This is a genomic window from Bifidobacterium sp. M0353 (genome assembly GCF_016100645.1).
In the GTDB taxonomy this organism is placed as follows: domain Bacteria; phylum Actinomycetota; class Actinomycetes; order Actinomycetales; family Bifidobacteriaceae; genus Bombiscardovia; species Bombiscardovia choladohabitans.
Genome location: NZ_JACFSB010000003.1, coordinates 1 through 115,343 on the forward strand (window position 1 = coordinate 1; position 115,343 = coordinate 115,343).

At 60.4% G+C, this 115,343-nt stretch carries 83 protein-coding genes and 4 tRNA genes (1 of these 87 running past the window's edge); 42 read left to right on the forward strand and 45 right to left on the reverse strand.

The window, feature by feature from the left end:
- Positions 1–602: 602 nt before the first annotated feature.
- Entirely contained in the window at positions 603–1,997 is a 1,395-nt protein-coding gene (gene uhpT, locus H3V04_RS08200) for a hexose-6-phosphate:phosphate antiporter (protein WP_198177064.1), read from the forward strand.
- A complete protein-coding gene (locus tag H3V04_RS08205) occupies positions 1,994–2,746 on the forward strand; it encodes a tyrosine-protein phosphatase (protein WP_198188042.1) in 753 nt (250 codons plus the stop codon). The genes uhpT and H3V04_RS08205 overlap by 4 nt, the downstream gene beginning before the upstream one ends.
- A gap of 400 nt (positions 2,747–3,146) precedes the next feature.
- Here the strand turns inward: H3V04_RS08205 and H3V04_RS08210 are convergent, their stop codons facing one another.
- From H3V04_RS08210 to H3V04_RS08250, 9 genes are all read right to left on the reverse strand, one after another.
- A complete protein-coding gene (locus tag H3V04_RS08210) occupies positions 3,147–3,284 on the reverse strand; it encodes a hypothetical protein (RefSeq protein ID WP_198188043.1) in 138 nt (45 codons plus the stop codon).
- 6 nt (positions 3,285–3,290) lie between these two features.
- Positions 3,291–3,491, reverse strand: a complete 201-nt coding sequence (locus tag H3V04_RS08215) for a hypothetical protein (RefSeq protein ID WP_198188044.1) — start codon at positions 3,489–3,491, stop codon at positions 3,291–3,293.
- A gap of 123 nt (positions 3,492–3,614) precedes the next feature.
- Positions 3,615–4,457: a formate/nitrite transporter family protein gene (locus H3V04_RS08220; protein ID WP_232342656.1), complete on the reverse strand. Its 843-nt coding sequence runs from the start codon at positions 4,455–4,457 to the stop codon at positions 3,615–3,617.
- Positions 4,458–4,568: 111 nt separating this feature from the next.
- Positions 4,569–7,406 (reverse strand): ABC transporter ATP-binding protein/permease, encoded by a 2,838-nt coding sequence (locus tag H3V04_RS08225; RefSeq protein WP_198188045.1) that lies wholly within the window; start codon positions 7,404–7,406, stop codon positions 4,569–4,571.
- A gap of 104 nt (positions 7,407–7,510) precedes the next feature.
- Positions 7,511–10,969, reverse strand: a complete 3,459-nt coding sequence (locus H3V04_RS08230) for an FtsX-like permease family protein (RefSeq protein WP_198188050.1) — start codon at positions 10,967–10,969, stop codon at positions 7,511–7,513.
- A 2-nt stretch (positions 10,970–10,971) separates the two neighbouring features.
- Positions 10,972–11,673 (reverse strand): ABC transporter ATP-binding protein, encoded by a 702-nt coding sequence (locus tag H3V04_RS08235; protein WP_015021075.1) that lies wholly within the window; start codon positions 11,671–11,673, stop codon positions 10,972–10,974.
- 164 nt (positions 11,674–11,837) lie between these two features.
- Entirely contained in the window at positions 11,838–13,289 is a 1,452-nt protein-coding gene (locus H3V04_RS08240) for an ABC transporter ATP-binding protein (RefSeq protein WP_198188051.1), read from the reverse strand.
- On the reverse strand, positions 13,267–13,965 hold the full coding sequence (locus tag H3V04_RS08245) for an energy-coupling factor transporter transmembrane component T (RefSeq protein ID WP_198188052.1): 699 nt from the start codon (positions 13,963–13,965) through the stop codon (positions 13,267–13,269). Before H3V04_RS08245 ends, H3V04_RS08240 begins: the two co-directional genes overlap by 23 nt.
- A complete protein-coding gene (locus tag H3V04_RS08250; RefSeq protein WP_045934821.1) occupies positions 13,962–14,570 on the reverse strand; it encodes an MptD family putative ECF transporter S component in 609 nt (202 codons plus the stop codon). The genes H3V04_RS08245 and H3V04_RS08250 overlap by 4 nt, the downstream gene beginning before the upstream one ends.
- Before the next feature lie 219 nt (positions 14,571–14,789).
- Between H3V04_RS08250 and H3V04_RS08255 the strand changes: the two genes are divergently transcribed.
- From H3V04_RS08255 to H3V04_RS08270, 4 genes are all read left to right on the forward strand, one after another.
- Positions 14,790–16,670 carry an ABC transporter ATP-binding protein/permease gene (locus tag H3V04_RS08255; RefSeq protein ID WP_198188054.1) on the forward strand — a complete coding sequence of 627 codons (1,881 nt, stop codon included), beginning with the start codon at positions 14,790–14,792 and terminating at the stop codon, positions 16,668–16,670.
- Positions 16,654–18,405, forward strand: coding sequence for an amino acid ABC transporter ATP-binding/permease protein (locus H3V04_RS08260; protein WP_198188056.1), 1,752 nt, complete (start codon positions 16,654–16,656; stop codon positions 18,403–18,405). The genes H3V04_RS08255 and H3V04_RS08260 overlap by 17 nt, the downstream gene beginning before the upstream one ends.
- Positions 18,406–19,105: 700 nt before the next feature.
- Positions 19,106–20,431, forward strand: coding sequence for an SIR2 family protein (locus H3V04_RS08265; protein WP_198188058.1), 1,326 nt, complete (start codon positions 19,106–19,108; stop codon positions 20,429–20,431).
- Positions 20,424–22,127, forward strand: coding sequence for an ATP-binding protein (locus H3V04_RS08270; RefSeq protein WP_198188060.1), 1,704 nt, complete (start codon positions 20,424–20,426; stop codon positions 22,125–22,127). Before H3V04_RS08265 ends, H3V04_RS08270 begins: the two co-directional genes overlap by 8 nt.
- Before the next feature lie 701 nt (positions 22,128–22,828).
- On the opposite strand, the gene H3V04_RS08275 is transcribed toward H3V04_RS08270, so the two are convergent.
- Positions 22,829–22,901: transfer RNA gene (locus tag H3V04_RS08275), tRNA-Ala, on the reverse strand.
- 38 nt (positions 22,902–22,939) lie between these two features.
- Positions 22,940–23,013, reverse strand: a tRNA-Ile gene (locus H3V04_RS08280).
- A 104-nt stretch (positions 23,014–23,117) separates the two neighbouring features.
- Between H3V04_RS08280 and H3V04_RS08285 the strand changes: the two genes are divergently transcribed.
- Positions 23,118–23,726, forward strand: a complete 609-nt coding sequence (locus H3V04_RS08285) for a M48 family metallopeptidase (protein ID WP_198188062.1) — start codon at positions 23,118–23,120, stop codon at positions 23,724–23,726.
- 493 nt (positions 23,727–24,219) lie between these two features.
- Positions 24,220–24,987: an SDR family oxidoreductase gene (locus H3V04_RS08290; protein WP_198188064.1), complete on the forward strand. Its 768-nt coding sequence runs from the start codon at positions 24,220–24,222 to the stop codon at positions 24,985–24,987.
- A gap of 110 nt (positions 24,988–25,097) precedes the next feature.
- On the opposite strand, the gene H3V04_RS08295 is transcribed toward H3V04_RS08290, so the two are convergent.
- From H3V04_RS08295 to H3V04_RS08305, 3 genes are all read right to left on the reverse strand, one after another.
- A complete protein-coding gene (locus tag H3V04_RS08295) occupies positions 25,098–26,621 on the reverse strand; it encodes a Na+/H+ antiporter NhaA (RefSeq protein ID WP_269748881.1) in 1,524 nt (507 codons plus the stop codon).
- A gap of 236 nt (positions 26,622–26,857) precedes the next feature.
- Positions 26,858–27,337, reverse strand: a complete 480-nt coding sequence (locus H3V04_RS08300) for a Dps family protein (RefSeq protein WP_015021094.1) — start codon at positions 27,335–27,337, stop codon at positions 26,858–26,860.
- A gap of 214 nt (positions 27,338–27,551) precedes the next feature.
- Positions 27,552–28,901, reverse strand: a complete 1,350-nt coding sequence (locus H3V04_RS08305) for a hemolysin family protein (RefSeq protein WP_198188067.1) — start codon at positions 28,899–28,901, stop codon at positions 27,552–27,554.
- Between the two features lie 158 nt (positions 28,902–29,059).
- Between H3V04_RS08305 and H3V04_RS08310 the strand changes: the two genes are divergently transcribed.
- From H3V04_RS08310 to H3V04_RS08325, 4 genes are all read left to right on the forward strand, one after another.
- Positions 29,060–29,623, forward strand: a complete 564-nt coding sequence (locus H3V04_RS08310; RefSeq protein ID WP_015021096.1) for a peroxiredoxin — start codon at positions 29,060–29,062, stop codon at positions 29,621–29,623.
- 121 nt (positions 29,624–29,744) lie between these two features.
- Positions 29,745–31,496, forward strand: coding sequence for an FAD-dependent oxidoreductase (locus H3V04_RS08315; RefSeq protein WP_198188070.1), 1,752 nt, complete (start codon positions 29,745–29,747; stop codon positions 31,494–31,496).
- A 345-nt stretch (positions 31,497–31,841) separates the two neighbouring features.
- On the forward strand, positions 31,842–32,027 hold the full coding sequence (locus tag H3V04_RS08320; RefSeq protein WP_198177050.1) for a hypothetical protein: 186 nt from the start codon (positions 31,842–31,844) through the stop codon (positions 32,025–32,027).
- A gap of 152 nt (positions 32,028–32,179) precedes the next feature.
- Positions 32,180–32,638, forward strand: coding sequence for a hypothetical protein (locus H3V04_RS08325; RefSeq protein WP_198188071.1), 459 nt, complete (start codon positions 32,180–32,182; stop codon positions 32,636–32,638).
- 514 nt (positions 32,639–33,152) lie between these two features.
- Here the strand turns inward: H3V04_RS08325 and H3V04_RS08330 are convergent.
- From H3V04_RS08330 to H3V04_RS08335, 3 genes are all read right to left on the reverse strand, one after another.
- Complete coding sequence (locus H3V04_RS08330) at positions 33,153–36,317, reverse strand: InlB B-repeat-containing protein (RefSeq protein WP_373564718.1); 3,165 nt, start codon at positions 36,315–36,317, stop codon at positions 33,153–33,155.
- 241 nt (positions 36,318–36,558) lie between these two features.
- On the reverse strand, positions 36,559–36,705 hold the full coding sequence (locus tag H3V04_RS10195) for a hypothetical protein (RefSeq protein WP_232342658.1): 147 nt from the start codon (positions 36,703–36,705) through the stop codon (positions 36,559–36,561).
- Between the two features lie 263 nt (positions 36,706–36,968).
- Positions 36,969–39,728, reverse strand: coding sequence for a phosphoenolpyruvate carboxylase (locus H3V04_RS08335; protein ID WP_198188072.1), 2,760 nt, complete (start codon positions 39,726–39,728; stop codon positions 36,969–36,971).
- 306 nt (positions 39,729–40,034) lie between these two features.
- On the opposite strand from H3V04_RS08335, the gene H3V04_RS08340 reads away from it, so the two are divergent.
- Entirely contained in the window at positions 40,035–41,816 is a 1,782-nt protein-coding gene (locus H3V04_RS08340) for a threonine/serine exporter ThrE family protein (protein ID WP_232340608.1), read from the forward strand.
- On the opposite strand, the gene trpS is transcribed toward H3V04_RS08340, so the two are convergent.
- A complete protein-coding gene (trpS, locus tag H3V04_RS08345) occupies positions 41,813–42,898 on the reverse strand; it encodes a tryptophan--tRNA ligase (protein ID WP_198188074.1) in 1,086 nt (361 codons plus the stop codon). The genes H3V04_RS08340 and trpS overlap by 4 nt on opposite strands.
- A 153-nt stretch (positions 42,899–43,051) precedes the next feature.
- Here trpS and H3V04_RS08350 point away from each other — a divergent pair, with 153 nt between their 5' ends.
- Positions 43,052–43,435, forward strand: a complete 384-nt coding sequence (locus H3V04_RS08350; RefSeq protein WP_198188076.1) for a DUF3073 domain-containing protein — start codon at positions 43,052–43,054, stop codon at positions 43,433–43,435.
- 6 nt (positions 43,436–43,441) lie between these two features.
- Here H3V04_RS08350 and H3V04_RS08355 read toward each other — a convergent pair whose 3' ends face one another.
- A complete protein-coding gene (locus tag H3V04_RS08355; protein WP_198178503.1) occupies positions 43,442–43,861 on the reverse strand; it encodes a sterol carrier family protein in 420 nt (139 codons plus the stop codon).
- A 133-nt stretch (positions 43,862–43,994) separates the two neighbouring features.
- Positions 43,995–44,225: a hypothetical protein gene (locus H3V04_RS08360; RefSeq protein WP_015021110.1), complete on the reverse strand. Its 231-nt coding sequence runs from the start codon at positions 44,223–44,225 to the stop codon at positions 43,995–43,997.
- Between the two features lie 153 nt (positions 44,226–44,378).
- Here H3V04_RS08360 and H3V04_RS08365 point away from each other — a divergent pair, with 153 nt between their 5' ends.
- Positions 44,379–45,140, forward strand: a complete 762-nt coding sequence (locus H3V04_RS08365) for a rhomboid family intramembrane serine protease (RefSeq protein WP_198188080.1) — start codon at positions 44,379–44,381, stop codon at positions 45,138–45,140.
- A 340-nt stretch (positions 45,141–45,480) separates the two neighbouring features.
- On the opposite strand, the gene crgA is transcribed toward H3V04_RS08365, so the two are convergent.
- Positions 45,481–45,900: a cell division protein CrgA gene (crgA, locus tag H3V04_RS08370; RefSeq protein ID WP_198184274.1), complete on the reverse strand. Its 420-nt coding sequence runs from the start codon at positions 45,898–45,900 to the stop codon at positions 45,481–45,483.
- A 90-nt stretch (positions 45,901–45,990) separates the two neighbouring features.
- On the opposite strand from crgA, the gene H3V04_RS08375 reads away from it, so the two are divergent.
- From H3V04_RS08375 to H3V04_RS08385, 3 genes are all read left to right on the forward strand, one after another.
- Positions 45,991–46,743 carry a DUF881 domain-containing protein gene (locus H3V04_RS08375; RefSeq protein ID WP_198188082.1) on the forward strand — a complete coding sequence of 251 codons (753 nt, stop codon included), beginning with the start codon at positions 45,991–45,993 and terminating at the stop codon, positions 46,741–46,743.
- The gene (locus H3V04_RS08380) at positions 46,744–47,859 is read left to right on the forward strand and encodes a class E sortase (protein WP_198188084.1); all 1,116 of its coding nucleotides are present in this window, start codon (positions 46,744–46,746) and stop codon (positions 47,857–47,859) included.
- A gap of 479 nt (positions 47,860–48,338) precedes the next feature.
- On the forward strand, positions 48,339–50,246 hold the full coding sequence (locus H3V04_RS08385; RefSeq protein WP_198188086.1) for an AIPR family protein: 1,908 nt from the start codon (positions 48,339–48,341) through the stop codon (positions 50,244–50,246).
- Positions 50,247–50,836: 590 nt separating this feature from the next.
- On the opposite strand, the gene pknB is transcribed toward H3V04_RS08385, so the two are convergent.
- The 8 genes from pknB to H3V04_RS08425 all read right to left on the reverse strand — a co-directional run bounded on the left by pknB (position 50,837) and on the right by H3V04_RS08425 (position 60,888).
- On the reverse strand, positions 50,837–52,999 hold the full coding sequence (gene pknB, locus H3V04_RS08390) for a Stk1 family PASTA domain-containing Ser/Thr kinase (protein WP_198188088.1): 2,163 nt from the start codon (positions 52,997–52,999) through the stop codon (positions 50,837–50,839).
- The gene (locus H3V04_RS08395; protein ID WP_045934838.1) at positions 52,996–53,988 is read right to left on the reverse strand and encodes a serine/threonine-protein kinase; all 993 of its coding nucleotides are present in this window, start codon (positions 53,986–53,988) and stop codon (positions 52,996–52,998) included. The genes pknB and H3V04_RS08395 overlap by 4 nt, the downstream gene beginning before the upstream one ends.
- Positions 53,985–55,448, reverse strand: a complete 1,464-nt coding sequence (locus H3V04_RS08400) for a penicillin-binding transpeptidase domain-containing protein (RefSeq protein ID WP_198188089.1) — start codon at positions 55,446–55,448, stop codon at positions 53,985–53,987. Before H3V04_RS08400 ends, H3V04_RS08395 begins: the two co-directional genes overlap by 4 nt.
- Positions 55,445–56,965, reverse strand: a complete 1,521-nt coding sequence (locus H3V04_RS08405; protein ID WP_198188092.1) for an FtsW/RodA/SpoVE family cell cycle protein — start codon at positions 56,963–56,965, stop codon at positions 55,445–55,447. The genes H3V04_RS08400 and H3V04_RS08405 overlap by 4 nt, the downstream gene beginning before the upstream one ends.
- Positions 56,966–56,967: 2 nt before the next feature.
- Positions 56,968–58,536 (reverse strand): BofC C-terminal domain-containing protein, encoded by a 1,569-nt coding sequence (locus H3V04_RS08410; protein ID WP_198188094.1) that lies wholly within the window; start codon positions 58,534–58,536, stop codon positions 56,968–56,970.
- Positions 58,537–58,542: 6 nt separating this feature from the next.
- Positions 58,543–59,058: an FHA domain-containing protein gene (locus tag H3V04_RS08415; protein WP_373564724.1), complete on the reverse strand. Its 516-nt coding sequence runs from the start codon at positions 59,056–59,058 to the stop codon at positions 58,543–58,545.
- 36 nt (positions 59,059–59,094) lie between these two features.
- Positions 59,095–59,799: a DUF3662 and FHA domain-containing protein gene (locus tag H3V04_RS08420; protein ID WP_015021121.1), complete on the reverse strand. Its 705-nt coding sequence runs from the start codon at positions 59,797–59,799 to the stop codon at positions 59,095–59,097.
- Positions 59,800–59,997: 198 nt separating this feature from the next.
- Positions 59,998–60,888, reverse strand: coding sequence for an InlB B-repeat-containing protein (locus H3V04_RS08425; RefSeq protein ID WP_232342659.1), 891 nt, complete (start codon positions 60,886–60,888; stop codon positions 59,998–60,000).
- Between the two features lie 348 nt (positions 60,889–61,236).
- Here H3V04_RS08425 and H3V04_RS08430 point away from each other — a divergent pair, with 348 nt between their 5' ends.
- From H3V04_RS08430 to H3V04_RS08450, 5 genes are all read left to right on the forward strand, one after another.
- A complete protein-coding gene (locus tag H3V04_RS08430; RefSeq protein ID WP_198188097.1) occupies positions 61,237–63,645 on the forward strand; it encodes a prolyl oligopeptidase family serine peptidase in 2,409 nt (802 codons plus the stop codon).
- 57 nt (positions 63,646–63,702) lie between these two features.
- The gene (locus H3V04_RS08435) at positions 63,703–65,010 is read left to right on the forward strand and encodes a chloride channel protein (protein WP_198188100.1); all 1,308 of its coding nucleotides are present in this window, start codon (positions 63,703–63,705) and stop codon (positions 65,008–65,010) included.
- 276 nt (positions 65,011–65,286) lie between these two features.
- A complete protein-coding gene (locus tag H3V04_RS08440) occupies positions 65,287–67,923 on the forward strand; it encodes a YhgE/Pip domain-containing protein (RefSeq protein WP_198188102.1) in 2,637 nt (878 codons plus the stop codon).
- A complete protein-coding gene (locus H3V04_RS08445; protein WP_198188104.1) occupies positions 67,920–70,250 on the forward strand; it encodes a YhgE/Pip domain-containing protein in 2,331 nt (776 codons plus the stop codon). The genes H3V04_RS08440 and H3V04_RS08445 overlap by 4 nt, the downstream gene beginning before the upstream one ends.
- Positions 70,251–70,286: 36 nt before the next feature.
- A complete protein-coding gene (locus H3V04_RS08450) occupies positions 70,287–71,378 on the forward strand; it encodes an alpha/beta fold hydrolase (protein ID WP_198188106.1) in 1,092 nt (363 codons plus the stop codon).
- Here H3V04_RS08450 and H3V04_RS08455 read toward each other — a convergent pair whose 3' ends face one another.
- The 3 genes from H3V04_RS08455 to H3V04_RS08465 all read right to left on the reverse strand — a co-directional run bounded on the left by H3V04_RS08455 (position 71,379) and on the right by H3V04_RS08465 (position 76,182).
- On the reverse strand, positions 71,379–71,999 hold the full coding sequence (locus H3V04_RS08455) for a hypothetical protein (protein WP_198188108.1): 621 nt from the start codon (positions 71,997–71,999) through the stop codon (positions 71,379–71,381).
- Positions 71,992–73,260 (reverse strand): AAA family ATPase, encoded by a 1,269-nt coding sequence (locus tag H3V04_RS08460; protein ID WP_232342667.1) that lies wholly within the window; start codon positions 73,258–73,260, stop codon positions 71,992–71,994. The genes H3V04_RS08455 and H3V04_RS08460 overlap by 8 nt, the downstream gene beginning before the upstream one ends.
- 63 nt (positions 73,261–73,323) lie before the next feature.
- Positions 73,324–76,182, reverse strand: a complete 2,859-nt coding sequence (locus tag H3V04_RS08465) for a heavy metal translocating P-type ATPase (RefSeq protein ID WP_198188112.1) — start codon at positions 76,180–76,182, stop codon at positions 73,324–73,326.
- A gap of 119 nt (positions 76,183–76,301) precedes the next feature.
- Here H3V04_RS08465 and H3V04_RS08470 point away from each other — a divergent pair, with 119 nt between their 5' ends.
- Positions 76,302–76,583 (forward strand): metal-sensitive transcriptional regulator, encoded by a 282-nt coding sequence (locus H3V04_RS08470; protein ID WP_029679038.1) that lies wholly within the window; start codon positions 76,302–76,304, stop codon positions 76,581–76,583.
- Positions 76,584–76,748: 165 nt separating this feature from the next.
- A complete protein-coding gene (locus H3V04_RS08475) occupies positions 76,749–78,083 on the forward strand; it encodes a dicarboxylate/amino acid:cation symporter (protein ID WP_198188114.1) in 1,335 nt (444 codons plus the stop codon).
- 171 nt (positions 78,084–78,254) lie between these two features.
- Here H3V04_RS08475 and H3V04_RS08480 read toward each other — a convergent pair.
- Positions 78,255–78,337 (reverse strand) — tRNA-Leu (locus H3V04_RS08480).
- Positions 78,338–78,393: 56 nt separating this feature from the next.
- Entirely contained in the window at positions 78,394–79,692 is a 1,299-nt protein-coding gene (gene tgt, locus H3V04_RS08485; protein ID WP_198188116.1) for a tRNA guanosine(34) transglycosylase Tgt, read from the reverse strand.
- Between the two features lie 232 nt (positions 79,693–79,924).
- Here tgt and H3V04_RS08490 point away from each other — a divergent pair, with 232 nt between their 5' ends.
- From H3V04_RS08490 to htpX, 6 genes are all read left to right on the forward strand, one after another.
- Entirely contained in the window at positions 79,925–81,808 is a 1,884-nt protein-coding gene (locus tag H3V04_RS08490) for a trypsin-like peptidase domain-containing protein (protein WP_198188117.1), read from the forward strand.
- Positions 81,809–81,981: 173 nt separating this feature from the next.
- The gene (locus tag H3V04_RS08495) at positions 81,982–83,949 is read left to right on the forward strand and encodes a heavy metal translocating P-type ATPase (RefSeq protein ID WP_198188118.1); all 1,968 of its coding nucleotides are present in this window, start codon (positions 81,982–81,984) and stop codon (positions 83,947–83,949) included.
- Between the two features lie 118 nt (positions 83,950–84,067).
- On the forward strand, positions 84,068–85,534 hold the full coding sequence (locus tag H3V04_RS08500) for an FAD-dependent oxidoreductase (RefSeq protein WP_198188163.1): 1,467 nt from the start codon (positions 84,068–84,070) through the stop codon (positions 85,532–85,534).
- A gap of 171 nt (positions 85,535–85,705) precedes the next feature.
- On the forward strand, positions 85,706–86,887 hold the full coding sequence (locus H3V04_RS08505; protein ID WP_198188123.1) for an ImmA/IrrE family metallo-endopeptidase: 1,182 nt from the start codon (positions 85,706–85,708) through the stop codon (positions 86,885–86,887).
- On the forward strand, positions 86,884–87,483 hold the full coding sequence (locus H3V04_RS08510; protein ID WP_198188125.1) for a DUF4411 family protein: 600 nt from the start codon (positions 86,884–86,886) through the stop codon (positions 87,481–87,483). Before H3V04_RS08505 ends, H3V04_RS08510 begins: the two co-directional genes overlap by 4 nt.
- A gap of 90 nt (positions 87,484–87,573) precedes the next feature.
- A complete protein-coding gene (gene htpX / locus H3V04_RS08515; RefSeq protein ID WP_045934854.1) occupies positions 87,574–88,512 on the forward strand; it encodes a zinc metalloprotease HtpX in 939 nt (312 codons plus the stop codon).
- A 205-nt stretch (positions 88,513–88,717) separates the two neighbouring features.
- Here the strand turns inward: htpX and nagA are convergent, their stop codons facing one another.
- Genes nagA through H3V04_RS08535 form a run of 4 tightly spaced genes read right to left on the reverse strand, consistent with a single transcriptional unit; the run spans position 88,718 to position 93,241 of the window.
- On the reverse strand, positions 88,718–90,025 hold the full coding sequence (gene nagA / locus H3V04_RS08520) for an N-acetylglucosamine-6-phosphate deacetylase (protein ID WP_198188127.1): 1,308 nt from the start codon (positions 90,023–90,025) through the stop codon (positions 88,718–88,720).
- Between the two features lie 14 nt (positions 90,026–90,039).
- A complete protein-coding gene (nagB, locus tag H3V04_RS08525; protein ID WP_198184248.1) occupies positions 90,040–90,828 on the reverse strand; it encodes a glucosamine-6-phosphate deaminase in 789 nt (262 codons plus the stop codon).
- Positions 90,825–91,931, reverse strand: a complete 1,107-nt coding sequence (locus H3V04_RS08530; RefSeq protein ID WP_198188128.1) for an ROK family protein — start codon at positions 91,929–91,931, stop codon at positions 90,825–90,827. The genes nagB and H3V04_RS08530 overlap by 4 nt, the downstream gene beginning before the upstream one ends.
- Positions 91,932–91,936: 5 nt before the next feature.
- Positions 91,937–93,241 carry an AGE family epimerase/isomerase gene (locus H3V04_RS08535; RefSeq protein WP_198188129.1) on the reverse strand — a complete coding sequence of 435 codons (1,305 nt, stop codon included), beginning with the start codon at positions 93,239–93,241 and terminating at the stop codon, positions 91,937–91,939.
- A gap of 298 nt (positions 93,242–93,539) precedes the next feature.
- Here H3V04_RS08535 and H3V04_RS08540 point away from each other — a divergent pair, with 298 nt between their 5' ends.
- Together H3V04_RS08540 and H3V04_RS08545 are read left to right on the forward strand one after the other, a co-directional pair.
- Positions 93,540–94,658, forward strand: a complete 1,119-nt coding sequence (locus H3V04_RS08540) for an ROK family transcriptional regulator (RefSeq protein ID WP_198188130.1) — start codon at positions 93,540–93,542, stop codon at positions 94,656–94,658.
- A gap of 123 nt (positions 94,659–94,781) precedes the next feature.
- Positions 94,782–94,852, forward strand: a tRNA-Gly gene (locus H3V04_RS08545).
- A 1,184-nt stretch (positions 94,853–96,036) separates the two neighbouring features.
- On the opposite strand, the gene H3V04_RS08550 is transcribed toward H3V04_RS08545, so the two are convergent.
- From H3V04_RS08550 to H3V04_RS08560, 3 genes are all read right to left on the reverse strand, one after another.
- On the reverse strand, positions 96,037–96,213 hold the full coding sequence (locus tag H3V04_RS08550) for a hypothetical protein (protein WP_198188131.1): 177 nt from the start codon (positions 96,211–96,213) through the stop codon (positions 96,037–96,039).
- An 818-nt stretch (positions 96,214–97,031) separates the two neighbouring features.
- The gene (locus H3V04_RS08555; protein ID WP_198188132.1) at positions 97,032–97,640 is read right to left on the reverse strand and encodes a hypothetical protein; all 609 of its coding nucleotides are present in this window, start codon (positions 97,638–97,640) and stop codon (positions 97,032–97,034) included.
- A gap of 44 nt (positions 97,641–97,684) precedes the next feature.
- On the reverse strand, positions 97,685–98,767 hold the full coding sequence (locus H3V04_RS08560; protein ID WP_198188136.1) for a hypothetical protein: 1,083 nt from the start codon (positions 98,765–98,767) through the stop codon (positions 97,685–97,687).
- 140 nt (positions 98,768–98,907) lie between these two features.
- Between H3V04_RS08560 and H3V04_RS08565 the strand changes: the two genes are divergently transcribed.
- Positions 98,908–99,081 (forward strand): hypothetical protein, encoded by a 174-nt coding sequence (locus tag H3V04_RS08565; RefSeq protein WP_198188138.1) that lies wholly within the window; start codon positions 98,908–98,910, stop codon positions 99,079–99,081.
- 254 nt (positions 99,082–99,335) lie between these two features.
- On the opposite strand, the gene H3V04_RS08570 is transcribed toward H3V04_RS08565, so the two are convergent.
- Positions 99,336–99,773, reverse strand: a complete 438-nt coding sequence (locus H3V04_RS08570) for a hypothetical protein (protein WP_198188140.1) — start codon at positions 99,771–99,773, stop codon at positions 99,336–99,338.
- Between the two features lie 801 nt (positions 99,774–100,574).
- Between H3V04_RS08570 and H3V04_RS08575 the strand changes: the two genes are divergently transcribed.
- The 3 genes from H3V04_RS08575 (at position 100,575) to H3V04_RS08585 (ending at position 102,608) form a co-directional block, all read left to right on the forward strand.
- Positions 100,575–100,808 (forward strand): DUF2188 domain-containing protein, encoded by a 234-nt coding sequence (locus H3V04_RS08575; protein WP_045934889.1) that lies wholly within the window; start codon positions 100,575–100,577, stop codon positions 100,806–100,808.
- A 203-nt stretch (positions 100,809–101,011) separates the two neighbouring features.
- On the forward strand, positions 101,012–101,821 hold the full coding sequence (locus tag H3V04_RS08580; protein WP_045934859.1) for a hypothetical protein: 810 nt from the start codon (positions 101,012–101,014) through the stop codon (positions 101,819–101,821).
- Between the two features lie 31 nt (positions 101,822–101,852).
- Positions 101,853–102,608: an alpha/beta hydrolase gene (locus H3V04_RS08585; RefSeq protein ID WP_198188142.1), complete on the forward strand. Its 756-nt coding sequence runs from the start codon at positions 101,853–101,855 to the stop codon at positions 102,606–102,608.
- A gap of 6 nt (positions 102,609–102,614) precedes the next feature.
- On the opposite strand, the gene H3V04_RS08590 is transcribed toward H3V04_RS08585, so the two are convergent.
- A complete protein-coding gene (locus H3V04_RS08590) occupies positions 102,615–104,837 on the reverse strand; it encodes a sodium:proton antiporter (protein WP_198188144.1) in 2,223 nt (740 codons plus the stop codon).
- 572 nt (positions 104,838–105,409) lie between these two features.
- On the opposite strand from H3V04_RS08590, the gene H3V04_RS08595 reads away from it, so the two are divergent.
- A complete protein-coding gene (locus H3V04_RS08595; protein ID WP_232342660.1) occupies positions 105,410–108,145 on the forward strand; it encodes an HAD-IC family P-type ATPase in 2,736 nt (911 codons plus the stop codon).
- A gap of 59 nt (positions 108,146–108,204) precedes the next feature.
- Positions 108,205–108,633, forward strand: a complete 429-nt coding sequence (locus H3V04_RS08600; protein ID WP_198188164.1) for a nucleoside deaminase — start codon at positions 108,205–108,207, stop codon at positions 108,631–108,633.
- A gap of 10 nt (positions 108,634–108,643) precedes the next feature.
- Here the strand turns inward: H3V04_RS08600 and H3V04_RS08605 are convergent, their stop codons facing one another.
- Positions 108,644–109,471, reverse strand: a complete 828-nt coding sequence (locus tag H3V04_RS08605; RefSeq protein WP_198184240.1) for a sulfite exporter TauE/SafE family protein — start codon at positions 109,469–109,471, stop codon at positions 108,644–108,646.
- A 222-nt stretch (positions 109,472–109,693) separates the two neighbouring features.
- Between H3V04_RS08605 and H3V04_RS08610 the strand changes: the two genes are divergently transcribed.
- Both H3V04_RS08610 and H3V04_RS08615 read left to right on the forward strand, forming a co-directional pair.
- The gene (locus H3V04_RS08610) at positions 109,694–110,668 is read left to right on the forward strand and encodes a ketopantoate reductase family protein (RefSeq protein ID WP_045934865.1); all 975 of its coding nucleotides are present in this window, start codon (positions 109,694–109,696) and stop codon (positions 110,666–110,668) included.
- A 176-nt stretch (positions 110,669–110,844) separates the two neighbouring features.
- Positions 110,845–113,070, forward strand: coding sequence for an alpha-galactosidase (locus H3V04_RS08615; protein ID WP_198188168.1), 2,226 nt, complete (start codon positions 110,845–110,847; stop codon positions 113,068–113,070).
- Between the two features lie 22 nt (positions 113,071–113,092).
- Here the strand turns inward: H3V04_RS08615 and H3V04_RS10200 are convergent, their stop codons facing one another.
- Positions 113,093–114,373 carry an ROK family transcriptional regulator gene (locus H3V04_RS10200; RefSeq protein ID WP_198188147.1) on the reverse strand — a complete coding sequence of 427 codons (1,281 nt, stop codon included), beginning with the start codon at positions 114,371–114,373 and terminating at the stop codon, positions 113,093–113,095.
- A 207-nt stretch (positions 114,374–114,580) separates the two neighbouring features.
- Here H3V04_RS10200 and H3V04_RS08625 point away from each other — a divergent pair, with 207 nt between their 5' ends.
- Positions 114,581–115,343: the 5' portion of an ABC transporter substrate-binding protein gene (locus H3V04_RS08625; RefSeq protein ID WP_198188170.1), read on the forward strand. The gene runs 494 nt beyond the window's last position; only the first 763 of its 1,257 coding nucleotides appear in the window; it begins with the start codon at positions 114,581–114,583; its stop codon lies beyond the right edge, outside the window.

The following is a 115,343-nucleotide window of genomic DNA, read 5'->3' on the forward strand; positions in this document are numbered from 1 at the left end:
TCCGAACCCGGAAGCTAAGACCCAGCACGGCAATGGTACTGCACCCGGAAGAGTGTGGGAGAGTAGCACACCGCCGCCATTACACATGAAAAGCAAAGGCCTCTGATGACAGTAGTCACCAGGGGCCTTTACTGTATTTCAGGGCATATACCCCACAAAACACCTTCTGTCTGCATGCCACGCCTCTATACCTCACAGTACTTAAGCTATATCAGCACGCTTTATGGCGCGATACTGCCAAACGGCACATACCTGCCCGCCTTATGAGATCTGAGCCAGTGCCATCAGGACACATTGGACAATAAAAATGAAACTTCTGTTGAGCAAACTAATGACATTCTGGCTCATACGATACTTTGATAAACCATTTGTTGAGGTTAACTGCTCTGATCGGGATCAGTGCCCTGTCAAACACCATGCCCAAAAAGCATAAGGCTGTGTTGTATCCATGGGGCGCCCCGTGCCTTCAGCGAAACCCGTCCGAAAACTGTGTTTTGAGGTATTTCAGCACTGTCTCAAAACCCCTGTGTGTCAATACATAAAACGTTAAAGCAAATAAGTAGAATGTCAGCTGTTGCCCACCATATACAGGGAGGTATTAGATGGCTGGCAGGATATTCGATATCCACTTGGACAAACATGTGCCGAAGGCGACCATATCGGTAACCGAACAACGACATCTTTGGTTCCGTGAGTTTATGAAACCATATCTGATGGTCATCATTCTGTACATTACCATGTACCTTGTTCGGAATAATTTTAAAGCAGCCCAGCCTTTGATGAAGCAGCAGCTGGGCATCACAACCCAGCAGTTGGGCGTAATCGGTTTTGTTTTCTCTGTTGTCTATGGGATCGGAAAAATCGTTGTGGGATATCTGGTCACAGGCAAAGACAACAAGAAGATTGCATCGATTATGCTTTTCTGCTCGTCTATCGTAGTCATCTGCATCGGTTTCCTCTTTACCTTAAGCCACGTGCCTATGGGTTGGTTGATCGTTCTATGGGCCTTGAATGGGGTCTTTCAGTGCGCCGGAGGCCCAAGCTGCGCCACGGTGATCTCCAACTGGACGACGAAGACGACCTACGGCCGATATTTGGGCGTCTGGAACGCTTCCCACAATATAGGCGGTGGCCTGGCTGGAGTATTCGCCATCTGGTGTGCCCAAACCTTCTTCGGAGGCAAGGTGGCGGGGATGTTTATCGTCCCGGGTGTAGTGGCGCTTCTTGTGGCAATCATGTGCTTCCTGGTCGGTAAGAACCGGCCTGAGGATCTCGGGTGGGAACCCTCAGAAAAGATCTTCAATGAGCCTGTCAAACAGGAGGACGAAGAGTCGCATGATGATACCACTTGGCAGATTTTCCGCCGGTATCTGCTTTCGAACCCTTGGGTTTGGGTGCTTTGCGTCAGCAACGTTTTCGTCTATCTGATCCGCATCGGCATCGACAACTGGGCGCCTCTGCGTGTGACTGAGCAGCTGCATTTCAGCAATCAGGTCGGCGCGCGGACCATCTTCTATTTCGAGATGGGTGCTTTGATTGGATGCCTTCTCTGGGGAGTGGTGTCTGACTTCCTGGGTGGCAGGCCCGCCCTCGTCTCCACGCTTTGCGCCATCTGCCTGCCGCTCGGAATGGCAGGCTACCAGCTGGGCCGCACCCCTGTGGTCATTTACATCTCGCTCTTCTTCTTGGGCATGTTCATCTTCGGACCCCAGATGCTGATCAATATTTCCATGCTCAATCAAATTCCCAAGCGGGCCAATGTGCTGTCCGGCGGCATGGTCGGCGCATTCGCCTACCTGTTCGGTGATTCCACCGCCAAGGTCCTGCTGGCCAAGATCGCGGATTCCTCGTCCGATGGGCTGACCGTGCTGGGACATGTGCTGCATGGTTGGAATGACACTTTTATCGTGCTGTATATCGCCATTGTCTGTGCGGTCGTACTTTTGGGCCTGGTGGCCTTGATGGAAGAGAAACGTATCAGAGGAGGTCGTCGATGAACATCACCAATTTTCGGGATCTGGGTGGCATGCGGACCATCCATGGCCGCCGGGTCCGTCCCCACGGGTTCATCCGGTCCGGGCAGCTGGTCGGCCTGGACGAGGAGACCAGGAGGGATCTGGTCGAACGCTACCAAGTCACGCAGGTCGTGGACTTCCGCCGACCCTTCGAGATACAGGAGAGTCCTGACGACTCAATCGAAGGCATCACTTTTACCAACATCGATCTGCTGGGTATGATCGGTGCCCGCAATACCAGCTTGAACGACTTCGCCTCGATAGGTTCGGTCGATCGGGTCAACGACCATATGTTGGGTACCTACCACGACATGGTCCTGAATCCAGGCGCTCAGAAAGGTTTTGGGCGCTTCCTGCGCATTGTCGTGGGCAACACCCAGGGGGCCACGCTCTTCCACTGCTTTGCCGGCAAGGACAGGACCGGGTTCGCCGCGGCTCTGGTGCTCTGGCTGCTGGAGGTGGACGACGACCAGATATTCGCGGACTACCTGAAGACCAACCAGGAGAGGGTCGCGGCCAACAATCAGCTGCTGGACCAATTCCGCGCCAAGGGCTTCGACCAGGATTCACTGGACGCACTGGCGGTTGCACTTTATGTCAAGAAGGAATATCTGATTTACGCCCGCCAGCTCATGATCGACGCCTACGGCGACGTCTTCGCCTATGCACATCGGGCTCTAGGGTTCGGACCCGACCAGGTGGAGGCCCTGCGCCGCAACCTGCTGGAATAACCACACAAGACTAAACAGGCATGGACGGATGATCGGGCTTGAGCGCCATAAGTCTGGGACGGTCATGATTCCGGGCCTCCCGTGTGGCTCTGGTCGGTCGATGTTGATCGCCAGGCGACCGGGAGGCCCAGACCATTCTGGAGACGGCCATGAGTGCGGGGACGGGTTTCTTCCATACCGGCGGATTGCCGAGGAGACCGCGATAATATCGTTAGCAAAATGACATGGAAGCAGTTGAATCCGTCCTGAGTGACCATATCAACGTTGCAGGCGTCTGGGTGAGTGAGGCGGCATTTTGGATTGAGGATTCAGCCAGACAAGGCATACATGTCCCGGAGCGGCCACGTTCGTCTTCCTGCCGAGTTTGGCTTTGCCCTTTATTATGTATTATGTCGCTGGGTCAGAAGATGCCGTTGCTGTTGCGGGGCGGTATGTCTTCCACATTATGCTCGATGGGGTCCCAGTGCTCAGCCAGTTGGCCGTCCTGCAGCCGGTAAATGTCGCAAACCTTGTCGACCTTGAAGAAGACGTAGGCCATGTCGTCTTAGCCGTTTAGTCTGATGATCTCGATATGCGGACCCGGGGCTGGGAAGCCCGCCTTCCTGTCGGCGCAGGTTGGATTGTGCTGAATGTAGTCGTCACGCATGAACCTGTCGAGGTTGCTGGTATCTCCCCGAGTGAAGACCTGGTCGTAGAACTCCTGCACCAGGGACTTGTCGGCTGCTGTCTGACTCACGCTCATCATGAACCTTCGCCTTCTGCCAGTACGCAGGCTTTCGAGTTTCTTCATGATGGGTGTCTTCGCTCAGGCTCGTAAGCGTGCATGAGACCAAGGTGAGCAGGTGGATGGTGGCTTACGGAAAGGCTATCAGGCCTTGAAGTGGCGCTCGTCGTTCATGGTGGCGAAGTTCAGACCGATCAGGATGCCGCCGCCTATGTAGTTGCCCAGCATGGCCACCAGGGCCACCAGGATCGCCTTCCAGGCGTTGACCCGCCCGAAGACGCCCAGGATGAGGAAGAGGGCCGAATCCGCTATCGAGTGCTCGAACCCGCAGAAGGCGAAGACGAAAACGGCCACGACCATGATGATGCACTTGGTGAAGTCGTTGGAAAGCTTGCCGTTATAGACCATGAGCATGGCGATGTTGATGCAGAAGTTGCACAGGATGCCGCGCACGAACAGGTCGGCAAAGCCCATGGGGCCGCCGGAGACGTAGCCGGTCTTGGTGGCCGAGGCCGCCAGCATCTGGTCCAGGGTGGGACCGCTGACGATGGACGAGAAACGCAGGATGACGGCCACGATCAGGGCTCCGGCCAGGTTGCCCAGGAGGCAGAGGACCAGGATCCGCAGGGAGGCCAGCCAGCCCAGACGCTTGTGATAGGCGCCTATGGTGACCACCATCATGTTGGAGGTCAGCAGTTCGGAGTTGGTGTAGTAGATCAGGACCAGGGCCCAGCCGAAGGTGGTTGCCGCCAGGACCCGGCCTGCCAGGATCAGGCCGTGGTCTGCGGGGTTCTGGCCGGCCTGGCCCATGATGACGAAGTAGGCCGTGAAGAAGATACCCACAAAGAGGCCGGCCATGGTGGCTCGTTGCATGTACTTGCCGGTCAGGGCGCCACTCATGGTCTTCTTGCTTTCGACCACGTCCAGGACGGTGCTGATGAAGGCCCGTCCGGGGAAGAGGGGCTGTCTCTTCTGTTGATCAGTCATCTGATTGGATTGCTCATTCACGGGGTTTATTATGACATTCCCGAATAAAGAGAGACCGTCCTTAGGGCCCTACTGTGCGGGAATTCACTTCTTTGCCAGTGTCACCCAGCCTCACTCGGTGCGCAGGGCGGTGGCAGGATCCTGCTTGGCTGCCTTCCGCGAGGGGATCAGGCCGCCGATCAGGGTCAGGATCACGCTCAGGATGACCAGAGCCACGCCACCCGAGGCAGGCAGGGCCGCATTCACCTCGGTGGTGCCCATGAAGTGGTGCATGATGCTGTTGGCAGGAACGATCAGCAGCAGAGTGATGCCCACCCCCAGCAGGCCCGCCAGAAGTCCGATGAGGCCGGTCTCGGCGTTGAATACGTTGGAGACGTTCCGCTTGGAGGCGCCCATGGCGCGCAGGATGCCGATCTCCTTGGTCCGCTCCAGAACCGATATGTAGGTGATGATGCCGATCATGATGGAGGAGACCACCAGCGAGACCCCGACGAAGGCTATCAGCACGTAGGTGATGACGTTGATGATGGTGGTGACCGAATTCATCATCAGGCCCACGTAGTCGGTATAGACGATCCGGTTCTTCTCCGCGGCCTTGTCGTTGTAGTGCTTGATGGAGTCGCCCACGGAATTCTTGTTCTCGAAGCTGTCCGTGTAGATGCTGATGCGGGAGGGGGCGTCCCGGGAGATCAGGCCGAAGTCGCTCAGGTTGTCGGCGTAGGTGCCTGTGGAGACATACTGGTTGTAGATGGCGACCAGGGCCTCCTGAGGGGCGGTGGCAATGTATTGGTCGAAGGCCTGGGCCGTCTGCTGCTCGGCTGAGGCCCCCGTGGGGATGCCGGCAGGACCTTGGGCTCCCGCAGCGGCTCCGACCCGGCCCTGGCCCTGACGCTGGGCCTCCTGGCCGGCCATGGCTGCCGAACTCTTCATGATCTCCTGGGCTATGCTGGCCTTCTGTGTGACGCCCAGGGATGCGATGTAGGCCTTGGCGTCGCTGGCCTTGGCGGCATCGTCGGCAGGGGCGAAGGCCATCCCGTTGAGGACGCTGTGGCCCTGGTCGGCCTCCTGGTCGGTGACGATGGGGCTGGTCTTGGCCTGGTCGATCAGGTAGTCGGTCAGCTGGCGGGTATACCCGACGCCCACCTTGAGGGGTGTGGCCTTGGCTCCCTGGTTGGGACGGACGATGCCGACGATGTGCAGCTGCAGACCCTGATCTGCGGCCTTGGTCATCTGGTCGGTGCTGTCGCCGATGTAGTGGTAATGGCCGTCGGTCCCCTTGGCATACTGGTCCGCAGCAGGCACCAGGGAGAGCTTCTGGTCCATGGCCTTGGCGTATTCGATGGGCTTGGTGTCGACCTTGACCTCCTGGCCGCTGTTGAGCTTGTTCATCATGTCGGTGTACTGGCTGGAGGGGAGGATGCCCAGCTTATAGAGGCTGGTGACGGGCATCTGGTTGTTCTTGTCCAGCACCAGGACCACCTGATCCTTGGCCTTGGGCCAGGTGCCGTTCACCACCTGGTAGTTGTCGGTCACCACCTTGCTGATGGTGGTCTTGGCATCGGCCCCCGGCATGATCTCGCCGAAGATCTCCGGGGCCTTGTTCTTCTCGGTCTTGCCGGTCAGATAGGACATCTGCATGGACTGGATGTCGCCCATGTCGCTGTCGGTGTTGGCCGTGGCCATCTGGCTGGCGGTGGAGCTGGCGTCGTCCTGCCCGCTCATGGTCACCTTGTCCGCAGAGACCAGCTTGCCGTCCGGGTCATGCCCGAAGACCGAGAACTTGGTGGCATAGGAGTACTGGATGCCCACGGACCCCACGTACTGGTGGATCTCACTCTTGGGATTGTCCAAGTATTTTTTGAAGTCTGTCAGATTGTTCTGGGTGATGCTGCTGGTCAGGCTGGAGGCTCCCTTGATGCTGGAGTCGTCCGGCTGGATGGCCTTGAGATCCTTGTGGGCCTTGGCCTCCTTCTGGGATTCCTGGGCGGAGTCCACTATCTTGTTCAGGTCGAAGGACTGCTCCTGAATGGTGATGGGGTAGGAGGTCATGGTCTCCCGCTGCACCCTGTCGATGTAGCGGTTGACCCCGGTGGACACGGACAGGATCAGGGCGATGCCGATGATGCCGATGGATCCGGCGAAGGATGTCAGGGCCGTCCGGGCCTTCTTGGTCCGAAGATTGTTGAAGCTCAGTGACAGGGAGGTCAGCAGACCCATGGAGGCCTTGCCGAAGGTGCGGTGGCGTGCCCGGCGGATGGGCACCTGGTCGTCGGGCAGGGGGTCGGAGTCGCTGATGACCGATCCGTCGTGCAGCTCCACAATCCTGGTGGCGTATTGGTGTGCCAGCTCGGGGTTGTGGGTGACCATGACCACCAGCCGGTCCTGGGCCACCTCCTTGAGCAGGTCCATGATCTGGATGGAGGTCTCGGAGTCCAGGGCTCCGGTGGGCTCGTCGGCCAGGAGGATGCGGGGGTTGTTGACCAGGGCCCTGGCGATGGCGACCCGCTGCATCTGTCCGCCCGAGAGCTGGTTGGGCCGCTTGTTCACGTGCTGGCCCAGACCCACTTGTTCCAGGGCCTGCCTGGCCCGCTCCCGCCGTTCCTGCCGGTGCACGCCCGAGATGGTCAGGGCCAGCTCCACGTTGGACAGGATGCTCTGGTGGGGGATCAGGTTGTAGCTCTGGAAGACGAAGCCTACGGTGTGGTTGCGGTAGGAGTCCCAGTCACGGTCCTTGTACTTCTTGGTGGAGGTGCCGTTGATGATCAGGTCGCCCTGGTCGTAGCGGTCCAGCCCGCCGATGATGTTGAGCAGGGTGGTCTTGCCAGAGCCGGAGGGGCCCAGGATGGCCACGAACTCGTTGTCGCGCAGGTTGACGCTGACATCATTCAAGGCCTGCTGGACGAAGTCCCCCGTTTTGTACTGTTTGGAGATGTGTTCGATCTGCAGCACCGTCGTCCTCCGCTTTCTGGATTCTCAATGGCTTTAATGGCATGGACTTATGGACTCTTGGAGTGCCAGCTTACGCCATTAGCATGGGTAAATGCCGATATGGCCTAGTCCACCGACTTGAGGGCCTCCAGCATGTCCACATGCTTGAGCTTGTTGTTGACCATCCAGCCCAGGCCGGCCGTGATGACCGTGATCATGACCAGGGGCACGACGAAGGCCACCCAGCTGATGGAGGGGTCAAAGAGGACGTTGTCCGGCGGGACGGTCGTGATGATGTAGTGGTGCAGCCAGGCCCCGAACCCGTACCCGGCCAGGACGCCGATGGCCGACAGAAGGATGGTCTCCCGGTAGATGTACATGGTTACCTCGCGGTCGTAGAAGCCCAGCACCTTGATGGTGCTCAGTTCACGGATGCGCTCCTCCACGTTCAGGTTGGTCAGGTTGTAGAGGATGACCAGGGCCAGCAGGGTGGCCACGATGATCAGCACCTGCATGATCATATTCAGGGATTTGACCACGGTGTCGATCTGGCTCATCAGGGTCGTGTTCTGCACCACACCCTGGATGCCGTCGATCCGTATGAAGGAGGCGGCCTGCCTCCTGGTGTTCTCCGCGCTGGAGTCCTTGAAGGTGACCAGGTGGGCGTTGGGCGTGAAGTCCTGGTGGAAGACGGTCCTGTAGGCCGATGGGCTCATGAAGACGAAGTGTCCCAGGTACATCTCGCAGATGCCGTCCACCCGCATGGTCCTGTCCCTGCCGCCTGAATCCTGCAGGGTGATCCTGTCGCCAGTCTTGGTCCCCGTCAGCTGGGCGATCCGTTCGGAGAGGATCACGCCGTCGCCCTTGAGACTCAGGGGCTTGTGCCCGGACCGGGTGTCCATGCGGATGAAGTCGTCCAGGTGCTGGGCGCTGGCCGGCGCAATCATGGTGATGGACTGCTTGTCGGCGTTGTGCCCGGCTGTCTTGCTCATCTCCTCGTAGCGCACGTTCAGGGAGCGGCTCACATCGGGCTTTTCCAGCCGTTTTTTGATGGATTGGCGCTGGTCGGATGTGGCCTGGCTGTTCTCGGCGGCGATCAGGTCGTAGCGGATCACCTGACCGAACTGGTGCTCGTTGATGGCGGAGATGGACCCCTGCACGCCGAAACCGGCCATCAGCAGAGCCACCGATCCGCAGACCCCGAAGATGGTCATCAGCATCCGCTGCTTGTAACGGAAGATGTTCCGGGCGGTGACCTTGTGGGTGAAGCTGAGTCGGTTCCAGATCAGGGGGATGCGCTCCAGGAAGATTTTCGAACCGGCGCTGGGCGGCTTGGGCAGGAGGAGGGCCGACGGTTTCTCGCGCAGCTCCCGCCAGGCGCTCAGGAAGGCCGGGACAACGGCGCTCAGGAAGGCCAGCAGGCAGGCCAGGAGGGTGATGGGCAGGTGGAAGCCGTAGTGAATGGGCGGCATGTCGAAGGCGTGGACATAGGCCTGGTAGACGATCCAGGGCAGCAGGGTGTGGCCGGCGATGATGCCCAGAAGCGCGCCCAGGGCCGAGGCCGTTCCGCCGTAGACCAGGAACTTGGCCATGACATCCTGGTCCCTGTAGCCCAGGGCCTTCAGCGTTCCGGCATTGATCCGCTCCTCGTCCACGAAACGCGTCATAGTGGTGAAGGTGACCAGGGCAGCAACCAAATACATGAAGTAGGGGAAGACCTTGGCCAGCGAGTCCACGATGAAGGAGACGGAAGCATAGACCTTGTAGCCCTCTGAGCCGGGCGCTTCACGGCGTGAGTCCAGGGCGTAGACCGGCTTTTCCAGACGGCTCACCTGGTCGGCCGCCTTGTTCAGCTTCTTCTGGGAGTCGTCGATCCTCTTCTGGGCGTCCGGGCTCTCCCTCTTGAACTTGTCCAGTTTGGTCCGGTATTCCGCGGTTTTCTGATCCAGGGTGGCCTGGGCCTGGTCGATCTGCCCCTGGGGCGAGGCCCGGCTGTCGGCCAGCTGCCGCCGGGCCTGGGCCAGTTTGGTCCTGCCCTGGGCCAGCTGTGCGGAGGCCTGGTCAAGCTGGGCCTTACCCTGGGCCAGTTGGCGCTCGCCTTCCTCCACCTTGGCTCTTGCCTGGGTCAGCTCCCGGCGCTTTGCGTCCAGGGTCTGCTGGTTGGCCGCAACCTGGGCCATGCCGGGGGTGTACTGGTTGGTCATGAAGGCATCGCGGCCCGTCTTGGCCTTGGCCGCCAGGGCATCGATCTGCGGTGATTGCCGGTTTAGTTCGGTCAGCTGTGCCTGGAGCCCGGCCTTCTTGTGGTTGAGGTCCTCCTGCTGCTGGGGGGTCAGCCCGGGTGTGGCCAGTTGGGCGTCGATGGTCTGAATGAGGCCGGTGACCTGTGCGATGCCCTGTCTGCATTGTGTCTGAGCCGCTTGGGCCTGGGCTACAGCCTGATCGGCCTGGGCCTTGCCGCCTTCCAGCTGCTGGCGGGAACCATCAAGCTTGGCCTGTCCCTGGTCGATGGCCTGCTGCCCCTGGTCGGCCTGATGCCTGCCCTGGTCCACCTGGCTGGCTGAGGACTGGTACTGCTTCTGCTTTCGAGCCAGTTCGGCCGAGCTCAGGTCCACCTCCTGCTGCCCTTGGTCGATGGCCGCCTGGGCCTGCACCGTCTTTGCAGCCAGTTGGTTCTTGGCGGACTGGATGCTCTGGGCACCCTGGTCCAGATCCTTCCTGGCCTGGTCCAGCTGTTGCCGGTTCCCCTCGAGTTCGTTTCTGGACTGGTCCACCTGGTCCTGTCCCTGGTTCAGCTGCTTCTGCAAGGGGGCCTTGATGGCGTTGAGCCTCGCTGTGGGGCGGCCTGACAGGATCCTGTTCAGGTCGTCCTTGTGGGTCTGCAGGGCCTGGATGTACTGGTCGGAATAGTGGTCCCTGATCCGGTCCAGGTCCTTGAAGGTCAGGCGGGCGATCATGTACTCGTTCGAGTCGAAGGCCTTGGGCGTGGTTACGGCGTAGGAGTCCAGGGACCCGGATCCGGCTGTGGAGGGGCCCATGTTGACCTTGCTCAGGATCTCGGTCGACCTGACTGTGCCCACTACGCGCAGCTTGTGGTGCCTCAAGACCTTCCTGCCCAGCTGGTCGGCCTTCTCATCCACCTGGATGCTGCTGCCGATGGGGTGGCTCTCACCCAGGGCCGTGTCGACCGCTATCTGGTCCGACCTGGTCGGCATGGTCCCGTCGACCAGCTCATAGGTGGAGATCCGGTCGGGGGCGGAGTAAATGCGCAGGCTCTTGTCGGTGCCCTTAAGCACCACGTCCTTCAGATACCCGTATTCGATTCCTGAGTTGCCCGGGGCGGTGTCGATGGCGTCCCGGTCCTCCTGGTCCAGCCCATAGCTGCTGATGACCATCAGGTCGGCCAGATGGTGGTCGGACAGGTAGGCGTTGCCGGCCTGCCGCATGTCCGGCCCGGTCACGCTCAGCCCGACCAGGGCGAAGGAACCCAGCGCCACCAGGCAGACGATGGAGATGAACCGCCCCAGGGACTTGCGCAGGGAGACCCGGATGTCGTGCCAGAGCACCTTCCTGACGGGCTGCATCCTCACCACTCCACGTTTTCGATGTCTTCGGGGCTGTCATTGGTCTGCACGGCCTGGACCCGGGCGTCGTGCATGCGGATGACCCTGTCGGCGATGGGGGCGATGGCCGCGTTGTGGGTGACGATGACCACGGTGGCGCCCTTCTTGCGGCACTGGTCCTGCAGGATGCGCAGCACCTGCTTGCCGGTCCGGTAGTCCAAGGCTCCGGTGGGTTCGTCGCAGAGCAGGATCTTGGGGTTCTTGGCCACAGCCCGGGCGATGGCCACCCGCTGCTGCTCGCCGCCGGAAAGCTGGGCGGGGAAGTTGTCGATCCGGTCGCCCAGGCCCACGTCGATCAGGGTCTGGACCGGGTCAGCGGCATCGTCGACAATCTCAGAGGCCAGTTCCACGTTCTCCCTGGCGGTCAGGTTGGCCACCAGATTGTAGAACTGGAAGACGAAGCCCACGTCGTAGCGGCGGTAGGTGGTCAGCTGCCGGGCGTCATAGCCGGCGATGTCCTTCCCGTCCACGATCACCTGGCCCTCGTTGCAGGTGTCCATGCCGCCCAGAATGTTCAGCACGGTCGACTTGCCCGCCCCCGAGGCGCCGAGGATGACCACCAGTTCGCCCTTCTCGATGGAGAAGGTGACCTCATTGTTGGCCACGATGGTCGTCTCGCCGGTCACATACCGTTTCGTCTCTCCGATGACGTCGATATAGCCCATCATGCCCTCTCGTAACCCTGGCTGTGCGGCGGGGTCGTCCGACGCAAGGGACGCCCTCCTGATGCTCTTTTCCACACTACTGTATACGTTTGTGGTGTCCGGAGCACAGGAGAACCGCCTGCCGGGAGGCGTCATGTTCGCCGACCTTGCAAGGGTTCGGAGATTCAGAGGGCTTGCAGGAGGTTGCCCAGTTTGCGGCTGTCCCTGACCGGTCTGCCCTGGCGGAAGGTGATGAACCGCTGGCAGGTCTGGGCCAGGAACTCCTGGTCGTGTGAGATGACGATCACCATGACCCCCAGGGAGCGCATGTAGCGGATCATCCCGGTCACCTGGTTCATGTGGAGCAGATCCAGGCCGCTGGTGGGTTCGTCCAGAACCACCAGGCGCTTGCCAGACAGTATGGCGGCCGCAATGGCCACCCGCTGCTTCTCCCCGCCGGAGAGGGTGTTGGGGTGCCGGCCCAGGAGCCGCTCCAGGTCCAGCTTTCGCGCCACTTCCTCGAACAGGTCGGTTCGCCTGGCCCCAAGAAGCATTTCGCCCTCCACGGTCTCGCTGAAGAGCTGATAGTTGACATCCTGAAAGACCATGTAGGAGTCCTCGACGCGCTCCCTGCTGGTCTGCCTGGTCCCATTCAGGCTGATTTCCGACCTGTCGCCAGGCTTGAGCAGCCCGGTCAGGACGGAGGCGAAGGTGCTCTTGCCGGCACCGTTGCGGCCGATGATGCCGGTGATGTCCTCGCTGGACAGGGTCAGGTCGTCCACATCCAGGGCAGGATCCTGGTCGTGGTGGTAGGCATAGGTCAGGTTCCTGACCCGCAAGAGGTCGGGGGTCTTCTCGGTAGTGACCCTGGCTGGGGCGCTCGCATTCTCGGTCGCGTCCAGATTCAGGGCCCGCAGCCCCATGGCCTGGCGGCTTGGGCCATCCAGCCCCCTCATGGCGGCCGGAGTCAGGTGCTCCGTCAGCCTGCCGTCCTCCATGACCAGGAAGTCGTCGGCCAGGCCGTCCAGGTAGTAGAGGCGGTGCTCGATCAGGACCATGGTCAGGCCCCGGTCCTTCAAGCGGCCCAGAATCTGCGCCAGGCTGGCCACCGCTTCCACGTCCAGATTTCCGGAGGGCTCGTCCAGGACCAAAATCTCCGGGTCCATCATGCAGGAGGAGGCGATGGCGATCATCTGCTTCTCGCCCCCGGACAGGGAGAAGATGTCCCGGTCCATGAGCGGCGCTATGCCGAAGAGGTCGGCCACCTGGTCTATACGCTCCCGGATGGCCTCCGGCTGGGCCCCGGTGTTCTCCAGGGGGAAGGCCAGCTCGCTGCGGACGTCGGTGGTGAAGAACTGGGTTTTGGGGTTCTGGAAGACCGACCCCACCTGCTCCGAAAGCCGGTAGATGGGACGGGCCGTGGTGGGTTCACCCCCGATCAGGCACTCTCCCTCCAGCTTGCCCTCGTAGAGTTCGGGAATCAGGCCGTTGATGACCCTGGACAGGGTGGTCTTGCCGCAACCGCTCGGTCCGGTGACCACGGTCAGCCGTCCCTGGCCCATCCGGCAGGAGACCTCCTGGAGGGAAGGCTGGCTGGCGCCTTCGTAGGTGAAGCTAAGCCTGGAACATTGCAACATAGGCTCCACATCCCATAAGAACCAGACCCAGGGCGCACATGAGCGCATCCAGTCCGGTGAAGGCGATCCGTTGGATGGAGGTCTTGGGCCCGGGGTCGCCGATCCCCCTGGTCAGGGCGGCCGAGGTCAGGTCGGAGGCCACGTTGGTGGCGTTGTTGAGCAGGGGGACGTAGATGTACTCCATGGTTCGCATCGGATGCCGGACCATGTCGCCGGTGGTGACGGCGATTCCCCTGAATTTCATGGCTCGTCTGATTTGGGCATAGTCGTGCCTGACGGTCGGGAAGAAGCGGAAGAGGACGCTGACGGGGATGACCAGCCACTGGGGGGCGTGGATCTTGCGCAGCAGGTAGACCAGCTCCGAGACCTTGGTGGTGCCCATCATGAAGGCCGCAACCAGCACCAGGGGGAGGACCCTGCCCACGCCGACGAAGAGGAAGAGCAGGTAATGTCCCGGCAGGTTCTCGGGGAAGACCATGGCCAGGGAGGCGCCCAGGGCGAAGACCAGGCAGACCAGAAGCCAGGCCTGGCCCTTCCTGACCTTGCCCACGATGACCTGGAAGCTACAGAAGTAGATGTTGATGGCCAGGACCAGCGGAGTGGGGAGGGTGACGAAGATCAGGGCGTTGGCGAAGATGACCAGCAGGAATCTGGTGTAGATGGAGATGGGCCTCATTGCTTGGCGGGTATCCGGTTGAAATGCCGGTCGACGATCCGGGCGCCTATCCATGCCCCGAGCAGGGCGCCGACCAGGGTGGCCAGGATGCAGACCAGGAAGGTGGCTCCGGTGATGGGCGCGAAGACTCCGTCGATGTACTCCTGGCTCTTGCCGCGGCGGACCAGGCTGGCCACGTAGGCGTCCTTCATGAACCAGAGGGGAAGTACGGGGCCGGTGCAGCCGAAGGTGAGGATGACGTAGCTCAGGTAGCGGGCCAGGTTGGGACGGCTCTCCCCGAGCGAGGACTGAACCAGGTCAGCCAGCAGGCCGCAGAAGGCGTAGGGGATGAAGGAGAGGGCGAAGTGGCCGAAGACCAGCAGGAAGAGGCCCATGATGACGCCGACGATGGTGATGGCCCCGAACCTGGGTACGCGGCGGATCATCAGCATGTAGACCGGGCCTGAGACCAGCCCCACCACAGCGGGGATGAAGAGGGAGGACAGGCCGGGCATGACCAGGCCAGCCAGGAAGACGGTGATGAAGTTGCCCACCGCCATACTGACGAAGTAGAGGGCCGTGAAAATGCCGACGTTGACCAGGTCTTTTGTCTTCAGTGCTTTCATAAAGGATCGCTCCCATCTGGGTGGCGGTCGCTCGGCCCTAGGCCATATCCGCCGATTGCAGGTTGTGCCGTCAAGTTTAGGAGGGCCGGGAGGGAAAGTAAATGATATTTTTTTATGTCTCTTGCCAGTGCTTCACAATAAGAGTATTGCCTGCCGCGCGAGGATTTTGTTAGTGTCCACTGAGAGAGGCGTATCAGAAAGGCGGCACGGAGGACAGGCATGATCAGCAAGCGACTACTTCATCTACCGGGAGCCAGGATGGGCGCCAGCCTCCTGCTGGCCCTCCTGCAGACGATTGGCGCGCTGGCGGAGGTGCTCCTCCTGCCGGTAGCCATCGTGGCCGTGGGCCGTTCCCTTGGCCTGCCTGTTCCCCATGCCCTTGCCTGGGTGCCCGGTCGGCCCGGACCTCTGGCGGCCTTGATAGGTGGGCTGATCCTGGTTCGGCTCCTGACCCAGGTGGTCACCAAGTCCGTCAGTGCCCGGCTGGCCGATGGGATGGGCAAGGCGCTCTCCCAGGCCCTGTATCTATCCGTGTTCGACCCCAATGCGCAGAAGGACGACCTGGGCGTTCCGGCGCAGACCCTGGCTAGGCTTTCGACCGAAGGGGTCAAGTCGGTCGTCTCCTACTTCACGGCTTATATTCCGGCGCTGGTCCAGACCGCCCTGATGCTGGTCGTGACCCTGGCCGTCCTCCTGCCTGTCAGCCCTTTGGCTGCGGGGATTGTCGTGATTGGCATGGTGGCCCTGCCCCTGGTTTCCAAGCCCACTATGGGCGAGAACATCAAGATTCAGCTGGGCCAACTGCGTAAGTATGACAAGGTCGGAGTCCACTTCGAGCATGCCCTGAGGGGGCTCAACACCTTGAAGATTTTCGGGGCAGACCAGCGGCAGGCCGACGATCTGGCCGAGGAGTCCGAAGGGTTCCGCCGGATAACCATGGGGGTCCTTGGCGGGCAGCTGCGCTCGCTGATCAAGGCCGACGTGGTCATCTACACCAGCCTCATTCTGGCGGTCGTGGCCACTGTCCTGATCGGGCAGGGCGGACCCTCTCGAGTGCTGTCCTGTTTGGTTGTCGCCCTGGCTGGGGTCCGGCTCTTTGCACCTGAGCGCCAGCTGGTCTACATGATGCATTCCGGCATGGTCGCCATCAAGCAGGGCAAGGCCATCGACGATATTCTCCAAGCGCGGCAGGGGAGCGACGGTAAGTCGGCGGCTCCAGGGACGACTGCTGAGTCGCGCAAGAGTACGGGTTCGGAGACGGCTCCGGATGCGAGTCTCGAAACTTCTGAGGAAGCAGTTCGGGAGTCTGACTCGGAATCCGCTTCGAAGCAGGCAGATCAGGCGGATATGTCTGGCGATGATTCGCTAGGCATCAGCGCTCGCGATTTGACCTACACCTATCCTGACGGTTTCCAGGCCCTGACTGACCTGAACTTCGATCTGCCGGCCAAGGGGCATGTGGGCTTAGTCGGTGCCTCGGGCTCCGGCAAGAGCACCTTGGCGGGTCTGCTGTCCGGGCGCCTTCAGGGGTATGCCGGAGAGCTGACCATTGGCGGGCGCCAGATCAGCGACCTGTCGCGCCAGGACCTGGTCGGCCTGCAGACTGTGGTTCGGGGAACCGACCATCTCTTCACCGGAACCATCAGGTCGAATCTGGACCCGGCCGGACTGGGCTACTCGGATTGGGAGCTGTTGGACGCGCTGGATCAGGTCGGTCTGACCGGTCTGGTCCAAAGCAAGGGCGGGCTGGACGCTCACATCGATCCTGAAGGAGGCAACCTCTCCGGTGGGCAGCGCCAGCGCCTATCCATTGCCCGCGGGCTTCTGCGGCGTTCTCCCGTCTATATCTTCGATGAGGCCACCAGCGCCGTGGATCGCGAGCATGATGCTACCTTGGCTGCTCTGATGGATGCGCTGGGCAAGGAGTCTCTGGTTCTGACCATTACCCACCGCCTGGCTGGGGTCCGCAATGCCGATTCCATCCTCTTCCTGCAGGGAGGTCGTCTTGCGGAGAGCGGCGGCTTCCGCGAACTGATGGATGCCGGAGGCGGATTTGCCGCTCAGTGGAAGGAGCAGGCTCAGTATGAGGACGGGGAGTGACAACATGCAGCAGCAGACGACGAGCAACCTGGCGATGATGCGCCGTATGGCCCAGCTGATGAAGCCTCTGGCTGGTACGGAGGGCAATGCCATCCTCTGCGGCAGTGTGGGTCATCTCTTTGCAGTCTGGAGCATGATGGCTGCCGCTGCGGCCCTGATCGGTCTGGTCATGGACTGGCCGCCGCTGAGTGGCCAGTGGGTCGTCTGGGCTCTGGTGGCGGTTCTGACTGCTCTCAGCCGAGGGGTTATGGCCTATGGGGAGCAGTACTACAACCATGAGATGGCTTTCAGCATGCTTCGTGACATCCGCACGACGGTCTTCGACAAGATGCGGTCCCTGGCCCCGGCCGGTTTGCGAGACCAAGCGCGCGGAGACATGGTGACAGTGATCACCAACGACATCGAGCTGCTCGAGATCTTCTACGCCCATACGCTTTCGCCCATCGCCATCGCCCTGGTGACCTCTCTGACCAATTTGGCCCTGCTCACCTGGCTCTCACCCTGGATGGGACTTGCCGCCCTGGTCTCCTACCTGATCGTTGGCCTGCTCATCCCCATCCTGAGCGCTAGGCCCACTTTCAAGGTGGCCATGCAGGAGCGGACGGCCCAGGCCAGCCTGCACTCCCTGCTTCTGGAGACCCTGCAGGGCCGCACCGAGCTGGCGGGGCTGGGCGCCCTCGGTAACACCCGTCGCCGGGTGGGAGCTGCCACGGATCAGATGCTGAATGCCCGGGGGCGCACCTCTGGGCGGACCATCACCAACGATATGGTCACCAACGTGGTCACTCTGATCTGCGTTGGAGCCTTCACTTTGATGGCCTGCCATCTAGGTTCGGCAGGATTGGTTGATCCTGCACGGGGAATGATCGGACTGGTCGGCTTCCTTTCCTCCTTCGCTCCCTTGATACCTGTGGCCCGGCTAGGCGCCGGCCTGCAGCCTACCCTGGCTGCTGCTCGGCGGGTCTTCTCTCTTTTGGACAAGGAGCTGCCTGTACGTGAGGTGGAATCTAATCATGGGAATCCCCTGACGGAGTTCACCGGAGAGGAGGCCAAGGCGGTTTCCTTCTCTTACGCTGGCAAGACTCACCCAGGTACAGACGATCCGCGTGGCTCTGGCGGCCGGACTTCGGTTTTGGAGGGTCTGGATCTTTCCATCAAGCATGGCGAACTGATTGGCATCCAAGGCGCTAACGGGGTTGGCAAGTCCACCTTGATTGACTTGCTGATGCGTTTCCAGGAGCGTAGCGGCGGTGATCTGACCGTCTCTGGCCTACCTATAGAAACCATTCGCACCGCCGACTTGCGCGCCCAACAGACTCTGGTGAGCCAGGACACTTATATATTCAGTCTCACTCTGGCGGATAACATCGCCTTGGCCCGGCCCGATGCCGGCAGGGCGGATATTGAGCAGGCGGCACATGATGCCTGCCTGGATGATTTGATCGACCAGCTGCCCGATGGATTGGATCACTTGCTTGCCGACAACGGCTCCGATCTGTCCGAGGGACAACGGCAGCGGGTGGCCTTGGCTCGTGCCTTTTTGAGCTCGGCACCATTCATGCTTTTGGATGAGCCCACCAGTAATATGGATGCTCTCTTGGAGGGTCGGGTTCTGACCAGGCTGATCGAGCGGAAAGGCGACCGCACCTGCCTGATCGTCTCCCACCGGCCCTCGGTCCTTGCCCGGGTTGACCGTCTGCTAACGCTGCAAAATAGCAAGCTTATTCCTTCCTGACTTTATGTAAACAGCGAGAGGATGGTGTCGGTACGAATTCCTGATCATTGCTGTATGTTTAATCATAGTAATCTGGGCTGGTGCAGGTCACTTCAGTGATGAATGGGTGCCTATGTTAATTATTCTGGGTTCTTTTCATTAATTGCATCTAACGCGGGTATCTCAATTGTGGAATGGCTGCAAGTACCGAGTCCGATAAGACGCGTGTATGAACCAGTATTGAAGCATTTAGCAATAGTCGAAGTTGAACTTCAGAAGCTTAGTCGGCATTATCTTGCATAGGCCTGTTATAGGTTTTCTACTTAATCATATAATATGATTTTATTGCCAGTCTTGAAGGCAACGTTCTTGAATATTATGTAGATCAAAGTATGTAGCCAAGTTGGGGCAGTGTGAACCTGAGATTTGGGGAAAGCAGAAGCCTGATGCCTAATTACTGGATTCGGCTGCTTTGTAAGAAGCGGCTTTGATTCTTTTGCTAAAAACACACGGGAAAGTCAGGGCGGACTAGCCCGTTATCTTAGTGCTGCATCTATATCGGATTCTCGCATCCTTCTCGTAAACTTGACATTCTGAAATCATTCTTGCTCTACTCCGACCATAATTATTAAAAGGATAGCCTAGCAGTTGTCTGGAAATTTGTGGTTACCGGCTATTTCGAGTAATACCTATAGTTAGACGACCGCTGCAAGGGGGAACTATGACGGGCAAGCTCAGCAAGGATTCAGCCAAAGTGTCGAATGAAGAGCCCTACTTTATTTCAGGAAATACAACTCTGACGAAATGCTGCTCTTTCGATTCTGGAACTGCCGAAGTTTATAAGGAAAATAATCGATTGTTGCGTGTGCCTCAGCCCAATATCGCTTTAAGTAATTCTTCGGATCTCTCTCAATCTAATGATGATAAATACGGCTGGTCGGATTTTCAAGGGGAAATAGCAACTAAAGTAGCTGACTTTCTGCGTCCGCATTTCGATCAAGTGGTTCTGTTGCTGGGGGCTGGCGCATCTATTGTTCCCAAAAAGAAAAAAGATGACTCAGGTTCTGGCGATGCCACGCCGAATGACAGTTATGGATTGCCAATGTCAGGCATCCTTAAAGCTATTGACGACGAACTCTCCGCTTCTGGTTCCGGATTTTATTCCATGGATTATATGAAACAGCTAGCATTCCCGAACGGGTTGCCATCTCCTGATGATAATGATTTAGAATCGATATTATCGCAATTCGAAAAAGCTGAAGAGTTCGTTCCCGAAGATAATAGTGAGAACTATACAGTAACCTTAAAACAAATTCGAAAGATTATTGTTGATAAAACGAAGTATGGTTTTGATGATCAATGTATGAAGCACCTCGCCCTGATCAATTTCTTTAACCGTAAGGTAAGTGACGGAAATAAACTGTCGATAGTAACGACGAATTATGACACGCTGATCGAAGAAGCTGCAGCTAAGGGCAGCTACACCGTTTTTGATGGATTTACCTTTAGTGATACGCCAGTTTTTGACGCAAAGATGTTTGACTGGAATCTTGTTAAGGATGTGCCGAACCTCAAGACGCGAGAAGTAATATATGACAAAAAAGTAATGAACCTTTTGAAAATTCACGGTTCCCTTACCTGGAAAAAAGATGACAAAGTTAGAACAGTCAGGAGGGTTTCAAAATTAGAAAATCTCGATTCGCCTTTATTAATATTTCCAAGCACAAATAAATATGAGCAGAGTTATCGTGCACCTTATTCAGATTTATTCTACAAGTTTAGAGAATTGCTCAACCGGCCTAGGACTTTACTTGTCACAGTAGGCTTCAGTTTTGGCGATACACATATTTTTGAGATGGTGAATGATGCATTAAGACACAACGATGGCTTGTCAATGTTGTTCACAAATTATTCGATTGATTCTGACGAATCCTCTAATCTTGGCAAACTGAAGCAACTTATTGATGAAGGATATAGGGTCGCTTTTCTAAGAGCAGCTCTCAATGACGATTTGCCTACGTATTTAAAGATGGACGAAAATGCTTGATGATTATTACAGCAACCGTGCTGGCCACGGATATTCCGGTCTTCAACAGATACAGAACCTAGACAAAAAGAATTTTTATCTCGGAACGGTTGTTCAGGTCTCTTCGCGTGAAGTTACTATACAAATAGATAATTTGTCTCTGCTGACGCATCGCTTGTTAAGGCAGTCAGACTTAGTACCCAATACAATCAACTACTATGTAGTCATCGATTCGGTATCGGGGATTTATTTCGGCCAAGTTGTACAGAACAGAATACCAATCGGTGTATCGCGTGAATTTCTGTCTGACGAAAGTCACAAAGAACAGGTGTATGCAGAAGCTATCGTAGACATTCTTGGCCTCGAAGGGAATAGTGATAAGTCATTCAGGCTTCCTGGATTTTTGAGGCCAGGAGTCACTGAAAAAGTGTATCTAGCCAATGGGCCACTCATTGAACATTTTGTTTCTTCAATGGAGTTGCACACTAATGAGGAAGATTCTTATGATGAGCCCGACACCGAAGATGGTGCCAACTCGTTTGCTTACTTGTCGTGTTTTCAAGATGAGGCATTACGATTAGTCTCTCCTCAGACTCTTTTTGATAGACATCTCATGGTTGTCGGAACTACCAATTCAGGGAAGTCGACCACGGCTTTGTCAGTTCTTGATTGGTTGGTCAACGCTCATAAGAAAGTGCTCTTAATAGATCCTACTGGAGAGTATGAGGACTCATTCACCAAAGATGACAAGATGGAGAAGTTAACTCTTGGCTGTAACACCGTGGTGGATTCGGGCAGTTTGTCGGTTCTAGACTGGTCGATGATTTTCGACTGCAATGAAAATACGCAACAAGGTACTTTGTCTGACGCTATACGCTCGTTGCGTTATCAAGCCAAATTTAGATGTTCTGGTCCATTCATCAAGCAGGGGAGAATAATTACAGAAGTTCAGAATGATCTGTCTAAGGTGGGAAAAGAAGACACCAGCTTTAACGTCAACCTTCTACCAGAACAAATTACCGAGGAAGCGGTCGAAGAGGGCACGAAGGGTGCAGAGAAAGGAAAATATACGCGGAGCACTTTCCGTATCAATAATTACGAATGGCTACGCGAAAAAATACTGAATCAGTTTGATAACACTTCATTTAAAAAATTCTTCAGAAATTCCAGTACTGGTAAGCGGTGGAAAGACTTGTTCAGCGAACTCGATAAATTTGCTGATAAGCCAAAAACCTCCCTGTATATCAACGCTTCCAAAATTGGGACAACTGACGGAATCGGCGGCATGGTTGTTGATTTAATCAGTAACTATCTGTTGAATAGGCGAAACGAAAAGGGATACCCTTATGTGATTTTTATAGATGAAGTTCATAGATATGCCAAAAGAACGACTGATCAGAATTCATTTTATTCAGGGTTGACATCTATTGCGCGTGAAGGCAGGAAGAAAGGTATCTTTCTGTTTCTTACGACGCAGAATCCCAACGATGTGTCATCTGAGTTGCTCGGCCAAGTTGGTACATTGATAATCCATCGGCTTACAAATGCTAGGGAGCTGGGTACTATTCAGAATTATGTCAGCGACAATACGATTAGCCAAATAATGAAGTTGAATCAAGGTGAAGCGATATTAACCTCTGTAAATTTGTTGGAAGACCTGTCCTTATCTATTCGGGCTTGTGGACGGTCACATAAAAATGATACTCCGAGATTGTAATATCGTTGGCGTGTTATTGATGTAGCTAGAGCGATGATCTCCTCCTAAATTGGAAGTTATATAAATTACTTTTGCTTGAGGTGAAGCGGTTTATAGCATTTGCAGTCTATTCTCCGCGGTTCCCATTGCACTGCTCGTAAGCTCGTTTCACTTATAGTAAAGGTTGAAGATAGAGATCCTAGAATTGTTCACATATGTGAATTGCTCCGCTATCGTTTTACATCACTTGGGGGCAGAGCGCATAAGGAAAGATCGTCGAGCTTAGACAACAATTATGGTTTTGACAATTATCAAGGAACTTATGAATTAATTGAGATTAAACATTTTGTATAAAGATCGAGGTGATAGGTTTATCCCGATAACGAACCGGCGATGGATATTTGCGATATACGGACGGCTGTTGTTGCCATACAAACATACAAAGTTTAGACAAAACTAGATTTAATATAATCAGAATTAGTCTGACAAGTTTCAAAGCCTGCTGTTGCTCAGCAAATTACAGGCAATAGTCTAGCTATATACAATTGTGACTCTCAGACATATGGGCAGGTGGCATAGAGAAGACCAGGTTGAGTTTCTCCCAATGGTGACAGGCAACGTGAATAGATTTAAGCCTCTGGTAATCATGAGCAGTCGCATGAATCAATAAAGTTATGACAAATACGTGGCCTTAGAAACTTAATAAACTCACACTTTCAAAGTGGAGCTAGCCGGATTCGAACCGGCGACCCTCTGCTTGCAAAGCAGATGCGCTACCAGCTGCGCCATAGCCCCGTGAATGTGAAAAGAACTTCAACCGCGCAAGAAATGCGTGGGCCTGGGAGGACTTGAACCTCCGACCTCATCCTTATCAGGGATGCGCTCTAACCAGCTGAGCTACAGGCCCATGCCGTGTGACCGAAGAATCACACAAATGGATAGCTTACCATAGTGTCCCCTCAAGTCAATCTCGGCGGCGTCGCGTCGCGTCTTGGCGGAAGAATGGGAGTCATGAGGCGGAAACGGCGTGCGGAACCAGTACGGTCAGAGCAGCTGGAGGTCGGTGGTGAGACGGTTCTGGTCATCAGGAAGCGGATCGCCAACGTCTATCTGCGGGTCAAGCCGCCTGACGGCCATCTGGAAGTGACAGCGCCTCTGGCCCTGAGCGACGACCAGATTCGTGCCTTTATCGGCGGCAAGCACCGCTGGATCGCAACCACTAGAGAACGTCTGGCCCGTTCACGCGATGCCTACGCCCAACCCGGAGCCGATGGTCAGTTGCAGCCAGGACGATCCGAGGCCGAAGCCAAGAGAATTCTCCAGGAGAGGCTGCCGACTCTGCTGGATCGCTGGGTCCCCGTGGTGGGTCGTCGGCCCGAGCGCATCAGTCTGCGGAAGATGAAAACCCGCTGGGGGTCCTGCACCCCCGCCACTGCCAGCATCCGGCTCAACACCGACCTGGCCTGGCTGGATCCTGACCTGCTGGAGTATGTGCTGGTTCACGAGCTGACTCACCTCTATGAGCATGGTCACGGCCCCGGCTTCCGCGCGCGGATGGATCGCTATATGCCTGACTGGACCGAGCGCCGTCGTCGACTCAACCGCTATCTGGCTTTGTGACCCACGAAGCTTAGACGTCTGAAGTTATGACTTCGAAATCCATGACTTCTAGATTCATGACTCTTGGAGTCATACACTCCTCATGAGTCCGGAACTTGTGAACTGGGAGCTTGTAAATTACGAACCTGCGGCATCATCCGTGCCGAAGATTTCGTGATTGAACCCTAGCTAGACCATCTGGTGCGAAGTTGGATTGATTTTTGATTGTCCTGTCTATCATGATCTAACCTGACTATGCGGTCTGATTCAGCCCGATCTGGCTTTGATCTATTCAGATTCAACTAATCTGCCATTGATTCGTTCTGACTCTGCTCGAGCCTGGTTTAACGCGCCACATTTGTCATCGAAGACCGATGGAAGGCTGTCGCAGCCCATGCTGGTGCGCTAGCGTTAAGGAAGAGGGGCGATCCTGCAGCAGTCAGGCAGGCTCCCTGTAGCCTGGAGGTGCGTGTGGAGCCGATCCGGGGCAAATGATCATGAAGGAGCGGATGAAATGACGGAATCCAAGAAGACGATCAAGCGTGCCGTGGTGACCGGTGCCTCCAGCGGCATCGGCCAGGCCAGTGCTCGGGCCTTGGTGGACAAGGGCTGGAAGGTGGTCGGCTTGGCCCGGCGCGAGGACAAGCTCAAGGCTCTGGCTGACCAGCTGGGTGAGAACTTCACCTATGAGGTCTGCGATGTGACCGACGAGGACTCCACCCAGGCGGCCGTCGATGCCGTGCTCAAGGGCGGTCCGGTCAAAGCTCTGGTCAACTGCGCCGGCGCGGCCTTCGGCAAGGATCCGGTGGCTACCTCCAGCCTGGACGATTGGCGCGGCATGTACGAGCTGAACGTCATCGGCACCCTGCGAGTCATCCAGAAGCTGCTCCCGGCCCTGAAAGAGTCGGAGGGCACGGTCCTGGTCATCTCCTCCACGGCAGGCATCGAGCCCTACGAGGGCGGCGGCGGATACTGCGCCTCCAAGGCGGCAGAACGGGTCATGGCCCGTATTCTGCGGTTGGAACTGATCGGCGAGCCAGTGCGCGTGGTCGACATTGCCCCGGGCCTGGTCCACACCGACGAATTCTCCCTGAAGCGGTTCGGCGGTGATAGCGACCGGGCTGACGCGGTCTACGCCGGTGTGCCCGACCCGCTGACCGCCGACGACATCGCAGGCTGCGTCACCTGGGCCTTGGAGCAGCCCGACACTGTGGACATCGACCAGATCGTGGTCCGTCCCCGTGCCGAGGGCTCCTACACCAAGCTTTACCGTCGCAGCTGAGCCTGGTAAGGGACCGATGCCGTCAAAACTGTTTCTGTCAAAAACCGAGTTTGGCAGGTTGATTCCGGCGGGAACCGGGTCTGGCAGAGGTTGGGTCTTGGCAGCTGAGCCTATGTGCACCTGGCGGAACCCAGTCGACCGGGGATAGTGCCCACGGCCACGATGAGCACGGACAGGACCGACCCTGCCAGCACGCCCAGCAGGGCTGACTCCAGGTGCGGGGATCCGGCGAAGGCCAGGTTGGCGATCAGGAAGGACATGGTGAAGCCGATTCCGCAGAGCTGGCAGAGGCCAATCATGTTTCCCGTCGTGGAGCCGGCAGGCCGTCGCAGCCCCAGATGACTTGCCAGGATCACCATGGTCATGATCCCCAAGGGCTTGCCCAAAGCCAGTCCCAGCGTGGCGCCCCAAAAGACCCGGTCCGTCAGCAGTCCGGGTCCCAGCTGATCCAGGGAGATGGACAGCGAGAAGAAGGCGAACACGGGCAGAACCACCAGGGCGCTCAAGGGTGTCAGCAGGCGATCCAACTGTTCGGCAGGCGATGATGCCTGGACGTGGCTCGGTCCAATCCCTGTTGTCTCGGTCCCGGCTGGATTGGCCCCGGTAGATTCTGTTGCGGATGGTTCAGCCTCGTGTGACCTGGCGACAGGTGTCAACAGGCCCATCGCCACTCCCGCCAGCACCGGGTGGATTCCGGCCTTGAAGAGGCTGTACCAGGCCAGTAGACCGCCCGCAAGGGCACCCAACAAGCAGAGAGGCACCAAGGGTCGCCAGAGCCGGGCGGAACGGCTCGCTGCCCGGATCAGCAACGCCCAGACCACGAGACCGACCAGGCAGACAAGCAGCCAGCCGGGTTGAACCGCGCTGGAGTAGCCCAGAGCGATCAGCAGGACGCCGATCAGATCGTCGAAGATGGCCAGGGTCATCAAAAAGGCCTGCAGGGCGGGCCCGGCCTTGGGCAGGAGCAGTTGCAGAGCCGCCAGGGAGAAGGCCACATCGGTGGCCGTTGGGACAGCCCAGCCACGCAAACCAGCGGGGGAGCCCAGGTTGAACAGGCAGTAGATCAGAATCGGAACGGCCACGCCGCCCAGAGCGGCCAGCATGGGCAGCATGACCTGCCTGTGGTCGCGCAGAGTGCCCGTGGCAGCCTCCTGGCGCAGGTCAAGACCCATGGTCAGGAAGAATATGGTCAGCAGCCCGTCCTGTATCCAGTCCTTGAGGGACAGGTTCAGTCCACCGGGTAGGTCCAGAGGGATCCAAGCGGCAAGAGCGTTCAGCCCCGGCCCGGTCTCTGGCAGATTGGCCAGGATCAGCCCGGCCAAGGCACAGGCCATCATGAATAGCCCGGTGATCCGATTGTTCTCAGCAAACGATGACAGAGCGGCGAAGAAGGTTGAAGGATGGAGTCGGTTGTGCCGGCCCCTGTCAGATCCGCCTTGCCCGCGCTGTGGATTTGATGGTCGGGCATTCGATGGCTTGGAATCCGACGGTCCGGAATTCAGTTGGGGGTCTGATGGTTGGAGGCCCGACTGCCTGGGATTGAAAGGTTTGAGATTCTGTTGCGAATTCGAATCGTCGTAATCCTGACGACGTGGATTGACAGAGAATGCTGGGAATGTAGGCGTGGGCGGCATGATGCTCCTGGTCGGGCGGGTAGGGTTCGGTCTTCCATGGCCGACCAGTCTTCCCGGCGTGAGGCAGCGCCCGACCGTCTCCCAAGTGTCAATTCTATCCTGAATCCCAGCAGGCTATCTCGGTTAGAGAAAATGCCGGCGGCCCCGCACCTTTCGCGATGCAGGGCCGCTGGCATACCGCCTATCGAGGGCGGTGATGAGCTCTCAGAACTCAGTAACTCAGCAACTCAATAAACTCAGAACAGATGGCTGCGCATGAACCACTGGAAGTGCTCCAGCTCCTGCACATGGTCCTGCAGAATGTTGGAGCTGACGATGTCCAGGTCGTCCAGTTCCTTGATGGCCTCGCGGTCGCGCTTGATGAAGGTGGTGTAGTAGGTGTCCAGGGCCTTCAGGTAGTCCAGGGCATCCTGGCGCCCGGTCATGGTGATGCCATCCCAGTCGCGGTTCTTCATGATGTCGTCGGGCCGTCCGGCGGGGGAGCCGCCCAGGGTGGCGATGCGCTCGGCGGTCTCGTCGGCCATGTTCAGCACCGAATCGACCTCGGGGTCCATCATCTCGTGGATGCCGATGAATTCCTTGCCCTTCATGTTCCAATGGGCATGCTTGAGGATCAGGGCAGTCTCCTGTTCCTGGCTCAGACGGCTCTGCAGGATGGCGATGACCTTTTCGCTGGTCGCTTCGTCGAGTCCCGGTACGGTAAAGTTCAATGCCATAATCGCTCCTTAAATATGAAATTATGCCTGCGGTCGGGTCAGCCCGACCATGTACTTCCAGACTAGAGGAAAAAGCAAGGAAACGCTTGGATTTTGCGGGAATCAACCAGTGAAATCATTCACGTACCATCGGCTACGCTGACAGTCACTTTTCCTTGACTGACGTGTGGCCGGTCACCGGCTGACTGCCAACTGAGCACAGGCTAGAGGATGGCTAGGCTTCGGTCGCAGCATCGTCTCCATCGTCATCATCGCCAGCCTGGTCCTCGGCCTCCTGCCGCCGCCTGACCTCGATGGTCTCGATGCGCCGACCGTCCACCTTGGTCACCACCATGTCATACCCGTCGTCGGAGTGGATCACGTCGCCCACCTGCCCCATCCGTCCGGTCTGGGCCAGGAAGTAGCCGGCCAGGGTCTCGTAGGGGCCATCCTCCAGCTCGATCCCGGTCAGGTCGGCGAAGTCCTCGATGGTCATGCCGCCGTCGACCGTGGCCACCCCGTTGACGAAGGCGGTCGCCTGGGGATGGGCCGGGTTCTGCTCCTCTGGCAGGTCGTACTCGTCGCGGATGTCGCCCACCAGCTCCTCGGTCATGTCCTCCAGGGTGACAATGCCGTCGGTGCCCCCGTACTCGTCGATGACCACGGCCAGGTGGATGCCCTTCTTGCGCAGCTTCTCCAGGCTGGGCAGGAGCTTGGAGGTGCCGGGCAAGGCGATGCCGGGCCTGGTCACGTCGGCCACGGTCTTGGCCTGGGGATTGCGCACGTCCATCAGGTCGCGCACGTGGACGAAGCCCAACACGTCGTCGAAGTCGCGTCCGGTCACCGGGTAGCGCGAGTAGGGCTCGTCGTGCACGAATTCGACCGCCTCCTGCAGCGGCATGTCCCCGGCGATGAAGACTACGTCGGCCCTGGGGCGCATGACCTCGGCCACGCTGGTCTCGGAGGCATCGAAGACGTCGCCCAGGATCATCCGCTCGTCCTTGCTCAGGTTGGTGTTGGATGAGACCAGCATCCGCAGCTCGTCGTCGCTGACCTCGGTGTCGGTCTGCTGGGGGTCGAAGCCCAGGATTCGCACGATGAGGTCGGTGTTCTTGCCGATCAGCCAGATCAGCGGCCTGCACAGGGTGGTGAAGACGTCGATGGCCGGAACGACGGCCCTGGCGATGGCCTCGGTGCGCTGCATGGCGATTCGCTTGGGCACCAGTTCGGAGATGACGATGGAGCAGTAGGAGATGATCAGGGTCAGGATTACCGTGGTCAGGGTGCTGGCCAGACCCTCGTGTACGCCCCACCCGGTCAGGACGGGCACCACGTAGGGGGCGATGGATGATGCGCCGAAGGAGGCCGAGAGGAAGCCCGTCAGCGTCACGCCGATCTGCACGGCGGAAAGAAAGGTGTTGGGGTCGCGGGCGATGCGGGCCACCCGGGCGCCGCGCGCGTCCTGCTGCTCCATCTGCTCCAGCTGCGAGCCTCGCAGGGAGACCAGCGCCAGTTCAGTCCCCGAGAAGACGGAACCGAGCAGGAGGAAGAAGAGAATGAGCAGGATGTTCAGCCATAATGCCATGCCTCCAATGCTAGGGTATGGACGCCCCATGTGCCCTATGTCACACCCCAGCGGCGAACCTCGGTCTTCCCCATACAGCGCTACCTGACTAGCATGAAATACGGAGACAGGTTCGGCTTCAGGCCGACGTTCCCAACGCTCCCGAAAGGATTTTTTTCATGTCACAGCTTCAGCACGAATTGACTGAGTTCACCACGCAGGCCTACCAGGACAACAAGACCTTCCCGGTCTCCAAGAAGGATCTGCTGGGCCACTGGTCCCTGCTCTTCTTCTACCCTGCGGACTTCAGCTTCGTCTGCCCCACCGAGCTGGAGGATCTGGCCAGCAAGTACGAGGACTTCAAGAAGATCGGCTGCGAGATCTACTCCGTCTCCTGCGACACCGAGTTCGTCCACAAGGCCTGGCACGAGGCCAACGAGAAGATCGCCAAGGTCCAGTACCCCATGCTGGCCGATCCGACCGCAACCCTGGCCAAGGACCTGCAGACCTACAACGAGGCCGAGGGCAAGGCCGAGCGCGGCGACTTCATTCTGACCCCTGAGGGCAAGGTCGTGGCCTACGAGGTCATCTCCTCCAACGTGGGCCGTAACGCCGACGAGCTGCTGCGCCGCGTCCAGGCCTCCCAGTTCGTCTACGAGCACGGCGATCAGGTCTGCCCTGCCAAGTGGGAGCCCGGCGAGGACACCATCGAGCCCAGCCTGGATCTGGTCGGCCAGCTCTGATCCGCAGCTGCCAACATCGGGAACTCGCCGATCGGAAGCGACCAGGGCGGGTTCCCTTTTCTGTATTCACGACCAGCATCCAAAACCAGCACATCCGTGCATTCCTTCGGAAGAGGCATTCATGACGGAAGACAAGAATCTTTATGACGTGGTCGTCATCGGCGGCGGCCCTGCAGGCCTGAGCGCAGGACTCTACCTGGCCCGGGCGCGGTATCGCACCCTGATCCTGGAGAAGGACGACTTCGGCGGCCAGATCACCATCACGGCCGACGTGGTCAACTACCCGGGCGTGGCCAGCACCGACGGCCGCAAGCTGACCGAGACCATGCGTCAGCAGGCCCAGAACTTCGGAGCCGAGTTCATGAGCGCCGAGGCCACCGGCATCGAGGCCCAGGGCGACATCAAGGTGGTCCACACCTCCCGGGGCGACCTGCGCACCTTCGGCATCCTGATCGCCACCGGCGCCAGCCCCCGCAAGATAGGCTTCCAGGGCGAGCAGGAGTACGCGGGCCGCGGTGTGGCCTACTGCGCCACCTGCGATGGCGAGTTCTTCACCGGGCGCGAGGTCCTGGTGGTCGGCGGCGGGTTCGCGGCAGCCGAGGAGTCGGTCTTCCTGACCAAGTACGCCACCAAGGTGACCCTGCTGGTGCGCGAGGAGGACTTCACCTGCGACGCTGCCGTGGCTGACGAGGCCCGGGACAACGACAAGATCGAGATTCACTACTCCACAGAGCTCAAGGGTGTCTCCGCAGGCCCCGGCGGGCTGGTCGAGGCCACCATTTTGGACCGCAAGAGCGGGCAGACCACCACCTGGAAGCCCCAGGACGGCGGCACCTTCGGCGTCTTCGTCTTCGCTGGCTACGTACCTCAGACCGGCATGCTCAAGGGCGTGGTGGATCTGGACGACCACGGTTACGTGCTGACCCACGGCTACCTGGAGACCTCGGTGCCGGGCATCTACGCCGCCGGGGATCTGCGGGTCAAGAACCTGCGCCAGGTCATCACCGCCACCTCCGATGGTGCTGTGGCCGCCGTGGAGCTGGAGCGCTACGCCTCCAATATGTCGGACAAGACCGGCCTGGTGCCGCCGCGTCCCGAGGATTCCCCCTACGCCCGCTCCGAGCGGCAGGCCGAGAATTCCGCCCTGGCCTCGGGCACCTCGCCCGCGCCTGTGGCCCAGGAGCACGACCAGGCCCCGGCCAAGACCTCCGGCTTCTTCGGGCCGGACATCCGCAAGCAGCTGGACATGGTCTTCGGCAAGATGACCGGAAAGCTGGAGTTGGCCCTGGATCTGGACGGCAGCCAGGTCTCCAAGGAGCTGGAAGCCTTCGTGGACGAGCTGGTCGGGCTCTCCGATGGCAAGCTGACCTCCAGGGTCGACTCCCGCACGGACGAGGATGGCAAGGACTATGATCCGGCCGGCGACCTGCCCGATGCCCGCCCCAGCGTGCGCATCTGCCGCGTGGATGACCAGGGCGTCTCCCAGCCGACCGGGTTGGCCTTCCATGGCGTGCCCAGCGGCCACGAGTTCAACTCCTTCGTCCTGGCCCTCTACAATGCGGCGGGCCCCGGCCAGCAGGTGGATCAGCCCACCTCGGACCGTATCGATGCCATCAAGGACCAGGTGGACGTGATGATGCTGGTCTCCCTGACCTGCACCATGTGCCCGACCACGGTCCTGTCCGCCCAGCGGGTGGCGGCCCAGAACGGCAAGGTGCGCGCCGAGGCCTACGACCTGGCCCACTTCCCCGAGCTCAAGGACCAGTACCAGGTCATGAGCGTCCCCTGCATCGTAATCCGCAAGGACGGCCAGGAGACCGTGGAGTTCGGCAAGAAGTCCGTCCCTGAAATGCTGGATCTGATCGGAGCCTGACCCTGGGTCTGAGCCTGAACAGATTCTGAGAAGGCGCTGACGTCAATGCCTTTGTGGCGATGATGTCGGTGCCTTTTCTGGTGTAAGCCTCTGAATTACGTTGATGGAAAATTGCTGATGCTATCCACGGTCTACACAGTCCGCCGCCTTCGTGGTGCAAGCGGTGACCGTCGTCATCATGATCGGCTCGACAATATGGAATGATTACGCTCTATCCTGCTACATCCTGACCAATCCTCCGACCCAGACCACTCCTTTCGGTCCTGGCTCATGGCGTAATGGCCCCCGGCCGCAGCCGTGCCATCCTGGTCCACGTCCAGTTGGACGAATCCCTGCATAATCGTGGTGTTTATCTACGTATTCCCGACCTGGACCGATCCTGCCAAGCCCAGGGCCTCGCTGGAGCACTTGGATCCGACCGGTCCGCTGGGCACCGCCGAGGTCACCGGCACCTATCTGGAGCGCGTGGGCATCCGCATGCCCCGCTGCCAGCCCGAGACCATCCGTCTGATCGACCTGGTCCGGGTCTGACCCGCCGCCATCAGTCACACCACAGGGATGGAGGAGCACTGAATCATGAACCCAACCAGCCTTAGCCTGGGAGAGCCGGACTGGATCACGCTGACCACCAATGCCGACAGGGAGACAGCGCCCGCAGGCCCTGGACTAGATTCGCCAGGACATTGCCCAGCCAGGATGGCTGGCACTTCTACGACCGGAGCCTGACCAGCGGCCTGCAGTGGGAGCGGACCAGGCAGATCGGGGTCAACACCCTGGCCTTCCGCTTGCCCCAGAACGGGAGCTTCTACGCCACCGACGCCGACTGCGTGGGCATATCTGACTCAATCGACTGGGAGCTCAACCGCCAGTGGATGGATCTCTTGGCGCGGACCGGCACCCCGCTCTTCTTCTCAGCCCGTCCCGGCGGTCTGACCGCCGATCAGGAGAACCAGCTCGGGCAGGCCTTGGCCTTGGCCTCGACCGGCGGCGCCCATGCCATCCCCTCGGACTGGCTGGTCAACGACTGCCCTGAAATTTGGACTGACGACGGCGGCGCACGCCGATACTCCTGGTATCAGCCGGCTGGCCTGGAGTTTTCGGACAGGCCCGAGCGCTACGACGGGTATCTTTCCGCCGTTTAGAAGTAGATGACGGCCGTGCTCGGTTGGGATGGGCACAGCCGCCAGTTCGCCGGATTGCAGTGATGGGAACCCGGCCTTACTCGTGCGAAGTACAGTGGGGAATATTCGATAATGCCATTTACAGAGCCTCCCAAGAACTCTGCCGACTGTCTCCCCAACAGACGGTGCATGTCATTCGCTTCTGCATCTTTGTACAGTGATACAACCCTATCATCGCGCAATGACTATGACAGCCAGATCCAGTGTCGGTGGAACTCATGGCTGACGGGATGAGTAAACAGCGGCCGGGCTGGCTGTGGGTTTCTGCCCTTGGCCGGCCTGGCCGTGCTTCCTCCTCTCTTTCAGGCGGAGCGGGGGCGTGCATGCCTGCCCTCGGTTCCTGGCTGCGGAAGTGTGGTGGGGGCGCGGGAGGATGTGTCGGCTCTCTTGGGGTTTGAGCCTAAAGTGGCACGTTCCTCCCTGCTCCCCCTTGATGGGCCGGGGGCGGGGGGATTGATACGCCGCCCGGCCGCTCTTACTCGTGCGAAGCGTGAACCAGTCGGCGTGTTTCCTGCCGGTGGCGGCGCGAGGCGAGGACCCCGCCCATGCCGGTCATGCCGGTGGCGAGGGCGAGCAGGATGCCCTGCCCGCCGGCCCTTGGGAGCACGCCTGCTGGCAGGTACGTGTACCTGAGGGAGGTGTCCGGCGTTTGGGGTGCGCCGCCCAGCGTATAGGCGACGCTGACCGTGACCGTGCCCGGCAAATGTGCGGGCGTGGTCACGGTCACGCTGCTGCCGTCGCCGTGCGCCAGGCCTGATGCGGGGGTCTGGTCGAACCTGACGCCGGTGATTGCCAGCTGCAGGTTGAACGACACCGGCACAGGAACACTCGATTGGTAGATGGTGCCGTTGCCAAGCTGGCCATAGTAGTTGTATCCCCAGGCGTAGGCGTTGCCGTTGCTGCCCAAGGCCAGCGAATGATGGTATCCGGCGCTGACCTGTGCGGCTTTCAGTCCTTGGCTCTTGTCGGTGAGGTTGGTGGGGTCGCGCACAAGCACAGGAACAGACGAATTCGCATAGTTCCCGCTGGTGCTGTTGCCGAGCTGGCCACGCAAGTTGCATCCCCAGGTGTAGGCGTATCCGTTGCTGCCCAAGGCCAGCGAATGATCGCCTCCGGCGCTGACCTGCACGTAGGTGAAGTCCGCGGGCTTCTCCACTATGACAGGCGTAGTCCAGCTGGTTTTTGTTCCGTCGCCGAGCTGGCCACCGCCGTTCCATCCCCAGGCATAGGCGTTCCCGTCGCTGCTCAGGGCCAAGGAATGCTGGCCTCCGGCGCTGACCTGCACGTAGGTGAAGTCCGTAGACGTGCGTTCAGGCTTTCCCACTTTGACCGGCGCCGTGTGGTCGGTTCTCGTTCCGTCGCCGAGCTGGCCATAGCCGTTGTCTCCCCAGGCGTAGGCGTTCCCGTCGCTGCCCAGGGCCAGCGAATGATCGCCTCCGGCGCTGACCTGTATGTAGGTGAAATCCGCTGGCAGGTCCGGGTACGTCTTGCGGTCGGGCGTCTTCACCCTGACCGGCGTTTTCTGGCTGCCGCCCGTTCCGTCGCCGAGCTGGCCATAGCCGTTGTCTCCCCAGGCGTAGGTGTTCCCGTCGCTGCCCAGAGCCAGGGAATACCAGTTTCCGGCGCTGACCTGTATGTAGGTGAAATCCGCTGGCAGGTCCGGGTACGTCTTGCGGTCAGGCGTCTTCACCCTGACCGGCGTATTCTTGTCGGTTCTCGTTCCGTCGCCGAGCTGGCCATAGGTGTTGTCTCCCCAGGCGTAGGCGTTCCCGTCGCTGCCCAGGGCCAGCGAATGATCGTATCCGGCGCTGACCTGCACGTAGGTGAAATCCGCCGGCGCGCCTGCAGGTTTCCTCACCATGACCGGCGTGGTCTGTCTGGTGCTTGTAGTTCCGTCGCCGAGCTGGCCGTTGTTGTTGTATCCCCAGGCGTAGGCATTCCCGTCGCTGCCCACAGCCAATGAAAAACCACCGTCCTCATTTTCTGATCCGCTGATTTGGCTGAATCTGATGCCCCGGCTGGCGCTGTCTGGCGGGGTGATGGTGGTGGATTCCCCGCCCAGCTGGCTGCCCTTATTAGGGCTGATGCTCCACGTGCTGTTCTGTTTAATGGGTGTCCATTTGGCGGTGAGAGTGAGGTTGCCGGTGACGGGCCTGCTGAAGTCGTAGGCGACCTCCCCAGTGAACCACCCGTCGAACTGGTAGCCTTGGCGCGTCGGGTCGGTCGTGGGCCGCTGAACTCTGCCGTAGACCGGCTGGATGCTCTGGTCCAGGGGGGTCGGGCCACCTTCGCCCGTGTTGAAATGGACCGTGTAGGTGGAATCCTGCTGGTCGTCTCTGGTCAGCGGCTGGTCGACCGTGTACCTGAGGCTCCTGGTGAAAGGTTTATCGTCCTGCCTGCCTGTGATGAGAATAGTTGCTTGTCCGGGCTTGCGGACGGGCATGTCCGCCTGCCAGGAGTCGTTGTTCCTGCTGAGCGTCAATGCTTGGCCGTCCATGCTGGCTGATTCCAGGATGGACGCTGTGGCGGTGTCGAGCCTGGCTGGCTTGCCGGGCTGGTCCTGCCCGTCCAGGCTCCACGTGAGCATGTCGCCCTGCCTGCTGATGGCCGTGACCCTGCTGCCGGCAGCTGTGGCCTGCATGTACTGCTGGTTCCCCTTGTCGGCGCGGATGGGCGTCTTGCCGGGCTTCCAGGCCCAGGCGCGACCGTCCGTGCCTGTGATGATGGCCTGGTTGTCGTTGCAGGTGATCTGGCTGGCCTGCGCGCCGTCCGGCAGTCCGACGGCTGTGGAACTGGTTGCGCTGTCGGCCAGATACCGGAGCTGTCCCTGTGAACCCAGGAGAAGGAATCCTCTGCTGAGGGTTTGGGCTTGAGTGAAGCGCATGCCCGGGTCCTGCTTGACGCGTTCGGGCTTGGCGTTGCCGGTCTTGCTCGCATCCCAGGTCCAGGCTTGTCCGTCCGCGTCCACGATGAGAGCCTGGCTGCCGGAGGCGACGGCTAGGACGGCCCGCGCCTGAACCGGCAGGCTGGTTGTGGCTTGTTCTGTGAATTTCGGGTTCAGGTTCTTGCTGTCGTCATCACTGGCCTGATAGGCGTGTACCTGTCCCTGCCGGTCTATTGCGAGCAGGAAGTCATCTTTGATGCTGATGCTGGTGAATTGGGTGTTCCGGCTGGTGTCGAGGATGGTGGGCGTCGCTTGTCCGCTGGCCCAGGTGTAGATCCGCTGGTCGGATCCGAGAGCCGCCTGCCGGCGGCCGCCGGCTGCAACCTGCTGGTAGCGGAACCCGTCGGGAGCCTGGGCGGGGAAAGGCACCTGTTTTGGTGTGCTGTCCTGCTTCCAGGTGTAGATGCGGCCGTCGCCGGTCAGGCCGGCAGTCTGCTCGCCTGCCGTGTGGATGCCGGCGAATTGAGGTTCCTGCCTGTCGGGCGGGCTGATGGTCAGCCGGGTGCCGGAGGCGGGCCCGTGGTCCGGGCTCAGCGTCCAGTCCGTTATCTTTGTCCACTGGGCTTTCAGGGTGGTGTCCTTAAGGATGGGGGTCCGGAAGTCGAAAGGCTGCCCGCTGCGAGTCCATCCGTCGAATCGGAAGCCCTCACGTACAGGATTCTTTTCAGGAGGCAAGATGAGCGTGCCGGTTTTCACGGTTGACTGTGTTGGCTTGCTGCCGTCGGCCGGGTCGAAGCGTACTGTGTGTGTGGCTTGATTGTCTGTCTTATTGGATGGCTTGGTTGGAGCGGCGTCTGTGTTTTCAGGCGTTCCCGTCGTCGATGACGGGGTGCCGGGCTTGGATGATGCTGGGCTTAATGGTGTGGCGGCTTGTATCGGCGATGGCGAGGGCAGTGGGGTGTCTGGTGCGTTGCTGGGGAGGGTGCCGGGGGTTTGCTCAGCTACGCGAGGGGTCTGACGACCCCCCCCCCCCGGTGAGTACAGGAGCATCCGCCTGGGCGGATGTGACGCCCAGGCCTGCCAGCATTCCCAGCAGGACGATCGTCATCGCCAAGGTGCGACGCAGACGGGAAACCAGATGCATGAAACCAAAACCCCTTCACCAAACACCAAACGGTATCTATGCCGCTTGCCTATCAACGTTCTGTCTGTCAACGCCAACCCTGCATCAAATTGCAGGAGCTAATGGCGTAAGCCAGTCGTCTTCTCGACGTCCCCCGCTTTTCACCCTACCACCCGACCCACAAACAACACACGACCGTGTCAGGGTCACTTGGATACGGCGAGGCCCCGCCTCCTGCTATCTGCAAGAGAACGGGGCCTCATCCTTAAATCGTCAAGCGGGGATCAGCCGGTGTTCTGCAGGCCGGCGGCGACTCCCGAAACGGTGCAGAGGATCAGGTAGATGAAGTCGGCCTGCTGGCTCTTGCTGAGCTCCTCCTTGTCGTTGCGACGACGCAGGGCCCGCAGGGCGCGCACCTGAGTCACCGACAGGGCATCCACATACGGAGAGCGGATCCGGATGGCCTGGCCCAGCACGTGGCGGTGCTGCAGGGGCCACTCGTCGCCCACGATCTGCAGGACCCACTTGCGGGTCAGCTCCATCTCCGAGAGGACCTTCTGGCTCAGGTCGTCCCGGTCGCCCAGGGAGAGGTACATCTTGGCGATGCGCTCGTCGGTCTTGGCCAGGCTCATCTCGATGTTGTCGATGAAGGTGCTGAAGAGGGGCCACTCCTCGTAGGCCTGACGCAAGGTCTGCAGGTCGCCGAACTTCTCGCAGGCGGTGCCCAGGCCGTACCAGGCGGCCAGGTTGATGCGGGCCTGCGCCCAGGAGAAGACCCAGGGTATGGTCCGCAGATCGTCCAGGGACTTGGCGCCCAGTCCGCGCTTGGCGGGTCGTGAGCCTATGGGCAACAGGCCGATCTCGTTCAGAGGCGTCACGATGGAGAACCAGGGGGCGAAGTCCGGCGTGTGCAGCAGGTCCAGGAAGCGCTCGTGGGCGGCCTGGTCCAGCTCGTCGGCCATGTCCGCGTACTTCTCGGTCATGGTGGTGTTGCGCTCCTCCACGCTGGGCGCGGACTGGAGCAGGGTGGCTGCGGCCACGGACTCGATGTGGCGGATGGCCAGGACCGGGTTGCCGTAGCGGGCGAAGATGACCTCGCCCTGTTCGGTCAGCTTGAACCGGCAGTTGACCGAGCCCACAGGCTGGGCCAGCACGGCCCGGTTGGCGGGGCCGCCGCCACGGCCTACGGCGCCGCCGCGTCCGTGGAAGAGGGTCAGGTCGATGTCATGGCTCTCGGCCCACTTGGCGATGCGCTCCTGGGCGGAGTGCAGGGCCAGGGTCGCCGAGACGGGTCCGGCATCCTTGGAGGAGTCGGAGTAGCCCAGCATGACCTCCATCTTGTTGCCGGTCTCCTTGAGCCGGGCCTGGACCTCGGGGATCTTGATGATCTCCTCCAGCACGTCCACCGAGTTCTGCAGGTCCTCCAGCTGCTCGAACAGGGGGATCACGTCGATGACCGGCACGTCCTCGGCATGCTCAAAGGCCAGCCGGTTGAGCTCGTAGACGTCCTTTACGTTCTGCGCCGACTTGGTGAAGGAGATGATGTAGCGGCGGGCGGCCTTCTGGCCGTTGCGCTTCTGGATGGCTCCCAGGGCGCGGAAGGTGTCGAGCACCTCGTGGGTCATGGGCTGCAGCTCGCCGCGCTCGCCGTGCAGGCCGTGTTCGCGGATGTCCTCCAGGGCGCGGGCGTGGACCAGGGAGTGCTGGCGGAACTCCATCTCAACCATGTGGAAGCCGAAGGTCTGGGCCTGCCAGATCAGATCCTGCAGGGGGCCGTAGGCTTGACGGGCCGCGCCCGCCTTGGCCAGGGAGTCCTGGACCACTCGCAGGTCGGCGATGAAGTCGTCGCAGTCGGCATACATAAGGTCGGCGTCACGCTGGATGGTGGCCTGCAGACGGTCGGCGATGACCAGGACCACGGCCCGGTGCAGCTCGTTGTGCGAGATGGTGGTGGCCCGATCGGTCAGGCGCTCGCTCATCTCCTTCTGGTGGCTCCACAGGCTCCTCAGCTCGGGGCTGGGCGGCGTGGTGGTCACCTCCATGGTCATGTTGCGGCCCACGGTGGTGGTGGCCTTGACCAGCGCCTCAAGCATGTGGTCGGAGAACTTGCGGGCCACCTTGCGCGAGACCTTGGCGGTCACATTGGGGTTGCCGTCACGGTCGGAGCCGATCCAGCTGCCCGGGTGGAAGAAGGCGGGGCAGACGGGCTTGACCATGCCGGCCTTCTTGCCCAGCATCCAGTCGTCGAAGCGGCGGTAGACCTTGGGAATGGTCTCGAAGAGCGTGGCGTCGAAGATGTCCAGAATGGTGTTGGCCTCTTCGACGGGTGTCGGCTTCTTGGCTGCGATGGGCGAGGTGCGGAAGAGGGCGTCGATCTCGTTGTGCAGCAGACGCTCGTTCTCCTCCAGCTCGGAACCGCCCAGGCCGCGGCGAACGGCCAGCAGGTTGGCGATGCGCCGGATCTTGCCCTCCACGGCCTTGCGCCGCGCCTCGGTGGGGTGGGCGGTGAAGACGGGGTGGAACTCCAGCTTCTCCAGCAGCTCCGAGGCCTTGGCCGGGCCCATCTCCTGAAGGAGCTGGCTGTAGGCGCTGGTCATCTCGTTGATGGGGTCGGTGCCCTTGACCTTAAGGTCCACCTTGCCCTCGCGCTCATGCAGGACCTTCACCCGGTAGTTCTCCTCGCAGAGGTTGGCCAGGTGGAAGTAGGTGGTCAGGGCGCGGGCCAGCAGCTGGGAATCCTTGATTGAGGTGTCGTCGATCAGGGCCACGGCCTTGGACAGGCCGTCCTCGTCAGGCACGGGGTCCGAGGGGTGGCGGTTGAAGTGCTCGGCGCTGGCCGTCATCACGTCCTCGCGCAGGGAGTCGAACCGCTTGAGCAGCTGTTGATCGAATTCCCCCAACACATCCCTGAGCAGCCGCAGGCACAAGGCCATGTCCTCATCCAACGATTGAGGCAGCTTGCGTTCCTCCGGCCCCTTGGTCCCGGTGCCGGACGTGACCAGGGTCGCATCGGCAGCCGTGATTTGCTGATTACTATCTGTCATCAGTCCTCCTTGTCGAATCGCAGGTTGCCCGGTCTTCGACCATTCCACGGCTCCTCCGCGGTTATTGGTGGTCGGCGTTGCAGGCCCACAGCCTTCGGTTCGATGGCTCGCGGCCCATTCTAGGACGCTTTCGGGTCGAATACGTTTCATGGTCCCATGCGCCGGTGCAAGGGCACGTGACCCGGGTGGAGTATGAATGTGGGTGTGAAATTCAAGAGCAGGAGTTCCAAGGACGGCTATCGCGGCAGGACCGCAGCCGAGGTCAGACGGGTAAGCAAGTACCACACCCACTCCATTCCGCTGGACATGGAGGACATTGAACGCGATTACGACAAGCCCATCGTCGAGGCCTGCATAGCGGCCAAGACCAGCCTGATTGTGCGGGTGGGCATGCTGGAGCTGGGGGCCGGCACGGGAAGCTTCCGCGTGCGCGAGATGATGCATAGGATTGCCTACCCCATGGGCGTGCATGTGCGGGCCGACGTGAACCTGACGGACATCGAGGCTACTTGCACGGATGGTGTGTCCCGCATCACCGAGGTGGTGGACCTGCCCACCACCGGGGTCAACACCGAGCGGATCTGGCTGCTGGAGCACTTCGCGGACTGGCTCAGCGTCAAGTGCGGGCAGGCGGGGACCTACCACGCCATGACGGTGGTCTCCCGGGAGCTGGTGGACAACCTGGACGAGCCGAACGTCTACGCGGCGGCCCGCAAGGCTGTCAAGGAGGTGCTGGCCCAGGACCAGGATGCTGCCGAGGCGCTCAAGGATGCGGTGGCCACCGCCGTACACAACGAGGACGAGATCAGCCAGAACCGGATCGATGCGGCGGCCATGGACACCAGGACGGCCGCCGGTCTGGGCACTGTAGGCTCCACGCCTCGTTCGGAGGCCATGCCGACCACCACGGCCTCGGATGGTTCCGAAGATTCCAGGTCTGCTTCCGTTTCTGTTGCCGATGCGGTTGAGAATTCAGATTCGAGTGCCGCCGGTTCTGCAGCCACTGAATCTTCTGCAACCAGCCGGGGGCGCGATTCTGCGGCTGGGCGGCCTGCCTCCTCTGACAAGCCCGCGTCCCCAAAGCCACAGGCCAGGGGTGGCATCACGGTCCGGCAGGCGCATGAACGCCTGGACCTAATCGAGCGACGCAAGCCCCTCTATTCGCCCCTCTTCTCGGGCTTCGCCTCGGCCGTGGCCTGCGCAGCCTTCGTCTTCCTGCTGGGCGGCGGCCCCTACGACATGGCCGGAGCCTTCGTCGGCGCTGGTATAGGCCAGTGGGTGCGTCGTCAGATGCTGGGTAGGCGGATCAACCAGTTCTTCGCCACTGGGGTGGCGGTCATCATCGCCGCCCTGGCCTGCGTCGGCACGTTGAGGCTGGTGGGTATCTTCGACCCGGTGGCCCTCAGGCACGACACGGCTTACATCGGTGCCATCCTCTTCGTCATTCCCGGCTTCCCACTGGTCACCGGCGGCCTGGACATCGCCAAGCTGGACTTCCCCTCGGGGGTGCAGCGCATCACCTACGCCTTCTCGATCATCCTGGTGGCCACACTGGGCGGATGGGCCGTGGCGCGGATGGTCATGCTCAACCCCCAGGGCTTCGAACCCATGAACCTGAGCCCCTGGCTGATGGCCGGTCTTCGCATGATTGCAGCCTTCTGCGGGGTCTGGGGCTTCTCGGTCCTCTTCAACTCACCCCAGCGCATGGCCCTGGTGGCCGCCGTCATCGGCGCTCTGACCGACACCATGCGCCTGGAGATGCAGGACATGCTCCATGTCCCTCCGGAGATGGCCGCCTTCCTGGGCGCTTTCCTGGCCGGTATGCTGGCCACGGTCTGGCGCTCCTCGGTCCGTCACGGCCTGCTGCCGCCCGACCTGGGCTACCCGAGAATCAGCCTGACCGTGCCCTCAATCGTCATCATGGTGCCCGGTCTGTATATGTACCGGGCCATGTTCTACTTAGGGCAGTTCAATACGCTCAACGCCCTGGACTGGGCCTTCCGGGCCTTCATGGTCATCATCTGCCTGCCCATCGGTCTGGTAACGGCCCGTGTGCTGACCGACCGCTCCTGGCGGTACGACGTCTAGTAGCGCATGCCCATGGCCGAGCGGACCTGATCGAGGGTCTCCTCGGCTATCTGGTTGGCGCGCTTGTTGCCCTCGACCAGGATGTCGCGCACGGTGTCCATGTCCTTGGCCAGCTCGGCCCGGCGCTCGCGGTGGGGTGCCAGGAACTCGTTGACCGACTTGGTCACATAGGCCTTGAGGGCGCCCGAGCCGGCATCGCCGATCTCCTCGGCGATTTCCTCGGGCCTCCGGTCGGTCACCAGGCCGGCTGTGGTCAGCAGGGCCGAGACCTGGGGGCGGTTGACGGGGTCGAAGGTGATCCTGCGCTCGGAGTCGGTGGGGGACTTGCGGATCAGTTTGGCCGTCTCCTCGGCGGTGGCGCCCAGCATGATGGAGTTGCCATAGGACTTGCTCATCTTGCGGCCGTCCAGACCCGGGATCTCAGGGGTGTCGGACAGGATGGCATCAGGCTCGGGGAAGACCGGGGCTTCGCCGGGGTAGCGCTCGTCGAAGCGGCGGGCGATGGTCCGGGTCAGCTCCACATGCGGCAGGTTGTCCTTGCCGATGGGCACGACGTTGGCCTTGCAGAAGAGTATGTCGCAGGCCTGGTGGACCGGGTAGGTTAGCAGCAGACCGGTCAGGGCGTGGCCGCTGGCCTCCATCTCGGCCTTGACGGTGGGGTTGCGGTGAAGCTCGGCCTCGGTCACCAGGGAGAGGAAGGGCAGCAGCAGCTGGTTCTCTGCCGGGGTGGACGAGTGGGTGAAGATCATGGTCTTCCTGGGGTCGATGCCCGCAGCCAGATAGTCCAGCACCAGGTTGAGCACGTTGTCGCGGATGTGCTCGGTGGTGTCCCGGTCGGTGATGACCTGGTAGTCGGCGATGACGATGTTGGTGTGCACGCCGCGATTCTGCATCTGGACGCGCTCGCGGATGGACCCGAAGTAATGGCCCAGGTGGAGCCTGCCGGTCGGGCGGTCGCCGGTCAGCATGGTGTAGCGGCTCGGATTCTTGTCCAGTTCGGCCAGCACCTGGTCGGACCGATGCTTGGCGGCTCTGAAGCTGTCGCTGATCTCGTTGCCTGCCGCTGTGACTTCTTCCTGCATGGTCCCACCCTTGCCGTCGTGCCGAATGTCGTTCTGGGAATTGCTTTTATGGTAAAAGTCCGAGCCGACAAGATGCTCAGGTGGTACTCTCATAAATGATGCAAATTCACATTCAAGTTGCCTAAGTGCACGTTACCTGGCGAAGGGGGTCGGATGGGCCGCGGACGTCAGAAGGCTAAGCAGACGAAAATAGCCCGGAAGCTCAAATATCTGACAACGGACACGGATTACGACGAGCTGGCCAAAGAGCTCAGCAGCAAGGAACCCGGAACCAGGGGCAAAGATCCCTTCAAAATGGTTGAAGAGGAATACTCCAAGCCGGATTCTCGCAAATCGGGGGGCCAGGACCCCGAGGATTCCGCGGACGATGATCTGGACGATTACGCCCGGTGGGCCGCCGAGGCTGCTGCCAAAGCCACCTCCGGGGAGATGCCAGCCACGCCCAAGCCCCACAAGCGCATTCCCATTCCCGTGCCCAGCGCGCTCAAACACCGCAAGGATCAGAAGACTGCAGCCAAGGGGTCGTCGAGCAAGTAGCCGGCCTCATACCAGGGGCAGCAGTTCGTGCAGATCGTCGCGCTCGCCTACGGCGCTGATATGCCCTGCAGCGGTTTCTTCGCTCCAGCTGGTGATACCGGCGGCCAGCCGCAGCCAGACATCAGGGTCCAGCTCGATTACGTCGGGCGGGGTCAGGTTATGCGGGTCGGATGCCGGTCCGTCCAGAATCTTGACGGCTCCCCAGGGGGCCACCCTGACCTCCACGCCGGGGCCGGGGGCCTTGATCTCCAGCATGTGCAGGGAATAGCGGACAGCCATGGCCTTGCTGCGCCTATCCGTTTGCGGGGCCACTGACAGGCGGTCGCCCCCCGGACCCAGATTGTTCGCGGCCTCCTTGGCTGCATCCCGCCAGGCCAGAAAATCCCGGCGGCCTTCTTCCATGTCTGCTTCCCGTATGGCGCTCATGGCTCCATTGTGGCGCGCCACCCCAACAGGCGTGTCCAGCAGGTTGCAGCCGGGCCGAATTCAGGCATGAAAAAAGGAATCCGTTGCCCTCACGTCCGTGACGCTGGGTCGGATTCCTTCCCGACCGGAACGGTCAGGCCTGTGCGCCCGCTTGCAGAGGGGTCTCGGGATCCTCGGATCCCTTGTCCTCCTCATCCTTGGCCAGGCCCAGGTCGACTGGCGATGAGCTGTTCTCCCAGGGCTCCTCCCAGGGATCGTAATCCGGGTTCTGCTGCTTGTATACGAACAGAGCGACAACGCCGGCCAGCAGCGTGCCGAAGAGCAGTGCAAAGAACTTCCAGCCGTTTGAAGATGAATTCTCCATGTTTGGCTCCTTTCGACGACTTTCGTCGGTCCTGCCCACTTCGACCGACCTAGTCATCATCCTAGTAGAAAGCGGCGAACTATGGGGCGCATCGGTGCCATTGCGGCACGGAAACCGCACACCCCGGCCGGACGGTCAGGTAAGGTATGATTCATGGTCAATGGCATGGGCACCAGTTTCAAAGGCGGAGGAAACGGTCGGGGGCCGCTGGGATGGATCCGGCGGTACTGGGGTGACCATGCTCCGGTGGTGACCATAGCCATCACCCTGATCTGCATAGCGGCCTGGGTCATCCAGATGGCCCTGTACCTGCTGGCGCCCCTTCGCTATCAGCGGCTTTTGCTGGGCTATTGGGCCTTCGTGCCGATTGCGGCCATTCATGAGCCCTGGATGTTTGTTACCAACATATTTCTGCACGCCACCAATGTCTCACACATCCTCTTCAACATGATCACCCTCTGGGTTGTGGGGCCGGTGCTGGAAAATCTGATAGGACACGGGCGTTTCCTGGCCCTTTACATGATCAGCGGGCTGGGCGGAGACCTGGGTCTGATGGTCTATGCTGTCCTGGCGCCCAATGGATGGGGTACGTCGGCCATCGGGGCCTCGGGCGCGCTCTTCGGACTCTTCGCCGCCATCCTGGTGGTCTACCGCCGTCTGGGGATTGACATCCTTTCCTTGGTGGTCTGGATGGGCATCAACTTCTGCATGCCCCTGTTCGTGCCCGGCATCGCCTGGCAGGACCACGTTGGCGGGTTCATCGTCGGCGGCCTCTTCATGCTGACCCTGCTGCATATGGGCCGGCCCGGCTCACGGGTGCATGGTCTGCTCTCCTGGCTGCTGCCCACGCTGATCTTCCTGGCGGCCCTGGTCCTGCTGGCTCTGGGCTGCAACATGTTCAATCCCATGCGCTGAAAATCAGTACCCGCCTCCTCTGGTAAATGACATGGATGTCATCTATCCACATTTGTTGACAATCGTGTGGATAACCTGGGAATAAGTATTCAGAACTGGTGCATATATGCCTGTAAAAAGTGGATAAGTGAAGACAGAACCCAATTAGCAGTAGGGTTGTGGACGAGTGCCTCAGACTGTCCACGAGGAATTCGGGCGATTGTGGATAACTTTGGCTCCGGTCTCGAAACGGTGGATTTGAATCCACACAAGCCTGACGCTCAGGTGTGAATGGGTATACGAAGAACCCCACAGCCGTGCCTGGACGGTTGCGGGGTTCCTGAAGAACAATGCGGCTGGATCAGTGCCACCACATGGTCATGAGGAAGCCGATCAGCAGAATGCCAAAGCCCACGGCAAGGTTCCAGTTGCCGATGCCGGGGATGGGGAAGACGCTGCCTCTGGCGGAGGAGATGTAGTAGACCACGATCCAGATCAGGCCCACCACCATCAGCGTGACGAAGAGGGGCACGAACCAGCGCGGATTGGCCTTGGTGCTCTTGATGGTGTCCTCCACGCGGCGGGTGTTCTCCTCCTGACGCTCCACGATGCGGCGCATCTGCGGAGTCATGTGCTTTTTGTCAACGCTCTGGTTGAGCACGGCCTCCACCTTGTCCATGGACAGGCCGTACTCCTCGTCCTCGGCATCCTCGCCAGTGTCGGCGGTCTTGGCCTTGTCCACCGCCTGGTCTTCGTCATCATGGAGTTGATGCTCTGCCATGAGGTTATTCTCCTTCAGTAGATCTACTAAGCCATAGTAGCGGTTAGACTCGAACGTAATACTATCGCAGACGAGGATGAAGGTATGCCTATGGCCAGACGAACGGGACGGCACGGTGCGCGCAGGTCCCTGGTCGGCACAGTGTCTGTGGCTGTGGTGCTGGCCCTGGTCGGGTTCATGCTGACCACCAACATCCGGGTCAACAGGACGGTCACGGTTACCTCGGACACGGCCGGGCTTGTGGAGGAGCGCGAGAACAAGGCTGCCGAGCTGCGCAAGGACATCAATGACATGAGCTCGCAGATCAACGCGCTGAAGACCCTGACCGACGACAAGGGCGGCTCGGACCAGGCTCGCGAGGACCCCGGCTCGGGCACGGTGCTCAAGGCCGTCCAGGGGCCGGGATTGACGGTGACCCTCAATGATTCCCCGCTCTGGCAGCAGAAGGTGGGCTCCGACGGGTCGACGGCCAACATCAACGATTACGTGATCCATCAGCAGGATGTGGAGAGCGTGGTCAACGCGCTTTGGGCCGGGGGAGCCGAGTCCATGCGGATCCAGGATCAGCGGGTTCTGCCCACCACGGCCGTGCGATGCGTGGGCAATGTGTTGCTGTTGCATGGCCGAAAGTACTCGCCGCCATATAAGATTTCAGCCATAGGGCCAGTCGACCGGATGACCAAGTCCCTGAATGCTTCGCCATCCATCCGGATTTACAAGGAGTATGTGAATACGGTAGGTCTGGGTTGGAATGTCGAATCTTCGGATAATCTGAGATTCCCTGAGACGACGGCTGTCCTGCAGCCACTCCAGTACGCATCGCTAGATGAGAAGGCACGGTAAATGACGACAGAGGACTCGGAGAACGACAAAACGTCGGTCGACAAACCGGCGGATAAGCGGCGAACCTGGCTGGTGGGCATTGCAGAAATCGTAGGGGAGCTGCTGATCACTCTGGCAGTCGTCTGCGCACTCTACGTGGTCTGGCAGCTCTGGTGGACCGGCGTGCAGTCCGAGCATCAGCAGTTGGAGGCCCGGGCCTCGACCTCCTGGAGCAACCCGGGATCGGGCGACACCCGCAAGGTGGCCAAGCCTCAGAAGGGGGATCCGCCGGTGCAGCCCAAGCAGGCCTCCGAGGGTGAACTGATGGCCCAGGCCTACATTCCCCGTTTTGGACAGCATTGGGAGCGCAACGTGGTTCAGGGCACGTCGCCCCGAGAGCTGGCCTACGCAGGGCTGGGGCACTACCCCAATACGCAGATGCCGGGCGAGATGGGCAATGTGGCCATTGCCGGACACCGAGCCGGCTATGGTGAGCCGCTGGGACATGTGGACGAGCTGCGAGTGGGCGATGCCATCGTTCTGCGCACCAAGGATTACTGGTATGTCTACCACTACACCCGCTACAAGATCGTCGCAGCCAACGAGGTCAGCGTTATCGCTCCCAACCCCTATTCGCCCAACCAGGCTCCTGATCGGCGCATGATCACCCTGACCACCTGCGAGCCCAAGTACACCACAGCCACCCACCGCTGGATCAGCTGGGGCGAATTCGACTACTGGGCCAAGGTGTCCGACGGAGTGCCCAAGGAACTGCTGGGCGACCGCGGCAGCAACGTGGCCTTCGCAGACGACAAGGGCTCGGTCATGGCCAGGCTGGGTTCTCTGCAGCCGGTCTTCCTGGTCTTGGCAGCAGCCTATCTGATCATCTACCTGGCGGCGCTGGCAGCCTGGCGTTACCCCCTGCTGCGGCAGATTCGCAAGGGCGAGAAGCCTCAGCCCATGATCAGCCTCTATGGCTGGCTGCTGCGGCACCAGTCCGGCATAGCTCCGATTCGCTGGCTTCTGCTGATTCTGCTCCTGCTGGCTCTGGCCTGTGCCTTGATGGAATGGGGCTTCCCGTGGCTGGCCAGCAACGTGCCCATGCTCAGACAGATGTCCAACTACTCCACCTTCTGACCTGGGTGGCATGGAAGAGCGGCGGGGCCGCAGGATCCAACGTGATTCTGCGGCCCCGACGTTTATTATACTAGTATATATGTCACACGCCATGGGCATCATGTCGATGGACCGCTGGTGTCGAGCCCTGGCCCCAATTGTGTAAAGGAAGATAGCCGTTCAATTGGGAATTTGATTAGCCAGCTGTCTTAATTTCGCTTACGGTTAGATCTCGTCTTACAATTGATGTTTTAGGGGCCTTGGAACTTGGAATATTTCTAATCCCTGGACGACAAATGAATCTAATGTTCTTAACAAAGGTGGAAGAAGATTACACATTAAGGCACAGTGGAGTTATCGGAAAAGCTGTGAATACTGGCAAAATCAAATACAGGCGAACTTTTTTCATCTGGAATTCTATTACTTTAGAAAGTTTGTTTAATATTGCAGTTATAATGAATAAACTACCATTATGATAACCCACAATATTGGTAGACAGGATGAATGAACACAGCTGTTTTGACTTGATTGAAGGTATGATCAAAGTGAATGAAACACAAAAAAAGCTACCCGACCAAGAAGTTGCATATAACTATTTTAAATCAGAAATTAAGGGCAATACTGATTACAAGGGCATGGATGAAGATCAGGCTTTTGAGTTATTTTCCGCTCGTCTGGTTCTTAAATCATTTTCTCCGACTTATGCTGAAATTGAGAATGGTCTTGTTGGTGGGTCCGAAGACGGTGGTATCGATTCTCTGTATGCTGTGATCAACAATCAGGTTTTAGACCAAGGCGACCTCGGAGACATTGTGCCCAAAGTTCTGCATAAAAAAACACCCTTGGATCTGTATTTCATTCAATCAAAGAATACTTTGTCATGGAAAGCCGACGTTTGGCCGAAAATGCACAGTTCGATTACCTTGTTGCTTAATAGCTCGTTAGAGAAGGAAGACTTGCAGAAATTGGCTGAAAGCGGGTTAAGCGAAGAATTGCAAAGATTCTCACTCAACCTAAGGAATACCAGAGAACAGTTAAGTAATATCATGCCTGTAATTCGTCTGCATTGCATATATGCTTCTTTTGGCCTACAGAAGTGTTTGCCGAAATTAATTAGGTCTAGGGGCAGGCAATTAGAGTCTGATCTAAAAGGCATGTTACCAACTGATTCTTCTGTCAGTGTCGAATATTGGGATAGCCTGCAAATACAGAAAGTCGGGGCTCAATCCACAAATTATAATGCAACGTTAAAAATTTTTGATCAAGCTATTATAGAAAATGAATATTCAGAAAACGATGATATTACAGGAAAGGGGAGGATTAGAGCCAAAAACTTCGTCGCTCTAGTCACTCTTGAAGAATATTTGAATTTCATTCGAAAGCCTCTCGACTATTCTGCTGAATCGAACAGTGATTCTGAAGTCGGAAAAATAAACACAGAAATGTTTGAATCGAACGTTAGGGATTATGCAGGTAATACTGATGTCAATAGGGCAATCCTTAATACATTAAAGAGTGATAGTAATACCCGCTTTTGGTGGTTAAATAATGGGATTACCATCTTGGCTGATGAAACATATGACGAAAATAAATCAGAGTGGGTTATTGAAAATCCTCTCATAGTTAATGGGCTTCAAACTTCGTTTGCTCTCTTTAATGCTTTCCAAAAGAATGCTATAACACAAAAACGACTTAAAGAGTGTTTGCTGGTGAGAGTAATTACTAGTAAAGATGAAGTGATTAGGCAAGACATTATTACAGGCACGAACAAACAAAATTCCATTCCCAAAACGCAACTTCACGCGAATGATTCTTTGCAAATAAGAATCGAACAATATCTAAAAGGGTATAAGTGGTATTACGAGCGTCGTAAATATCAGTATAGAAGCAGTGAAACGCCACTTAGCCGTATTAGGACAATAACAGAGTTAAGCCAAGCAGTTATGGCTTACAAATTGCTGGTACCAGATCAGGCGAGGGCTCGGCCAACCACTTTTCTTAATAAGGATGGCGGTAAAGGTTGGGAATTAGTTTTCCCAACTAAAGATGAAGATCTTACTTTATACAAGAAAGCGCTAGAAGTACAAAACAAGATTGATACATTTCTTAAAACACCTGAAGCGAAAAAGATATCATCTGATTCATTGAACGCTCGGTATTACCTGACTTCATGTTATTCATTACTAAGTTCTGACGTGAATGACAAAGAACAATTTAAAGATATACCAGTCCGCGATTTAAAAGATGACCCCTCGGATGAGCTCCTTGAGGGTGTGTTGCAAAAATTCGTGGAAGTATCTGAAGAATTTGACTTTGCTATGCAGAAAAATGATCAGCTTTATAAAAGTTCAGACTTCAGAGACAGGTTATTCGAAGAAGTACTCAAAGATAAGCAGAAGTTAAATTAGAAGTATAGCTGCCAATGTGATTAATTCACGTTGGCAGCTAATTACTATCGAAAGAGAATCAATCCGTATTTCCTCTGAATCAGTTTGTGCCAGAAGAGTATTCAGGCTAGGATTTTTAGCGTGTTCCTTTGTAATTCATGGAAGAATTTGTGATTTGAAATTATCAGACGCTAATATCAATAACGTATCGGAATTTCAGTCTGTGTCAACTATCAGGTTAGTGCACTTCGTTTAAATCCCGAGGCTCATCCCGCATACCAAAAAACACCTTACACTGGTACGATATAAAAACATGACAGCAGGCAAGGGCTGGGTTGAGTCTACTGTCTCGGTTGTGGATGAATTAGTCATGATGCTTGTGATGTTTTCGAATCAAGTGTGGTCGAATGCAATTGCATGATAGGAGAGACGAGGAACAAGCTTGCTGACTAAGCTGAGCCTATGAATGGGATCAGTTTCGCAGGACCGATGTCCCGACCGATTTGCAATTAACTATACCGTGTTAGATATACTCGGCGTCCTTGCATGATTCGAACTCACAACCTAAAAGATGGCCCCGGCGGCAAGACTTTGACCGCCGGGCCATAGGGTCAGTTGGTGGAGCTGACGGTGGTCACCGTGATGGGGGTGTTGTCGTCCACCCTACTCCCGGCTCCGGGACTTACAGCGGTCACCTTGTCCGTGTCCTTGCCGACGGAAGTGATCCTGTCGGCGCTGACGCCGCTGTTGGTCAGCTTCTGCCGATAGCTGCCCAAGGTCTCGCCCTGGGAGAAGGGCGGGACGCTGATGGCCGTGGTCAGGGTGATGGTGTCCTTGGACTTGTCGAAGGAGGAACCTGATGTGGGATCCTGGCCGGTGACCACGGCGTTGTCGTTGTTGGGGCCGTTGACCGTGATGTTGACACCCTGGCCCAGGTTGCGTTTGGCCTCGCCCAGGGTCATGCCGACGTAGTTGCCCAGCTGCATGCCGTTGCTGACGGTGACCGTGATCATGGCTCCCTGCTGGATGGAGGACCCGGCAGCCGGATCGGTGCTGATGACCATGTCCTTGGCCACGGTGTTGGAGGCCTGCTCGCGGATGGTGATGTTGAAGTGCAGGCTCTGCAGAGTCTTGGTCGCGTCGTCCTTGGTCTTGCCGGATAGATCGGGCACCTTGGTCATGCCCGAGGAGATGTAGACCAGGATGCTGGTTCCCTTGGCCACGCTCTGGCCTGCGGCAGGATCCGTGCGGGTCACGTGGTCCTTGGGTACGTCCTGGCTGTCTTCCACGGAGGCGGCGGGGGAGACCTTGAATCCGGCCTTCTCCAGGGCACTGCGGGCCTCCTGCTGGGTCATGCCCTTGACATCGGGGATGGCCGTGTCCTTGGGTCCGGAGGAGAACCAGACGGTCACTGTGGAGCCCTTGGGAGCCATGCTTCCGCCCTTGGGGCTCTGCTTGGTGAAGGTCCCCTTGGGTTCGGCCGAATCGTTGTCTTCCTTCTCCTGGTAGTGGAAGCCTGCGGCGGTGACCTTCTCACGGGCAAGGATACGCGACATCTGCGCGTTGATGGTAGGCACCTCGGCCATCGGATGGCGGTTTCGGCTTAGCACATTCCACGCGCCCAGTCCGGCGAGCACCAGGACCAAAGCCGCCACGATGGCGCCGATGATGATCTTCTTGCGCCGTTTGGACTTCTTCTGGGCCGCCTTGGTGGCCGTGCGCTCAGCCGTTGCGACATCGGTGGCAGCGGCCGGGTTGAGCGGGTCCTGAACAGGGTTGAAGGCCTGGGTGGCGGCCGTCTCCTCTTCGGTCAGCGGCATGGTGGCCGTTTCGGTGCCCTGCTCGGCATCCTTGCGGGCCTTGACGTTGGCCAGGTCGGTCAGCGGGTTGAAGGCGGCAGCCACCGGGGTCCCGCCGTTCATGAAGGCAAGGATGTCGCTCTTGAAGGCGGCGGCTGTGGCGTACCGGTTCTGGCGGTCCTTGGCCATGGCCTTGGCGCAGATGGAATCCCACATCTTCGGCAGGCCGGGCACGATGCTGCTGGGCGGGATGGCCACCTCGGTGACGTGCTGGTAGGCGATGGCCACGGCCGAATCCCCGTTGAAGGGCGGCCGCCCGGTCAGCATCTCGTAAAGGACGCAGCCGGCCGAGTAGAGGTCGGAGCGCATGTCCACGCTCTCGCCGCGGGCCTGCTCAGGGCTCAGGTACTGGGCCGTGCCCACCACGCCCTGGGACTGGGTCATGGTGGCGGCCGAATCGTCCATGGCCCGGGCGATGCCGAAGTCCATGACCTTGACGATGCCCTGCTCCGAGATCATGATGTTGCCGGGCTTGATGTCCCGGTGGATGACCCCCATGTGGTGGGAGTAGTCCAAGGCGCTCAGCATGCCCAGCATGACCTGCTCGCTGTCGCGCTGGCTCAGGGCCCCGTTCTCCTTGAGGATGGACCGCAGGGTCTGGCCCTTGACGTACTCCATGACCAGGTAGGGCACCCGCTCATGGTTGCCCTGGTCGTCGGTCAGTATCTCCTCGCCAGAGTCGTAGATGGAGACGATGTTGGGGTTGTTGAGCAGCGCGACCGAGTGGGCCTCCCGGCGGAACCGCGATAGGAAGACCTCGTCGTTGGCCAGATCGGAACGCATGATCTTGACCGCGACCGTCCTTCCCAAACGCGTGTCCACAGCCTTGTGGACCTCGGCCATGCCACCGCGTCCGATCAGCTGTCCCAGACGGTAGCGTCCGTCCGCTAGGGACGGCGGCAGTGTGATGCTCATAGGGTATCCCCTCCGTTCGTCGCTTCAAGGCCGCGCTGTGCGCTTCCTTCTCCATAGTGCCCCCAGAAGGGCCTGAAGATGTCTTTTGCCGCGTGTGGCCTGCTCACAATGCGTCGAGGCATGGGTGCGCGCGGGTCGATGACCTCCGTCTCGCCCAGCTGCTGATCCAGCAGCCGCTGTTCGATCCTGGCCAGCGTGTGCGAGACCACCAGGGCATTCGCCGGGCGGTCTCGCGGGTCCTTGGCCAGCATGGACATGACGAAGTTCATGAGTTGGTTGTCCACCGAGTCGGGCAGTGGCGGCACAGGGTCGTTGACGTGTGCCGCGGCGATGTCCACCGGGGTGGCGCCGGTAAAGGGTCGGTGCCCGCAGAGCCCCTCGTAGGCCACCACGCCCAGGGAGTAGATGTCGGACTGGGGTGTGGCCTGGAGGCCCTGGGCCTGCTCGGGCGAGATGTACTGGGCCGTGCCCACCACCATGCCGTCTTGGGTGATCTGTCCCTGGTTGGTGGAGTAGGAGACGCCGAAATCGGTGATCTTGACCTCGCCGGTGTCGGAGACCATGATGTTGGCCGGCTTGACGTCCCGGTGGATGACCCCGTGGGAGTGGGCCACGTAGAGCCCTCGGGCCGTCTGTATCAGGATGGGCAGCAGCTCGATGGGGTCCAGGGCGCCCCGGTCCCGGTAGATGTCTGCCAGGGATTGGCTGGGCACGTACTCCATGATCAGGAATCCGATGCCGTCGTGCTCGTAGTACTCGAAGAGGGCGGCGATGTTGGGGTGGGCCAAGTTGGCGGAATTGTGCGCCTCAGCCCGCAGCCGCAGCAGCTTGGACTCCTCGTTGGTCAGATCCTCGCGCAGGGCCTTGATGGCCACCACGCGGCCCAATTCTATGTCGTAGCCCTTCCAGACTTCGCCCATGCCCCCCTGGGCCAGGCGGCGGTCCAGACGGTACCGTCGATGGATGAGCTGTCCTTGTATGAGTTTCACTTGGCAGCCTCCTGCATGACGCGTTTCATGATCGGCCCGGCGGCATCTATGCCGTAGGTGGAGATTCCATGCACCACAACGGCTACGGCTACCTTGGGCTTGTCGGCCGGAGCGAATCCTATCATCCACCCGTCATTTGCCGTATTGCCTGCACCGATCTGAGCCGTGCCGGACTTGGCGGCCACCTGCATGCCGGGGATGGCCAGATTCGGGTAGCTCTTGGTGGTCACTGCCTCCATCATGGTGGTCAGGGCCTTGGCGGTGTCCGGTGAGAAGGCCTGTGAGTAGACCGAGGGCGTTGTCTCGCTGATGACGCTCAGGTCGCTGGAGCGCACCCGGTCCACCAGGGTCGGCTGCATGAGCTTGCCCCCGTTGGCCACGGCAGCGGCCGTCATGGCAGCCTGCAGCGGTGTGGACAGGGTGTCCCCCTGGCCGATGGAGGCCAAGGCGAGCCGATCCTGGGACTGGTCCTCGGGGAACTTGGAGGCCACGGCCTTCATGGGCCGTCCTGTGGAGTTGGTCCCGTCCAGGGTGATGGTGGAGCCGTAGCCGAACTTGCGGGCCTGTGCTGCCAGCGTCTTGTCGCCCAGGGCGACCCCCAGCTGGGAGAAGGCCGTGTTGGATGAGTAGGCCAGGGCGTTCTCCAGGCTGATCTTGCCGTTGGACCCGTTGGCAGCTGAAGTGGAGTTGGTCAGATTGTAGTTGGTGCCGGGCAGGGTGTATGAGGCCCCGGCCGGCAGTTGGCTGTCGGGGTGATACTGGCCGGACTCCAGGGCGGCGGCGGCCACAACCACCTTGAAGGTGGACCCGGGCGGATACAGCTGCGAGGTGGCCCGGTTGAGCATGGGGTTGTCGGAACGGGAGGCCAGCTTCTGGTAGGCCTGGGAGGCGTCGCCGCTGTCGTGGGCGGTCAGGTCTTCGGGGTTGTAGCTCGGCGTGCTGACCATGGTCAGGATGCGGCCTGTAGAGGGCTCGATGGCCACCACCGAACCGGACAAGTTGCCCAGCATGGCGTAGGCGGCCTCCTGCATCTTGGGATTGATGGAGGTCTCGATGGAGGCGCCCTTGTTCTGGGTGCCGGTGAAGAGGGACTTGAGCCGGTCCATCCACAGGCTGTCGGACTGGCCGCTCAGCAGTCGGTCGCGCGAGGCCTCGATTCCCCGGTCTGCCGGGCTGGTGATGGAGTAGTAGCCGGTGATGGGCGAGTAGACGGCTCCCTTGTGGTAGTGCCGCTGGTACTGGAAGGAGTCGTTGATGGGGTCGGACTGGGCCATGACGGCGCCGTCCGATGTCAGGATGGCCCCCCTGGGCGCCGCATACTCGTGATAGAGGGCGCGCAGATTGCGGGGGTCCGAGTTAAGGTTGCCCGCCCGGATCACCATGATGATGGAGCTGGAAAGCCCCAGGATGACGAAGAGGACGATGACGGCATTGAAGAGTTGACGCAGGGCCTTGTTCACTGTCCACCTCCTCGTACCTGGCGGACGGGGATGCGGCCGGTGGCTGGCAGGTCGGTTTCCTCATCCTGATCGGTCGGCCCGGCATGACGACCGCGGGACTCTTGGTCGTCGGGGTTCGAGTCGTCCTGTCCGCTGCGCTTGCTGGTCTCCTGTTGACGAAGCACGGCCAGGGCCTCGTACTTGAAGGTGTCCGAGCTGACCTCCGGCGCAGGCTTGTTCGCCGCGTTGGAGATGATGATCAGCAGGACGGCCAGGATGCAGTTGGCCACCAGGCTGGAGCCGCCCGCCGCCATGTAGGGCATGGTCAGGCCGGTCAGGGGGATGACCAAGGTGATGCCGCCCACCACGGTGAAGACCTGGAAGGCCATGGTGAAGACCAGACCGGAGGCCAGGAGCTTGCCGAAACCGTCCTTGATCTTCATGGCTGTGATCATGCCCGAGGCCACGATGACCAGGTAGAGGGCCAGAACCACCAGCAGGCCGCTCAGCCCAAGCTCCTCGCCCACCGATGTATAGATGAAGTCGGAGTTGGCCAGGGGGGTGATCCAGGGGCGTCCCTGGCCCAGGCCGGTGCCGGTCAGCCCGCCGGCGGCCAGGCCGAAGATGCCGCGCACCAGCTGGCCGGACCCGCCAAAGGCCTTGCCGAACTCAGCATCGCTGAAGGGGTGCAGCCAGGCGTCCACACGGGCGCCCACATGGGCGAAGATCATGGATGCGGCCACGGCTCCGATGACGAAGAATACCGAGCCGATGGCGATCCAGCTGGTGCGGCCGGTGGCCACATAGAGCATGGAGACGAACATGGCGAAGTACATCAGCGAGGTGCCCAGATCATGCTGGATGACCAGGACTGCCAGCGAAATAAGCCAGACGATGATGATGGGGCCAAAGTCCTTGATTCGGGGCATCCGCATGCCCAGGAACTTCTTGCCGCCCACGGCCAGCTGGTCCCGGTGGTCGAACAGATAGGCGGCGAAGAAGAAGGCCAGGAAGAGCTTGGCGAATTCGCCGGGCTGCAGGGTGTGCGACCCTACGCCTATCCAGATGCGGGCGCCGCCGATCTCGCGACCGATGCCGGGCAGCATGGGCGACAGGAGCAGGACCAGGCCCACCACCATGCTCACATAGGAGAAGCGTCGCAGCAGCCTGTAGTCCCGGAGCAACACCACCAGCAGTCCGCACAGGACCAGGGCCAGACACAGCCAGATCAGCTGGGTGAAGCCCACCCGTGTGGGCTGGCCGATCCGGGCGTTGCGCAGATCTATGCGGGTGATCAGGGTGATACCCAGTGAGCTCAGGATGACGATGCTGGGCAGGATGGCCTGGCTGCCGTAAGGCTGGAAAATCTCCAGCAGGACCCAGAGGGCGATGAAGAGGGCGGCGGTGACTGCCAGCAGGGCGGCGTAATCCCCGGGGAAGCGGCCCGCCGCACGGGCGAACATCTGGAAGAAGCCGATGAACCCCACCAGCAGGGAGAAGAGCAGAAGGCCTATGCGGCGCAGACGGGTGATGATCATGACTACTGCCGCTCGCTCTGGTCGGTTTCCGACGGTGAGGGCGAGGCTGAAGGAGAAGTCGACGCCTGGTCGGACTCGTCCTTGGTCTCCTTGGCCTGCTCGCGTTTGAGGTCCCCGGCCTCCTTGCGGATCAGACGGGCGTGCTCCTTGGCGTCGTCCATGCTGGAGACGGTGATGCCCTCTTCCAGCTGGTCACGCCAGGACTGGGGCAACCCCTTGACGGCGATGTCCGTGGTCTGCACCGGGTGGGACAGCGAGAGGGCGAAGGCCTTGGTAGGCACGCCCTGGTAGATGGCCACCCGGCCCTGGTCCGTGCCCAGGTAGTACTGTTCCTGGCTCCAGCGGTAGGCCGCCGCTGTGCCTCCGGCCAGGGCCAGGATAACCAGGGTGATGATGCCGGCCAGGATCAGCCGAATCCGCCGGTGCCGTGAACGCTGGCGCTTGCGCTGCTCCAGGTGCTCCTTGTGGATGGCGTCGGCCACGTCTGGGTCGTAGGGGTCGGCTGAGTCCGAGCCGTCCTTCTTGTGGACTATGGGGATTTCGCTGGTATCGGGCACATGCCGTTCGCCGCTCTCCTCGCGGGCAGCCGAGGGTTGGGCGGTGCGGCCTTCGTCATCCTCGTCCTCCTGTTTGTCGGCATCCCGGTCCTGGGTCAGGTCGGCGGCCCGCTTGGCGGGGGACTCCCGGGACTCGTCGCGCAGGCGCGGTGCGGCCGCTACGGGCTCATCCAGGATGTCGGCCAGGGCCTCCAGGTTGGAGCTGGCTGCGCCGCCGACCAGAGGGGTCTGATGGGGCAGATCGAAGGCATCGGCATCCAGGGCCAGCGTGGCATCGGCGATGACCACGGTCACGTTGTCGGTGCTGCCGGCCTTCAGGGCGAAGGTGACCAGTTGCTGGGCGCACTCCGCCTGGTCCGAGACCGAGGACAGCACCTCGGCGATGGTCGAGTCCTCAAGAACGCCGCAGAGGCCGTCCGAGCAGATCATCCAACGGTCTGCGGGCAGGGCCTTGGAGATGGAGATGTCTGGGCGGGGGTCGATGTCGAAGTCCCCCAGGACCCGCATGACCACGTTGCGCTGAGGGTGGTTGCGGGCCTCGGCCGGGGAGATGCGGCCGGTGTCGATCAGATGCTGCACGTAGGAGTGGTCCTGGGTCATCCGGATCAGCTTGCCCTCCCGCAGGAGGTAGGCCCGGGAGTCGCCGATATGGGCCAGTACCCAGGAGTCGTCGGCCAGAGCCAGGGCCGTGACCGTGGTGCCCATGCCCGACAGGCGGTGTTCGCGCTTGGCCTTGCCCACGATGGCGTCATGGGCCGCGATGACCGAGGTCTCCATCATCCGGGCCAGGGACTGCATGTCCTGCTCCCGGTCGTCGCGTTCGATGTGGGCCAGGGATCGGATGGCTATGGTCGAGGCCGTATCCCCGCCTGCGTGGCCGCCCATGCCGTCGCACATGGCCACAAGGCGCTCACCGGCGAAGGCGGAATCCTGGTTGTTGCTGCGCACGTACCCCACGTCTGAAACCGCCGTGGAATAGAGGAACAGCTTTTGGCTCGCATCGTTCCTGGTCATGGGCGGCTACCTCAACTCGAAGGTGGTGGCTCCGATGCGCACGGGAACCTCCGCCGGTAGGATTGTCGGCGCCGTGATTTTCTGTCCCGAGACGACGGTGCCGTTGGTGGACCCCAGATCCTCGATGGCCCATCGGCCTGATGCGGGATCCTGATAGACCCGCGCATGATGGCCGGAGACGAACTCGTCGTCCAGCACCAGGGTGTTCGAGGAGGAGCGGCCCAGGGTGATGGGTCGTCCGGACAGCGGCGTGGAGGAGCCAGCCAGAGGTCCGTCGATGACCACCAGCAGGGAGGGCTCATCGCTTGCAGGCTCTGTTTTGCTGACCGGGGCGATAGGCACGGATCTGGCGGCCGCAGGCAGCTTGCGCTGGGCTGCGCGTTCACTGCGTCGGCGGGTATGAGAAGTCTTGGGGCTGAAGGTCTCGATGTCTTTGCGGAGTGAACGGATGGCCAGCCATACGAATACCCATAACAGAGCCAGGAATCCGTATTTGAGGATGGCGAATGTCAGTTCAGTCAGCATAATGATTCGACCTTACTTCAAGGTCTGGGCGACTTACGAATCCTGTTCCTGCGACGATGCCCAGTAGAGGATGCGGGTACGGCCGATGGTGATGGTATTGCCGTCCAGCAGGGTGGCTGCGGGTACCTGATGCCCCTCTACATAGGTGCCGTTGGTGGACCCCAGATCGCGGGCTACCACGCCCTTGTCGGTGATCTCGATCTGCAGGTGTCGGCGGGAGATGCCTGCGTCGTCGATGACGATGTCGCAGGAGGATCCACGGCCGATGGTGGTGATGGGGGCGGTCAGCAGGTACTGGCGGCCGTTGATCTCCAACACCGGGCAGTCCTTGGACTCCTCGGGTGTGGTGACGGGTGCCGCGTTGCCCTGGACCGATTCGGCAGACAGGTGGAAGTCGCCCTTGTTCAGGTTGAGGTCCTCTTCGAAGATGACCACGACCGGGCCGACGAAGGCATAGTGCTGGCTCTCGGCGTACTTGGTCAGGTTGTCTGCCAGCTCGTTGGCCAGAGCCTCCGAACCCCACTGCTCGATGCGGTCGAAGTCTGGTGTGGACAGTCTGAATCGATACTCGTTGGGCGCCACGGTGCGGTCACGACCGACGGGCATGGCCTGTGAGTCTATCTCACGCTCGAGGGCGCTCGACAGGTCGACGGGCTGTAGGTCCTTGGAGCCGAACTTCGAGAAGACACCGTTAACGGCGCCTTCCACGCTCTTCTCGAAACGATCGAGAACGCTCATAGTCATCCCTTTCCATATAACCCTTTCATAGTACGTGACCCTGCCGGAAGGGGGTAATGGGCGGTCGGATGCTTGCAATTTCTTCAATGAACAGGTTCGAACGACCGCGACTGCCGGGTATGGATAAGGCCCCGTGGCCGCAATGGACCAGGGGCCTTTGAACTTCAATCATCATAGGTCAGGCCGAAGCCTGCGGACTCACAGAGCCAGCTTGCGACGCAGACCCAGGGTGATGCCGGCAGCCAGGCAGAGGCCAGCGGCGATGGCCAGAGGAGCCGTGGCGTCGGCGCCGGTCTTGGCCAGATTGTTGTTGTTCTTGTTGTCCTTCTTAGCCGGATCCTTGGCAGGAGCCTTGTTGTCCTTGGCAGGCTGCTTGGTGTTGTTGTCAACCGGAGCGGTCTGACCAGGCTTGTTAGGCTCATTGGGAGTGGTCACCTTGGTGTACTTGGCCATGAAAGTAGTGTCTGCGTTGTAGGTGCCACCGGGGACGTAACGGGACCCGCCATTTTCGTTAAACCAACCGTCGAAGGTGTAACCATCGAAGTTATGAACCTTGGGTTCCTCAGATAGCTTTCCCTCACCATTGGTTTGCATCACGTTCGCGGTGGATTCTTCGATATCTTCCGGATTTATAGTGACGAAAGTGATGTTGTAAGTGATGGGGTTTATCTGGACGAAGTGAGGATAGACATTCTCGTCTTGGGTGAAAACATGGGTGTTGAAGTCGATTTTTTGTGAATTTGGGTCATCAGCTGGGCCACCAAATCCATTGATAGACCAGCCATCAGCTTTCGTATTCTGATCGGGCACTGTAGGCTCTGGAATCGTGCTGGGATCCAGCTTGCCGCTGGCGTCGGTGATCAGAGTGAATTTGTTCCCCCCCTCATTGTTCTCCCCCTCATTGTTCTCCCCCTCATTGTTCTCCTCCTCAGGAGCATAGGAGTCGTGGAATGTGATTGTGTAACGAGCGGCCTTGGTCTGGACATTCTTGCTCTCCACAGCCTGGGCCACGGTGGGCAGCAGTGCTAAGCCGCCAGCCAGGGTGGCGCCGGCAGCGAGTACTGCGCATGCGCGTTTGAAACGAACCATGATATTCATTGGTTACCTCTATTTTCTCTATTGTCGGTTGCTCCCCAGATACATTCATGGGGGTGTCCTGCCTTGACACCCCGACCCCTGGGAAACAGGCATCATCGACCAGTCTTTGGCGACAACACGCAACAATTCTAGCGCACGGAATGGTCATCGGCTGGTCGTAGTCCGGGAATATGCCTTATCGGCGATAAAAATTTCTCATGTAGAACGATTGACGCTTGCTGATAATCGGGCAGCGCATCGCAGTTGAGCTATTGGAATTCCCCTTTGGCACCTGGGCGCTTATCATCGTGGCAGACGCATGGTCATGGGGATCATGTCAGAGATATTCGAGGAGCGAGCATGGCCGAAGAGGTGGATCGGGCGATGGAGGCATATCCGCGGGCCAAGGCCCGGACCCTGCGGTTTACGTTGGGTGCGCCACGGTCGGCCTTGGCGGTGGGGGACGGTTCGCGGGCCGTATTCCTGCGCTCCGACGGACCTGAAGACCTGGTGATCGGGCTCTGGCTGTCCGTCTTTGACCAGGAAGGCCGCCACCATGAGGTGTTCCTGGCTGACCCAAGGGCCCTGCTGGAGGATGCGGACCAGGAACAGGTGCCGGCCGCCGAGCTGGCCCGCAGGGAGCGCTCGCGAGAGGGCGGTGAGGGCATTGTCGATTACAGCGTGGATGATGCCGGGGATCGCGTGGTCTTTGCCTTGGGCGGTCGGCTCTGGCTCTCGCTGATAGCCCCTGATGGTCTCACCGCCTCTACACGGGCCCTGAGCTTGGAAGACAGCGATTCGGCTGTGCTCAATCCTGCCATCAGCCCGGACGGCAGCATGGTGGCCTATACCACTGGCGACCGCCTGATGGTGGTCACCATTGGGCAGGATGCCGGGCAGGATCGAGAAAGGGCTGTCCTGGCCCTGCGCCCAGGCACCGATGATCGGATGCGGCTGGGGCTGGCCGAGTTCGTGGCCGGCGAGGAGATGGACCGCTACCAGGGGTTCTGGTGGTCGCCGGATTCCAAGGCACTGCTGGTCGAGCACACTGATTCCTCCGATGAGCCGATCTGGTACATCAGCGATCCGGCCAATCCCCAGGTCGGGCCGTGCGCCCGGCGGTATCCCCAGGCTCTGACCGCCAACGCCCGCGTCGGACTGAGCCTGGTCCTCCTGGGCCAGGATGACGCCGACCCCTGGGTGGGCGAGGTGGACTGGGACCATCAGGCCTTCGAGTACCTGGCTGTGGTCCGTTGGCAGGACGGGCATCGGCCCCTGCTGCTGGTTCAGAACCGCCGCCAGACCGAGGATAGGATCCTGGATGTGCAGGTGCCGGATGCCCGTCAGGGCTTGGAGCCGGGGCAGAATATGACCCTGCTTGATCCCGAGGCGGCGCCCAAGGTGGCCACCAGGGTGCTGCAGGAGCATGGCAACGACCAGTGGATCGACCTGGTGCCGGGGCTGCCGGCCTACCAGCCCCAGGGCGGGCTGGTGGATGCCTTCATCGATACAGAAGCCGATACCACGCGGCTGCGCCTGGACGGAAAGGTATTCTCTCCTGCTGGCTGCCAGATTCGACAGGTGCTGTCCGTGGAGGACCGCGATGTGCTGGCGGTGGTCTCCACTGACCCCCGCAGCTTCGACCTGATGCGCCTGGGCTATGACGGCTCCATCCATGTGCTCAACCGTCTGCCCGGAGTGTGGTCCGCCTCGCGAGCCGGCCATGGCATCGTGGTCAGCGGCCGGACCATGGCTTCGGCGCAGGGACAAGTGCGCCATTGCTACTTGGGGGCTGATGGAGATCTGGACCGCTTGGGTGCCGAAGGGCTGGGGTTGGTTGGCGAAGCCCGCCCCGACAGCAGCGCTAGGCAGACAGGTGAACCTGTGCGGCCGGAGCATCAGGATCGCCCTGATCGCCGGGCCGTGGACGCCGGTCATATCAATAGCCAGGGAGCCATGAGCGCCGTCCTGGCCGACACCAGCAGCGATCCCGGGTTCACCCCCAACGTGGACTTCGTGCGCATGGGCCAGCACGAGCTGTTCGCAGCCATTGTCAGGCCGTCCGAATCCAGCCCCTACGCCAGCGCCGACAACCTGCCCGTCCTGCTCAAACCCTATGGCGGGCCAGGTGCCCAGCAGGTGGTCTTCAACCAGTCCTACTACTGGGAGTCCCAGTGGTGGGCTGATCAGGGCTTCCTGGTCCTGACCGCCGACGGCCGGGGCACGCCTGGTCGTGGTCCTGCCTGGGATCGGGCCATCTTCGAGGACATGGCCCAGGTGACTCTGGATGACCAGCTTGAGGCTTTGGAGGCCCTGCCGGACTTCGCTCCCGAGGCCGACCTGGGGCATGTGGCCATGATCGGCTGGTCCTATGGCGGCTTCCTGTCGGCCCTATCGGTTTTGCGGGCTCCCGACCGGATTCATGCGGCCTGTGCGGGCGCCCCGCCCACGGACTGGACTCTTTACGATACTCATTACACCGAGCGCTATCTGGGTCTGGACCCGGCCGTCTACCGCCGCAACGGGATCATTGATGACGCCCCCTCGCTGCGTCGCCCGCTGATGCTGATCCATGGGTTTGCGGACGATAACGTTTCGGTGGCCAACACCCTGAGGCTCTCCGGCGCTCTGATGGCGGCCGGCCGTCCCCATACGGTCCTGCCGCTGACTGGCATCACCCACATGACCAATGACGAGACTGTGGCCGAGAACCTGCTTATTCTGCAGCGGGACTTCCTGCGGGAGGCCCTCAAGAACAAGACGGACTGACAGAAAGGCTGCTTGGGCTGACGCTCTGCTGGCGGTTGCTTCCGCTAGATTGGGGTTGTGCATACCCAACGAAAGCCTGACCAGACTCCAGGACCCAATCGCGGATTCCGGCTTCCCCGCAGCTGGGGCCTGGCGGTCTCGGTGCTCTGCCTGGGTCTGTTGGTCGGACTTTCTTCGGGCCTGCTGGCAAGGTTCTTCGAGCTGACTCAGGCCGGTCTACTGGGTTTCACCGAGACTCCGGAGGCTCCCACGGCTGAGGTGGTGCCGCCTATCAGAAGGCTGGTCTCAGTGACCATTGCCGGACTGGTGGCCGGACTGGTCTGGGCCTGGCTGCGGACGAGGAACAGGCTGGTTCCCTCGGTAGGCCAGGCTGTCAAAGGTGCGCCTATGCCCCCGGGACGGACCGTGGTTCATGTGCTTACCCAGATCTTTTTTGTGGCTGCTGGTGGCTCCATAGGCAGGGAGGTGGCCCCTCGCGAGGCCGGGGCCCTTCTGGGCGGTCTCTGGACCAGGATGGGCCGACGGCTGGGGCTGCGTGATCAGGACGGCCCGCTGCTGGTTGCCTCGGCTGCGGGTGCGGGATTCGCCGGTATTTACATTGCGCCTCTGACCGGCGCTTTCTTCGGCATCGAGGTGCTGCTGCGGCGGGTGGATGCCGAAGTGGTGACGGTCAATCTGGCCATGTCGGCCCTGGCCACCCTGGTCGGCGGATCCATCAAGGGGTTCGCCCCCTACTACAAGGTCGGCTCCGAGCCCTTCCAGCCCTGGCTCATGGCAGTGGTCCTCCTGATCGGACCGGTCATGGGACTGTTGGGGGCCGGATTCCGGCGGATGACCTCCTGGGCAGAGGCCCATAGGACCAACGGTCCCGCGGCTATCTGGCAGCTGACAGGGGTTGCTCTGTTGACCGGTCTGGTGGCCCTGGCCGTTCCCCAGGTCATGGGCAACGGCCGGGCTCTGGCACAGATGGGTATGGATCAGCGGCTGTCTGCCGGGTTCTCCGGGCTCCAGTTGGCTCAGTCGCTTGCCCTCCTGGCCCTCTTTGCGCTGGCCAAGGCCCTGCTGACCACAGCCACCATCCGTGCCGGGGCTTTCGGCGGCACCCTGACGCCTTCCATAGCCCTGGGATCCGCCATGGGCGCTGTTTTGGGCCTGTTGTTGGCTTGTCTTGTGCCCGGACTGCCGGTCTGGCAGTGTGCCGTGATCGGCGCCGCCTCCTTGCTGGCCGCCTCCCAACAGGCTCCGCTCATGGCCATGGCCATGCTGATGGAGGTCTGCCACCTGCCGGTCATGGCCTTTATGCCCATGGGTCTGGCTGTGGCCCTGTCGATGGCGGTCTCACGTCTGTTCGTGTCCAAGTCATAAACCGTCGTCTGAGTCCGTGTTGCCCTGAGGGTCCGGCCTCGCGTGATGCCGATAGATTCAGTCCTTACTCATATACGATGAAACCACCACTGGTCGCGTGTCTGCCCTGCCGCCTCCGGCCTTGAGCGGGCATTCACAATCAGCTGACCGGTCTGGGCCAGTAAGGAAGGGTGGTTATACTCGGGCCGGACGTAGTTCCCGGGAGGATGCAGCCAATCCGAGTGGAGCAGGCCAGTGCCGTGATCCCCCGGACAGACAAGAAGGAGGTGCCTGGCGGTGAAGACCGTGTTGGCCATCTTCAGGCGAGATCTCTGGCGGATACTGCGCAACCCCGTGGCCCTGGTCGTGACCATCGGCGTGGCCGTGCTGCCCTCCCTCTATGCCTGGTTCAACATCATGGCCCTCTGGGACCCCTATAGCAACGCCAAGAACCTGCCCGTAGCCGTCGTCAGCATGGACCGAGGGGCGCAATCGGCGGAAACCGGCAGGATCAACGCCGGCAGATCGGTCATCCAGGAGCTGCGCGCCAACAAAAGCCTGGGCTGGAAGTTCATGGATGATGACCAGAGAGCCATCGACGAGGTCCACTCGAGCCAGTGCTACGCGGCCATTATCATCCCCGAACGGTTCAGTGCCGACCTGGTCGGCATAGTCGAGGGGACCGGGAACAGACCTGCCCTGAACTATTACGTCAATGAGAAGAAGAACGCCATCGCCCCCAAGGTGACCGACACCGGCGCCTCCACCATCGATCAGGAGATCAACACGGTCTTCGTCTCGGCTGTCAGCGATGCCCTGGCCGGGAAGGTCCTGCAGACCGCCGGCGATGCCCAGGGCGCGGCCGAGCAGAGCCGCAGCCAGGTGGTGGGCGACCTGGGGGACATCATCGGCCAGCTTGACCGGATGGACGGCCAGCTTGACCGGATTGGTTCCACCATGGGCCAGGCCCGGCAGACCGTGGCCGGCTCCAGAAACGACATCAAGAACCTGCAGAGTCAGATATCGGCCACCCAGGCCACCCTGAGCAAGGCCCAGGACCACATGACCAGGACCCGCGATGACAGTCTTCGCTTCTCCTCCGCCCTGAACCAGGCCCTGGCGGACGGGTCGGTGCGGCTGTCCAGCGCGGTCACTGATGTGAATACAGTTGCGGGCGGGATTACCTCCGACCTGAACGCCACCCAAGACAAGGTGGACCGGGTCAATTCCGGCCTGAGCCAGCTGGTCGATGCCAACGCGAAGGCCGTGGACCGGCTCCAGTCGGGTCTGGACCAGTCCGGATTGCATCCTGGGGATCCGGCCTACGAGAGCATCCAACGGCAGATCGATGATCTGAAAAAGACCAACCAGCAGCAGAAGGCATCCCTGGATGCCTTCAAGAAGAACTCCTCCACGGCCCTGGACTCGGGCAAGCAGGCCGCATCGGACCTGAGCTCGGCTATGACAGACACCGGTGATACAGGCATCAAGGCCCTGACTGCGGCCAGCCAGAGCCTGACGGGGACCACCATGCCCAACCTCCTTACCGGCCTGGACAGCCTCAACGCCTCCAACGGCTCGCTTCAAGGTGCCCTGAGCAGCCTGGCCACCACGGCCGCCCAGACCGATGCCCTGCTGGATCAGCTGGATTCCACCATCGGCCAGGCCCAGTCGACCCTGTCCACCACCAGGACCTCCCTGGCCTCGGTCAGGTCCGACCTGGAGGGGGTTCGCACCGATGTGGCCGCTTTAGGGTCCTCGGCCGCCTGGAACCGGATGTCCCAGACCCTGGGGTTGAGCCCGGACTCCTTCGGGAAGGCCATGGCCTCGCCGGTTGAGCTGGCCTCGCACACGGTCTACCCGGTAAGCAACTACGGATCATCCGTGGCGCCCTTCTATACCAATCTGGCCCTCTGGGTGGGCGGGTTCATCCTGATAGCCATCTACAAGCTGGAGGTCGACAAGGAGGGCATCCGCAGGTGCACCGCCACCCAGGCCTACCTGGGCCGCTGGCTTCTGCTGGTCTTCGTCGGGTTCTTCCAGGCGCTGATCGCTACAGTGGGCGACCTGATGCTGGGTATCCAATGCCAACAGCCGGCCCTGTTCGTCCTGGCCGGGGTCTTCGCCTCCTTCGTCTACATCAACATCATCTATGCCCTGGCCGCCTCCTTCAGGCACATCGGCAAGGCCCTGGCCGTGGTCCTGGTCATCCTGCAGATACCCGGCTCCTCGGGCATGTATCCCATTGAGATGATGCCCGACTTCTTCCGCAATCTGAACCCCTGGCTGCCCTTCACCTACGGGATCAACGCCATGCGTGAGACCATCGGCGGCATGTACGGCAACCACTATTGGCAGGACATGCTTCACGTCTTCTGGTACCTGCCGGCAGCTCTCCTGATCGGACTGGTGGTGCGGCGGTACCTGCTCAACCTGAATGCCCTCTTCGATCGTCGGCTGGGCGCCACCGACCTGATGCTGACCGAACAGAACCATTCGGCCGACCGTCGCCTGAGCTTGGGCAGCCTGGCCCGCTCCATCCTGGGCGAGGGCGACTACCGCGCCGTCATAAGGCGGCGGGCGCATCGCTTCCTGTCCCTCTATCCAACGCTGATCCGGGCTGGTCTGGTCCTGGTTCTGCTGCCGGTCCTCTTCCTCATCCTGCTGTTCAGCACCGAGGCCAAGATCGTCATGCTGATCGCCTGCATCGCCTCCATCGTCCTGATCGACGCCTACCTGATCATCGTCGAGTACATCTGCGACGGCTATGTGCAGCAGCTGGGCCTGGCCGAGCGTCCCGGCATGGACTTCCACACCCTGATCCGCCCGCGTCGGCAGGGTCCCTCGGCCGTGACCAGGCTGACCACGGCCGTGCGCGAATCAGTCATGAACCACGATGAGGAAGACGCTCACGAGGATGGTGATCGTCGATGAGAAACATCTGGAGGATTCTGCGCAAGGACCTGGCCGACGCCACCAGCAACGTCATCGCCATCATCGTCCTGATGGGTCTTATCATCGTCCCGGCCCTCTATGCCTGGTTCAACATAGCCGCCAGCTGGGACCCTTACAAGAACACCAAGGCCATCAAGGTGGCCGTGGCCAACACCGACAAGGGGTACAAGTCCGACCTGATTCCGGTCAGGATCAACGTGGGGGAGACGGTCACCAGCACGCTGCGGGCCAACGACCAGCTGGACTGGAGGTTCGTCAACCGTGACCAGGCCCTGGAGGGGGTGCGCTCAGGCGAGTACTATGCCGCCATCGTCATCCCCAAGGATTTCAGCGCGGACATGATGACCCTCTTCTCGCAGGATGTGAAGCACGCCAACCTCGAGTACTACCTGAACGAGAAGAAGAACGCCATCGCCCCCCATGTCACCGAGCAGGGGGCCGACACCGTGGCGACGACCATCGACAAGACCTTCGTCAAGACCGTGGGTCAGGTGGGGATCGACCTGGCCAGCCAGGTCTTCACCTACTCCCAGAGCCCCCAGGTCCAGGATTATCTGGCAAGGACGACCGGACACATCGATCAGATGTCCCAGCGGCTGACCACCGCCTCCAGCCAGGTGAATGCCTATGCGGGCCTTCTGGACTCCTCAGGAAAGATGATCGACTCCACCGGCAGGATCCTGGGCCGGTCCGACTCCGCCATGGCCGATGCCAGGAAGGCCCTGAACCAAGGAATCAAGGGGTCCAAGAATCTGGGCAAGTCCCTCTCCGGGTCGGCCCAGGCGGTCGACACCGCTCTCGACCAGGCCTCGGGCGCCTATGACACCATCGGCTCCAAGATCGACGACGCCTTCGACAAGGTGGGCCAGCAGAGCGATGCCGTCAGCAGCCAGCTGAACGATCTGAGCCAGCGGATCAGAGACTCGGCGGCTGACTACGACGGGATGATCGCCAGCCTGGAGAATCTGCGTGCCACTGTGGAATCCGATGCCAATCTGACAGCTGACCAGCGCCAGGCTCTGCTGACCGCCATCGATCAGGCCCAGGCTGGAATGCGCGCGGCTCAAGCCTCCCAGCGCGACCTGGCCGACCGGATCAGCCAGGCCTCCCAGACAACCAAGGAGGGCAAGGACAAGCTGGACGGTCAGCGCCAGGACCTGAAGAACAGGATTGCCCAGGCGCGCGCCTCGGTGGACCAGGTCCGCACCCAGTACCGCAATGATCTGAAGCCCCGCCTGGACGACTTGGCTTCCTCCATGGACACCGTGGTCACCTCGACCGACCGGCTGCTGACAGGTCTGGATGGAACCGTCAAGGGGGCCTCTGCGCTGACGGGGCCTATGACCAATGACATCGGCCAGGCCAAGGACCAGCTGGGGGAGATCTCCCAGCGTCTGGACCAGGCCTCCAAGCGGCTGACCGACCTGGGGGGACACCTGACCCAGGCTTCTCAGGGCAAGGATACGCAGGAGGTCAAATCCCTGCTGGGCGGGGATTCCGAAACCCTGGCCGCGCTTCTGTCCTCGCCGGTCGGCATCCATCGGCATGCGGTCTTCCCGGTCATGAACTACGGATCGGCCATGACCCCCTTCTACACCATCCTCTCCATCTGGGTGGGTGCCACCATTCTGGCGGCCATGATGAAGGTGGCTCTGTCAGACAAGAAGAAAGCCTTCATCCTGCACCTGGACTCCCTGCAGGATGCCTGGAAGAGGGCCGATGACCTGGATGAGGATTCCGATGGCCGCCGCTCCTGGGGGGCCTTCCGCCCGGAGTCGCCAGGCAACGCCCGCCGCTTCGGCCTTCAGCTCTACCAGGAGTACTTCGGCAGATTTGCGGTCTTCGCCCTGATGGCCATCCTCCAGGGTTGCCTGATAGCCCTGGGAGACCTCTTCTACCTGAAGGTCCAATGCGTCCATCCGCTGATGTTCGTGCTGGTGGCGGTTTTCGCCTCCTTCGTCTTCATGAATCTGATCTATACCCTCGTCGTCTCCTTCGGTGACATCGGCAAGGCCATCGCCGTCATCCTCCTGGTCATGCAGGTGGCTGGCTCGGGCGGCACCTTCCCCATGGAGACCCTGCCCGGCTTCTTCCAGGGGGTCTATCCCTTCCTGCCCTTCGTTCACGCCATCGGAGCCATGCAGTCGGCCGTTGCCGGAGCCTATGGCATGGAGTTCTGGCGGGAGATGGCCACGCTGGCTCTTTTCCTGGCGCCTTCTCTGCTGCTGGGGCTGGTCCTGCGCAAGCCCGTCATCCGCTTCAATGACTGGATCGTCAGAAACCTCGAGAGCACCCGGCTCATGTAGGGCCGAGTCCAACAGAAGGTGGTATAGGGTGAGAGCATGAGCGTCCAACTGGTTGAGGAGCGCCGCTACGACCAAATCATGAAGGATCGCGTCCTTCCTGACCTGGCCTCCTGTCGCAGTGATGGATGGATGATCTCCCATGACGGCGGCGAGGATGGGGGAACCGTGTTGGACAAGGCCCATCTCAGCGGTGTGGACCCATCGCGGCTCCTGCATTACGTCTGCTATGACAGGACGCTCTTCCGCCAGGGCGCAGTGGAGTCCGGCTCGGCTCGTGTGCGCGGGGCCGTAATCATCTCCTTCGGTTTTTCGGAATTCGCCGACAAGTACCAGGAGATGGCCTGGTACTTCCTGATGCAGGGGTACTCCGTCTGCATTCCCGAGCATTGGGGGCACGGTTTCTCCGGCCGTGGTGTGAGCGATCCCAGCCTGATCTGGGTGGATCATTGGCAGCGGTATGTGGCGGATTTGGCCGCCTTTTGCTCCCAGGTGGGCCAGCAGTATGCCCAGGACAATCCCATGGTCCTCTATGCGCACTCCATGGGCGGCGGTGTGGCTGCACGGATGCTGGAAACCTTCCCCTCGCTTATCGACAAGGCGGTCCTGTCATCGCCGATGATTGCGCCGCGGACCGGGTTCATGCCCTCGGTGGCCTGGACGGCGACAAACGCCGCCTGCATGATGGGCCGCTCGCGCAGCATGGCTCCGGGGTTCGGCCCATTCCGCCCCGAGCTGGACATGGGCAAGTACCCCAATGGCAGCCAGGCGCGGGTGGCCTGGACCCATAAGTTACGGGCCAAGGAACTGCACTACCAGACCAGCGCTGCCACCTTCGGCTGGGTCAGGGAGAGCCTGGAGATGAGCCGGGCCATATTGCGTCCCGACCGGTGCAGCCGGGTGGAGACCCCTCTGCTGCTTTTCCAGGCTCAGCCCGACCGGTTTGTGTTGCCGATGCCCCAGAACCGTTTTGTCGACCAGGTCCAGCAGGGCGGCTGCCAGGCCACGCTGGTACGCATCCCGGGCAGCATGCACGAGCTCTACCAGATGCCCGACAAGGTCCTGGGGCCTTACTTGGAGCGCATCTTCGACTTTTTCGACCAGCCCTGGTGGCTCGCTGATGACCGCTGATCAGACGTTGAGCAGATCGGCCAGTAGGAAGTCATCGCCCTGCTTTTTTGCCGAGGTCATTTCCCTGTACAGTTCTAAAGCTCTAACCAGCGTATCCGCATCATCCCAGTATTGATTTAGAAAGGGATATTTCTTGACATTACGGAAGTTGTAGTCGTCCTTGTCCAGCTCCTCCTTGCAGAAGAGACTGGGCTTCAGCTTGCTGTTCTTTGCGCCGCGATGGTGCGACTTCCAACTGTTGTACTCGTCCAGCTTGTCCTCGCGGCAGACGATCAGCATCTCGATCTCGGGATGCGTGGTGACGTTAATGGTCCTGGCATGCTCGGCGTAAGGCTGGCGCAGCAAGGTGCGGTGGCCCAGCTGGTCCTGTATGCAGAGGATGGTCACGTTTCGCCCGTAGTCCTGGGTCAGGAAGTCCCGAGCCAGGCTCTCACCGCTTCTGTCGCGGGTTGACCAGGCATCGTCGTTGTAGGGATCGGTGATGATGCGATTCCGATCGATGAAGGTCAGGTGCTTGGTGACCAGCTTGTCGACGATGACCTGCTCGGCCACGCCTTCGCAGGAGAAGAGCACTGCGTCGTCCCCGATGGCCCTTGCAAGCTCCTCGCGCCTACTATGCATGATGTTCTTGCCTGGCTACCTGGCCAGCTACGTATTGGCGCATGGCCTTGAGTTCGGCTGCCTTGGGAGCGGTGCCTCCGATGTAGTTGGATAGGAAGACTTCGCTGTGCTTAAGCTCCCCGCGCCTGACTGCCTCTGAGTAGTTGATTGCCTGAATGCCCTTGCGCGCGTCCTCGCCGCGTCTGAGGAAGTAAATGTTGTCCTTGCGCTGGATCAGATCGAGCAGCTCTGCATAGTGGGTGGTGAACATCAGGGTGGCACCATGAGGATTGCTGGTCGTAGACATGAAGAGGTTGATGATCATGCGCACCAGCTCCTTGTTGATGCTGTTTTCGATTTCGTCGATCAGCAGATAGCCGCCGGTGCGCAGGACCCGGATGGCTGCTTTGACGATTCGGGATCCGCGGACAGTGCCCAGGGAGAGCAGTCCGGCCGTGTCCATGTTGGACATGACCACTTCTTGAGAGGTGCCGGCAAATCTCAGATGGGCGCGGTGTTCCTGGTCGATGTGGAAGTAGTCGATGCTGTCATCGAAGACGTGCAGCACGGGATCGGCGATGGTGTCGGCCGGAACGATGGGAAAGTAGGTTTCTGGTCCGATGCGGGCGATGACCTGAGTCAGATCCGTCTTGGTTTTTGGCAGAACGATGCTGGAGTGAGGCGAGAGGTAGTCGAAAGCCTCCTTGGTCAGATAGGTGTCGGTGGATGCATCGCCTGAGGATTGGGCTGCCGGACGCCGGACCTTGATCAGTTCCGAGCGTTGTTGGAAAGCGTCTGTATTGCGAAGCACGGACTTGGGCAGGGACTTGCGTGGATACTTCCAAAGCTGTTCCTGAGAAAACTGATAAGTGCTATCTACTAGCGGGTCCGTGCTTTCATCGGCGTTGTCGTTCCGGACCGCATCCAGCTGTGATTTGAGCAGATAGAACTGCTGATTGGACTCGAATATCAAAGAGATCTGCAGGCTGGGCCCGAAAGCGCTGAGGGACCTGACGGAGGACAGCATAGGGCTGGCATCCCTGCTCAGAATGCTGACAGCCAGAGCCAGGGCGTTGAGTGCCGTGGTTTTGCCAGATGCATTGATGCCTGTAAGGCACAGCACGTTCTGCGCGTAAATGTGACTGCCTGGACTGTTCTCCAGATAAGTCAGTCCGTTGCCAGGGGTTTTCGAGCGGACCTGGTCGCGGGCGTAAAGATCCAGGGCCAGGGTCTGGTTTTCAAAGGGTTCAAGGCCCTCGACGACCATTCTGAGCAGACGCATGATAGTCACCAATATTCCTGTAGACATAAAAAGTGTCTACAGGAATATGATACGCCTGCAATTTTACTTGTTGAGCACCTTCTCTGGATCGGCATCGAAGGTATTGACGCAGTTCTGCGAGCAGAAGTAGTAGGTCTTGCCCTGGTAGTCGCGCTTGGCTGCGGCTGTGTTGGGGTCGATGGTCATGCCGCAGACCGGGTCGGTGACTTTGCCCGTTGTTGCCTGATCCTGCTGCATGTCGTCATGACGATGGAAGAGTCCCATCTCGTTTCCTTTCTCTTGGTTGTGTTCTTGGTGGGTGGAAATACTGAGGTCCCTGGTCAGGGCATCCATGTCGATTGGCTTGGCCTCCTTGACCGGCCTGGCCTTCAGGGGCGTGTGCCGAAGCCGGTTGGCGTTGAGCACCACTGATAGGGATGAGAAGGCCATGGCTGCGCCGGCGATCATGGGGTTGAGCAGGAGGCCGATGAAGGGGTAGAGCACGCCGGCGGCGATGGGGATGCCCAGGCCGTTGTACCCGAAGGCGAACCAGAGATTCTGGTGGATGTTGCGCATGGTTGCGGCAGACAGGTCGATGGCCTTGACGGCCGCGTTCAGGTCGCCCGAGACCAGGGTCACATCGGCGGACTCGATGGCCACATCCGTTCCGGTACCGATGGCCATGCCCAGGTCGGCCTGGGCCAGGGCCGGGGCGTCGTTGATGCCGTCGCCGATCATGGCCACCTTGTGCCCCTGGGCCTGGAGGGCCTTGACGATGCTCGCCTTGTCCTCGGGATGGATCTGCGCCACCACCCGGGTGACTTCGACCTGGCTGCCGACCTGCTCGGCGGTGCCTTGGTTGTCGCCGGTCAGCATGATGGTCTGGATGCCGCGCTCGTTCATGTCGTGGATGGCCTGCTTGGAGCCGGACTTGACCTGGTCGGTCACGGCCAGGACCCCGGCAAGCCTGCCGTCGATGGCTACGAAGATGGTCGTGCGGCCCTGATCCTCCCAGCTGCGAGCGGTGTCGAAGAGGGATTGCGGGCCGGCTTGGTCCGCCATTTCGTCCTCAAGTTCGATTCCCTTGCCCTCAAGCAGCCTGCGGTTGCCGACAAGAACATGCGAGGTGCCCTTGCTTCCGTCAAAAGAGCCGGAGGGGAAGGTCGCATCGATGCCGGCGCCGGTGACCGAGTCGAAGTCCTCGGCCGGGACCAGATCCAGATTCCGATCCTTGGCAGCCTGGACGATGGCCTGGGCCAGGGGGTGCTCGGAATTGCTCTCGGCGCTCGCAGCCGCTCTGATCAGCAGGTCCTCGTCCAGCCCATGCACGCTCAGGGCATCAGCCAGTTCAGGCCGGCCCTGGGTGATGGTGCCGGTCTTGTCAAGGACGATGGTATCGACGTCATGTGCCCCCTGCAGGGCCTCCGCCGACCGGTAGAGCACGCCGGCACGGGCGCCGCGTCCGGTACCGATCGTCACGGATAGGGGAGTGGCCAGGCCCAGGGCGCAGGGGCAGGCGATGACCAGGACGGAGACGGCCGCCACGATTCCGTATACTCCGCGGGGCATGGGGCCGAACGCCCACCAGGCTACGAAGGTCCAGAGCGCCACCAGGATGACCCCGGGAATGAAGATTGACGATATCCGGTCGGCCAGCTTCTGGATGGGTGCCTTGGAGGTCTGAGCCGTCTTGACCAGCCGGATGATCTGGGCCAGAACCGTGTCCTGCCCTACCTGGGTGGCCTTGTAGCGTAGGGAGCCTGTGCCGTTGACGGTGGCTCCGACCAGGGAATCGCCCTCCTGTTTGAGGACGGGCATGGGTTCGCCGGTCACCATGGATTCGTCCACTGAGGATGAACCGGAGATAACCTGACCGTCCACCGGCAACTTCTCGCCTGGATGGACCTGAATCACGTCTCCGACGGCCACATCGTCGACGGCGATCTCCTGGGTGGTCTCCCTGCCGTCCTGGCCGGTCCTCACCACGGTGGCAGTCTTGGGCCTGAGCCCGACAAGGGCGCGGATGGCATCGCCGGTGCCGCGCCGGGCCCGTGCCTCCAGGATCTGGCCGAGAATCATCAGGGTGATGATGGTCCCCACGGCCTCATAGTAGGGTTCACGGCTTCCTTCAGGCAGGAGCTGCGGGGCCACGGTGACCACCAGTGAGTACAGGAAGGCCGTGGCTGTGCCCAGGGCGACCAGGGAGTTCATCTCCGGTGCCCGGTGTGCCAGAGCCAGCCATCCGGTGCGGTGGATGGGCCAGCCCGAGTAGAACATGACCGGCAATATCAGGACCAGCTGGACCCAGGGGTTCATCAGAAAGTGAGGCATGGGTAGAAACATGCCGAACATGGCCGGGATGAAAACCGGGAGCGTGAAGACCAGGGCCACGATGAATCGTCTGGTCAGATCGCGGATTTCTGCCGAGCGCTCTTGATCCGCCTCGTCCTGGTCGTTGCCGCCGTTGGCCTGGGCGGACTTGGCGGGTGCGGTGGGTTCGGCTTGTGGGCGCTCGCTTTGTGGCTGGCTGCCTTGTGCCTGTTCGGATTGTGCTTCGGTACTGCCGGTCGTGGGTCCGTCGGTGGCCCGGAGCATCCCGTGAAGCATGTTCATCCCGCAGGCGAAGGGGTAGTCGCCGGCCTTGGGCGGGGTCAGCTGGACGGTCGAGGTCTGGAAGGCGGGCAGGGTCTTGTCGATGTTGAAGTCGTTGAAGACCACATGCGAGGAGCACTCTCCGCTCTCCTGGCGGTCGAAGACCAGCTTGACCGGCCGCCCGGCCTGGACCTGGATCAGCTGGGGGCTGTATCCGCCCTTGACCGTGATGTGGACGGTCTGGACGCCGCCCTCATCCTTGGCTTGGGTGGCCTTTCTGGGCGCGAAGAAGTACCAGATGATGCCCGCCGTGATGGCCAGGGCCGCGATAAGGACCAGGATGCTGCTCATGTGGCCCACTATACCCCCCAGGGGTATACTGATAGTGAATTTCGAGATGGGTTTCATGAATTCGAGTCAGCCCTGGCTCCGCCATGAAGGCCATGGGTCGACCAGAAATGGAGTGAATCGTGCCCGGATATGCCAAGGACAAAAAGCGGACCATCACCAGACTCCGGCGTGTCGAGGGTCAGGTCAGGGCCATCGAGCAGATGGTCGAGTCAGACACCTACTGCATCGACATCCTCACCCAGATCGCCGCCTCGACCAGTGCCCTGAAGTCAGTGGCCCTGACCCTGCTGGACGACCATATGGACCATTGCGTCCGCGAGGCCGCCGAAAAGGGAGGCGAGGAGGCCGACGAGAAGATGCAGGAGGCTTCCGAGGCCATCGCCCGCCTGGTCCGCTCCTAGCGGCCCTCGTCAGACAGGCTCAATCCGCCCTGGAATAGCAGTCCATAAGCAGCGGGTATAGGCGTTCTTCCGGGAATCGCTGGACTTCCGCTTCTTTCCTGTTAGATTGAACCCCAACCCCGGGCCGTTCGGTCCTGGGGAGAACGGATCGATGAGGGAGAGGCAATGTCGGAAACAAGTTGGGATTGGGCGGCCCTGATAGTGGTCGTCATTCTCTTTGCGGGACTGGCCCTGCTGAGCAGGAAGACCAAGGTCAACTTCAGTTGGCGGGTCATCATAGCGACGGTGTTGGGAATCCTGGTGGGTGTGGGCTTCTCCGGTCACACGACCTATGTGGGGGCATTCGGCAACGTCTGGTCCGAGGTCATTTCGGCCCTGGTGGTACCCCTCCTGCTTTTCAGTATCATCGCCAGCATCAGCCGCATCGGGGGGTCTGGTCGGTTGAAGAACATCAGTGTGAAGACCATCGTTCTGCTCATGGTCAATACCTTCACAGCCGCCGTGATCGCCCTGGTTCTGGGGCTGCTTTTCCAGGTCGGCAAGGGGTTCAATCAGGCCCTGCCCAAGGGGACCAAGTCCCACGAGGTGCCGGGAGTGCTCGATACCCTGGTCGGCCTCTTCCCCTCGAATCTGGCGGAAAACTGGGCCCAGAACCAGGTCATTCCCGTCGTGATCTTCGCCATCCTTCTGGCGGTCTCTCTGAACAAGGCCGCCTCCACCCCACGCGGCGAGCAGAGTGTGGCCCCCTTCAAGGCTTTCGTGGAAGCCGGCAATGTGGTCCTGTCCAAGGCCACTCAAATCGTGGTCGGCTTCACCCCCTATGCGGTCCTTTCCCTGATCGCCGCCGCCATTGGTCGCAGCAATCTGAAGAGCCTTCTGCCCCTGCTGGCTGTGCTCTTGGTGGCCTACCTGGGCCTGGCTATTCAGCTCTTCCTGGTCCAACCCCTGATCCTGGCCCTGGTCGGCCGGGTCAATCCTCTGCCATTCTTCCGTTCCCTTTGGCCGGCGGGCGTGGTGGCCTTCACATCCGAGAGCAGCATCGGCACCATTCCTGTCACGGTCCGTCAACTGCGCTCTGCCGGCGTTCCCGAAGAGACGGCTTCCTTCGTGGCCAGCCTGGGAGCCAATCTGGGCATGCCCGGATGCGCCGGGCTCTGGCCCGTCCTCCTGGCTGTCTTCGCCATCAATGCCCAGGGGATTCCTTACACCCCCCTGCGCTTCGCCCTCCTGATCGTCTTTGCCCTGGTGGTTTCGGTGGGGACGGTGGGCGTGCCCGGCACAGCCACGATCACCGCCACATCCCTCTTCACCGCAGCTGGCCTGCCCGTACCCTTCATCGCTATCATGCAGCCTATTTCCCAGATTGTGGATATGGGCCGCACGCTGGTGAACGTGGCTGGTGCCGCCAATACAGCAGTCATCGTGGCCAGGACCGAGAATGAGCTGGACCTCGATCTTTACCGGGGCCGCAAGGTCTTCGACGACCAGGACATCGAATGATCATTCCAAGTCATCAAAACTGCACGGTCGGGTGGCAGGCTACAAGAGGATGAATCAGACTGGCCCGATCTGCAACGGCCGTAAGGTCAAATAACCTGAACAGCCTCGACCGCTATCGGAGCAATAAAAAATGTCTTCGACTGACATCAATCAGCCGAAGACATTGCTTTGTGCGAACGGAGGGAGTTGAACCCTCACGAGCATCAGCTCACTGCCACCTGAAGACAGCGCGTCTACCATTCCGCCACGTTCGCAGACAACTGGAAAGGTTAGCACGGTTGTCTGCGCGGCGCAATAATGGCGTGTTGGTTCAGCCCTTGGATCCGTGGGCGTAGAACCTGGCCAGCGTCTCCTGCTTGTACTCGTCGAAGTAGCCGCCGTCGATGGATTGGCGGATTTCGTCCAGCAGCCTCACGAAGAAGCGTTCGTTGTGGATGGTGGCCAGGGTGTAGCCGTTGAGCTCATGGGCCCGAAGCAGATGGTCAATGTAGGCCCGGGAGTAGTGGGTGCAGGTGTAGCAGTCGCAGTCCTCTTCGATGGGTCTGAAATCAGCCTTGAACTGGGCGCGCTTGATGTTCCAGCGACCGTCACGGGTGAAGACCGCCCCGTTGCGGCCGCAACGGGCCGGGGATACGCAGTCGAAGGTGTCTCCTCCGTTCTCCACGCCTGCGAAGATGTCGTCCACAGCGGCGATGCCCAGCACATGCCTGGGTCGGGATTCGGGCATTTCGTCGCAGATCCAGGCGCAGGTCTGCCCCAGCAGCCGTTTCTCTATGGCGCCTCCGATGCCCACGCCGTCGAAGTCCAGGGAGGCGATCTGGCGGGCGGCGCGTCTGCGCAGATCCTCGTAGTTGGCCCCCTGCACCACGCCGAACAGGGCCTGGTAGGGCTTGCCGGTCCGCGCCCGGGTCAGCCTGTGGTGCTCCTCCACGCAGCGTTTGGCCCAACGGAAGGTGCGCTCCACTGACTGCTCCTGGTAGGTGCGGGTGTTCATCAGGGTGGTCAGCTCGTCGAAGGAGAACATGATGTCGGCGCCGATGCGGTGCTGGATGCCCATGGAGATTTCAGCCGAGAAGCGGTGCCGGTCGCCGTTGAGCGGGGACTTGAAGGTGACCCCGTCCTCGTCCACGAAGGCCAGGCGCTCCTTGCCTTCGGCGATCACCTGGTCCGACTTCATGCCGGTCACGTCCATGGCCAGGGTCTTCTTGAAACCAGCACCCAGCGAGAGCACCTGGAAGCCGCCCGAATCGGTGTAGGTGGGGCCGTCCCAGTTCATGAACCGGGCCAGGCCTCCGGCTTGGTCCAGGATGTCGGGGCCGGGGCGTTCGAACAGGTGGAAGGCGTTGGCCAGAAGGACCTGGGCGCCCAGCTGCCGCATCTGCTCGGGCAGGACGGCCTTCATGGCCGCCTGGGTGGCCACGGGGATGAATGCGGGGGTGTGGATGTCTCCGTGAGGAGTGTGGATGATGCCGGTGCGGCCATAGCGGCGGCCATTGCGTCCCAGGCCTTCCGGGCTGTCGGGCAGGCGGTTCAGGGTCTCGAATGAGAATGCGGCGCGGTCGCCGGGGCGGCCCGGCGTGGCTCCCAGCGGGTTGGTGATCAGGCTCATGGCTCCACTGTATCCAAGACATCCAACCGTCCGCCTGCTGCCCTGCGTACAGTCGATGCGACTTTCATGCAATGTCCAGACAACATTCAGCATCTCGGCTCTAGACTTGGAAGCAATGCATGCGAGGACCCGCTTCGCCTGTCAGCCGGAAACAGCAAAAAGCGCGGGCGACGGGGTAGATTGACAAGCGTTACCGAATAGCAGGCAGCGGCATCGATCCGAAGGAGCAGAAATGGCTGAAGAGCACAAGGCCGACCCTTGGAAGGGCGGCGATGACGGTCAGTCCTGGCAGCCAAGCCACATCGAGCGCGGGGCCGCCGATCATGAGCAGGAGACGGGATCTTCCGCGGACCAGACCGACTCTGCTCAAGTCCCCACGCCAGAAGAAGGGGACCAGCAGACTCAGGCCTGGGATCAGAGGCCCACGACCCCTATTGCCATGCCTGGCGGCGATGCACGGCCCGCGACTCCAGAAAATGCGTTGAATGACGGTAGCGGCACCGGGACTCCAGCCCCTGCTTCCAGTGGCTCGACCACAGGGCAGGATGCGCCGACGCAGCAGCAGCCCTACTATCGGCCTGCGCCCGAGTATGGTGCTTATGCTCCCGCTGGCTCGCGTCCGCCTGCCAACAATCAGGGTCAGCAGCAGCCCAACCGGCAGCCCAATCAGGGATACGGCTCCGGTCCTCAGCAGGGCTTCTTCGGACAATACGGACAGCCAGGCCGGTTCGGTCAGAATGGCCAGCCCGGCCAGCCCCGCCCGAATGCCGGTCAGAACCCCCAGGGTGGCCGACCCTCCGGCCAGGGTCCCTATGCACCCTTCGGATCCGCCGGCCCCAACGGTCGGCCTGGTCCTGTCAACAACGCCGGCAGCAACATGAGCGGCACGGGCAAGTACGTCTTCACCGCCGTGGTGGCCGCCCTGGTGGCCGCAGCTCTTATGCTGGGCCTGGGCTGGGCGGCCCTGTCCAACGGATGGATCACCCTGCCTTCGTCCTCCTCGCTGAGCGGGGTCTCCTCCAACTCCTCAGGCCAGGGCACGGCCAAGGTCGAGGGCGGGCAGGCTCCTGACTGGCAGGGCATCAGCAAGCAGGTCTCCGAGTCCGTGGTCTCCATTCAGGTGCAGACCAAGAGCGGGGTCGGGGCCGGATCAGGCGCGGTCTTCGACACCCAGGGCCATGTGGTCACCAACAACCACGTGGTCGATGGTGCCCAGGAGATCCACGTCACCCTCTCCAACGGGCAGATGTACACGGCCAAGGTTGTCGGCACCGACACCACAGCCGATCTGGCCATCCTCAGCCTGGACCAGGCGCCCTCCGACCTGAAGCCTGTGAAGTTCGCCGACTCCGAAAAGCTGGCCGTGGGCGAGAACGTCATGGCCATCGGCAACCCCCTGGGCTACGAGAACACGGCCACCACCGGCATCGTCTCGGCTCTGAACCGCCCGGTCTCGGTCATGGACGAGAGCAACAACAACCCCATCGTGACCAATGCGGTCCAGCTGGATGCGGCCATCAACCCCGGCAACTCGGGCGGCCCCACCTTCAACGCGGCCGGCGAGGTCATCGGAATCAACTCCTCCATCGCCTCCATGGCTTCCTCCAAGTCTGAGGCAGGGTCAATCGGCATCGGATTCGCCATCCCGTCCAATCTGGTCAAGCGGATTGCCGATGAAATCATCAAGGATGGTAAGGCCAAGCACGTCTCCCTGGGTGTCACCATCCAGAGCAGCACGGCCCAGGCCGACGGCGTCACCCGCGGTGGTGCCAAGGTCACCAATGTGGTCTCGGGCTCCCCGGCTGACAAGGCCGGCATCAAGGTCGGAGACACCATCGTGGCCTTCAATGGCCATGCCGTCAACAACAACTACTCCCTGCTGGGCTTCGTCCGGGCTGCCGCCTTCGGCGACTCGGTCAAGATTACCGTGGTGCGCGACGGCAAGACCGCCGAGGTGAACGCCACCCTGGATAGCGAGGAGCAGACCGTGCAGGGCAAGCCCAGGACCAACAGGAGGAACTCGGACGGCAGTGGCCAGGACGGCGACTCCGACCAGGGCGGTTCGGGCGACGACGATGACCCCATGGATCCCTTCCGCTTCTTCTTCGGGCAGTGATCCGGGACTGAACCCAGGGGCCGCATCCGTCACTTTGACGGGTGCGGCCCCTTGTCATACTCGCCGTCCATCGCTGACTCCCGCGCGGTATAGGCTTGGAATGTCAAGAGCAGAAGAGAGCCGTGATCCGGCTACGGCTGTCAGGTAGACAAGTCCGGAGCGGGGAAGTGGTCATGTCAAAAATCCTGGGTTTCGCCAAGAAGGTCCCCATGCTTTGGGTGGTTCTGATTTGCGGGCTGGTCATGGGCCTGCTCTGGCACCCCTATCGCCAGGCCGCCCAATGGCTGGTCGCCGTCCTGGTGGCCGTCTCGCTGGTCGATACCCTCAAGGGGATGATCGATGACGTGCGCCAGGGCCACGTGGGCGTGGACATCCTGGCCGTGGTCGCCATCCTTTCCACCCTCGCCGTGCAGCAGTACTGGGCCAGTTGGGCCGTGGTCCTCATGCTCTACTCGGGCGATGCCATCGAGCAGTACGCAGGGAACAAGGCGCAGAACAACCTGACCGTATTGGTCCAGGCCGCCCCCCAGGTGGCCCACGTGGTCCAGGCGGACCTGCCAGAGGGGGAGCATGCCCTTCCCAAGGAGAGCGACTGGAGCACGGTGGATGTCGATAAGGTCCGTCTGAACGACCTCCTGGTGGTCAAGCCCGGCGAGACCGTGCCTGTTGATGGCGAGCTGATCAGCCCTACCGCCACCTTGGATATGTCCACCATCAACGGGGAGCCAATGCCCCGCAGGCTCTACCAGGACGCCCAGGTCATGTCCGGAGCGGTCAATGGTTCGGGTACCTTCCTGATGCGGGCCCGCCAGCTGGCCCGGGACTCCCAGTACCAGCGAATCCTCAACCTGGTGCGCTCCGCCCAGAACTCCCGGGCTGCAGTCGTCAGAACAGCCGACCTGATGGCGGTCCCCTTCACCGTGGTGGCCTTCATCATCGCCTGCGTGGCCTGGATCATCTCCGGTGTGCCGACCCGGTTCGCCCAGGTTCTGGTCCTGGCCACCCCCTGCCCTTTGCTGATCGCCGCCCCCGTGGCCTACATGGCCGGGACCGGGAGGCTGGCCAAGGCGGGGCTGCTGATCAAGACCCAGGACGTGATCGAGAATCTGGGCCGGGTCTCGCACATCTTCTTCGATAAAACCGGCACGTTGACCGTAAAACGTCCCCAAGTGGCCAAGATCGACCTGCCTGAGGGTAGGGAGCAGAAGGTCGATACAGACCGGATTCTGGCCATGGCGGGCGCTGTGGAGTCCTACTCGGTCCACATCCTGGCCAACGGAATCGCTGAGGCCGGGGCCGCTGCCCAGGAGCGGTTGCGGGCACGGAGCAAGGGCCAGACCCATCTGCACGCGCGGGAGGTTCGGGAGGACTCCGGCAACGGGGTCCAGGGCCAGGTCGACGGCCACCAGGTCAAGGTGGGCAGGGCCCAGTTCGTGGCTGACGGACATTCGAGTGATCTGTTCGGCCCCCTGGCGCCTGACGAGATGGCCTCCTACGTCTCTATTGATGAGGTCTTGGCCGCCAGGGTCGTCATGAAGGACGTGCCCAGGTCGGATGCCGCCCAGACCATTACCCAGCTGCGGGAGTTGGGCATCACCCGTCTATCCATGGTCACCGGCGACAAGGAGGACTCGGCCCGGATCATCGCCGACCAGGTGGGTATCACCGACGTGCATGCCGGCCTCTTCCCCGAGGACAAGACCAATCTGATCGCCAAGGCTTCCAGGGAGGAGCCCAATCGGCAGCCATTCTGGGACATCTGGCTGTCCAAATTCCTTGGTGAGTCAGTGACCAAATCCATCACCCTGATGGTGGGGGACGGGGTCAACGATGCTCCGGTCCTGGCCGCTGCAGACGTGGGCATGGCCATCACCGACGGAACCACCACGGCCGCCTCCGAGTCCGCCCAGGCCGTGATCATGAATGACGACATCGCCTGCCTGCCCAGGTCGATCACCATCGCCCGCAGGACCAAGAGGGTCATGCTCCAGGCGGTCATGCTGGGGCTGACCCTGGCCACAGTGGGTATGCTCTGCGCCGCCTTCGACCTGATCCCCGTGGTTGTCGGCGCCTTCACCCAGGAGGCCATCGACGTGGTTTCCATCCTCTGGGCCCTGACTGCGCTGATAGATCGGGACTGAGGCCATTTCGCGACGCTTGGTGAAAGTCCCGGGGATGGAGCCCGACTAACTCTGTTCCCTACCTTTGCTTTGCGTTAGGCTGACAAACATGAGCGATAATAATGTCAACGATTCCACCATGCCCGCACCGGCCCGCGGCGAGGAAGCCGGCTCACCCCTGCGCGTGGCCGTCATAGGCGCGGGGCCTGCAGGGGTCTATGCCTCTGACATCCTGCTGCGGCAGCTCCGGGAGAAGGGCGTAGACCTGGGTCTGGGCGACCGGGCCCGGATCGATTTGTTCGAGAAGCTGCCCGTTCCCTTCGGTCTGGTCCGTTACGGCGTGGCCCCGGATCATCCCAGCATCAAGTACATCGCCGGCGCCTTGGAGAAGACCCTGGACAACCCCGAGATCCACCTCTATGCGGATGTGGAGTTCGGCAAGGATGTCAACCTGGATGATCTGCTTGAACGCTACGATGTGGTGCTCTTCGCCACCGGCGCTGTGGACGACCGCCCCCTACAGATCGCCGGCCATGAGCTTGATGGCGTTCACGGGGCCGCCCACTTCGTCGAATGGTATGACGGCTATCCTGACGCTGACCAGGACTGGCCCCTGGATGCCAGGCAGGTGGCCGTCATCGGAGGCGGGAACGTGGCCATGGATGTCTCCAGAATCCTGATGCGGCGGGCCGACGACCTGCTGGGCACCGACATCCCCGATAACGTCTACCAGGGGATTCAGGGCAACCAGGCCCGTGAACTGCACATGTTCATCCGTCGCGGACCAGCCCAGGCCAAGTTCTCGGTTCAGGAGCTGCGCGAGCTGGAAAAGCTGCCCGGGGTGCAAATCGTCATCGACGAGGAGGACTTCGACCTGGATCAGGAGACCATCGACCGGGCCGGTGCCGACAAGCTGACCAGGCAGATGCTGGAGGAGCTCTTCACCATCAGGGAGATGGCCGAGGATATGGCTGAGGACGGCGGCGTCGACTTCGAAGGCAACCCCGCCGACCGTCGTTTCTATATGCACTTCTACCGGATGCCAGCCGCAATCATCGGCCAGGACGGCAGGGTGACCGGCATTCGGGTGGAGAAGACCAAGGTCACGCCCGAGGGCACCATGGAGGAGACCAGCCGGTACGAGGAGTACCCGGTTCAGGCCGTCTACCACGCCATCGGCTACAAGCCTGCCGAGGTTCCCGGCATTCCTTACGACTTCTCCGGCTATACCCTCTCCAACGTCCACGGTCGCGTGACCACTGCTCCCGAGGGGCAGGACGGCCGACCCATCGATCGTCTCTACGCCACGGGTTGGGCCAAGAGGGGGCCCGTGGGCCTGATCGGATCCACCAAATCCGATGCCCTTGAGACCATCGGCAACATGCTGGATGACCTGGCCGCCAGCCCGACTCGTGGCCGCTTCGCCAAGGACCGCGACGACGATTCGATCGATCATTTCCTGGCGGAGAAGGGCATCCAGCCCATCGACTTCGCCGGCTGGAAGCGGGTGGATGCCTACGAGCGGGCCGAGGGTGCCAAGGTTGGCCGCGAGCACATCAAGGTCATCGACCCCGACCAGCTCCGCCAGCTTGCTCACGGCGAGTAGGCGATCGCTCTTAGGCCTGTGTTGACAGTGACAGGACCTGGATGAGGCTTATGAATCCTCACCCGGGTCCTATTTTCTTAGTATTCAATACTGGGCGCTTACTGCAGACGGATGGGCCTCGCGTAGCTATCATTGTCATTAGAGCCCATCACGGAATCGAAGGAGCGTGACATGGCTAACCTGACTCTCTATCCGGCCACCCTCCAGTGGGCCGTTGAGGAGGGTGATGCCGATCCAGTGGCCCTGTCTCAGCGCCGGGGGCTTGGCCAGTTGCCGGATTGGCTGGAATCCAAGGAACCCGTGTCTGTATCCTTCAACAAGGTAGAGCAGCTCAGCAGGGCCCTGCATGTGCCCTTCGGTGCCTTGGTCCGGTCGGTTGTGCCCCAGCGTCGTTCTGAGCCTCTGGTCCAGTACCGGACCGTAGGCAATACGTCTGTGCAGCCCAGCAAAAACCTGCAGGACACCATCGACCAGATGCGATTCAGGCAGGAGTGGGCCAGGGATGAATTGCTTGAGTCCGGCCTGGATGCCAACCCACTGGTCGGTTCGGTGCGCGATGCCGAGCAGGGCGATGCCCTGGCTGATGCGCTCCGCTCCACCCTTGGGTTGGATGGGCGCTCTGCTTGGGAGGGCGGCAATTCCAGCGATCGCTTCCGTCAGCTCAAGGAACGCGCCTCTGATGCGGGCATCATGATCATGCTCAACTCCCAGGTGGGGTCTACCAGATCCCGCAAGCTGGATCTTCAGGAGTTCCGGGGATTCGTGTTGATCGACGACATGGCTCCGCTGGTGTTCATCAACAGAAACGATTCTTTTGACGGCATGATCTTCACCTTGATTCACGAGGTGGGGCACGTACTGCTGGGCACTCAGGAGCTCTTCGACGGTATTGACGGACAAGGGGACCGCAAGGCCATGGAGCGCGCGATAAACCGGGCGGTGGTAATGGCCGTGATTGACGATGAGCGCTTCCGGCGGCTCTGGCAGGAGAAGTTGGACACGGGCAAGGTGCCGGCGGACGCTGCGGAGTCTATAGCTGACGACTTCCATCTGAGTGCCTTGGCCATGGGGATACAGGCCCATCAGTTCGGCTTGACTGACGAGGATACGCTCGAGGAACTGCGGGCACGAATGGATCGGCATCTTCAGGACAAGGCCGCTCATCATCAGGAGCAGGAAACCCATGGTAATGGCAACAGGACCAATGCCTCCAGGGTTGACACCGGTTTCGTCCGCCTGGTCAATGCCGCCATGGACGGGGGCAGACTGGCTCCGACTGAGGGCTTCGACCTGGTGGGGGTGCGCTCCCCGCAGTCTTATCAGGGATTGATTCGTGAAAAGAAGCTGATATGACCGCTACCCTCTACCTGCCTGATTCCAACATCTTCATCGCCTCCTACCGGCTCAACCATCCTTTCGACTACAAGGAGTTCCATCCCTTCTGGCGATGGATGGAAAAGCTGGCTGAGGACAAGGCGATTGCCATGGTGGATGTTGTCTACGACGAGCTGGTCAACGAGCAAGCCGCTGATCCCGATATGCTGGATCTTTGGGTGCGTGCAGTGTTCAAAGGCCGCCAAATAAGTCATAAGGACGACAGATATGCGCAGGTCTATGCGCAAATCCAGGATTATCTGGTCACCTGCGGGTATTACGCAGAAGAGTCACGCCAATGTTGGGAGCCAGAGAGCAGGGCGGATCCCTGGCTGATCGCCGTGGCCAAGGTCGAGGGAGCAGTCATCGTGACGGACGAGGCCCGGGTCCCGCTGCAACAGGGGCAGCACATGAAGAAAGAGCCCAAGATTCCTAACATCGCAGACCATTTTGGGGTAAAGACCATGAATCTTCGTCGGTTCTTCGATGTCAACGGGAGGTTGAAGAAGGTCCAATATGTTCCTCCTAAGTCTCAAGGTAAGAGAAAAGCTGTGAGCCAACCAGGCCTATTCTGAATGGGTGGTAGGGAGAGAGTGGGCTCAGCAGCCTCATCTTTTCAGCGGTCGTTCAGCAAAAATTCAGCGGTATTGTCTACCATGGAATCCATGAATGGCAAGCTGAAGGTTCACGGACATTTCAACGGCCTGAAAACGACGCTTTTGTTCGCCCTCATGTGGGCCGTTATCATGCTCATCTGGTGGCTGACCGGCGGTCGCCAGGGCACGCTGGGCATCTATATCCTCATAGGCCTGGCCACCACTTTCGGGTCCTACTGGTTCTCCGACAAGGTGGCGATCGCCTCCATGCATGCCCGGCCGGTCAGCGAGCAGGAGGCTCCCGACCTCTACCGGATCGTCCGGGAACTGTCGGGGAGGGCAGGCAAGCCCATGCCCCGCATCTACATTGCCCCCACCGACTCTCCCAACGCTTTCGCCACAGGCCGCAACGAGCGCCATGCCGCCGTCTGCTGCACCCAGGGGATTTTGCGTATCCTCAACGAGCGGGAGATTCGCGGGGTGCTGGGCCACGAGCTCATGCACGTCTACAACCATGACATCCTGACCTCTGCTGTGGCTTCGGCCATGGCCACGGTCATCACCTACCTGGGATACTCCCTCATGTATTTCGGCGGCGATAGCCGGGACAGGGATAACGATTCCGGCGTCTTCGGCCTCCTGGGTGTGCTGATCAGCTCGATTCTGGCCCCCCTGGGCGCATCCCTGATCCAGATGGCCATTTCCCGAACCCGCGAGTATGACGCCGACGAGGACGGCAGCCGGCTGACCGGGGACCCGGCGGCTCTGGCATCGGCACTGAACAAAATATCCTACGGGTCTCAGGCCGTGCCCATGCCTCAGACCGCTGGCACCCAGAGCGCCGCTGCCATGATGATCGAGAACCCTTTCTCGGTCAAAGGGTTCAGTAGGTTATTCTCTACCCATCCTCCCACCGAGGAGCGCATAGCCCGTCTGATGCAGATGAGCCAGGAGATGGGGCAGCAGACCCAGGTGAATTCCGGGCGTGGAGCCCAGGTGGGGTACTGAGAGACCAACGGGCTCATGCGCCTGTACACCTGTCAATAGCGGTGGCTCTCTCCTGCTGTCCTCAGCCGATAATTCCGGAAGTGGTCAGAAGGGCCAGAAGTTAGGCCGGGCCTTCTGACCACTTCCGCCTTAGTGCCCTCATTGGCGGAGAAGCCAGCTCGTTAGAGAGGAAGCAAGTAACTAGAAGCCCTTGGTTATCCGTCTTTTAGATCTGAATTCTGTGACCATTGCAAACCACGGTTTTGACGGACCAGTCAGCCGGGTTCAGGAGGAGGAGGTCGGCAGCATAGCCGGGTGCCAGCAGGCCCAGCGGGGCACCAATGATCGGGTTGGGGCGGTCCAATCCCAGGGCCCGGGCAGGTGTCAGCGTGGCGGCTTCCACGGCCTGGGGGGCTGGCAGGCCGATGGACTGAACAGCTCTGCCGACTGCCACATCCAGGGTCAGGGTTGAGCCAGCGATGGCCCCGTTGGAGGTCAGGCGGGCGTGGCCGCCCTTCACTGTTACGTCCAGGGAGCCCAGCTTGTAGGCACCGTCCTCACAGCCGGTAGCCTCCATGGCATCGGTGACCAGGGCTATCCGATGGGGGAAGAGCCTGAAAGCCAGGTCGACGCAGGGGTCCTGCACATGGAAACCGTCGTTGATCAGTTCGGCCGTAACCCGGCGGTCCTCCACAGCGGCCGGAATGGGCCCTGGCTGACGGTGGTGGATGCCGTTCATGGCGTTGAAAACATGAGTGAGCATACGGGCGCCGGCATCGAATGCGCGGCGGGTCTGGTCATAGTCGGCATCGCAATGGCCAACCGCAGGCACCACACCGGACTCGGCCAGGCGGGATATGGCCTCGTAGCCATGGTCGCGCTCGGGGGCCAACGTCACCTGACGTATGCAACCGTCGGCAGCTTCCAGGAGGCGGTCGAGAACCGCTGGTTCAGGATCGCGCAGGCACTTGGGATCGTGCGCGCCCTTACGGGAGAGTGCGATGAAGGGCCCTTCCAAGTGGGCGCCCAGCACATCGGGTCTGGAGTCCATGACACGCCTGACCGAGCGCAGATTGGTGCACATCGTGTCGACCGGGTTGGTGATCAGGCTGAGCACCTGCCTAGTGGTTCCATGGACCATATGGCAGGCCCTGGCCGTGCGAATGGCCTCGTCGCCGTCATCGAAGGAGTGGACCCAGCCGCCGTGGGAGTGGATGTCGATGAACCCGGGGGTGAGGATGAAGCCCGTAGCGTCGATGAACTCTACGCCGTTTGCAGTCACGTCATGGTTATCGGATCCAGGCTGGAAGGAGGGGGGCAGGCTGGGCAGGCCAGCGGCCCTGAGGGCGGATTCCAGGCTCTCCCGGCCTTGCCCGACCTGTTCAATCCTGCCCTCCAAGGCCAGAATCCAGCCATCTTCCCTGATGCCTCGGGCGTCTATCAGCCTTGCGCCGGTCAGGACAAGGGGATGGGCCGGTCCATTCAGGGATGATTCGACCGCGAGCCCCGCCGACTCGTATGCTTCCTTGGACATGTTTGGTCTGCCTTCTAGATGGACTGCCAGTCAGGCTTGTTGGCATATGCCCACTTGTAGTAGTCGCGGTTGCGCAGCCGGGAGGCGGCGGCCTCGTCCACGATCACTGTGGCGTGGGGGTGCATCTGGAGGGCGGAGGCTGGGCAGAAGGACGATATACCACCCTCCACACTCTCGGCCACGGCTTCAGCCTTACCAGCTCCGAAAGCCAGAAGGACCAGCTGGCGTGCCTTGAGGATGGTTCCGATTCCCTGGGTGATGCAGTGGGTGGGCACCTGGTCCATGTCATTGTCGAAGAAGCGGGCATTATCGATGCGGGTCTGTTCGGTCAGGGTCTTGATGCGGGTGCCCGAGGCCAGGGAGGATCCGGGCTCGTTGAAGCCGATGTGCCCGTCGGTGCCGATGCCCAGGATCTGCAGGTCGACCCCGCCCACATCCTCGATTGCCTGATCGTATGCGCGGCCAGCGTCCTTGATGGTGTCCAGGTTTCCATTGGGCACCCTCACTTTGGCGGGATCCAGGCCCAGAGGCTCGACCACTGTCCGGTCGATGGTGGAACGGTAGGACTGGGGGTGGGCCGGATCCAGCCCCGCATACTCGTCCAAGGCGAAGCCGCGCACCTGTGAAACGTCGATCCCCTCCTTGTGGACCAGATCAGCAAGTGCCTGGTATGCCGCCAAAGGGCTGGACCCCGTGGCCAGACCCAGCACGCAGTCGGGCTTGCGCCGGATCAGGTCGGCCGTGCAGCGGGCATAGATTTGGCCGGCTTCCTCCTGCGACTTGACGATGATGATTTCGGTCATGATGCGATTTCCTTTCCAATAAGCTCGGATGGGCGACTGTCGGCGGCCATGCGTCCTGCCAGGGCGGCGCCGATGGCTGCGATGGGCAGGTCGGCCGGGGCCAGACGCAGCCGGTCGGGCAGACTCAGTGAGGCAATAAAATGGCTGCAGGCCGCGCTCCTATTCAGATGCTCGGTGACCAGATCCAGCAGGGGCTGACCGGTTTTGCTCATGCCGCCGCCCAGGATGATGACTGTCGGATCGATGGTCAGGGCCACAATCTGCACGGCCAGGGCGATGCCATGGCCGATAATGTCCTGGACTTCCTGGGCGTGCTGGTTCCCTCGGCTTGCCTGGGCAATCAGGTCAGGCAGGGGGTGGGCGATTCCCGGCCAAAGGGCTTCCACTGCCGAACCTGAGGCCACGGTCTCCAGACAGCCACACTGGCCGCACTTGCAGGGGAACTGGTGGGCGTCCACCGGAATGTGGCCGATTTCGCCTATCGCCCCGCTGGCTCCGTGTTCGATTCGGCCCCCGCGGATGATGCCCGCCGCCAGACCGGTACCCAGATTGATGAAGACCACAACATGGTCGTCCTGGTCGGGCAGGGCCCTGGGACCGTCACGCCCAGGCTCCGATGCAGGGCGTCGGGCCTGGTTCCGTGCGGCCACGGAGCGGGGTGTGGTCCCAGGGGCCACCAGGGTGTCGCCATCCTGCGAGGCGGCCCCCAGGGCAGCGATGTTGACATCGTTCTCGACACGGACGGGCAGGCCGGTCGTCTTGGCAACGGCAGGGCCCAGAGCCATGTGGCGGATGCCCAGGTTGACTGCGTCATCCACTATTCCCCGGTTGGCATCCACTCGCCCCGGGATGCCCAGACCTACGGTGGCCGGACCCTGGTTCGGGCCCACTCGCTCCAGCAGGTGCCAGATAAGTGTCACCGTGTCGTCATGAACCGCCTGGTTGCCCTCGCGCGTAGGGATTCGATGGCAGGCCAGCAGGTGTTTGCCGCCGTCCATGGCCACGCCCTCGATCTTGGTGCCGCCGATGTCTATTCCCAGGCTGATTGAACGGTCCTGGGCGCTATCTGTATCCGCCTTGGGATGCGGGGTCGATGCTGCCATGGATTTCAGCGGGCCTGGTCCTGGTCCGCCCATCCCTGTCCGCAGGCCTGCTTGATGGCTGTAGCGATGGAGACCGCCGGGTCGTTGTAGGGGATCAGGGTGGATTGGAAGGCGTGGTAGAGGTCGGACTTGCCGGGCCATACCGTGCCGATGACATGGTTGTCGGCATCCAGCTGATGCCACCAGGACCCGCCCTGGTGGTCGATCAGATAGTGGTCTATGTAGCTGCAGAAGGTGGCGTACCAGTCGGCGTAGGTGGCCTTGCCGGTGGCTGCATAGAGGGTGGACGAGGTGTTCAGGGCCTCGGCCAGGGTCCAGTGCATGCGGTCGTGGACCACAGGGCGGCCCTGCCAGTCCGTGGTGTAGACCAGGCCTTCGGCTCCGTCGGCGGCCCAGCCATCCTCCACAGCCCTGGCGAACAGGTGCTCGGCTGCCTCGATGTAGCGGCGACGGTCGGCATCCTGATCGAACCTGCTTAATGCGTACTGGGTGATCAGTCTGGCCCATTCAATCCCGTGGCCCGGCGTTGCCCCGTAAGGCTTGAACTGGTCGGCCTTGTTATTCTGGTTGTAGTCCAAGTCGGCCCGCCAGTCGCTGTTGAAATGCTCGGGGATGCGCCACTGGTTGTTCTCAGCCCAGCTGATGACCTGGTCGATGATGCGTCCGGCGCGCTCGCGGTAGTCCTCCTTGCCGGTGGCATCGGCCACGGCCAGGAAGGCCTCGGTGCTGTGCATGTTGGCGTTGAGCCCCCGGTAGGGGTCAAGCCGGGTGAAGCCACTGTCCCAGGTGTCCACGGCCAGGCCCTTGTCGTCATCCCAGAAGTAGCGGTTGAAGATCTCAAGAGCCTGGTCCAGCAGATCCTGTCCGTCGGGGTCACCCGCCAGCATGGCCGAGGATGCGGCCAGGACCACGAAGGCGTGGGTGTAGCAGGTCTTGCCGCTCTCGGGCTGGCCCTGCCAGGAGACCGAGGGGTACCATCCACCGTGGTCGTCGTCGTGCAGGTTGCCTTGAAGGGCCTGGACGCCACGATGGACCAGCTGTAATGCCCCCGGGTAGCCCAGGAGGCTGCCGATGGCGTAGACGTGGGTCATCCGGCAGGTGATCCAGGTCTGGATTCCCTGCTCGGGGTCGATGGTGCCGTCGTCATTGAGCCAGCCGGCGCCGCCCTGCTCGGTGGGGAACCCCCGCCCGAAGTCCAGGAAACCGTAGGTCTGCGAGGCCATGAAGATGCGGTTGGCTTCATTGCCTAGCAGGTATCGGGGATTTATGGCGGACGGTGAGACTCCCGAATGGTTCGGTGTCGTGGTCATGGCGATTGCTCCTTTGCTCAGCGGGGGGATGCAGCTGTTTCTGGTATCTGTTAACAGCCTAACACTTAATTGTTAGGAAACTGAACTTTTTATTGGCTGTCCCCGTGGTCTTGCTCACGATGCTAGTGCGCAGTCCTGAAAACCCGCAGCTTCAGTGCCGCAATGGCGAGGTATGGACCTGCCCAGGCAAGGAAGTTTACAATATAAGGTGCAAGCATGGATGGGCGTGATCACGGGGTTCAAGGCCCAATCCCCATGGCGGGTCCCCGTCCCCGCATTATCTATCTACAGGTGAATCATGATCAGCAATACCGGCAACCTGTCCAAGGCGCTGCCCAAGTCTGTGCGGCACCATAACCGAGCCATCCTGCTCAGACTGCTCTACCCCGATGTCAGTATGACCAGGGCTGACCTGGCCCGCGCATCAGGGCTGACCAGGGTCGCCATATCGGACATCGTGGCCGAGCTGCTGGGCGAGCATCTGCTCATGGAGGTGGGTTATAGCAAATCCACCGGGCCGGGCAAGCGGGGAAGGCTGCTGCGCATCAATCCCGACGGGCGAAGCATCCTGGCCCTGGATCTTTCCACGCCCTACGTTTTCAGGGGGGCGGTGCTCAACCTGACCGGACAGGTGGTGGCGCGTGAGGAGATCCCTCTGACCGCTGACGGCAAGGTCCCCCTGGACTTGGTGGGGGAGTTGACTGATTCATTGATGCAGCGGGCAACCCACCCCATCATGGGCATCGGCGTATCCAGTCCCGGCATCGTCAGTGCCGAAGGCGTGGTGGATGATGCCACCAACCTGGGCTGGGTTCAGACCGACCTGCGCGGCTACCTGCATGAGAAGACAGGCCTGGAGGTGACGGTCAACAACGATGCCAACAATGAGGTTTTGGCCGAACGGCAGTTTGGCTCGGGCCAGTCCGACCTGCTGCTGGTCCATCTGGGCGACGGAGTTGGGGCAGGATTGCTGGTCTCTGGCGAGCTGGTGACTGGTTGTAACCGTGCGGCTGGAGAAATCGGCCATGTGGTCGTTGACCCCACAGGCCCGCAGTGTCGCTGCGGCAAGCGCGGCTGCCTGGAATCACTGATCAGCGTTCCCAAGCTGACTGCTGCAATGGATCGGGATCCCGACAATCTGGCCGGCATTTTGCGCCGTGCTGGCGAACTGCTGGGTCGTGTTCTGACCATGCCCGCCGGCCTTATGGACATTCCTCGCGTAGCTGTCCTGGGCGACTCCAGGGTGGTCAATCGCATTTTCCTGAGTGCCATGGAGAAGACCATGAACGATGCCCTGGCCACTGATTTTCGGCGCCCATTAGTGGTCGACCGCTCGGCCCTGGGTGAGGATGCAGCCTTGCTTGGGGCCTGTTCCACGGTGGTGGCTGACCTGATCGAGCCTGACGGCACCGTCTGAAAGTGGATTTAAGGGCAGTCTCGCAACCGTGCCCGGAGTTGGTGATTCGCGCACATCGCCGAGACCTGCTACCATGGTGACTCGCATGCGGTTGGCCGAGGTTTGACCCCGGTGGCCGGATTTGCGGGCGTAGTTCATTGGTAGAATGGAAGCTTCCCAAGCTTCAGAGGCGGGTCCGATTCCCGTCGCCCGCTCTCTGTTGCGATTGCTGTGATATCAGTGAAGATACCTATTAACCAGCTTAGATTGTAAGAGAATGGCAACAAAGTGGCAACATTCGGGAACGTGAGATTAAATGAATTGCAAGAATAATCTCCAAGAATGGGTAAGTAGAGAAAATGCCCTTACTCGACTTTTAAATCAGAGTTATGTATGGTCCGAACTAATAGGGTGTGGATAAATGGAGTTCGCGAGGAGTTGCTTAGACTGGAGGAATCCCTGGTCTATGCAATTGGAACGGACGAAATTTTGGAGACCGTAGTTGAACAGAACGTTGACCCTTATTGTAAAATAGAGGAGCGTTTACGAAATAAATTGCAAGTAACTGTATTTACTCAAAAACGAGTCTGTATCGGAACTCTTGAAAAGTCTGATGAGTCAAATTGTGCTTGGTCTCGCACACTAAAAAGATTGAGCATCAAGAGTTTTCGCTAAGCGCATCCGAGCCGGCTTTTTCTGAACAAGATAGGTTTACCACACAGCAGCATTTAAATATTATTGCTGAATACAATGGCTTAAAGGAACCTTTAAGTAAAGGTTGCAAAAGTATTAATACTCATTATTATGAACATTATATGGACGGCCCATCTTTACTTGAAGGGATGGAACATATAAATCCACTTATTATTGAAGACCTCAATTGCTGAGTCTTGTTACATCTTTAATAGATCTTGACAATCCCGCTTCAACCTATAGAAGGTAAAAAGCAATCAAAAATGGCTTTTGTATAGTTTGCCGTGCTTGGGTTCGGTTAGCTCTATCTATTTATAATGTTGACCACATTAAACAAAATGTGAGGTCCGCGAGCTTGGCTGGGCTGTTCCGCCAGGCGTGGCCTGTGCAGGTCATGTACCGGCCCTTCGAGTAGGCGTCCGCGTCCATCAGGCCCCAGGCCTTGACATCCTTGCGTTCGGCGCACTGGCCCCAGATTGTGTAGCCTCTGGTCGGAGGGGCTGATTTCGATTCAGGTCCTGACAGCCTCGGGCGCAAGCAGCATCTTGGCCCAGTCGGCCAGGTATCCCCGGGAGTTGTGGAAGTGGTCCATGTCGATGCAGCGACCCTCCTCTCAGGGTGGAGCTCAGGCCATCCCTGGCCGTGGACTGCTCCGCCGCGGGCAGGTCAGTCTATATGTGACCGAATCGGTGCTGGAGGCCTGGGCTCAGCCGAAGCAGAACGTGCGCTTACTGACAATCTCGTCCCTGTGGACTAGCTGCCGGCGCAGCCGCTGATCGGCTATCGCCATGTCCGGGGGCATCTGCATCGTCCAGCTCGCTAGGTGGGCCCGCTGACGGCAGGCGTCGGAGGTAGAGCCTGCACAGGCGTCCCCGGTCCACATGTTCGACAGTAGGGTCTGCCGCGGAACTAGCATCGTACCTTTTTTTAATCATATCTTGTCAAGATCCGGGAAACAAGAAATACCAGCAATATCAGGCATGAATCCATTACGTGACAACGGTAAAAACAAGGTTCATGTCACGAAATGCAGACCCAGGCGCATTCCCCCGGCCGCCCCTGCGGTCCGCAGAACGGCGAACGCTAGGAGACTTGGGGAAAAGATGTAACCCGGTCGGGACACGAGCAGCAGACGCACGCATAATTGGAGGTGCTATTCGAAGGTGATGCCACCTCGTCCCGGGATGCGCTACCCACACCGGGAGGAATCAATCCCGGATTTGTTTTGACATGATGAAGCCTTGTTGGACGATACCATGAATTGCGCGCTGTGGTCTCTCTCGTTGCCTTTGTTTTGTGGCCAGCGTTCGACAGCCATTACAGACTGTCAAGCTGTTGTTGTCGCCGGGGATGATGTGATCGCAGCCCGTTCCTATTTCGTTGCAGCCTTTTGTATGCTGCTTGGTTTGGCATCTGCCGTTCGCTCTGGCTCTGAACTTAGCTCTAACCAATTGCCGGTCTTTGGGGGTCGGACATGCCCGTGTGAAGTGTCCCATCAACTGCGTCTGCTTGACATTGCGGTTCCTGGTAAAAAGTGATGAGGCAGGGATGCCTGGCTCATGTGCAAGGATTGTGGCTGTGGCGTGGCTGGGCAAGGATGAAAATACTGCGGGGTTCTTATTGTGTTCCTGGGACCTGCCGAGTCGGGCACGGTCCAATTTTTATTTGTTCGATTAGTGCGCAATCAGTTTTGTGCTCATGTTAACAAGTTTTATCTCGTCCGTTGAGCAATGGGATGACATCGTTGATTTGTACATATGCTGAATACAAATTTGGCAATGCCATCAAAATGCTTACAGCCACATGTGCGCTTAAAAGCACGATCACAACGCTTCCAACTCGATGAATCCATGGCGATAGGCATGGTAACGCTGGCAATTGAACGGCCATGGCTATCAAAGTTATTATTGAAACAAGAACAGCGCTATATGCCCCCGCAAGAATGTGTGCTATAGAAGAATCAAGCAACCACCTCTCAGCTGAAGTTCCCAATCCCTTATCCGCTTTAAAGATCTGTCTCCAGTTTGCAAGCTGACTGAACGTAGCGATCAATGCACCTGCCAAGATGCCCATCACGGCAATCAACGTATCACCAAAATTAAGCTGGAGTCTTAACACGTACGCAGCTATTCCTGCCGACAGCGGCACTATATAGACAATAAAAATCCCCAAAATGGAACGTCTCGTACCTTTATGGGCAAGTATATTCTCTTCGGGATCGACTGAATCTTCTTTAGGATCGGGAGTATACAAACGCAGTGATTTCCACTGTCCGCGGTATATCGACATTGGAGCCATTGGAATTTCCATGGAACTCCTTCCTCACCGGAACTATTTAATTAAACTTATTAGCGCTAGACCTGTGTCATAGAAAGATTACAATCGACATTCAAGGCAGGAAGATCATATTTGCCATCGTCAGCAGCAGCAATCAACCTCAGGTTATTCCCGGCATCCTTCCATAAGTCTTCTATAGTCGACCCATCTGACATGGGATAAATGAACAGCTGATCTACGGTTTCTGCAGTCACCGTCTTGATTTTGCCATTTTCCTCGTAAGTAATTCCACCGTTATTTATCATTTTCTTAGGCAATTGCAAGCCGTCCTTAGGCATCAGCGCAGCCACATCCTGAGCGCCTTGCAGCCGACTGAGACTCGATTTTTTTTGCACAGCTTTAATCCACTTTTTAAGCACTTTATTAACTCTTATTCGCCATGCTGCACTAACACTAGACACGGTAAGCGTTAACTTCTGACTTTCTCGTGATCCGAAACCAGACACCGAATGCATTTCAAGCTCGATTTTCTGAGGCTTGGCAGATGCCATCACGCTATCGAACCTATTCCGATCAATAACTGGAGTGGCAGAAAATCTATACCATTCCCCGGTTGCTACTGTTTCAGAAGGATTGTCTTTCGAAACTTGCGATATTGAAAGGTGATATTTGTACGAGATATATTGCAAAAGATTTTCACCTTGTGCAGATCTACCATTCACCGTGCAAGCCATGTAGCAAACATTTTTATCGGGCTCATTTTGTTTGGGCTCAGGGAAAGCCATACGTACTTCATATAGACTCGACGCGGCTTTCTCACTTATATTTTCTGGCTCGCCGAATCTGTCGTATAACCAGTCCTTGTCGCCATAATGACCAAAAGTGATGCTGGCGACAAGTACATTACCGATTTTCCGGCAATCTTTTACGCAAAAACAAGGAGTCCCTTTTAAATTCTCCTCGTCAGTTATCGGCTGCAAGTCTTCCGGCTTAATAAAGGCAGATGCTCTTCTCATTACCGGTGTCATCAACTCAATCATCTGCGTATATATGAAATCTTCCATGCTCTGTCCGGCAAGTTGACCTGTAAGCATGACTTTACGATCATTACATTTTTTAGCCTCGACCTTATAAAGACGGTATAAAAGCAAATCACTCATGCGATAGGCCCCCTTACTATCAGATTTGTGCCACTCAAAGATTATACCTACAAGAGGAATCCACTGGTTCTAAGAAATTCAGAAAGGCCGAACAGCTCTGCCTAACTGCTCGTAATGGAATAAATTGTATACGCAATGCAATGGCATTTGCCGTTTGCCCCGGCTTCGACAATGGCCTTAACACGCGCCCAATACGGAAGGGGTACGGGGTGGATGGGGAGATGCTGGCGAAGCATACTAGGTTGCTGGAGGAGATGGCTGACGTGGGGCTGTTGGCCATGTCGGTGGCGTTCAAGGGTGATACTGAGCGCTAATCCAGCGTCACGGGTCCGATTCCCGTCGCCCGCCCCCTTCTCAGAAAATCGCTAATGGCACTGACATCTGGGTTTGGGAAGATATCGGCTTTGGCGAGGATAAACTCTTGTGCGCATCTGGTACTGACTAGCAGCTTAACGAGGATAAAGCAGATACCCCAACTGAGCATATGCCGCGTTCTTTGCGCATCCATATCGTTAAATGAAACTGGTCGGCCTATAGTTGGTGAGCGAGCGTCAGCATCAGCGTTTACTCACAGGGGAATATCGCTGACGTCTATCGAGAGGAACAGTACCCCAGCCAGACTATGCAGCAAGACGATTAACGTCACTAAAACAAGCAGGATTTTTGCGACGACGTTCCACCATTTCCGGGCTTTTCGCGACTTCCCTTTATACAAGGCAACTATATGGACAATGCCGCTTATCAGCCAGCAGACAAGCCCCACAATGGTGGTCGCAATTATCCTGTTCACCCAAGTGTCCGAGGCAAAATCAACGGCATACGGGAATGCCATAAAGAACTGAATAGGAATTTTGCTATACCAGCCCCAGCTCATTGGCAGCAACAGAGCCAGGCCTAGAAGCCATAGGACAAGGTCGGCATGAGCGGGTACGTGGATCGTGCGGCGAAGGTCGGTCTTCTCCGTATCCTCGCCTGTTTTATCCGATTTCCGTCCCCTGCATGCCATAGCCGCAAGGCTACAGCATCTGTAGGTAGGAAGAGCCGCTTGCAGACGCTTCCTCACATTCCCCGTTAATCCTGTTCCGCTTGACCACCAGTTTTCACTGAAGAGTTTCTCATCTGTGAAAGGTTTAACCGTGCGATCTGCAAGGTGGGCGACTATAGCAAAAGACGGCACGAATCATGGCGTGGCCTTGTTTGTGTTTCCACGTCTGATTGAGGCGTATGCGTGGGCTTTTGCTCGCCACATCCAATGTGAGGAAGTTATATCGCAGCTTGGCTTGTTGGCATGAGATTAAGGATGTGGTGCCTGTCAACTCAATCCGCGACTATGCCGACGTGACGCCTGCTGACCAGCTGATGGAGCGCTTCCTCGAAGCTATTACCAACACTTGGTGGCTTCTGGGCACGCTGCTTTCCGCATCGGCGAACCAATCGCGCCTATGGTTGCAAACAGGACTCTGCTCAAACCTCTAGAATCTCAAGGTTAATGGAGATGTGTCCACCTTGCCTGAATATGCATCCAACCCAGATCCTGTATCCAAGTAGGTAACTCAACATCCGTAGTTTCGTTCCACTTAAATCACCCCATAGTAATTTGCTCTGGTCATTTTTATTCTCTTGCCCATAATCGAATCTTCGATACCTGACCTAAAAGTTGCAAGCCCGGCAACAGTGCGGAAAGCCTCTCTTAGCGCCATCATTGATGAACAATATTCCTGGAAGTTCTGGAGTGTCGAAGCACGGTGCCTCAGGTCGGGCAGTGGAAGATGAGGGGGTACAGGGAAGTATGGAAAGGACGGCCATCATGGCTGATTATCACGTGCAATATGACGGGGATCGCGATCTGTGGACAGTCAAGCGGGCCGGGGCCTCACGCGTCTCCCGCACCTTCGCCACCAAGGCGGAGGCCACCAAGCAGGCCAAGGTCTTTGCGGACCGGTCCGGCGGCGGCGAGGTCAACATCCATAACAAGGGCGGCAACAAAATCCGCGACAAGCGCACCATAGGCAAGAAGGATCCTCGAGACATCAAGGGCTGAACTCCGACTGGGCTCTGTGACCTTTCACCGTAATCGGGCCTGTGCACGTGCCGAATGTCGCGGTGATAAGCAACGATGTGCTTCCAATATGCCCATCTATCATCCCGGCAGGATGTTGGGATGGTGAAGCATTGGTCGCCGTCGCTGGTCTGTATGTGTCCGCCCCCATAGACTGAAACCAACCGTGAAAGGTGGCGAGGTCGATGGCCGATGGTTTCAACCAGCTGGATCAGCGGCTGGCGGACAGCGGGTATGACGAGGGTCTGCCAGCCTCCTACCCTCCTCGCCCGGATATTGATGAGCGTCCCATTCAGATAGCCCATGCCAACATCTGGAGTCGGTTTGCGGCGGTCACGGGGCTGGTCTCGGCCCTGGCGGGCGCGGCCTTGCTGGCCCATGCCATAGCCCCCTCCAGACTGGGGGTCATAGGTCAGGTGGGCATCTCCGCCTGGGTGGGTGTCTCCGTGGCCTTTGCCCTCTTGACCATAATTTTGGTCATCATAGCCCGTCATTCAGGACCGGGCCCGAACCGGCCATCGGTAGGTTCGGCGGGCATTATTCTTTTGATTTGCGGAATGCTCTTGACCCTGGCAGGCCTGCTCATTGCCAACTCTTCCCCCAAGGGCATCATCAAGGCTCCTGCGCGTGACGAAGCGCCCACCAGCTCGCCCCAGGCCATGACCGGCGGTATCGACAAGGCTGCTGGCCAGTGCGCTTCGGGTTGGCATGACATCAGCCCGGGCGGGTATGTAGGCATCTCCCAAGCCCGGTATTGCACGGATACGACCATGGCCTACGTGGTTTTCGATAACGATTCCGCGGCATCCCTGGCCAAGGGGCCTATCCGCGCCAGCGTGCCCGACCTGCTCTCCCGCTACGGAGGCGGGTTGCAGCCCCAGGATCTATGGCTGCTGACCGGCAAGCGTTGGATGGTGGTGGGTAGCAAGGCCCAGGTGACCGGACTGCAGAGCCAGTGGGGTGGCCAGGCCGAGCCGCTCATGGGTCAGCATTGAATGACCGGTCCGGTCGACTATCGTGGCAGATATGGATCAAGCACAAAAGGATGACGGCGGATTGGTGGGTCGGCCCTCCACAGTGGTGCCCGGACGTTTTGGGCAGGAGCTCAAGGTTGAGCAGGTCCGTTGGTCCCGCAAGCAGGGCACAGCCAACCCCTCGCGGCCCATTTTTGTACTCATGCACGGCTGGGGTTCCAATGAGGAGGACATGGCTGACCTGATGCGCTATGTGGCCCCCTACAACGACTACGCATCCCTGCGGGCGCCCATGGTGGTGCCAGGCAGCGAGCGCGGCATGTTCGGCCCAGGCTACACCTGGTTTCACGATATGCGTCCCGAGCAGGAGGACCTGGATCGGGATGGCTATGCAGCGGCCCAGGCTGTGGACGCCTGGGTTTCAGCCAACATCCCCGAGGACCGACCCGTAGTGGCCATGGGCTTCTCCCAGGGGGCCATGCTGGCTGTTCATCTGCTTCGGATCAACCCAGAGCGCTACCGGGCCTCCATATGCCTGTCCGGGTTCCTGGCCCCGGGCCTGGTGCCCGGCACCGCTCCGGCGGATGAACGCCTGGCTGGCTTGAACAAGCCGGTCTTTCTGGGCTTCGGTTCGGATGACACCACGGTGCCCAAGTACGAATTCCGCGCCCTGGCCGCCTGGCTGGATGAGCACGTATGGCTGCACACCACCGAGTACGATCACCTGGACCATGCCGTGGACATGCGCGAGATGAACGACCTTCGTCAGTGGCTGGGCGAGATCGACGTGACCTCGGGCCTTATGTAGATCGGCTCAGAGGGCCGAGTCGGCGTCGACCTGCATGACGTAGACGTTGCGCCGCATCTTCCTGGCCGTCGTGCGTGAGATCTCCCCGGATTCGACCATGTCCTGGATCTGGCTCAGCTCGATGGCGTAGCCCTCGCGCTTGGCCTCCTCCACCTGATCCCTGACGGCAGGTATCCCCGCGTATTCGGTCTTTCCCTCCGCCGAGGATTCAATCATCTGGTGGTTGATGATGGTGTTCAGCAGGTCCTCGGTCTTGAAGCGGCCCTTGCCCAGCTCGGAGTAGAGCTTTTCGATCAGGAAGTGGTTCATCTCCGCCTGCAGATGGCGTCCTGCCACGTAGACCCGGTCCTTGTCGATCGGCTGGGCCAGGTGCTTCAGTCGGTGGAACTGGCTGTGCAGCAGGCCCCTGAGTCGTCTGCGAGCCGTGTAGGCCCTCCAGCGGAGCTCACCGCCCCTGTCCAGGTGAAAGAGGGATCCGGATATGGTGGACAGGATCCTGCGGGCGGCCTGTTCCTGGCTGCGCAGATTCAGCAATTCGTCCTGGTCGTCTCCGCGCCGGTCGATCAGCTGGGCGTCGGCATCCCTGTCGGCTACGGTCTCGGCCTCGGTGCTGGTCTCGGCCTCGGTCTCGTCCCCGGTGGCAGACTGCGTTGATGCAGGTGCCTGTTCTATGCCCGCGTCCTCGTTCCTGAGCCGCTCCTCCAGCTGATCCTGGGCCTCTTCGATCCGGCTGAGCCGCTCCTCCATGTAGTCCTGCTCCCACTCCATGGTCTGCACCTGCAGGTCCTGGAAGTCCTTGGGGGAGTACTGGCCGATCTCGGACTTGAGCTTGGCGATGCGGTGGTTGTACTGCTTGATCACCTGCTGGATGGCCAGCCGGTTCTCGTCAGTGATCCTGCTGGAGAGTTCCCGGACTGTGCCCCTGAGCACCTTGATGGATTTTTCGACCTGTTGGGCCGGCACCTCGCTGCTCTGTGAGGGAGCCAGCAGGGGCAGGGCGAAGTTGGCAAGCACTAGGGTGACGATGATGACCCCGGCGGCCACGAAGATCAGCTCGCTGCGCATGGGGAAGGCAGAACCGTCATCGGTCATATAGGGGATGGTCAGGGCCAGGGAAAGGGTGATGGTCCCCTTGGGGCCGCCGAAGGTCATGACGGCTGCCGATCTCAGGAGCTTGGATGTGATCCGTGGCCTGCTGCCGGTTTCGTGGTCCTTGGTGAAGATCAGGACGCTGGCTGTCCAGAGGAAGCGCAGCACGATCACGGTCAGGCAGACCACGGTGATGGTGGCTACCAGCATCCAGTTGCTGACCCGCCGGTCTCGCCAGCTGGTGCCCATGGCCGCCGGCAGCAGCATGCCCAGAAGGACGAAGACCGCACCGTTGAGGCTGAAGGAGAGCACCTTCCAGACGCTGGACGAGACGATGTTGGCCTTGGAGGTATTGGGTCCCACTCCGGTGTGGTCGAAGCGGATCAGCAGTCCGGTGGAGACCACGGCCAGGACTCCGGACACATGCAGGATGTCCTGTCCGACCATGTAAATCAGGAAGGGCAGGAAGAGCTCCAGCAGGATCCGGGTAGTGGTGGTTTCCCAGCCCAGGCGGCGGGCCGACTCAAAGAGCCAGTTGACCACAAAGCCCATGATCAGGCCGAAGCCGATGCCACCCACGAACTCGAGGAGGAACTCGCCCAGGGCCTTGGGCAGGGAGAAGGAGCCGGTCACGGTAGCCAGGATGGCGAACTGGAAGCCGATGACACCGGTGGCGTCGTTGAAGAGCGATTCGCCGGCAAGGATTGAATGTTCGTCTGGCGTGAGGTCGGCGCTCTCCCCTAGTGAGGAGACGGCCACGGCATCGGTGGGCCCCAGGGCGGCGCCCAGGGCCATGGCCGCGGCCAGTGGGAACATGGGCCAGGCGGCATGCAGGATAACCCCCACCATGATCATGGTCAGGGCGGCCAGTCCGATGGCCAGGGAAAGAGAGGATCGCAGTCCCTTGAGCAGCTCCACCTTGTTGATGGTGTGGGCCTCGTAATAGAGCAGGGGCGCGATGAACAGGACCATGAACAGCTCAGGGTCCAGCCGCATCCGTGGGAAAACGGGCAACAGGGCCATGACTGCGCCCAGGACGATCTGGACCAGGGGGGTGGAGATCCGGGGAATGAACCTGGAGATGAAGGAAGAGACGAGGACGGCAGCAAGTATGCACAGAATGAGGATGAATGTTTCCACGGGCTTCCTTTCCGCCACGCAATCCCGGGCGGGCTGCCGCAGGCCCGACTAGCAGGGTTCGTTCGACCAATGAAGGAATCTCCGAGTGCAGGGTCGCATGAGGATCGACGTCGCACCGTCCATTATACGGAATGGGGATATCCAGGAACAGCATTGATGGACAATGTGCGCTAAGTTGACACCTCAAGCCAAAATGGTGGACAGACTGCGCTCGCGATGGGCGAAAATTTGTGAAAATCCGGCCCGTGGACCCCTCGTAAACGCATGAAAGGCCGGCTTAATCGGTATACTCTTGAAGACCGGGAAGGCTCCGAACCTCCCAGCGAGCATTGCTTGCGGTGGCTGACCATGGAGCCCCATCTCTTGACCCTGGGGACTTGCGTGCACGCTATTGTTTCCCCGATGCTTTTGGACATCCCCCGGTCCAGAAGGAAGATTGCAAGAACGACTGCAGAGGGTCGCATGCGGGGACAAATGACCGATCCGGTTTGGAAAGGCCAGGTTGACCGATGACATCATCCATGACGTCTACAAACATTAAGAATCAGAACGCTGCGGCAGCAGGGGCTGACATGCGTTTCGACGACACCGACTGGCATAGCCTGGAGACCTCGGCTGTGCTGGACACCCTGCACACCGGGGACCAGGGTTTGGATACGCAGGAGAGCGCACGCCGACTGGAGATCTTCGGGCCCAACAGCCTGGCCGAGGCCCAGGCCAAACCCCGTTGGAAGCTCTTCCTGGAGCAGTTCGCCGGCCCCCTGATCGCCGTCCTGATGGTCTGCGGCATCATCACCATTTTTCTGCAGCACTATGTGGACGCTGCGGCCATATTCCTGGTCCTTTTCCTCAATGCCATCATCGGCTATGTGCAGGAGTCCAAGGCCGACAAGGCCGTGGAGGCCCTGACCACCCTGTCCACCCCCACCACACGGGTGGTGCGCCAGGGCCGGATGGAGCAGATTGACGCCGACCAGCTGGTTCCGGGCGATCTGGTCCTCCTGGAGAGCGGCGACCGCATCCCCGCCGACCTGAGGCTGATCGAAGCCCTCCAACTGCGCATTGACGAGGCCATGCTGACGGGCGAGAGCGAGGATGCCAAGAAGAATACGGACCCCGTGGACCGCGATGCAGCCCTGGGCGACAGGCACTGCATGGCCTTCTCAGGCACCATGGTCACCAGTGGCCGTGGACGGGGGCTGGTGGTGGCCACCGGTTCCGACACCGAGCTGGGCGAAATCAACGATCTGGTCCAAGTGGCCAAGGGCCGCACGCCCCTGCAGCGGATCATCCACCGTACCGAGGTGGGCATCGCCGTCGCCGTCATCCTGGTGGCCATCTTCGTCTTCATCGGCGGAGCCATCCTCAATGGCGACGCCACCGGGGCCTTCCTGTCCGCAGTCTCCCTGGTGGTGGCCTCCATGCCCGAGGCCCTGCCCATCGTGCTCACCGTGGCCATGGCCTTGGGTGTCTCGAGGATGGCCGAATACCATGCCATCGTCCGTTCGCTGCCGGCCGTTGAAACCCTGGGCTCCATCACCGTCATCGGCTCGGACAAGACCGGCACGCTGACCCAGAACCGCATGACCGTGGAACAGTTCACCCTGGGTGGCGGCCAGCCGGTCCCCGTCGAGGGTGTGGACCTGGGTGCAGCGGCTGTATCCGGTGACGACCGGATGCGCGGTCTGGCCGCCCTCGCCCGGGCCGGGGCTCTGACCAATGAGGCCCACCGGCAGCCGAATGAACAAGGCGGCATCGAATACAGCGGCGACGCGGTCGATATGGCCATGGCCCGTCTGGCCGACCAGACCGGGGCCGTAACTACCGAAGACCTGGACGCTCCTATCGTCATGGAGACCCCCTACGAGCCGGAGCTGCTCCACTCCATGACCATCCGCCGCAGCCCGGACGGCACCCTGACCCAATATGTCAAGGGCGCCCCTGACGCGGTCATGGCCATGAGCCGAACCATGCTGGACCCGGATGGCCAGGTTGTTCCCCTGGACACCCAGGCCGTCCACAAGTCCTACGAGGCCATGGGTTCCCAGGGGCTACGTGTCATAGGCGTGGCCAGCAGGGTCCTTTCCTCCGACCAGGATCCCGCCTCCCGCCGTCGGCCCGACGACCTGACCTTCCTGGGGCTCGAGGGCATGCTCGACCCGCCTCGTCCCGGCGTGCGCGAGGCCATCGCCGACTGCGCCGGGGCCGGCATCCGTGTGGTCATGATCACCGGCGACCACCCGGTGACCGCAGCCGCCATAGGCCGCCGACTGGGCCTTGAGAATACCGACCAGGCGCTGACCGGCAGCGAGATGATGGAGATGAGCGACGAGGTCCTCCGGGCCCGTCTGCGCGAGACCTCCATCGCCGCCCGCGTCTCCCCCCAGGACAAGCTGCGCATTGTGGAGGCCCTGCAGGATGAGGGCCATGTGGTGGCTGTGACCGGCGACGGCGTCAATGACGCCCCGGCCCTGAAGGCCGCCTCGGTGGGCATCGCCATGGGTCGTTCCGGCACCGACGTGGCCCGCGAGGCAAGCGATGTGGTCCTGACCGACGACAACTTCGTCACCATCACCCAGGCCGTGCGCCAGGGGAGGGTCATCTTCAAGGCCATCCGCGGATCCGCCTACTTCCTCCTGTCCACGGCTGCAGCCGCCATGATCGCCGTCGGGGTCAATGTGATCTCCGAGGAGCCCCTGCTCTTCCTGCCCCTGCAGATGCTCTGGATCAACTTCGTGACCAACGGTGTCCAGGATATTGCCCTGGGATTCGAACCAGGCAACGGGGATGAACTGGAGTCGCCCCCACGTTCGTCTGGAGAGGGCCTGCTCTCGCGGGTGCTCTGGGAGCGACTGGCCGTCTGCGGGCTCTGGATGGCCACCTGCATCCTGGTCCTCTTCCGCCTCAACATCAACGCGGGAATGGATCTGGCCCACGCCCGGACCATCGCCCTGACCCTGCTGGTCCTCTTCAACTTCTTCGTCGCCATGTCGGCCAGGTCCGAGAACAGGTTGATCTTCCAACTCAATCCCTTGGACAACACCTTCCTTCTGGTGGCCTCGTTCGTGGCCTTGGGCATCCATGCGGGGGCCATGTATCTGGCTCCGGTTGCAGGCGTACTGGGCATGGCCCCCTTGAGCGCAAGCCAGTGGCTTATCTGCCTGGTGATTGGGCTGACGGTTCTGATCTTCAGCGAGGGCGACAAGATGGTTCGTGCCTTCCTGGCCAAGCGTGGCATCGACACGTCGGGGCGGCCCAAGGGCCATCTGCACCATGTGCGCCGGCGCATCGCGGGCATGATCAACTGAACCGATCTGTCGGGCTGGACTGTCAGACTGAACCCGTGCAAGAACGGTGGAAGGCGCCCATGGAGGAGGCCCTGCGGCTGGCCGGCATAGCCGGAGACCGGGGGGATGTGCCCGTGGGCGCCCTGGTCTTGGATGCCTCGGACCGGGTCATCGGCCGGGGCTTCAACCAGCGGCAGGCCCTGGGCCGTCCCCTGGCCCACGCCGAGATGGAGGCCATCGGGGAATCCGACGCGGGCTGGGATTTGGCAGGGTGCACCATGGTCGTCACCCTGGAGCCCTGCCCCATGTGTGCAGGAGCCCTGATGGCCTGCCACTTCAGCAGGGTGGTCTTCGGCGCCTGGGACCCCAAGATGGGGGCCTGCGGGTCGGTCTGGGATCTGCCCCGTGACCCGCACACCGGAACGAAGGTCGAGGTGCTGGGCGGTGTGTGCGAACAGGCATGCGCCGGGATCCTTGCCGGCTTCTTCGCCCGGCACCGCCAGGACTGAGTCCCGTTTTTCAGCGGTGGTTGTGATTGGCCCTGTACCGCTGGAAGGCCGGGGTGACCTGGAGGGCCGCCCAGATGCAGCGCAGGACGATCAGGCAGAGGTAGGCGGCGAACAGGTTTGCGCCCACTCGCGCGCTGACCCCTGAGGCCGCCCAGGTGCCCACCGGCGTGGTCAGAGCGGCCACGATTCCCAGAAGCAGCCCCTGACCGGCGTGAACCAGGTGGTGGCGCAGGTTGGTGAACGTTCCCGACAATGAACTGGGCAGAATGGCCAGCAGGGAGGTCCCCCTGGCGATCAGGTCGCTGGCGCCCAGCAGGGCCAGGGCCGGTACTGCAATGGCTCCGCCCCCAACGCCCAGCAACCCTGACAGGGTTCCGATCAGGACGCCGACCAGCAGAATGATCAGGGCCACCGCCGGACTCAGCCGGATGCTGCTCTCCCTGGAGGGCGTGGACAGCAACTGCTGGGCAATGACTGCCATCAGGAAGCCCACGTAGAGCCACCTGAGTATCACCTCAGGAAGCCGGTCCAGCAGCCAGGTGCCGATCTGCGCCCCAATGACCGTGCCCACGGCCAGCAGCAGGGCCGCCAGCCAGTCCACATGCCCTCCCAGGGCGTAGGAGGCCACGCCGGCCAGCGACATGGGAATCATGGAGGCCAGTGAGGTGGCCGAGGCCTGCCGTTGCTGCAGCCCGGTCCACACCAGGGCCGGTACGATGATCGATCCGCCGCCGATGCCGAACATCCCCGACAGGAATCCGCTGATCACGCCCACCAGGACCAGGATGGCCAGGGTCCGCCGGTCCATCCTTCCGGCTCCGCTCTGCTCTTTCTGCATGGGTTCCAGCCTAGGTCGACGTCTTCATCGGGATGGCAGGATGTCCGCGTATGCGGCCAAGTCCTCCAAGGTGCAGGAATCCGGGCATATTCCAGCCCTTATGTCCACCATGCGACCGTTGCCTCGGTTCCCTTCTGCCGTCTCGGCATACTGCTTGGTATCCCCCGGGCCGGTCCCCGGAGGTGCGTCGTCTGATCAAGAGAACAAAGAGGGTGTGTTTCGATGCGTTATACGGTCATCGGTGCCGGAGCCATGGGCTATCGTCTGGGCGTGCTGCTTCAGGAGCAGGCCGGCCTGCAGGTGGATTTCGTGGATACCTGGATGCCCAATATCGACAAGGTTCATGACCAGGGGGGCGTCTACGTCTCCCGCGATCATGAGAATCGGCATTTGGTGCCCGTCAACATTTACACCCCCGAGGACTACAAGGGCGACCCCGACGTCTGGATCGTCATGCTCAAGCAGATGCAGCTGGAGGCTGTCCTGGAGCGTTGCGCACCGCTCTTCCGCGACCATCAGGTGGTCTTCTCGGCCATGAACGGCTGGGGGCACTTCGACAAGCTGCTCAAGTACTTCCCCAAGGAGCGCATCTACGGCGGCACGGCCATGATCGGCACTGTCCTCAACGGGCCCGGCGACGTGGACTTCATCGGTAAGTCCGGGGCCGGTTCCATGCACCTGTGCGCCATGACCGAGGAGACCACCGACCTGGAGCGCCGGATGGCCGAGGACTTCAAGGCCGCCAACCTCAACCCCATCCTGACCGAGAACTTCGAGGGCACCTGCCTGGCCAAGATCATCTTCAACTCGGTGGTCAACACCATCTGCACCATGTATCAGATCACCATGGGCCAGTTCATCTCCTACCCGGGCGCCAAGGATATGTCCCGCCAGCTGATCGACGAGGCTTATGACGCCTGCGAGCGGGCCGGCAAGCAGCTGATTCAGACACGTCAGGAGACCCTGGACGAGGTGGATTACGTCAGCCGCGTGGGCAACCCGCTCCACTACCCCTCCATGTACCAGGACATGTCCAAGGGCCGTCCGACCGAGGTGGATTACATCAACGGCTACCTGGCGCGCCTGGGCCGCGAGCATGACTACGTCTGCCGGACCCAGGAGTTCCTCACCCACGGCGTCCATCTGGCCGAGCTGGCCTTCCGCGTCCATCATGAGGAGCAGGCCGACCAGGGGTGATGTGAACGGCCGCTGAGTGGATTTCCATGAATTACTTTCCCAAGTAAGAAAAACACGCCCTTCCAGACAAGTTAGCCGCGGGTCCCTAGCATGGAGCCTGATTCATCAGTGTCGGCGACCGGCATCGCCGGGCTTATGGCGGAGGTGTCATGGAGGATCATCGCGGCGGCTCAAGGATGGGGTCCTATCAGAGTAAATTAAATCGGGGGGTTTCCCTCAGGTTGGTTTACATGGAGCAGTCCGGGCTGTCCCTTGCTGTCCTCTTCCCAGGGAAAGGTCTGCCGAGGATTGTTCACTGGGGCGATCCGGTGGCCGATCCGCAGGCCCTTCTGGGAACCTACGATGCCCTGGCCCCGCAGCGGATCTCGGGAGGCCTGGACCTGACGGCTTGGCCCAGCATCCTCCCGACCCAGTCCGAGGCTTGGACCGGACAGCGCCGACTGTGTGTCAGTCGTGGCGGTGTTGAGGTCTTTTGCTGCTTCCAGGTGGAATCAGTCGATCTGGGTACAGCTCCGGTCCTGTCCGATGACTTGACTGCACCGACTTTGACGGTCCGGGCTTGCGACCGGGATCAGGGCGTGGCACTGACCTGGCGTTGCCAGGTGCTGTCGTCCGGTCTGGTCAGGCAGCGTGCGGACCTGTTCAACATGGATGCAGTCAAAGATTTGGACGTCAACGGCTTGGAGCTGGCTTTTCCTTTGCCGGCTGAGGCGACCGAGATTCTGACCACCACCGGTCACCACCTGCGCGAGCGCAGTCCGCAGCGCCAGCCCTTGACCGTAGGCCGTCTGGAGCGTCCAAGCCTGGTGGGTCGGCCGGATTTTGATTCCTCCCTGCTCATGTGTGCTGGTCGACCCGGGTTCGGATTCGAGCATGATGAGGTATACGCGGTCCACTTGGGCTGGAGCGGCAATGGTCTGCTCAGCGCCGAGCGGATTCCTCCGGCTCCCGCCTTGTTGGGCGGCGGTGAGATTCTGATGGCCGGGGAGATCGCGCTTCCTCCTGCTGGCGGTCATTCCGACCAGCCGGCGTATTCCACGCCCTGGCTCTACGGTTCCCGGGGCAAGGGGCTGGACCAGGCTGCCAATAGGTATCATGCTTTCCTCCGGTCCCTGCATCCTGGGTTGGCCTCACGTCCCAGGCCCGTCACCCTGAACACCTGGGAGGCGGTCTACTTCGACCAGTCCTATGACAAGCTGGCTGCCCTGGCCGAGCAGGCGGCCCGTATAGGCGTGGAGCGCTTTGTCGTTGATGACGGATGGTTCCAGGGCAGGCGTTCGGATGAGGCCGGGCTGGGGGACTGGTCCATCGATCGGCAGGTATGGCCCGAGGGGCCTAAGAGCCTGGAAGCCCTGGCCGCTAGGGTGCATCAGCTGGGAATGGAATTCGGCCTCTGGTTCGAACCCGAGATGATCAGTCCGGACTCAAACGTCTTCCGCGATCATCCTGACTGGGCCCTGTCCCCGGGGTCTTCCCGGCTGCCTGTCGAAGGCCGCAACCAGCAGGTCATGGATCTGACCAATCCCGATGCCTATGCCCATGTGTTCGATGCCATGGACTCGCTCATTGCGCTTATGGGCATCGACTACATCAAATGGGACCATAATCGTTATGTGACCGAGGCCTGCTCGCCCCGGTCAGGACGTCCTGCCGTGCATGCGCAGACCGAGGCGGTCTATGGAATCATGCGTGACCTGAAAACCAGGCATCCCGGCTTGGAGATTGAGTCCTGCGCTTCAGGGGGCGCCCGCATCGATTTGGGCGTATTGCAATATGCCGACAGGGTCTGGGTCTCGGACTGCGTTGATCCGGTCGAGCGGGCCGACATCCAGAGGTACACATCCCTGCTGGTGCCGCCGGAGATGATGGGTGAGCATGTGGGTGATTCCCCGTCTCATACCACAGGCCGCGCCACCTCGCTCGGTCTGCGTGCGGCCATGGCTTTCTTCGGACATATGGGCGTGGAGTGGAACCTGCTCGCTGTACCCCAGGATCAGCTGGATGAGCTGGGGCGGTGGATCGATCTGTATAAGCAGTGGCGGCGGATGCTGCACACCGGGCATGTAGTCCACGGCGACGCACCGGACCCGGCAGTCCGCTTGGATGGGGTGGTCTCTGCTGACGGCTCTCAGGCGCTCTACCGCTTCACCCAGTTGACCTCTTCGGTCAATTACCCTCCGCAGCCCCTGGCGCTACCCGGCCTTGATCCCGGTGCTGATTACCGGGTCAGGCCCTTGGATGTCTGCTGTGACCTGGATCGGATCGGCAACGGGCAAAGCCCTCTGACCTGGTGGCGTCCCCAAGGCGTGGTCCTCCCGGGTGCGGCCTTGGGCGCTCAGGGAATCCGGCCGCCGGTCATCCACCCGGCGGAGGCAGTGATCTTTGAAGCGAGCCGTAGCTGAATCCGTCCAGTCGTTTCCCGATTCATTCGGGCTTATCCGCCTCTTCGGGACCCTGCAGGTACCGGGCGATTGCTCTGGCCGCGGGGGCTTGGGCCCAGCGGAGCCAGTCGCCGTCAATGATTTTCACGGGGACCTCGACCATCTGGCTGTGGCGGAATGAGGCTGTGCCCTTGCGTACGGATTCGATGCACCTCTTCATCAAATATGAAGTCTCCCCGCCCACCAGAACCTTGTCGGGGAGGGCCACGTTGGCCACCAGGGCGATCAGCACCCCTAGCCGATAGCCGGTCAGATTGAGCAGGGTCTCCGCCTGCGGCATGTCCTCCTCCAGGTCTTTGACCAACTTGTCAAAGCCGGCAGCCTGTCCGATGGCATGCGAGTACTGTTCAGCCAGGGAACCTGTAGTCAGGCACTGGGCGCAGCCGCGATGGCCCAAATAGCAGACCGGCCCATCCGGATCCACCAGCTGATGGCCAATCAGCCCAAAACCCTCATCCGGCGAGGAGACGGGCACGCCGTGCTCGCTTAAGGCATAGCCAATGCCGGATCCCATGGTGATCAGAGCGAATCGGTCCAGCCCGATGCCCTCGCCAAACCATCCTTCGTACAGGGCCAGGGCATCGAGGTCATTGAAGACCAGACAGGGCAGATTACATGTTTTCTCCATCTCACCCGCAAGGTCGACGGGTTCGCTCCAATGCAGGAAGGGGGCGTAGGTGACGACCCTGTCTCGCTCCGCCCGTCCGCCCAGGCAGATGGCCAGGCCGGAAGGGCTGGGCAGCCCGGCCTGGCTGATCTCGCGCACGCAATCCTGAGTAAGGTCTGACAGCATCCTTACGACCTGGCCCGGGCTCCGTTGCCGAATGTGATGACTGTGGGACCGGCCGACGGGTCGGCAGGCCAGGTCCGTCGCCGTGGCCAGCGCGGTGCCACCGTGAAGGTTTATGCCGATGAAGGTCTTGGCTTCCCGGCGGATGACCAGGGCCTGCTGCGGTCTTCCTACGCTACCGGGACCATGCTTGCGGCCATCCTGTCTTCCTGGTTCGTCTGCCTGCGGTAGAGTGCCGGCTTCCCTGATGACCCCGCGGTGTGTCAGATCGTTGGTGATGCGCGATACGGCACCCTGGGTCAGGTTGAATCGCCGCGCCAGAGCCACTCTGGAGATCGGGCCGTGCTGGAGGATTTCAACGGCGATGCGGTGGGTGTATTCGGAGGCTGTGAACCAGGATGGGAACAGCCGTGCCTCTCCTGAGCGGTCGGCGGTCTCGTGGTGGTTGGGTCTCTGGTTGTCTCTGTCGGCCACGGCGCCTCCTTACGGACAAACCCCATACACTGAACAGCCTATCCTAATTACTTTCTTAACGAAAGGAACTCGCCGGGACTGGGAATGAAATATCCCGGCCCCTTATGCTGGTCCGCAGAAGCATCTAGGTCATTGCTGCCCGTGCGGATGGTAAAGGAGCCAAATATGAAGGATATCGGCAGTAGGGAAGGATTCGGGCTTGGTCGAATGACGACCTGGATTCGCAACGGAGTCGCCTCACTCCTGGCTCTGTTGACCATCGTGGCCATGGCGGGCTGTGGCTCGGCAGGTTCAGGCGTGGTCACCCTGGACTTCTTCCAGTTCAAGTTCGAGGCTGCGGACCAATTCAAGGCCATGGTGGCACGGTTTGAGAAGCAGAACCCTGACATCCGGGTGAACATCAACAATTCGGCCGACGCCCAGACGGATCTGCGCACTCGTCTGGTTAAAAACCGGGTGCCCGACGTCATCACCTTCAACGGTGACATCAGCTTCGGCATGTTCGCGGCATCCGGGGTCTTCCATGATTTCACTGACGATCCCCTGGTCAAGGAGCTCAATCCGGGCATGGTGTCGATAGCCAGGAATCTGGTCCAGACCAAGGATCCTTCGGCCAAGCGCCTGTATGGTCTGCCCTTTGCCGGCAACGCCAGCGGGTACATATACAACAAGACGCTTTGGCGAAAGGCGGGGGTCGACCCTGACAATCCGCCGCGTACCTGGTCGGAGTTCACGGCAGTCATGGACAGGTTCAGGGATCAGGGCATCGAACCTGTGCAGGGCACTCTCTCAGATTCCTGGACCGCCCAGGCTCCCTTGGCGTCTCTGGCAGGGACCCTGGTCCCTGAGAGCAGGTACAGGGATCTTCTGGCTGGAAAAACCGATTTCAAGACCCTGTGGACACAGCCGGCTCGGCGCGAGGTCGAGCTCTTCAGCCATTCCACCGGTGACAAGGGCGTCACCTACCAGC

Excerpts from the sequence above, each read along its gene's own strand:
- H3V04_RS08210 (WP_198188043.1), bottom strand. The coding sequence starts at position 3,284 with ATGGCCTACGTCTTCTTCAAGGTCGACAAGGTTTGCGACATTTACCGG.
- H3V04_RS08300 (WP_015021094.1), bottom strand. The coding sequence starts at position 27,337 with ATGGCATTGAACTTTACCGTACCGGGACTCGACGAAGCGACCAGCGAA.
- H3V04_RS08460 (WP_232342667.1), bottom strand. The coding sequence starts at position 73,260 with ATGCGTCTGCTCAGAATGGTCGTCGAGGGCCTTGAACCCTTTGAAAAC.
- H3V04_RS08615 (WP_198188168.1), top strand. The coding sequence starts at position 110,845 with ATGGGGTCCTATCAGAGTAAATTAAATCGGGGGGTTTCCCTCAGGTTG.
- H3V04_RS08375 (WP_198188082.1), top strand. The coding sequence starts at position 45,991 with ATGGCCAGACGAACGGGACGGCACGGTGCGCGCAGGTCCCTGGTCGGC.
- H3V04_RS08585 (WP_198188142.1), top strand. The coding sequence starts at position 101,853 with ATGGATCAAGCACAAAAGGATGACGGCGGATTGGTGGGTCGGCCCTCC.
- H3V04_RS08235 (WP_015021075.1), bottom strand. The coding sequence starts at position 11,673 with ATGGGCTATATCGACGTCATCGGAGAGACGAAACGGTATGTGACCGGC.
- H3V04_RS08315 (WP_198188070.1), top strand. The coding sequence starts at position 29,745 with ATGACGGAAGACAAGAATCTTTATGACGTGGTCGTCATCGGCGGCGGC.
- H3V04_RS08295 (WP_269748881.1), bottom strand. The coding sequence starts at position 26,621 with ATGCCGCCCACGCCTACATTCCCAGCATTCTCTGTCAATCCACGTCGT.
- H3V04_RS08245 (WP_198188052.1), bottom strand. The coding sequence starts at position 13,965 with ATGAGGCCCATCTCCATCTACACCAGATTCCTGCTGGTCATCTTCGCC.
- H3V04_RS08575 (WP_045934889.1), top strand. The coding sequence starts at position 100,575 with ATGGCTGATTATCACGTGCAATATGACGGGGATCGCGATCTGTGGACA.
- H3V04_RS08305 (WP_198188067.1), bottom strand. The coding sequence starts at position 28,901 with ATGGCATTATGGCTGAACATCCTGCTCATTCTCTTCTTCCTCCTGCTC.
- trpS (WP_198188074.1), bottom strand. The coding sequence starts at position 42,898 with ATGCAGGAAGAAGTCACAGCGGCAGGCAACGAGATCAGCGACAGCTTC.
- H3V04_RS08420 (WP_015021121.1), bottom strand. The coding sequence starts at position 59,799 with ATGAGCGTTCTCGATCGTTTCGAGAAGAGCGTGGAAGGCGCCGTTAAC.
- H3V04_RS08230 (WP_198188050.1), bottom strand. The coding sequence starts at position 10,969 with ATGCAGCCCGTCAGGAAGGTGCTCTGGCACGACATCCGGGTCTCCCTG.
- H3V04_RS08580 (WP_045934859.1), top strand. The coding sequence starts at position 101,012 with ATGGCCGATGGTTTCAACCAGCTGGATCAGCGGCTGGCGGACAGCGGG.
- H3V04_RS08555 (WP_198188132.1), bottom strand. The coding sequence starts at position 97,640 with ATGGAAATTCCAATGGCTCCAATGTCGATATACCGCGGACAGTGGAAA.
- H3V04_RS08510 (WP_198188125.1), top strand. The coding sequence starts at position 86,884 with ATGACCGCTACCCTCTACCTGCCTGATTCCAACATCTTCATCGCCTCC.
- H3V04_RS08475 (WP_198188114.1), top strand. The coding sequence starts at position 76,749 with ATGTCGGAAACAAGTTGGGATTGGGCGGCCCTGATAGTGGTCGTCATT.
- H3V04_RS08285 (WP_198188062.1), top strand. The coding sequence starts at position 23,118 with ATGAGGCGGAAACGGCGTGCGGAACCAGTACGGTCAGAGCAGCTGGAG.
- H3V04_RS08445 (WP_198188104.1), top strand. The coding sequence starts at position 67,920 with ATGAGAAACATCTGGAGGATTCTGCGCAAGGACCTGGCCGACGCCACC.
- nagB (WP_198184248.1), bottom strand. The coding sequence starts at position 90,828 with ATGACCGAAATCATCATCGTCAAGTCGCAGGAGGAAGCCGGCCAAATC.
- H3V04_RS08365 (WP_198188080.1), top strand. The coding sequence starts at position 44,379 with ATGGTCAATGGCATGGGCACCAGTTTCAAAGGCGGAGGAAACGGTCGG.
- H3V04_RS08360 (WP_015021110.1), bottom strand. The coding sequence starts at position 44,225 with ATGGAGAATTCATCTTCAAACGGCTGGAAGTTCTTTGCACTGCTCTTC.
- H3V04_RS08380 (WP_198188084.1), top strand. The coding sequence starts at position 46,744 with ATGACGACAGAGGACTCGGAGAACGACAAAACGTCGGTCGACAAACCG.
- H3V04_RS08535 (WP_198188129.1), bottom strand. The coding sequence starts at position 93,241 with ATGACCACGACACCGAACCATTCGGGAGTCTCACCGTCCGCCATAAAT.
- H3V04_RS08335 (WP_198188072.1), bottom strand. The coding sequence starts at position 39,728 with ATGACAGATAGTAATCAGCAAATCACGGCTGCCGATGCGACCCTGGTC.
- H3V04_RS08500 (WP_198188163.1), top strand. The coding sequence starts at position 84,068 with ATGCCCGCACCGGCCCGCGGCGAGGAAGCCGGCTCACCCCTGCGCGTG.
- crgA (WP_198184274.1), bottom strand. The coding sequence starts at position 45,900 with ATGGCAGAGCATCAACTCCATGATGACGAAGACCAGGCGGTGGACAAG.
- H3V04_RS08410 (WP_198188094.1), bottom strand. The coding sequence starts at position 58,536 with ATGACCAGGAACGATGCGAGCCAAAAGCTGTTCCTCTATTCCACGGCG.
- H3V04_RS08215 (WP_198188044.1), bottom strand. The coding sequence starts at position 3,491 with ATGATGAGCGTGAGTCAGACAGCAGCCGACAAGTCCCTGGTGCAGGAG.
- H3V04_RS08220 (WP_232342656.1), bottom strand. The coding sequence starts at position 4,457 with ATGACTGATCAACAGAAGAGACAGCCCCTCTTCCCCGGACGGGCCTTC.
- H3V04_RS08355 (WP_198178503.1), bottom strand. The coding sequence starts at position 43,861 with ATGAGCGCCATACGGGAAGCAGACATGGAAGAAGGCCGCCGGGATTTT.
- H3V04_RS08405 (WP_198188092.1), bottom strand. The coding sequence starts at position 56,965 with ATGATCATCACCCGTCTGCGCCGCATAGGCCTTCTGCTCTTCTCCCTG.
- H3V04_RS08570 (WP_198188140.1), bottom strand. The coding sequence starts at position 99,773 with ATGGCATGCAGGGGACGGAAATCGGATAAAACAGGCGAGGATACGGAG.
- H3V04_RS08290 (WP_198188064.1), top strand. The coding sequence starts at position 24,220 with ATGACGGAATCCAAGAAGACGATCAAGCGTGCCGTGGTGACCGGTGCC.
- H3V04_RS08560 (WP_198188136.1), bottom strand. The coding sequence starts at position 98,767 with ATGAGTGATTTGCTTTTATACCGTCTTTATAAGGTCGAGGCTAAAAAA.
- H3V04_RS08495 (WP_198188118.1), top strand. The coding sequence starts at position 81,982 with ATGTCAAAAATCCTGGGTTTCGCCAAGAAGGTCCCCATGCTTTGGGTG.
- uhpT (WP_198177064.1), top strand. The coding sequence starts at position 603 with ATGGCTGGCAGGATATTCGATATCCACTTGGACAAACATGTGCCGAAG.
- H3V04_RS10195 (WP_232342658.1), bottom strand. The coding sequence starts at position 36,705 with ATGCATCTGGTTTCCCGTCTGCGTCGCACCTTGGCGATGACGATCGTC.
- H3V04_RS08530 (WP_198188128.1), bottom strand. The coding sequence starts at position 91,931 with ATGGCAGCATCGACCCCGCATCCCAAGGCGGATACAGATAGCGCCCAG.
- nagA (WP_198188127.1), bottom strand. The coding sequence starts at position 90,025 with ATGTCCAAGGAAGCATACGAGTCGGCGGGGCTCGCGGTCGAATCATCC.
- H3V04_RS08450 (WP_198188106.1), top strand. The coding sequence starts at position 70,287 with ATGAGCGTCCAACTGGTTGAGGAGCGCCGCTACGACCAAATCATGAAG.
- H3V04_RS08430 (WP_198188097.1), top strand. The coding sequence starts at position 61,237 with ATGGCCGAAGAGGTGGATCGGGCGATGGAGGCATATCCGCGGGCCAAG.
- H3V04_RS08260 (WP_198188056.1), top strand. The coding sequence starts at position 16,654 with ATGAGGACGGGGAGTGACAACATGCAGCAGCAGACGACGAGCAACCTG.
- H3V04_RS08455 (WP_198188108.1), bottom strand. The coding sequence starts at position 71,999 with ATGCATAGTAGGCGCGAGGAGCTTGCAAGGGCCATCGGGGACGACGCA.
- H3V04_RS08385 (WP_198188086.1), top strand. The coding sequence starts at position 48,339 with ATGAATGAACACAGCTGTTTTGACTTGATTGAAGGTATGATCAAAGTG.
- pknB (WP_198188088.1), bottom strand. The coding sequence starts at position 52,999 with ATGAGCATCACACTGCCGCCGTCCCTAGCGGACGGACGCTACCGTCTG.
- H3V04_RS08340 (WP_232340608.1), top strand. The coding sequence starts at position 40,035 with ATGGAGGACATTGAACGCGATTACGACAAGCCCATCGTCGAGGCCTGC.
- H3V04_RS08240 (WP_198188051.1), bottom strand. The coding sequence starts at position 13,289 with ATGTTGCAATGTTCCAGGCTTAGCTTCACCTACGAAGGCGCCAGCCAG.
- H3V04_RS08505 (WP_198188123.1), top strand. The coding sequence starts at position 85,706 with ATGGCTAACCTGACTCTCTATCCGGCCACCCTCCAGTGGGCCGTTGAG.
- H3V04_RS08250 (WP_045934821.1), bottom strand. The coding sequence starts at position 14,570 with ATGAAAGCACTGAAGACAAAAGACCTGGTCAACGTCGGCATTTTCACG.
- H3V04_RS08550 (WP_198188131.1), bottom strand. The coding sequence starts at position 96,213 with ATGTGGACCGGGGACGCCTGTGCAGGCTCTACCTCCGACGCCTGCCGT.
- H3V04_RS08265 (WP_198188058.1), top strand. The coding sequence starts at position 19,106 with ATGACGGGCAAGCTCAGCAAGGATTCAGCCAAAGTGTCGAATGAAGAG.
- H3V04_RS08565 (WP_198188138.1), top strand. The coding sequence starts at position 98,908 with ATGGCATTTGCCGTTTGCCCCGGCTTCGACAATGGCCTTAACACGCGC.
- H3V04_RS08600 (WP_198188164.1), top strand. The coding sequence starts at position 108,205 with ATGGAGGAGGCCCTGCGGCTGGCCGGCATAGCCGGAGACCGGGGGGAT.
- H3V04_RS08540 (WP_198188130.1), top strand. The coding sequence starts at position 93,540 with ATGATCAGCAATACCGGCAACCTGTCCAAGGCGCTGCCCAAGTCTGTG.
- H3V04_RS08255 (WP_198188054.1), top strand. The coding sequence starts at position 14,790 with ATGATCAGCAAGCGACTACTTCATCTACCGGGAGCCAGGATGGGCGCC.
- H3V04_RS08310 (WP_015021096.1), top strand. The coding sequence starts at position 29,060 with ATGTCACAGCTTCAGCACGAATTGACTGAGTTCACCACGCAGGCCTAC.
- tgt (WP_198188116.1), bottom strand. The coding sequence starts at position 79,692 with ATGAGCCTGATCACCAACCCGCTGGGAGCCACGCCGGGCCGCCCCGGC.
- H3V04_RS08610 (WP_045934865.1), top strand. The coding sequence starts at position 109,694 with ATGCGTTATACGGTCATCGGTGCCGGAGCCATGGGCTATCGTCTGGGC.
- H3V04_RS08205 (WP_198188042.1), top strand. The coding sequence starts at position 1,994 with ATGAACATCACCAATTTTCGGGATCTGGGTGGCATGCGGACCATCCAT.
- H3V04_RS08595 (WP_232342660.1), top strand. The coding sequence starts at position 105,410 with ATGCGTTTCGACGACACCGACTGGCATAGCCTGGAGACCTCGGCTGTG.
- H3V04_RS08490 (WP_198188117.1), top strand. The coding sequence starts at position 79,925 with ATGGCTGAAGAGCACAAGGCCGACCCTTGGAAGGGCGGCGATGACGGT.
- H3V04_RS08425 (WP_232342659.1), bottom strand. The coding sequence starts at position 60,888 with ATGGTTCGTTTCAAACGCGCATGCGCAGTACTCGCTGCCGGCGCCACC.
- H3V04_RS08605 (WP_198184240.1), bottom strand. The coding sequence starts at position 109,471 with ATGCAGAAAGAGCAGAGCGGAGCCGGAAGGATGGACCGGCGGACCCTG.
- H3V04_RS08465 (WP_198188112.1), bottom strand. The coding sequence starts at position 76,182 with ATGAGCAGCATCCTGGTCCTTATCGCGGCCCTGGCCATCACGGCGGGC.
- H3V04_RS08350 (WP_198188076.1), top strand. The coding sequence starts at position 43,052 with ATGGGCCGCGGACGTCAGAAGGCTAAGCAGACGAAAATAGCCCGGAAG.
- htpX (WP_045934854.1), top strand. The coding sequence starts at position 87,574 with ATGAATGGCAAGCTGAAGGTTCACGGACATTTCAACGGCCTGAAAACG.
- H3V04_RS08270 (WP_198188060.1), top strand. The coding sequence starts at position 20,424 with ATGCTTGATGATTATTACAGCAACCGTGCTGGCCACGGATATTCCGGT.